The organism is Gallaecimonas pentaromativorans (genome assembly GCF_003751625.1).
GTDB classification, from domain to species: domain Bacteria; phylum Pseudomonadota; class Gammaproteobacteria; order Enterobacterales; family Gallaecimonadaceae; genus Gallaecimonas; species Gallaecimonas pentaromativorans.
This window is the reverse complement of sequence record NZ_RJUL01000010.1, coordinates 64,528-164,213: the sequence shown is the minus strand read 5'-3', so window position 1 is coordinate 164,213 and position 99,686 is coordinate 64,528. Positions and strand designations below refer to the sequence as shown.

The 99,686-nt window shown below is 59.1% G+C and carries 90 protein-coding genes, 3 tRNA genes, 1 other RNA gene and 1 pseudogene; 44 read left to right on the top strand and 51 right to left on the bottom strand.

All coding sequences use genetic code 11. From position 1 onward, the window contains the following. From EDC28_RS17200 to EDC28_RS17165, 8 genes are all read left to right on the top strand, one after another. Positions 1–2,613, top strand: a 2,613-nt coding sequence (locus tag EDC28_RS17200; protein WP_148049876.1) for a type I secretion C-terminal target domain-containing protein, incomplete at its 5' end; no start/stop codon positions are given. Between the two features lie 11 nt (positions 2,614–2,624). Next, the gene (locus EDC28_RS17195) at positions 2,625–4,763 is read left to right on the top strand and encodes a type I secretion system permease/ATPase (protein WP_123422413.1); all 2,139 of its coding nucleotides are present in this window, start codon (positions 2,625–2,627) and stop codon (positions 4,761–4,763) included. Then, on the top strand, positions 4,756–6,108 hold the full coding sequence (locus EDC28_RS17190) for an HlyD family type I secretion periplasmic adaptor subunit (RefSeq protein ID WP_123422412.1): 1,353 nt from the start codon (positions 4,756–4,758) through the stop codon (positions 6,106–6,108). Before EDC28_RS17195 ends, EDC28_RS17190 begins: the two co-directional genes overlap by 8 nt. Positions 6,109–6,193: 85 nt before the next feature. Continuing rightward, a complete protein-coding gene (locus EDC28_RS17185) occupies positions 6,194–7,453 on the top strand; it encodes a TolC family outer membrane protein (protein ID WP_280530863.1) in 1,260 nt (419 codons plus the stop codon). Between the two features lie 9 nt (positions 7,454–7,462). Then, on the top strand, positions 7,463–8,062 hold the full coding sequence (locus tag EDC28_RS17180) for an OmpA family protein (protein ID WP_123422410.1): 600 nt from the start codon (positions 7,463–7,465) through the stop codon (positions 8,060–8,062). A gap of 16 nt (positions 8,063–8,078) precedes the next feature. Beyond that, positions 8,079–8,741, top strand: a complete 663-nt coding sequence (locus tag EDC28_RS17175) for a transglutaminase-like cysteine peptidase (RefSeq protein WP_050660775.1) — start codon at positions 8,079–8,081, stop codon at positions 8,739–8,741. A gap of 9 nt (positions 8,742–8,750) precedes the next feature. Then, complete coding sequence (locus EDC28_RS17170) at positions 8,751–10,658, top strand: bifunctional diguanylate cyclase/phosphodiesterase (protein WP_123422409.1); 1,908 nt, start codon at positions 8,751–8,753, stop codon at positions 10,656–10,658. A 97-nt stretch (positions 10,659–10,755) separates the two neighbouring features. Next, positions 10,756–11,724 carry an LpxL/LpxP family acyltransferase gene (locus EDC28_RS17165; protein WP_123422408.1) on the top strand — a complete coding sequence of 323 codons (969 nt, stop codon included), beginning with the start codon at positions 10,756–10,758 and terminating at the stop codon, positions 11,722–11,724. A gap of 98 nt (positions 11,725–11,822) precedes the next feature. Here the strand turns inward: EDC28_RS17165 and serA are convergent, their stop codons facing one another. The 5 genes from serA to zapA form a co-directional block, all read right to left on the bottom strand. After that, positions 11,823–13,049 carry a phosphoglycerate dehydrogenase gene (serA, locus tag EDC28_RS17160; protein WP_050660778.1) on the bottom strand — a complete coding sequence of 409 codons (1,227 nt, stop codon included), beginning with the start codon at positions 13,047–13,049 and terminating at the stop codon, positions 11,823–11,825. Between the two features lie 104 nt (positions 13,050–13,153). Then, positions 13,154–13,807, bottom strand: a complete 654-nt coding sequence (gene rpiA / locus EDC28_RS17155; protein ID WP_123422407.1) for a ribose-5-phosphate isomerase RpiA — start codon at positions 13,805–13,807, stop codon at positions 13,154–13,156. 36 nt (positions 13,808–13,843) lie between these two features. Then, positions 13,844–14,416 (bottom strand): 5-formyltetrahydrofolate cyclo-ligase, encoded by a 573-nt coding sequence (locus EDC28_RS17150; RefSeq protein WP_050660780.1) that lies wholly within the window; start codon positions 14,414–14,416, stop codon positions 13,844–13,846. A 7-nt stretch (positions 14,417–14,423) separates the two neighbouring features. Continuing rightward, positions 14,424–14,606: non-coding RNA, 6S RNA (gene ssrS / locus EDC28_RS17145), on the bottom strand. Beyond that, positions 14,605–14,919: a cell division protein ZapA gene (zapA, locus tag EDC28_RS17140; protein WP_083446022.1), complete on the bottom strand. Its 315-nt coding sequence runs from the start codon at positions 14,917–14,919 to the stop codon at positions 14,605–14,607. The genes ssrS and zapA overlap by 2 nt, the downstream gene beginning before the upstream one ends. 152 nt (positions 14,920–15,071) lie before the next feature. Between zapA and EDC28_RS17135 the strand changes: the two genes are divergently transcribed. The 6 genes from EDC28_RS17135 to gcvP all read left to right on the top strand — a co-directional run bounded on the left by EDC28_RS17135 (position 15,072) and on the right by gcvP (position 22,613). Next, positions 15,072–15,644: a UPF0149 family protein gene (locus EDC28_RS17135; protein ID WP_170164161.1), complete on the top strand. Its 573-nt coding sequence runs from the start codon at positions 15,072–15,074 to the stop codon at positions 15,642–15,644. Positions 15,645–15,648: 4 nt separating this feature from the next. Beyond that, positions 15,649–16,800, top strand: coding sequence for a 2-octaprenyl-6-methoxyphenyl hydroxylase (gene ubiH / locus EDC28_RS17130; protein WP_050660783.1), 1,152 nt, complete (start codon positions 15,649–15,651; stop codon positions 16,798–16,800). Further along, positions 16,788–18,029: an FAD-dependent monooxygenase gene (locus EDC28_RS17125; RefSeq protein WP_244946606.1), complete on the top strand. Its 1,242-nt coding sequence runs from the start codon at positions 16,788–16,790 to the stop codon at positions 18,027–18,029. Before ubiH ends, EDC28_RS17125 begins: the two co-directional genes overlap by 13 nt. Positions 18,030–18,140: 111 nt before the next feature. Then, a complete protein-coding gene (gene gcvT / locus EDC28_RS17120) occupies positions 18,141–19,220 on the top strand; it encodes a glycine cleavage system aminomethyltransferase GcvT (protein WP_050660785.1) in 1,080 nt (359 codons plus the stop codon). A gap of 46 nt (positions 19,221–19,266) precedes the next feature. Further along, positions 19,267–19,656: a glycine cleavage system protein GcvH gene (gcvH, locus tag EDC28_RS17115; RefSeq protein WP_050660786.1), complete on the top strand. Its 390-nt coding sequence runs from the start codon at positions 19,267–19,269 to the stop codon at positions 19,654–19,656. Positions 19,657–19,721: 65 nt separating this feature from the next. Further along, positions 19,722–22,613, top strand: a complete 2,892-nt coding sequence (gene gcvP / locus EDC28_RS17110; RefSeq protein WP_123422405.1) for an aminomethyl-transferring glycine dehydrogenase — start codon at positions 19,722–19,724, stop codon at positions 22,611–22,613. Positions 22,614–22,651: 38 nt separating this feature from the next. On the opposite strand, the pseudogene EDC28_RS17105 reads toward gcvP, so the two are convergent. Further along, positions 22,652–23,125, bottom strand: a pseudogene (locus EDC28_RS17105) (TlpA disulfide reductase family protein). 106 nt (positions 23,126–23,231) lie between these two features. Here EDC28_RS17105 and EDC28_RS17095 point away from each other — a divergent pair. Continuing rightward, a complete protein-coding gene (locus EDC28_RS17095; protein WP_050660789.1) occupies positions 23,232–23,462 on the top strand; it encodes a helix-turn-helix domain-containing protein in 231 nt (76 codons plus the stop codon). Positions 23,463–23,465: 3 nt separating this feature from the next. Here EDC28_RS17095 and EDC28_RS17090 read toward each other — a convergent pair whose 3' ends face one another. From EDC28_RS17090 to EDC28_RS17080, 3 genes are all read right to left on the bottom strand, one after another. After that, positions 23,466–24,377 (bottom strand): alpha/beta hydrolase, encoded by a 912-nt coding sequence (locus EDC28_RS17090; protein WP_123422402.1) that lies wholly within the window; start codon positions 24,375–24,377, stop codon positions 23,466–23,468. Positions 24,378–24,418: 41 nt separating this feature from the next. Then, positions 24,419–26,650: a FepA family TonB-dependent siderophore receptor gene (locus tag EDC28_RS17085; RefSeq protein WP_123422401.1), complete on the bottom strand. Its 2,232-nt coding sequence runs from the start codon at positions 26,648–26,650 to the stop codon at positions 24,419–24,421. Positions 26,651–26,779: 129 nt separating this feature from the next. Then, positions 26,780–27,253: a L,D-transpeptidase family protein gene (locus tag EDC28_RS17080; protein ID WP_336391557.1), complete on the bottom strand. Its 474-nt coding sequence runs from the start codon at positions 27,251–27,253 to the stop codon at positions 26,780–26,782. A 339-nt stretch (positions 27,254–27,592) separates the two neighbouring features. On the opposite strand from EDC28_RS17080, the gene EDC28_RS17075 reads away from it, so the two are divergent. Continuing rightward, the gene (locus tag EDC28_RS17075; RefSeq protein WP_123422399.1) at positions 27,593–27,907 is read left to right on the top strand and encodes a hypothetical protein; all 315 of its coding nucleotides are present in this window, start codon (positions 27,593–27,595) and stop codon (positions 27,905–27,907) included. A 24-nt stretch (positions 27,908–27,931) separates the two neighbouring features. Here the strand turns inward: EDC28_RS17075 and EDC28_RS17070 are convergent, their stop codons facing one another. After that, positions 27,932–30,244 carry a TonB-dependent receptor gene (locus tag EDC28_RS17070; RefSeq protein ID WP_123422398.1) on the bottom strand — a complete coding sequence of 771 codons (2,313 nt, stop codon included), beginning with the start codon at positions 30,242–30,244 and terminating at the stop codon, positions 27,932–27,934. Positions 30,245–30,531: 287 nt separating this feature from the next. Between EDC28_RS17070 and EDC28_RS17065 the strand changes: the two genes are divergently transcribed. Both EDC28_RS17065 and EDC28_RS17060 read left to right on the top strand, forming a co-directional pair. After that, the gene (locus tag EDC28_RS17065; protein WP_123422397.1) at positions 30,532–31,734 is read left to right on the top strand and encodes an AraC family transcriptional regulator; all 1,203 of its coding nucleotides are present in this window, start codon (positions 30,532–30,534) and stop codon (positions 31,732–31,734) included. A 103-nt stretch (positions 31,735–31,837) separates the two neighbouring features. Beyond that, positions 31,838–33,304, top strand: coding sequence for a M20 family peptidase (locus tag EDC28_RS17060; protein ID WP_123422396.1), 1,467 nt, complete (start codon positions 31,838–31,840; stop codon positions 33,302–33,304). Between the two features lie 9 nt (positions 33,305–33,313). On the opposite strand, the gene EDC28_RS17055 is transcribed toward EDC28_RS17060, so the two are convergent. Further along, positions 33,314–33,916 (bottom strand): LysE family translocator, encoded by a 603-nt coding sequence (locus EDC28_RS17055; RefSeq protein ID WP_123422395.1) that lies wholly within the window; start codon positions 33,914–33,916, stop codon positions 33,314–33,316. Next, positions 33,913–34,374: a GNAT family N-acetyltransferase gene (locus EDC28_RS17050; protein ID WP_050660798.1), complete on the bottom strand. Its 462-nt coding sequence runs from the start codon at positions 34,372–34,374 to the stop codon at positions 33,913–33,915. Before EDC28_RS17050 ends, EDC28_RS17055 begins: the two co-directional genes overlap by 4 nt. Before the next feature lie 83 nt (positions 34,375–34,457). Between EDC28_RS17050 and EDC28_RS17045 the strand changes: the two genes are divergently transcribed. Next, positions 34,458–35,837, top strand: coding sequence for an aminotransferase-like domain-containing protein (locus tag EDC28_RS17045; RefSeq protein WP_148049875.1), 1,380 nt, complete (start codon positions 34,458–34,460; stop codon positions 35,835–35,837). Here the strand turns inward: EDC28_RS17045 and zapE are convergent. Continuing rightward, entirely contained in the window at positions 35,817–36,926 is a 1,110-nt protein-coding gene (zapE, locus tag EDC28_RS17040; RefSeq protein ID WP_123422393.1) for a cell division protein ZapE, read from the bottom strand. The genes EDC28_RS17045 and zapE overlap by 21 nt on opposite strands. A gap of 94 nt (positions 36,927–37,020) precedes the next feature. Between zapE and EDC28_RS17035 the strand changes: the two genes are divergently transcribed. Beyond that, positions 37,021–37,452, top strand: a complete 432-nt coding sequence (locus EDC28_RS17035; RefSeq protein ID WP_123422392.1) for a hypothetical protein — start codon at positions 37,021–37,023, stop codon at positions 37,450–37,452. A gap of 28 nt (positions 37,453–37,480) precedes the next feature. Here the strand turns inward: EDC28_RS17035 and EDC28_RS17030 are convergent, their stop codons facing one another. The 5 genes from EDC28_RS17030 to EDC28_RS20355 all read right to left on the bottom strand — a co-directional run bounded on the left by EDC28_RS17030 (position 37,481) and on the right by EDC28_RS20355 (position 45,101). Next, positions 37,481–39,901, bottom strand: coding sequence for a methyl-accepting chemotaxis protein (locus tag EDC28_RS17030; RefSeq protein WP_123422391.1), 2,421 nt, complete (start codon positions 39,899–39,901; stop codon positions 37,481–37,483). Between the two features lie 196 nt (positions 39,902–40,097). Beyond that, positions 40,098–41,639 carry an alkyl hydroperoxide reductase subunit F gene (gene ahpF / locus EDC28_RS17025; protein ID WP_050660803.1) on the bottom strand — a complete coding sequence of 514 codons (1,542 nt, stop codon included), beginning with the start codon at positions 41,637–41,639 and terminating at the stop codon, positions 40,098–40,100. Between the two features lie 99 nt (positions 41,640–41,738). After that, a complete protein-coding gene (ahpC, locus tag EDC28_RS17020; RefSeq protein ID WP_050660804.1) occupies positions 41,739–42,305 on the bottom strand; it encodes an alkyl hydroperoxide reductase subunit C in 567 nt (188 codons plus the stop codon). A 230-nt stretch (positions 42,306–42,535) separates the two neighbouring features. Next, on the bottom strand, positions 42,536–43,504 hold the full coding sequence (locus EDC28_RS17015) for a 2-hydroxyacid dehydrogenase (RefSeq protein WP_123422390.1): 969 nt from the start codon (positions 43,502–43,504) through the stop codon (positions 42,536–42,538). Between the two features lie 79 nt (positions 43,505–43,583). Further along, complete coding sequence (locus EDC28_RS20355; RefSeq protein WP_170164160.1) at positions 43,584–45,101, bottom strand: methyl-accepting chemotaxis protein; 1,518 nt, start codon at positions 45,099–45,101, stop codon at positions 43,584–43,586. Between the two features lie 419 nt (positions 45,102–45,520). Between EDC28_RS20355 and EDC28_RS17005 the strand changes: the two genes are divergently transcribed. Both EDC28_RS17005 and EDC28_RS17000 read left to right on the top strand, forming a co-directional pair. After that, entirely contained in the window at positions 45,521–46,534 is a 1,014-nt protein-coding gene (locus EDC28_RS17005; protein WP_123422388.1) for an isopenicillin N synthase family dioxygenase, read from the top strand. Between the two features lie 15 nt (positions 46,535–46,549). Next, entirely contained in the window at positions 46,550–47,707 is a 1,158-nt protein-coding gene (locus EDC28_RS17000; RefSeq protein ID WP_123422387.1) for a trans-sulfuration enzyme family protein, read from the top strand. 56 nt (positions 47,708–47,763) lie between these two features. Here the strand turns inward: EDC28_RS17000 and EDC28_RS16995 are convergent, their stop codons facing one another. From EDC28_RS16995 to EDC28_RS16985, 3 genes are all read right to left on the bottom strand, one after another. Then, complete coding sequence (locus tag EDC28_RS16995; protein ID WP_123422386.1) at positions 47,764–48,564, bottom strand: 5'-nucleotidase, lipoprotein e(P4) family; 801 nt, start codon at positions 48,562–48,564, stop codon at positions 47,764–47,766. 137 nt (positions 48,565–48,701) lie between these two features. Continuing rightward, on the bottom strand, positions 48,702–49,121 hold the full coding sequence (locus EDC28_RS16990; RefSeq protein ID WP_050659920.1) for an organic hydroperoxide resistance protein: 420 nt from the start codon (positions 49,119–49,121) through the stop codon (positions 48,702–48,704). 191 nt (positions 49,122–49,312) lie between these two features. Beyond that, entirely contained in the window at positions 49,313–49,759 is a 447-nt protein-coding gene (locus EDC28_RS16985) for a MarR family winged helix-turn-helix transcriptional regulator (RefSeq protein ID WP_050659919.1), read from the bottom strand. A 247-nt stretch (positions 49,760–50,006) separates the two neighbouring features. Here EDC28_RS16985 and EDC28_RS16980 point away from each other — a divergent pair, with 247 nt between their 5' ends. Both EDC28_RS16980 and EDC28_RS16975 read left to right on the top strand, forming a co-directional pair. After that, positions 50,007–50,363, top strand: a complete 357-nt coding sequence (locus EDC28_RS16980) for a DUF3192 domain-containing protein (RefSeq protein ID WP_050659918.1) — start codon at positions 50,007–50,009, stop codon at positions 50,361–50,363. Positions 50,364–50,378: 15 nt separating this feature from the next. Beyond that, complete coding sequence (locus EDC28_RS16975) at positions 50,379–50,639, top strand: hypothetical protein (protein WP_050659917.1); 261 nt, start codon at positions 50,379–50,381, stop codon at positions 50,637–50,639. A 24-nt stretch (positions 50,640–50,663) separates the two neighbouring features. On the opposite strand, the gene EDC28_RS16970 is transcribed toward EDC28_RS16975, so the two are convergent. Next, positions 50,664–51,464, bottom strand: coding sequence for an SDR family oxidoreductase (locus EDC28_RS16970; protein ID WP_050659916.1), 801 nt, complete (start codon positions 51,462–51,464; stop codon positions 50,664–50,666). Positions 51,465–51,579: 115 nt separating this feature from the next. On the opposite strand from EDC28_RS16970, the gene EDC28_RS16965 reads away from it, so the two are divergent. After that, a tRNA-Gly gene (locus EDC28_RS16965) sits at positions 51,580–51,653 on the top strand. A 12-nt stretch (positions 51,654–51,665) separates the two neighbouring features. Here EDC28_RS16965 and EDC28_RS16960 read toward each other — a convergent pair. Both EDC28_RS16960 and EDC28_RS16955 read right to left on the bottom strand, forming a co-directional pair. Further along, positions 51,666–51,917, bottom strand: coding sequence for a hypothetical protein (locus EDC28_RS16960; protein WP_050659915.1), 252 nt, complete (start codon positions 51,915–51,917; stop codon positions 51,666–51,668). 207 nt (positions 51,918–52,124) lie between these two features. Then, a complete protein-coding gene (locus tag EDC28_RS16955) occupies positions 52,125–52,415 on the bottom strand; it encodes a PAAR domain-containing protein (RefSeq protein ID WP_050659914.1) in 291 nt (96 codons plus the stop codon). Between the two features lie 200 nt (positions 52,416–52,615). Here EDC28_RS16955 and zntR point away from each other — a divergent pair, with 200 nt between their 5' ends. Together zntR and EDC28_RS16945 are read left to right on the top strand one after the other, a co-directional pair. Next, positions 52,616–53,023: a Zn(2+)-responsive transcriptional regulator gene (gene zntR / locus EDC28_RS16950; RefSeq protein ID WP_123422385.1), complete on the top strand. Its 408-nt coding sequence runs from the start codon at positions 52,616–52,618 to the stop codon at positions 53,021–53,023. A 330-nt stretch (positions 53,024–53,353) separates the two neighbouring features. Further along, positions 53,354–54,178, top strand: a complete 825-nt coding sequence (locus EDC28_RS16945; RefSeq protein WP_050659912.1) for an HDOD domain-containing protein — start codon at positions 53,354–53,356, stop codon at positions 54,176–54,178. A gap of 43 nt (positions 54,179–54,221) precedes the next feature. Here the strand turns inward: EDC28_RS16945 and EDC28_RS16940 are convergent, their stop codons facing one another. Both EDC28_RS16940 and cutA read right to left on the bottom strand, forming a co-directional pair. Next, complete coding sequence (locus EDC28_RS16940; protein ID WP_244946605.1) at positions 54,222–55,982, bottom strand: protein-disulfide reductase DsbD; 1,761 nt, start codon at positions 55,980–55,982, stop codon at positions 54,222–54,224. Next, entirely contained in the window at positions 55,975–56,295 is a 321-nt protein-coding gene (gene cutA, locus EDC28_RS16935) for a divalent-cation tolerance protein CutA (protein WP_050659911.1), read from the bottom strand. The genes EDC28_RS16940 and cutA overlap by 8 nt, the downstream gene beginning before the upstream one ends. A gap of 135 nt (positions 56,296–56,430) precedes the next feature. Between cutA and EDC28_RS16930 the strand changes: the two genes are divergently transcribed. From EDC28_RS16930 to EDC28_RS16890, 9 genes are all read left to right on the top strand, one after another. Further along, positions 56,431–56,886 carry an FxsA family protein gene (locus EDC28_RS16930; protein WP_123422384.1) on the top strand — a complete coding sequence of 152 codons (456 nt, stop codon included), beginning with the start codon at positions 56,431–56,433 and terminating at the stop codon, positions 56,884–56,886. Positions 56,887–57,009: 123 nt separating this feature from the next. Then, the gene (locus EDC28_RS16925; protein WP_050659909.1) at positions 57,010–57,303 is read left to right on the top strand and encodes a co-chaperone GroES; all 294 of its coding nucleotides are present in this window, start codon (positions 57,010–57,012) and stop codon (positions 57,301–57,303) included. 28 nt (positions 57,304–57,331) lie between these two features. Continuing rightward, positions 57,332–58,969, top strand: a complete 1,638-nt coding sequence (groL, locus tag EDC28_RS16920) for a chaperonin GroEL (RefSeq protein WP_050659908.1) — start codon at positions 57,332–57,334, stop codon at positions 58,967–58,969. Between the two features lie 213 nt (positions 58,970–59,182). Further along, positions 59,183–60,574, top strand: coding sequence for a hypothetical protein (locus EDC28_RS16915; RefSeq protein ID WP_148049874.1), 1,392 nt, complete (start codon positions 59,183–59,185; stop codon positions 60,572–60,574). Between the two features lie 226 nt (positions 60,575–60,800). Next, the gene (locus EDC28_RS16910; RefSeq protein ID WP_211355749.1) at positions 60,801–61,178 is read left to right on the top strand and encodes a glutaredoxin family protein; all 378 of its coding nucleotides are present in this window, start codon (positions 60,801–60,803) and stop codon (positions 61,176–61,178) included. A gap of 86 nt (positions 61,179–61,264) precedes the next feature. Next, on the top strand, positions 61,265–61,555 hold the full coding sequence (locus EDC28_RS16905; RefSeq protein WP_123422382.1) for a hypothetical protein: 291 nt from the start codon (positions 61,265–61,267) through the stop codon (positions 61,553–61,555). An 83-nt stretch (positions 61,556–61,638) separates the two neighbouring features. Beyond that, positions 61,639–63,087, top strand: coding sequence for a dGTPase (gene dgt, locus EDC28_RS16900; RefSeq protein WP_123422417.1), 1,449 nt, complete (start codon positions 61,639–61,641; stop codon positions 63,085–63,087). A 30-nt stretch (positions 63,088–63,117) separates the two neighbouring features. Beyond that, a complete protein-coding gene (locus tag EDC28_RS16895; RefSeq protein WP_123422381.1) occupies positions 63,118–63,405 on the top strand; it encodes a YciI family protein in 288 nt (95 codons plus the stop codon). 119 nt (positions 63,406–63,524) lie between these two features. Continuing rightward, positions 63,525–64,061: a YaeQ family protein gene (locus tag EDC28_RS16890; protein ID WP_123422380.1), complete on the top strand. Its 537-nt coding sequence runs from the start codon at positions 63,525–63,527 to the stop codon at positions 64,059–64,061. A gap of 40 nt (positions 64,062–64,101) precedes the next feature. Here the strand turns inward: EDC28_RS16890 and EDC28_RS16885 are convergent, their stop codons facing one another. From EDC28_RS16885 to EDC28_RS16870, 4 genes are all read right to left on the bottom strand, one after another. Then, positions 64,102–66,240, bottom strand: coding sequence for a TonB-dependent hemoglobin/transferrin/lactoferrin family receptor (locus tag EDC28_RS16885; protein WP_123422379.1), 2,139 nt, complete (start codon positions 66,238–66,240; stop codon positions 64,102–64,104). 169 nt (positions 66,241–66,409) lie between these two features. Then, positions 66,410–66,601 carry a hypothetical protein gene (locus tag EDC28_RS16880; protein ID WP_050659901.1) on the bottom strand — a complete coding sequence of 64 codons (192 nt, stop codon included), beginning with the start codon at positions 66,599–66,601 and terminating at the stop codon, positions 66,410–66,412. Further along, positions 66,601–66,945, bottom strand: a complete 345-nt coding sequence (locus tag EDC28_RS16875) for a DUF2750 domain-containing protein (protein WP_050659900.1) — start codon at positions 66,943–66,945, stop codon at positions 66,601–66,603. Before EDC28_RS16875 ends, EDC28_RS16880 begins: the two co-directional genes overlap by 1 nt. Before the next feature lie 93 nt (positions 66,946–67,038). After that, positions 67,039–67,944, bottom strand: a complete 906-nt coding sequence (locus EDC28_RS16870; protein ID WP_123422378.1) for a LysR family transcriptional regulator — start codon at positions 67,942–67,944, stop codon at positions 67,039–67,041. Positions 67,945–68,043: 99 nt separating this feature from the next. Between EDC28_RS16870 and EDC28_RS16865 the strand changes: the two genes are divergently transcribed. Both EDC28_RS16865 and EDC28_RS16860 read left to right on the top strand, forming a co-directional pair. After that, positions 68,044–69,033, top strand: a complete 990-nt coding sequence (locus EDC28_RS16865) for an aldo/keto reductase (protein ID WP_123422377.1) — start codon at positions 68,044–68,046, stop codon at positions 69,031–69,033. Between the two features lie 64 nt (positions 69,034–69,097). Beyond that, on the top strand, positions 69,098–69,565 hold the full coding sequence (locus EDC28_RS16860) for a VOC family protein (RefSeq protein ID WP_123422376.1): 468 nt from the start codon (positions 69,098–69,100) through the stop codon (positions 69,563–69,565). Here the strand turns inward: EDC28_RS16860 and EDC28_RS16855 are convergent. From EDC28_RS16855 to EDC28_RS16835, 5 genes are read right to left on the bottom strand one after another with little or no spacing between them, the layout of a single operon-like run. After that, positions 69,562–71,052: a GGDEF domain-containing protein gene (locus EDC28_RS16855; protein ID WP_123422375.1), complete on the bottom strand. Its 1,491-nt coding sequence runs from the start codon at positions 71,050–71,052 to the stop codon at positions 69,562–69,564. The genes EDC28_RS16860 and EDC28_RS16855 overlap by 4 nt on opposite strands. Before the next feature lie 47 nt (positions 71,053–71,099). Beyond that, positions 71,100–72,104 (bottom strand): Gfo/Idh/MocA family protein, encoded by a 1,005-nt coding sequence (locus tag EDC28_RS16850; RefSeq protein WP_123422374.1) that lies wholly within the window; start codon positions 72,102–72,104, stop codon positions 71,100–71,102. Then, entirely contained in the window at positions 72,101–74,464 is a 2,364-nt protein-coding gene (locus tag EDC28_RS16845; RefSeq protein ID WP_123422373.1) for a GH36-type glycosyl hydrolase domain-containing protein, read from the bottom strand. Before EDC28_RS16845 ends, EDC28_RS16850 begins: the two co-directional genes overlap by 4 nt. A gap of 37 nt (positions 74,465–74,501) precedes the next feature. After that, positions 74,502–75,908: an MFS transporter gene (locus tag EDC28_RS16840; protein WP_123422372.1), complete on the bottom strand. Its 1,407-nt coding sequence runs from the start codon at positions 75,906–75,908 to the stop codon at positions 74,502–74,504. Positions 75,909–75,938: 30 nt separating this feature from the next. Further along, on the bottom strand, positions 75,939–76,457 hold the full coding sequence (locus EDC28_RS16835; protein ID WP_123422371.1) for a gluconokinase: 519 nt from the start codon (positions 76,455–76,457) through the stop codon (positions 75,939–75,941). A gap of 390 nt (positions 76,458–76,847) precedes the next feature. On the opposite strand from EDC28_RS16835, the gene EDC28_RS16830 reads away from it, so the two are divergent. After that, entirely contained in the window at positions 76,848–79,295 is a 2,448-nt protein-coding gene (locus tag EDC28_RS16830) for a TonB-dependent receptor (protein ID WP_050659891.1), read from the top strand. A gap of 65 nt (positions 79,296–79,360) precedes the next feature. On the opposite strand, the gene gntR is transcribed toward EDC28_RS16830, so the two are convergent. From gntR to epmB, 3 genes are all read right to left on the bottom strand, one after another. Beyond that, positions 79,361–80,356, bottom strand: coding sequence for an HTH-type transcriptional regulator GntR (gene gntR, locus EDC28_RS16825; RefSeq protein WP_050659890.1), 996 nt, complete (start codon positions 80,354–80,356; stop codon positions 79,361–79,363). Positions 80,357–80,417: 61 nt separating this feature from the next. After that, positions 80,418–80,735, bottom strand: a complete 318-nt coding sequence (locus EDC28_RS16820) for a hypothetical protein (RefSeq protein WP_050659889.1) — start codon at positions 80,733–80,735, stop codon at positions 80,418–80,420. Further along, on the bottom strand, positions 80,732–81,751 hold the full coding sequence (epmB, locus tag EDC28_RS16815; RefSeq protein ID WP_170164159.1) for an EF-P beta-lysylation protein EpmB: 1,020 nt from the start codon (positions 81,749–81,751) through the stop codon (positions 80,732–80,734). Before epmB ends, EDC28_RS16820 begins: the two co-directional genes overlap by 4 nt. A 35-nt stretch (positions 81,752–81,786) precedes the next feature. On the opposite strand from epmB, the gene efp reads away from it, so the two are divergent. Further along, a complete protein-coding gene (efp, locus tag EDC28_RS16810) occupies positions 81,787–82,353 on the top strand; it encodes an elongation factor P (protein ID WP_050659887.1) in 567 nt (188 codons plus the stop codon). A 39-nt stretch (positions 82,354–82,392) separates the two neighbouring features. Here the strand turns inward: efp and EDC28_RS16805 are convergent, their stop codons facing one another. From EDC28_RS16805 to EDC28_RS16790, 4 genes are read right to left on the bottom strand one after another with little or no spacing between them, the layout of a single operon-like run. Continuing rightward, positions 82,393–83,124 (bottom strand): HugZ family pyridoxamine 5'-phosphate oxidase, encoded by a 732-nt coding sequence (locus tag EDC28_RS16805; protein ID WP_123422369.1) that lies wholly within the window; start codon positions 83,122–83,124, stop codon positions 82,393–82,395. Next, positions 83,117–83,893, bottom strand: a complete 777-nt coding sequence (locus tag EDC28_RS16800; protein ID WP_123422368.1) for an ATP-binding cassette domain-containing protein — start codon at positions 83,891–83,893, stop codon at positions 83,117–83,119. The genes EDC28_RS16805 and EDC28_RS16800 overlap by 8 nt, the downstream gene beginning before the upstream one ends. Further along, positions 83,886–84,890, bottom strand: coding sequence for a FecCD family ABC transporter permease (locus EDC28_RS16795; protein ID WP_123422367.1), 1,005 nt, complete (start codon positions 84,888–84,890; stop codon positions 83,886–83,888). The genes EDC28_RS16800 and EDC28_RS16795 overlap by 8 nt, the downstream gene beginning before the upstream one ends. Beyond that, positions 84,877–85,647 carry a heme/hemin ABC transporter substrate-binding protein gene (locus EDC28_RS16790; RefSeq protein ID WP_050659883.1) on the bottom strand — a complete coding sequence of 257 codons (771 nt, stop codon included), beginning with the start codon at positions 85,645–85,647 and terminating at the stop codon, positions 84,877–84,879. The genes EDC28_RS16795 and EDC28_RS16790 overlap by 14 nt, the downstream gene beginning before the upstream one ends. 188 nt (positions 85,648–85,835) lie before the next feature. On the opposite strand from EDC28_RS16790, the gene EDC28_RS16785 reads away from it, so the two are divergent. Then, a complete protein-coding gene (locus EDC28_RS16785) occupies positions 85,836–86,210 on the top strand; it encodes a DUF805 domain-containing protein (RefSeq protein ID WP_050659882.1) in 375 nt (124 codons plus the stop codon). A 59-nt stretch (positions 86,211–86,269) separates the two neighbouring features. Here EDC28_RS16785 and EDC28_RS16780 read toward each other — a convergent pair whose 3' ends face one another. The 9 genes from EDC28_RS16780 to rsgA form a co-directional block, all read right to left on the bottom strand. Next, positions 86,270–88,624: a TonB-dependent receptor gene (locus EDC28_RS16780; protein WP_123422366.1), complete on the bottom strand. Its 2,355-nt coding sequence runs from the start codon at positions 88,622–88,624 to the stop codon at positions 86,270–86,272. Positions 88,625–88,680: 56 nt separating this feature from the next. After that, positions 88,681–88,971: a hypothetical protein gene (locus EDC28_RS20055; protein WP_148049872.1), complete on the bottom strand. Its 291-nt coding sequence runs from the start codon at positions 88,969–88,971 to the stop codon at positions 88,681–88,683. Between the two features lie 123 nt (positions 88,972–89,094). Further along, complete coding sequence (locus EDC28_RS16770) at positions 89,095–91,374, bottom strand: TonB-dependent receptor (protein ID WP_123422364.1); 2,280 nt, start codon at positions 91,372–91,374, stop codon at positions 89,095–89,097. 60 nt (positions 91,375–91,434) lie between these two features. Further along, positions 91,435–91,683 (bottom strand): hypothetical protein, encoded by a 249-nt coding sequence (locus tag EDC28_RS16765; RefSeq protein WP_050659878.1) that lies wholly within the window; start codon positions 91,681–91,683, stop codon positions 91,435–91,437. Between the two features lie 130 nt (positions 91,684–91,813). Beyond that, a complete protein-coding gene (locus tag EDC28_RS16760; protein ID WP_050659877.1) occupies positions 91,814–92,518 on the bottom strand; it encodes a glycerophosphodiester phosphodiesterase in 705 nt (234 codons plus the stop codon). A 13-nt stretch (positions 92,519–92,531) separates the two neighbouring features. Then, complete coding sequence (locus tag EDC28_RS16755) at positions 92,532–95,780, bottom strand: mechanosensitive ion channel domain-containing protein (protein WP_123422363.1); 3,249 nt, start codon at positions 95,778–95,780, stop codon at positions 92,532–92,534. 74 nt (positions 95,781–95,854) lie between these two features. Further along, complete coding sequence (locus EDC28_RS16750; RefSeq protein ID WP_050659875.1) at positions 95,855–96,715, bottom strand: DMT family transporter; 861 nt, start codon at positions 96,713–96,715, stop codon at positions 95,855–95,857. Next, positions 96,715–97,563 carry an archaetidylserine decarboxylase gene (gene asd / locus EDC28_RS16745; RefSeq protein ID WP_123422362.1) on the bottom strand — a complete coding sequence of 283 codons (849 nt, stop codon included), beginning with the start codon at positions 97,561–97,563 and terminating at the stop codon, positions 96,715–96,717. Before asd ends, EDC28_RS16750 begins: the two co-directional genes overlap by 1 nt. A 30-nt stretch (positions 97,564–97,593) precedes the next feature. Next, entirely contained in the window at positions 97,594–98,619 is a 1,026-nt protein-coding gene (rsgA, locus tag EDC28_RS16740) for a small ribosomal subunit biogenesis GTPase RsgA (protein ID WP_050659873.1), read from the bottom strand. A 67-nt stretch (positions 98,620–98,686) separates the two neighbouring features. Here rsgA and orn point away from each other — a divergent pair, with 67 nt between their 5' ends. The 3 genes from orn to EDC28_RS16725 all read left to right on the top strand — a co-directional run bounded on the left by orn (position 98,687) and on the right by EDC28_RS16725 (position 99,664). After that, positions 98,687–99,235, top strand: a complete 549-nt coding sequence (gene orn / locus EDC28_RS16735; protein ID WP_123422361.1) for an oligoribonuclease — start codon at positions 98,687–98,689, stop codon at positions 99,233–99,235. A gap of 105 nt (positions 99,236–99,340) precedes the next feature. Beyond that, positions 99,341–99,415 (top strand) — tRNA-Gly (locus EDC28_RS16730). A 174-nt stretch (positions 99,416–99,589) separates the two neighbouring features. Further along, positions 99,590–99,664 (top strand) — tRNA-Gly (locus tag EDC28_RS16725). Positions 99,665–99,686: the final 22 nt, after the last annotated feature.

The following is a 99,686-nucleotide window of genomic DNA, read 5'->3' as shown; positions in this document are numbered from 1 at the left end:
GATCCGAACGACCCAATCGTGGTCAACGTGACCATGGTGGTGACCGACAACGAAGGCGATCCGGCCCAAGATACCTTCAGTGTCACCTTCTTGGATGATGGCCCCGCCGTGGACATGGACAGCTTCTCCGTGGATAACCAGGCCGGCCTTTATACAGGTACCTGGACAGTGGACAGCGGCATAGATGGCTTCAGCAGTGACCCGCTCCACCTGCTCAATTCCGCTCAGGGGATCAACGTCAACCTGCTGAGCGACCTGGGGGATAATGCCGATGTCAGCCGGGTGGATATCTACAATGGCAGCGACTATGTCGGCGAGCAGCTGACCGTTCAATACGACGGCCAAACCTTCTTCACCTTGCTGATGAAGGCTGATGGCACTTACGAATTCAATCTGGTTACACCCAATCCCAGCAGTACCGAGCAGGTCACCTTCAACCAAAACATCGGTGCTCACCGCGCCGTGTTGTGGGCCGAAGAAATTCTGCTTAAAAGCTCTCCGACCGCAACCTTGGATACCGACATCCGCTTTACTTCGGAATCCGGGTTTATCAACACCAGTACCGTTGGCTTGGGGGTGGGAAGCAACTGGCTTGACCCAGGGGAGAGCTTGACAGCGAGCTTCTTTAACGGGGACGGCGATTCCGACGCTACCAGCCATTCGACAGTGCAAAAAGCGGTGGATGAGGTGAGCCTGACCTTTAAGGTCAACGGTAGCTCCGCCACCTTGAGCTTTGAACTGCTGGATGCCAATGGCAACGTGCTGGCGACAGTCAGCCATGTCAGCGTATCGGACAGCGGTATTGTGACCATCAATGCCGCTGATGTGGGGATCAGCGACTTCTACGGTGTGAATGTCATCCACGAAAGTGGCAGCGATGTTCGGCTGCTGGGCATGAGTACATCGGTCGAAATATTGCCAGATAGCCAGACCTTGAACTTTGACGTTGAAGTGGTTGATGGTGATGGCGACAGCACCCACAGCCCGTTCAACGTGACCATCGACGCTGGGGCTACGCCAGACAGCATCATTATTGTTGGCGACAACAGCTCCGATAATAACGGCAGCTCCACCCCCTTTGTCATCGGCTCGGGCTCTGGGCAGGTAACTGGTGGCGACGGTAATGACATTCTGGTTGGCGATGTCGGCGGCACTTCCATCATTACCGTGCCGGGGGCCAACTACAACATCACCCTGCTGGTGGATACCTCTGGCAGCATGAATGACCAGTCCGGCAGTAACATGAGCCGGATGGCTTTGGCGAAAAACGCCCTGGCCAACCTGGCCCATGAGTTGGAAGGCCATTCCGGCACCGTGAATGTGCGCCTCATCCCCTTCTCTTCGACTTTGGGCACCGCCACTACCGTCATGGGTCTTAACAGCAGCAATGTGCAGTTGTTGCTCAATGCCATCGACAACCTTCACGCCAATGGCTCTACCAACTATGAGGCGGCGTTCAACGACGCCGTCTCCTGGTTCAACAGCGTCACCGGCGGACAAAGCAGCGGAGAGGACTTCATCAACCTGTCGTTCTTCCTGACTGACGGCAACCCCACCGCCTATGGTAATAACCAGGGGCCCGGCGACAGGACCGACTATGAAGTGATGGATCACTCCGTCAATGCCGTCTCTTCCATGCTCAATGGCAATGGTGCAAACCCTATTATCTTCAACGCCATTGGTATCGGTGACGGTGTCAACAGCGACTATCTGCGGTTCTTCGACAATACCGACACCACCGGCCAGGACACTATCCACTTCGGCTGGGGCAACAATGCCAGGGAGGTAACCGGAACCGTTGGGGAGCCTACCATCATCAACACCGCCGAAGATCTCGATGCCGCCTTGCAAGACGGCTTTGACCAAGCCAACCCCAATGCCGTGGGCAGCGACACTCTGATTGGCGGTGAGGGGAACGACATCATTTTCGGTGACGTACTCAATACCGATTTTCTGTCCTGGAACGGCCACGATGCCGGTAGCCATGACGGGCAGGGCCTGCAAGCCTTGGTGGACTACCTGCAAAGCGTTAACGGCAGCGCACCAACTGACGAGCAGCTGCGTGACTTTATCCGCTACAACGCCTCAGCTCTGAACGCTGCCGGTGACGAGCGGGGAGGGGATGACGTTATCCAAGGCGGCGCCGGTAACGATCTTATCTTCGGCCAAGGTGGGGATGACCAAATCTCCGGTGGCCAGGGTAATGACCTGATGTTCGGCGGCACCGGTGCTGACCGTTTCAGCTGGCACGCCGGTGAGCAGGGCATTGACCATATCGGGGACTTCGGTGTCGGCGAAGACGCTCTTGATCTGTCACAGCTACTGCTGGGTGAAGAGAGCGGTCAGCTCGACAATTACCTGAGTTTCACACTGGTTGATGGCAGTACCCATATCAGCATCAATGCCGACGGCGTCGGTGCTGATGTAGACCAAACCATCGTGCTCGACGGAGTGGACCTGACTGCGCTGGGCAGTAACAACAGCGAGATAATTCAGGCCCTGCTGGGCAGTGGCTCACTGATTGTCGATACCACATCTTCTTCCAGTTCGGCCGTATTGGTACCCGAGGCAACTCCCGGTGATACCGACGATCAATTGCACGTTTACATGTAACGGAGCTGGGTATGGGTGTTCATGCTCCACAGTGGAAAGTCTCGCAAGCGCAGCACGTCGATGCTTTGTTGGATGCGTTGCAATGGTTGTTGGCTAAAGAAGGCCGGGCCTTATCGGGCCAGGCCTTGTTGGCCGGGCTACCGCTAGAGCAAGGTTGCCTGACCACCGACAGCTTTCCTCGGGCCGCTGCCCGGGGCGGTTTTGATAGCCAGTTGCTGAGCCTGGGCATTGACGATTTGGCTCAGGTATCAACACCGGTATTGCTGCTGCTAAACGACAAAGAGTGCGTTGTTATCAATGAACTCAAGGGGGACACCGCCACTTGGATGCGTTTCCCCCAGCGCCAGGCCACCACCGCCCCGCTACAAGAGCTCAAAGCAAACTACATGGGCTACTGCTTTACCTTGCATGCCCTTGATGAGCCGCAGCAGGACCAGCACAAACCTCACGCCGATAAAAAGCTGTTCTGGCGGACCCTCTGGCAGCGCCGTGGCTTGTATCGTGATGCGTTGCTGGCCTCATGCCTGATTAACTTCTTTGCCCTCGTGGTGCCGCTGTTCATCATGAACGTCTACGACAAAGTGGTGCCCAACCTCGCCTTTGATTCGCTGTGGGTGTTGGCGGCCGGAGCCTTGCTGGCATTCACTTTTGACTGTTCGCTTCGCCTCATTCGTTCCAAACTGCTCGATTTAGCTGGCCGTCAGGCAGAGCAGCAACTGTCGCAAGTGTTGATGGAGCGCAGCCTCGGCATGCCCCTTGCCAACAAGGCCAGCAGTCTTGGCCAGGCCATGCGGCGCTTTCAAGACTTTGATTATCTGAGGGAGTTTATTTCCTCGTCGACCATCGCCCTGGTTGCCGACCTGCCTTTTGCCCTGCTGTTTCTCTTGGTGATCGGTTTTATCGGCGGCGAACTGGTGGTTGTGCCTTTGGTGGCGGCACTGTCCCTCATTCTGGGGGCTTTGGTGCTGGCCAGGAGCCTGCATAAAACGGTGGCGCTCAATGCCCAGATCGCTGGCCTTCGCCAGACACAGCTGGCTGAGATGTTGGCCATGCCGGAATACATCAAGGCCTGCGGGGCAGAGCACCGTTGCCAGCACGGCTGGGAGCAGTTGGTGGCCGCCCAGTCCCAGGTGCAAAACCGGATGCGCGACCTACAACAAAGGCTCGCCACCATCTCCAACCTGATGGTGCAGCTGACCATGGTCGGTGTGGTAGTACTGGGGGTTTGGAACCTGTCAGGCGGTAACAGTAGCTTGGGGGCTATCGTCGCGGTGGTCATGCTGTCGAGCCGTACCATCGGCCCCTTCGCCCAGATAGCCAACCTGATTGGCCGTTATCAACAGGCGAAAGTGGGCATGAAAGCGTTGTCCGATTCCTTGGAAGAGCCAGACGAGTTTGCTGAGGCATCCGAGACCTTAAGAAGGCCGGTGGGGCGCGGCGCCTTTCATTTTGATTCGGTGTCCTTTTGCTATCCGCAAAGCAATCTGCCAGCTATCGATAACCTCAGCCTTACGGTTCGCCCCGGCGAACGTATCGGCATCATCGGCCGTACCGGTTGTGGCAAAACCACCCTGGCTAGGTTGCTTCTGGGGCTTTATAAACCCGATAAAGGGCACCTGCTGGTCGACGGAGTGGATATCCGCCAACGCCACCCCATGGATCTGCGCCGCGGTATCGGTTATCTCGCCCAAGATGCCCGGCTGGTAGCTGGCACCATTCGCGACAACATCATTTTTGGGTTAGGCCCCGTGCCTGAAGGGCAAATTCTGGATGCGGCAGAGCAGGCCGGGCTCAACGCTTTTACCGATATTGACGAAAGCGGCCTTTCCCGCAAGGTGGGGGAAGGTGGTGCCCAGCTCTCCCTTGGCCAGCGCCATCTGGTGGCGCTGGCTCGGGCGCTGGTGCTCAAACCCAAGGTGCTTATTCTTGATGAGCCTACCGCCAGTCTTGACCCCGCCACCGAACATCAGGTGATGGAAAAGCTGGCCGCCATCGGCAGAGACTGCACCTTGCTGCTGGTCACCCACAAGCAAAGCATGCTGCAACTGGTAGACCGTCTGGTGGTACTGGACCACGGCCATCTGGTGGTGGACGGCCCCAAAGAAAAGGTCCTTGCCTGGCTTAAGGAACAAGGGGGCCGCCATGAATAGCTGGTCACTGGACTATCACAGCCAATTGATGAAAACCCAGCTGCGCTATCACCGGGTACTGCTGTGGATACTGGCGCTGCTGATGCTGTGCTTTTTGCTCTGGGCTACCTTTTCCAAGCTCGATGAAGTGACCAGAGGACAAGGCAAGATCATCCCATCTCAGCAGCTGCAAGTGGTGCAGAGTGTTGATGGCGGTGTGGTGGAAGCCATTTACGTGCAAGAGGGGCAGGTGGTGAACGCTGGCCAGCCGCTGCTGCGCATCAACGACGTCCGCTTCCAGTCCGATTACCGACAAAATGCCCGCGAACTGGTGGGGCTTAAGAGCGCGGCGGTGAGGTTAGATGCCGAACTGGCCAGCGTGCAAATTCACCAAGACGCCGACTGGCAACGCCAGATCACCATTGCCGCCCAACCCTTGACCTTCCCTGACGACCTCACCCGCAATTATGGCGTTCTGGTGGCCAGGCAAACGTCCGAATACAAAGACCGGCTTAACAACCTTACCAACCAGGTGGCCATGCTCGCCGAGCAGATCACCCAGCGCCAGCAAGAACTCTCGGAACTGGATGCTAAGGTCACGCACCAGCAGCAGAGCCTGGAGCTGGCGCTCAAAGAGCTGCAACTGACCGAGCCCCTGGCCTCTCAGGGAGTGGTGTCCGAAGTTGAGATCCTCAAACTGCGCCGCCAGGTGAACGACATGCGTGGTGATGTGGCCATGGCCAAAGCCAACAAGCCTAAGATAACCGCTGCCAGGGACGAAGCCATTCTCAAACGCCGCGACGCGGTGCTGGCCTATCGCACCCAGGTGCAAGAAGAGCTACGCCGTACCGAATTGCAGCTCAATTCCCAACAAGAAACCACAGCCGGCCTTGAAGACCGCGTAGCCCGTACCCAACTGGTGTCGCCGGTTAAAGGCACTATCAAGACCCTGCACGTCAATACCGTCGGCGCCGTGGTGCAAGCGGCCACACCGATAGTGGAGATCGTGCCGATGGAAGGGCAACTGCTGGTCGAGGCCAAAGTCAGCCCGCGCGATATCGCCTTTTTAAGGCCGGGCCAGGATGCGGTGGTGCGGCTCAGTGCTTACGACTTCACTATTTACGGCGGCCTTAAAGGCATCCTTGACCACATCAGTGCCGATTCACTGGTAGATGATGACGGCAACGCCTATTACTTGATCAGGGTTCGCACCGACAAACCTTATCTGGTCAGAAACAACAAGGAGTTACCCATCATTCCGGGAATGCTGACTGAGGTAGACGTCATCACCGGAGAACACACCATACTCGATTACTTGCTTAAGCCAATCAAAAGGGCGCAGAGCACTGCGCTACGTGAAAGATAATTAAAAGGAAGAGGGGGTTTGTATGAAAGACAAGCTAAGGTTGTTTTCGCTTGCCATCCTTGTCAGCAGTTTATCGGCACAGGGAATGGCAGCGTCACTGGAACAGACAGTGGCCGATACACTGGAATCACACCCAGATCTGCGGGTGGTGTTCTCTCGCTTCAAGGCCTACGAAGAACAGGTTAATCAAGCCAGGGGCGGCTACTACCCGCAGGTCGATATTGGTCTTGGATATGGCTACGAAGACACCGACAGCCCCTCCAGCCGCGCGGTAACCGGGCGGCATCACCAGGAGCTTGACCGAGGGGAGGCGTCTATTTCCCTGCGCCAATTATTGTTCGACGGCTTTCGGGTATCTTCGGAAGTGGATCGACTGACTAACGAGGCGAGGGCAGAGCAGTATTCCCTTTTTTCCAGTGCCGAGAACACAGCGCTGAAAGTCTCCAAGGTGTACCTCGATGTGATCCGGCAAAAATCCGTTCTGGAACTTGCCAAACGTAACCTTGATGCCCACCAGAAGATCTTTGAAAGCATTCGCCAGCGCACCGAATCCGGGGTGGGGTCTAGCTCCGACCTGTCCCAAATTACCGGCCGTTTGGCCCGGGCCCAAGCCAATGTGATGGCTGCCGAGAATAACTACGAAGATGCGGTGGCCAGCTATATCCGTGAAGTTAACGCTGAACCACAAAACCTGGTGGTGCCGGTGCCTGACGCCGACATGCTGCCTGGCACTTTGGCTAAAGGCTTGGAACTGGCCAAGGAAAACCATCCGATTTTGAAATCCAGCAGCTTTGATGTGGCGGCGGCCGAAGCCGAAAAACGCGGTGCCAAGTCAGCCTACTATCCGAACTTCTACATTGAGGTTGAGCAGACCGCCAACAACGATCTGGATGGTTTCGAGGGCCACTATAACGACCTGACTGCCATGGTGCGGATGCGCTACAACCTCTTTGCCGGTGGCAGTGACTCGGCGCGGGTTCGTGAAACCATCTACAAGATTGGCGAAGCTAAAGAAATTCAGCAACGCGCCTGGCGAGAAGTGTCCGAAGGGATGCGCCTTTCCTGGAATGCGCTGCAAAGCCTGGGATTACAAAAAACTTATATTCGCCGCCATGTTGAGGCCAGTAAGGAAACCCAGGTGGCTTACGGCAAGCAATTCAACTTGGGCAAACGCACCCTGCTTGACCTTCTGGATACCGAGAACGAGTTGTTCGAGGCCCGTCGGGATTATCTCAACGCCCAATACGATGAGATTTATGCCCGTTACCGGGTGCTTAATGCCGAAGGCAAATTGCTCGATTCGTTGCGGGTGACCCGCCCGGCCATCTGGCAAGGTGAAGAATAAGGAGGCGTTATGAAGACCCTGATCCTGATGCTGGCCTCTGCCATTGGCCTGGCTGGCTGCGCCGTGCACGACACGGTGGCTTACGACCAACACACCGCACAGGTCAACGATCTCACCGATCCTGACAGTGACGGTGTCATCAATGCCCGTGACAAATGCGCCGAAACCTTGATGGGCGCCGAAATAGACAACTACGGCTGCGGCGACCGTGCCGACAACATTCAGCGCTTCGATCTCAAAGTGTTGTTCGCCAACGACTCCGACTACATCGACCCGCGCTATTACAGCGAAATTGGCAAAGTGGCCGACTTCATGAAGCAATACCCAGAGGCCAAACTGACCCTCGAAGGCCATTGCTCGAAAGTGGGCTCGGCCGACTACAACGTTGCCTTGTCGCAGCGGCGGGTCGACGCCGTGGCCAAGGTGCTGGAACAGCAATTTTCCATCGCCAAGGACAGGGTCAAAACGGTGGGCTATGGCTTTAACCGGCCATTGGATACGTCCATGACCGAAGAAGCCCACCGCAAGAACCGCCGGGTGGTTGCCGAACTGTCCGGTGCCAAGAATCTGCCTGTCATGCAGTGGACCATCTACACAGTGGACCAATGATCCGGCGCTGGCGTGAATGAAAAAGTGGCTATGGTTGCTGCCATTGTTGCCCGGCCTGTTATGGGCCGGGCTTTCCCAATTGGATTTGAGCCAGGCCAGGCTCAAAGTGGTGCAGGTCTATGGTGAACGGGCCGGGAAAAGGTTGGATAGCTGGCAGGCGCTGATGGCCGAAAATCAAGGCCGCCCCGAGGCCATGCAGATGGAGCTGGTGAACAACTTTTTCAACCAGTTTCACTTCATTGATGACGACAAGCTCTGGCACCAGAACGACTACTGGGCAACACCGCTGGAGTTTATCGGCGCTAACGGCGGCGACTGTGAAGACTTTGCTATCGCCAAGTTTTTTACCTTGCTGTCCATGGGAGTGCCAGAGCAGAAGATGCGCATTACCTACGTCAAGGCGTTGTCCGTTAACCAATACCACATGGTGCTGGCCTTTTATCCCAGTGCCAATGCCGTGCCCTTCATCCTCGACAATCTGGTGCCAGATATCCGCCGTGCCGACCAACGCCCGGATCTGCTCCCCATTTATTCGTTCAATGGTCAGCAGTTGTGGCTCAGTAAAGAAAAAGGTCGCGGCCAACTGGTGGGAGGAAGCTCTCGCCTGAAACGCTGGCAGGACCTGCAAAGCCGTTTCGGCATCAATCACCTCAATAAACCGCAGCTTACCCTGGAATAGAGGACGCCTATGACCCTACAAAAACAAATCCTGTGGTTGCTCAACATCAGTTTTCTGGTGGTGGTACTGGTGGTGTATGCGGTGGAATTCAATACCTCAAGGGATGCCATCAACAAGCAGATGGAGACCGATGTTCAGAACGCTTCTACCGCCTTGGGGCTGACCTTGACCGCCTTTTTGGACAGTGAAGACAGGGGCGGTGTGGATACCGTTATGCAGGCGGTGTTCGACGCCGGCTTTTACAGCGAGATCCGGCTCGATTGGTACGCCAAGGGCGAAGTAATAGAGAAGCAGCAGCAGCCTCGTGCTATGGATGTGCCGCAATGGTTTATGGGGTTGCCGCTTTTTGCCGCCGTGGCCCAGGAACAGGTGATCACCTCCGGCTGGCTGCAGGTCGCTAACTTAAAAGTGGTGGGGAACCCAGCAGTGGCCTACCAGGCCCTTTGGCGCACCGGCGTGCAGCTGTTGGCAACCTTGTTCGTGATTTACCTCATCCTACTGTTAGTAATTTGGCGCGGCCTACGCGTGCTGATGCGGCCCTTGCATGCCGTTGCCCGCCAAGCAAGGCGTATCACCAAGCGCCAGTTTGGCGAGCCCATTGCCGAGCCAAAAACCCGTGAGCTCAGAACCCTGGTCATGGCCATTAACGAAATGGCAGAACGGGTCAAATTGATGTTCGAGGGGCAGGATGAGCAAATAGGGCGGTTGCGCCTGGCTACCCAAACCGATCCGGTGTCTGGGCTCTCTAACCGTACCCACCTGATGGCCCATCTCAATGCCTGGCTGTCGGAGCCCGGTACCGGTGGCCTGATGCTGATGGACATCAAGTGGCTTGACGGCCTGCGCCTGCAGCAGGGCTACAAGGCGCGAGATGACCTGATAAAAGCCCTGGCCGAGCGGTTCAAGGGGCTCTGCGTTAAAGGCAGCCGCTGTATTTTTGCCCGTATCAGCCACACTGAGTTTGCTGCGCTTTGCGCCAGCGGAGATGAGCAGCAGCTAAGGGCCTGGCTTGAACAGGTACACCAAGAGCTGCTGGCCTTTTCCATGCAGCAGGGCCAAAGCGGAGGCGACTTTGCCATGGCCTTAGTGCCAAGAGGCAACCATTCCAGCCCCTCCAGCCTGATGAGCAGTGCCGACAGCGCCTTGCACCAGGCTTGGCAGACCCATCCACAGCTTTATTTTGCCCATCTGGCAGAAGATAGTGCGCCAAGCCAGGAAAAATGGCGCTTGGCGGTGGCCGATGCCATCGACCGCCAGGATTTCGGCTTGTTGCAACAATCGGCGATGAACTTGGAAGGTAACGAACCTTTGCATCTGGAGTGGTTTGCATCCTTGGCGATTGGCGCTCAGCGGTATCCGGCCAGCGCCTTCCTGGCTTTTGTGGAACAGTTCAACCAGGGCCAGTCTATGGATATGGCGGTGCTCAGCAAACTGCTTGGTAGCGAAGTGCTGGATAAACCGGTACTCAATGTCGTTAACCTCACCTTGGCTACCATGCGTGACCCCGACCCGCTGCTGCTACTGCTAGACCGCCACCCCCATACCTACCCGCTGGCGTTTGAGGTCAGTGAAGATGCGGTATTAGCGGATTTACCGGCCGCCCGTGCTTTTGCCGAGCAGCTTCGGCTGCGCGGATTGGGGCTGGGTTTTGACCATGTGGGGCGGCATATTAATTCCCTTCGCTATCTTCATGACTTGGCACCGGATCACATCAAGCTGGATCAAAGCCTCGCTTGCTATGAGCAGAGCGAAGAGGTGGGCCAGGAAGTGGTCAGGGCCCTTGCCCGAGTGGGAAAAAGCATGAAGATCCAAGTTATCGCCACCCGGGTGGAAAGGGGTGAGCAACTGGAGTTGCTCAAAGAGTTGGGGTTGACGGGCTACCAGGGCTACATCATGCCGCCTAAGGTAGTCAACTAATTCGGAGTTATTATTACGGTGAAAGTTGAAAGTTATGGCCTTTTGCTGAAGGCTGAGGTGTAATATTCGGTTGGATGTTTCTGATTAGCTAACTCTGATGTTTGACCAAGGCCCTTACCATTCTTCTTTTCATCTGCGCCTGCTGCGCCCCCGATATTGGGGGCACTGGTTGATTGTGCTGGCCATGCTGTTTATGGCGTTTATTCCCCTTTTAGTGAGAGACCGTCTGGCTGATGTCATTGCCAGTTGGATGGTTAACCGTGACTTTCTGAAAAAGCGTCGGCTGGTGATCCGCTGTAATCTTGAGCGCTGTTTCCCTGATCTATCCGATAGCCTTTACGAGCAAATGGCACGGGAAAACGTCAGGGCCTTTTGCCAAACGGTGTTGAGCCTTGGCGAACTGATGTGGCGCTCCAAGAAAGCTCAGCAACGGCGTATCCGCATCGAGGATGACGGTCGCTTGGCCAAGCTTAAAGCCAATGGCAAGCCGCTACTTTTTCTGACTCCCCATACCTTTGGCCTGGATTGGGCTGCCCGAGCCCTGATCCTGGCCGGTTTCCCCATGTCCAATATCTTCAAGCCTACTGGCAAACCGGTCTTTGACTACCTGATGTTCAAGTACCGTACCTCCCAAGGAGGTGTGCAATTTAGCCGGGGCGAAGGGATGCGTACCCTGGTCCAAAGTATCCGTAGCGGCTATTGCTGCCTTTACGTGGCTGACCAGGACCACGGCATGGCGTCGTCGGTGTTTGCGCCCTTTTTTGGCACCCCCAAATGCACCTTGCCAATCATGGGGCGGCTGGCCCAGGCAGCCCGAGCCCAGGTGGTGCCGGTGATAGTGGGTTATGACCCCCACACCCACCAGTTCGTACTGCATGTAGACGAGCCCCTGGAGACCCTTGAAACTGACGACCTAGCCTCTGCCACCCAGATGAACCGAGCCTACGAGAAGCTCATCAGCCGTTTCCCGGCCGACTTCATGTGGTCTTTGAAGATCTTCCGCAATCTCGATGGCACTCGCCCTTACCCCAGTCCCAATAGCGAGTGGCGGATCAACACCGGTTGAGGACGGCCTCCTGCTGGAGACGGTGTTGTTGGCAAATCGTACTGTCTTCGCCCACAAAAAAGGCCTCCCGAGGGAGGCCTTTTTGCATGCAAAAGGGCTCAGTGCAGTACCCGTGCTTTGACGGTGCCTTTCACTGCCTTGAGTTTTTCGAGCACGTCGTCGGCGTAGGCGGCATCCACATCCATCACCACATAACCGATTTGCTGGGTGGTTTGCAGGTACTGGGCGGCGATGTTCACGCCGGTCTCTGCAAAGATTTGGTTGATGCTGTTGATAACACCGGGCTGGTTGCGGTGAATGTGCAGCAGGCGGGAACGGCCGTCATGCTGGGGCAAGGACACCTCGGGGAAGTTGACCGCCGACAAGGTGGAGCCGTTGTCGGAGTACTTGGCCAGCTTATTGGCCACTTCCACACCGATATTGGCCTGGGCTTCCACGGTGGAGCCGCCGATATGGGGAGTGAGGATGACGTTGTCAAAAGCCTGCAGCGGGCTGACGAACGCTTCGTCGTTGCCTTTGGGCTCTACCGGGAATACATCGATGGCGGCGCCGGCCAGGTGTTTGCTTTCCAGGGCGCCAGCCAGGGCGTCGATATCCACTACGGTACCGCGCGAGGCATTGATGAGGATGGCGCCGGCCTTCATCTGGTTGATTTGCTCGGCCGCGAACATGTTTTTGGTGGAGGGTGTTTCCGGCACGTGCAGGCTGACCACATCGGCCTGAGCCAGCAATTCTGCCTGGCTGACCTGGCGAGCGTTACCCAAGGGTAGCTTGCTCTCGATATCGTAGAAAATCACGTTCATGCCCAGGGTCTCGGCCAGTACCCCAAGCTGGGTACCGATATGGCCGTAACCGATAATGCCAAGGGTCTTGCCCCGGGCTTCAAAGCTGCCGTTGGCGCTCTTGTCCCAGCCGCCCACTTTGGCGGCGGCTGCTTTGGCCGGAATGTTGCGAAGCAGCATGATGGTTTCGCCAATCACCAGTTCGGCAACGGAACGGGTATTGGAGAACGGGGCGTTGAAGACCGGTACTCCCAGCGATTCCGCTTCGCCAAGATCCACCTGGTTGGTGCCGATGCAAAAACAGCCGATGGCGCAGAGTTTCTCGGCGTGGGCCAGCACATCCTTGGTGATCTGGGTACGGGAGCGCAGGCCAATAAAGTGGGCGTCCTTGACCTTCTCGGCCAGCTCGGCGCCGGAGAGGGAGGTCTTGAGGTACTCGATATTGGTGTACCCCTGGGCCTTGAGGGTGTCCAGGGCGCTCTGGTGAACACCTTCAAGGAGCAGGAAGCGGATCTTGTCTTTGTCGAGGGAGTACTGGGCCATGTTTCACCTGGTGTTGCTAGCTTGGAGAATTGGTGTACCTGGTGGGGCGCGGCAGGCGCATTTTTCGCCAGGGGTGTATAGACGGCCAGATGGCCGTCTAAAAGTCAACGGATTTTTACCCCGTCGCTGGTGCCAACCAGCACTACATCGGCGGCGCGGGCGGCAAAGAGGCCGTTGGTCACCACGCCGACGATGGCGTTGAGCTTGGCCTCGAAGTCGACTGGATCAACGATTTTCAGGTTGTGCACATCGAGGATCACATTGCCGTTGTCGGTCACCACCCCTTCACGGTAGACCGGGTCGCCGCCCAGCTTGACCAGCTCGCGAGCCACATAGGAGCGAGCCATGGGGATCACTTCCACCGGCAGCGGGAAGGCGCCCAGCACCTCAACGGTTTTGCTGGCATCGACGATGCACACGAACTTGTCGGCCACGGCGGCGACGATCTTCTCGCGGGTAAGGGCCGCGCCGCCGCCTTTGATCATATGGTTCTGGCCGTTGATTTCATCGGCGCCGTCTACATAGACAGACAACTCCGGCACGCTGTTGAGATCAAAAATCTCGATGCCCATGGCCTTGAGCTTGGCGGTGGAGGCTTCAGAAGAAGAAACGGCACCTTTGATTTGGTGCTTGATGGTGCCCAGAGCATCGATGAAGTGGTTGACGGTAGAGCCGGTGCCCACGCCTACTATGCTGTCTTTGACCACATAATCCAGCGCTTTCCAACCAACGGCTTTTTTCAGTTCATCTTGCGTCATTACCAGGGCTCCAAGGGGAATGGGGCAGGCATTATATCAGCTACGAAAACGTTTTATCCCCTTTGGCGTGACGATAAGGCTCAAGGGTTTGTCCCAGCTGGCTACCGGCAGCGCCGGGTGCTGCTGGCAATCATGGGCAAGGCCCACCACCAACCCCTGGTAAGAGGCGAGACTACGGTCGTAAAAACCGCCGCCCATGCCCAAGCGGTGGCCGGCATCGTCAAAAGCCACTAAGGGGGTAAAAACCACATCGATATCGCTAACCGGCACCACTTTACGTACATCCAGCTGCGGCTCGGGAATGCCAAAACGGTTGAGGGTCATGGCTTCACCGCGCTGGTATCGCATAAACAGCAGGTGCCCTGGCACAAAGGGATGTAGCACCGGCAGCAACACTGTTTTTCCGGCACCGGCCAACGCATCGAGCAGCGGCTGAGGGTCCAGCTCGCCATCGTTGGCAAGATAAAGGGCGAGGGTGGTGGCACCGGCCAGCTCCGTCAGGCCCAGCGCTTGCTGGGCGGCGGCCTTGGCGGCTTGGTCTTGCTCAGTGGGGGAGAGGGCGCTTCGTTGCTGGCGTGCCCAGCGGCGAATGCCGTTTCGGTCAGTCATTCAATAAGAGGGCCCCGGAATGCCGCTGCAGATGTTAGCCCTTGAACCCAATGGTTCAAGGCGGGTACTTGGTTGCCGCCGTAGGCGTCTCAGTACGAGCTGAGCTTGCGCAATAGCAGCAGAGAAAGCACCCTTAGACGTAGATATCGGCTCAGGGACATAGATCCGCTGGCAAACATCCCAGGGACTTATTCTTTCGCCTGGTGGATCAAGGCCTGCTCAATGGTTTGCTGCAGTGTCTTGATCTTGGAGTCCATGGCATCAGCATACTCACGGCTGCGGGCCTCAGCAAGGCGCAGTTCATGGGTGAGGTTCAGTGCCGCCATGGTCAGCAATTGTTCGCGGTTGCCTAATTCGGACTGATTACGCAGGGTTTTCAAGCGGTCGTCGAGGTCACGGGCGGCTTCTTTCAAAGATTGCTCGTGTCCACGAGGGCAGGCTACGCGAAAGCGTCTGCCCAGTACGACAATTTCCAACGTCTCTTGCAACGATTGCTCTGCCATGCAGTGTCCTTGGGTAATCAGTCTGCATCCGTAGGCGCGCGTTAAGGTGGCGCACTATAGCGATGCCATTGCGATGGATCAAGGGATGCGCTGGCTGATGAGCGCATCCTTCGTGTTAGGATAACGTCCATGCCCCTTGCTGGAAGATGAATATGAGCCCTAACGGCCAGAATCCCCATACTTACGAAAGCCTGGCCCGCTTGCTGGCCAGCAACCAGGTTACCGCTTCACCTGCCGAGATCCACGGCATTCTTACCGGCCTGGTAGCGGCCGGCCATGAGATGGATGGCACCAGCTACCTGGTTCCCCTCTATGACCTGACCAACAACGGCCTGGCCTACACCCAGGCGGTCAAAGACGTGCTGGAGCCGATGTTCCTGCAGCTTTGCCAGCAACTGGTCGAAGCCAATTTCGAATTTTCAGTGCTGTTGCCTGATGAAGACGAAGCCCTGCCGGACCGTATCCAAGGGCTTTGCGACTGGGCCCAGGGCTTTTTGGCCGGTTATGGCGTGCAGGCCGGTAAGGCCAAGGTCAGCGACGATATCCGCGAGGCGCTGGACGACTTGGCAGATATCGCCAACCTCTCCACCGAAGTGGAAGAAGACGACAGCGCCGCCGAGTCGGCCTTTGTGGAAGTGGAAGAGTACCTGCGGGTTGTCGCCATGCTGGTGTTCAGCCATTTCGCCAAAGCGCCTGAGCAAAACGCCGCCAAAACCCTGCATTGATGTCATGAAGCTCGATATTCTCATTGTCGGCGGCGGCATGGTCGGGGCTACCCTGGCCTGGGGGTTGGCTCGCCGCTTCGGGCACTGGCAGGTCGGCATTGTCGAGCCGGCCCGGTTTGACCAGAGCCAGCAGCCCAGCTTTGATGACCGCGTTATTGCCCTGTCGGCCGGCTCTGTCGAGGGCCTGGAGACCATGGGACTGTGGCCCCATCTAAAGGCCGATGCAGAGGCTATCCGCCATATTCATGTGGCCGAGCGCGGCGGTTTTGGCCGCGCTCAAATTCACGCCGCCGACCACAAGGTCGAGGCCCTAGGGCAAGTGATCCCGGTGCGGGCCTTTGGCCAGGTGCTGCGTGAAAAGCTGCCTTGCCAATGGTTTTGCCCCGACCGCATTGCCCATATCGAATCGTTGGATGCCGGCTATCAGGTCACCCTGGCCTCGGGCCTGCAATTGCAGTGCAAGTTGCTGGTGGTGGCCGACGGCGGCCAGTCGCAAACCCGCAAGCTGCTGGGTATCGCCGCCAGCGACAAGCCCTATGGCCAAAGCGCCATCATCGCCAATATCAAAACCGACAAGCCCCACCAGGGCTGGGCCTATGAGCGTTTCACCGGCACCGGCCCCCTGGCGCTGCTGCCCATGACCGAGGGGCGCATGAACCTAGTGCTGTGCGTGCGCCCCGAAGAGGTGGAGCAGACCATGGCGCTGGGTAACCCAGATTTTGCCGCCTTGCTGCAGCAGCGTTTTGGCTGGCGCCTGGGGGCTTTTGTCGATATCGGTGAGCGCCACTGTTACCCGCTGCACCTTATCGAGGCCGCCAGTTTGCGCGCCCACAGGGCGGTGGTGCTGGGTAACGCCGCCCACAGCCTGCACCCCATTGCCGGCCAGGGCTTTAATCTTGGCCTTCGTGATGTGTTGGTGCTGCTTGAAAGCCTTGCGCCTGGCGACCCTGGCCATTGGCTGGGCCTGGCCCGTTGGGAGGCGAAGCGCCAGGGCGACCTTGGCCGCACCATCGCCACGACCGATCTGCTGGCCCGCCTCTTTACCTGGGATCTGACCCCGCTTTATCTCGGGCGCAATGCCGGCCTGGGTCTTTTGAATCACCTGCCGATGGCCAAGCGTAAGCTGGCCTGGCAAATGCTTGGATGGGAAAACTGATGGCCTTTATGGAAGCGCAGGTCACCGTGGTGGGTGGCGGCATGGTGGGTGCCGCCCTGGCGCTGATGCTGGGCCGCGGTGGTATCAAGGTGGTGTTGGTGGACGGCCATGAGCCCAACCAGGACTTTGGCCCGGTGGCCGACACCCGGGTCAGCGCCATTTCCGAGGGCTCACGGCAAATTTTGGCTGGCCTTGGCGCCTGGCAGCACATTGCCCGTAAAGGCCCCTACCAGGCCATGGAAGTCTGGGAAAAAGACAGCTTCGGTAAGCTGGCTTTTTCAGCAGAGGACGTCAAAGCCGAAGTGCTTGGCCACATTGTCGAGAACCGGCAAATTCAGTTGGCGCTGTGGCAGGAAATTCGCCAGTGCCCGGCCATCACCTTCAAGGCCCCGGCCAAACTTGCCGCCATCAACGAAGGCGAGCAAAACCTGATGCTGAGCCTGGACAACGGCGACATGGTGGCGACCCGCCTGCTGGTGGGAGCCGACGGTGCCAATTCCCAGGTGCGGGCCCTGGCCGATATTCCCATTGTGTTTCACGACTACGGCCACCACGCCCTGGTGGCAACGGTAAAAACCGAGCTGCCCCACCAGGGCGCTGCCCGGCAAATCTTCCGGCCCCAGGGGCCGCTGGCTTTCTTGCCACTGTGGGACGTGAACCAGTGTTCCATTGTCTGGTCGACAGTGCCGCAGGAGGCCGACGCCCTGATGGCCCTTGATAGCACCGATTTTGCCAATCAGCTGCGCCTGGCTTTTGATAATCGCCTGGGCGCCGTAGAGCTGTTGAGCGAGGTGCAAAGGCTGCCGCTGATGGCCCGTTACGCCCGGGATTTTGTCAAACCCCGTATGGCACTGGTGGGCGACGCCGCCCACACCATCCACCCCCTGGCTGGCCAAGGGGTTAACCTCGGTCTTGCCGATGCCCTGGCGCTGGCCGAAACGCTGCTGGACGCCGCCATGGATGAGCGCGATTTTGGTAGCCTCAAGGTGCTGGCTCCTTATGGCCGGGCCCGTAAAGCGGCCGCTATCAAGATGCTGGCGGCCATGAATGGCCTGAAAACCTTGTTCGGCGTTGCTAATCCATTACTTAAAGTAATGCGCAACCTGGGGTTGAATGGGGTGTCTTCGGTGGCGCCTGTTAAACGGGTTTTCATTGAAGAAGCTAGAGGTGTGGTGGTGCTTGATCAGCTTTTATCTGTGCAAAAAAAGCATCAAATATTCTCACCTTAAATTGTTGTCGTCGCGGCGTTATAATGCCCTGCCATGATGGGCAGGTAATCGTTTTCTTTTGCTGCTCATCCCTGGACCTTACCGCCAGAATGAACAGATAAGGGAAACGCCATGACCCAACAAACCGTGCTTTTTGATGCCCACAACGCCTGTGGCGCCAAGATGGTCGACTTCCACGGCTGGGATATGCCGCTGCACTACGGCTCGCAGATTGAAGAGCACAAAGCGGTGCGCAGCGATGCCGGCATGTTCGACGTTTCCCACATGACGGTGGTGGATCTCACCGGCACTAAGACCCGTGACTTCCTGCGCTACCTGCTGGCCAACGACGTGGCCAAGCTCACCGTGCCGGGCAAGGCCCTCTACACCGGTATGCTCGATGACAACGCCGGTGTGATTGACGATCTTATCGTCTACTTCCTGTCCGAAGATTTCTTCCGCCTGGTGGTGAACTCCGCCACCCGCGAAAAAGACCTGGCTTGGATAACCAAGCAGGCTGCCGCTTTTGAGGTGACTGTCACCGAGCGCCCAGAGCTGGCCATGATCGCCGTGCAAGGCCCCAACGCCAAAGCTAAGGCCGCCACCGTATTCAGCGCCGAACAAAACGCTGCCGTTGAAGGCATGAAGCCCTTCTTTGGTGTGCAGGCCGGTGACCTTTTCATCGCCACCACCGGTTACACCGGCGAAGCCGGCTACGAAATCGTGGTGCCCCAAGACCAGGCCGTGGCCCTGTGGAACGCCCTGCTGGCCGCCGGCGTCAAGCCTGCCGGCCTTGGTGCCCGCGACACCCTGCGCCTGGAAGCCGGCATGAACCTCTACGGCCAGGACATGGACGAGACCGTTTCTCCGCTGGCGGCCAACATGGGCTGGACCATCGCCTGGGAACCCCAGGACCGCGATTTTATCGGCCGTAGCGCCTTAGAAGCGCAGAAAGCCGCCGGCACCATGCAACTGGTTGGCCTGGTGATGGAGCAAAAAGGCGTGCTGCGCCACGGCCAGAAGGTGGTTACCGCCAATGGCGAAGGTGAGATCACCTCCGGCACCTTCTCTCCGACCCTGGGCTTTGCCATCGCCATGGCCCGGGTTCCGGCCGGTGACTTCACCGATGCCCAGGTAGAAATTCGTAATAAGTTGGTGGATGTGAAGGTCGTCAAGCCAGCATTCGTGCGTAACGGCAAGAAGGTTTGCTAACCTAATTCAGTTCACCAAACTCAGGCATTAAAGGAACGGAATAACAATGAGCAATATCCCTGCAGATCTGAAATACACCGCCTCCCACGAGTGGATCCGCAAAGAGTCCGACGGTAGCTACACCATTGGTATCACCGAGCACGCCCAAGAGCTGCTGGGTGACATGGTGTTCGTTGAGCTGCCAGAAGTGGGCAGCACCGTGAACAGCGGTGACGACGTGGCCGTGGTGGAGTCTGTAAAAGCCGCCTCCGACGTGTACAGCCCGCTGACCGGCGAAATCGTTGCCGTCAACGAGGCCCTGGAAGACGCGCCCGAGACCGTGAACAACGAGCCCTACACCGACGGCTGGCTGTTCCGTGTCAAAGCCACCGACGATGCCGAGCTCGCCGAGCTGCTGGATGCCGAAGGCTACCAGAACGTCATCGACGAAGAATAAGCTAACGTATTGTTGTTCAAAGCCCCGGCGTATCGCCGGGGCTTTGCTTACCATCAGAGGTGAACATGTCTGATACCCGCCGTTCCTTGACCGAACTCGAATACAAAGACGCCTTCATCGACCGCCATATCGGCCCGGATGCCGCTGAAACTGCTGCCATGCTGGCCACCATTGGCGCCGCGTCCGTTGAAGCCCTGATTGAAGAAACCGTGCCTGGCTCTATCCGCCTGGATAAAGAGCTGACCATCGGTGCGCCCAAGACCGAAGAAGAAGCCCTGGCTCAGTTGAAAGCCCTGGCTGATAAGAACAAGGTCTTTAAATCCTACATCGGTATGGGCTACCACCCGACCCTGACCCCCAACGTTATCCTGCGCAACGTGCTGGAAAACCCGGGCTGGTACACCGCCTACACCCCTTACCAGCCGGAGATCGCCCAAGGCCGCCTGGAAGCCATTTTGAACTTCCAGCAGTTGTCCATGGATCTGACCGGTATGGACCTGGCCTCCGCCTCCCTGCTGGACGAAGGCACCGCTGCCGCCGAAGCCATGGCGCTGGCCAAGCGTGTGGCCAAGAGCAAGTCCAACACCTTCTTTGTGGATCAAGAGTGCCACCCGCAAACCATCGGTGTGGTGAAAACCCGCGCCAGCGCTTTTGGTTTTGAGGTGGTGGTTGGCCCTGCCGCCAGCGCCGAGGGCATGGACATCTTCGGTGCCCTGCTGCAATACCCCGGCACCCAGGGTGACGTGGTTGACCATAGCGATTTGATTGCTGCCATCCAGGCTCAGAAGGGTATCGTGGCCGTGGCCGCCGACATCATGGCGCTGCTGCTCCTAAAATCCCCCGGCACCCTGGGCGCCGATGTGGTGCTGGGTTCTGCCCAACGCTTCGGTGTGCCCATGGCCTACGGTGGCCCACATGCTGCGTTCTTTGCCACTCGCGATGCCTACAAGCGCTCCATGCCTGGCCGCATTATCGGTGTCTCCAAAGACGCCCGTGGCAAGCCGGCGCTGCGCATGGCGATGCAGACTCGCGAGCAGCATATCCGCCGCGAAAAGGCCAACTCCAACATCTGTACCGCCCAGGTGCTGCTGGCCAACATGGCCTCCTTCTACGCCGTTTACCACGGCCCCGAAGGTCTCAAACGCATTGCCCAGCGCATCCACCGCCTGACCGACATCCTGGCCCTGGGCCTCAAAGACAAGGGCCTGGCCATTGCCAACGGCCACTGGTTTGACACCCTGACCATCCATGTCAAAGACAAGGCCGCTACCCTGGCCGCTGCCGAAGCCAAAGGCGTTAACCTGCGCCGTGACCTCGACGGCGCCGTGGGCGTGACCTTGAGTGAAGCCACCACCCGTGAAGACGTGGCCGAGCTGTTTGACGTCCTGCTGGGCGCCGGTCACGGCCTGGACGTAGCGGCCCTGGATGCCCGTATTCAGGACGGCGAAATTGAGTCCATCCCGGCTTCACTCAAGCGTGAAGACGCGGTGCTCAAGCATGAGGTGTTCAACCAGTACCACTCCGAAACCGAGATGCTGCGTTACATCAAGCGCCTCGAGAACAAGGACCTGGCCCTGAACCACTCCATGATCAGTCTCGGTTCCTGCACCATGAAGCTGAACGCCACCGCCGAGATGATCCCCATCACCTGGCCCGCGTTCGCTTCCCTGCACCCCTTCTGCCCGGACAACCAGGCCGAAGGCTATCACGGCATGATTAACCTGTTGGCCGACTGGCTGGTTAACATCACCGGTTACGACCAAATTGCCATGCAGCCCAACTCCGGTGCCCAGGGTGAGTATGCGGGCCTGCTGGCCATTCGCGGCTACCACGAGTCCCGCGGCGAAGCGCACCGTAACGTCTGCCTTATCCCCAGCTCCGCTCACGGCACCAACCCGGCGACTGCCCAGATGGTGTCTTACAAGGTGGTGGTGGTGGCCTGCGACAAGCAGGGCAACATCGACTTGGCCGACCTGCGCGCCAAGGCCGAGGAAGTGTCCGACAACCTGGCCTGTATCATGGTCACCTACCCGTCCACCCACGGCGTCTACGAAGAGACCATCCGTGAGGTGTGCGACATCATCCACCAGCACGGTGGCCAGGTGTACATGGACGGCGCCAACATGAACGCCCAGGTGGGCCTGACCGCGCCGGGCTTTATCGGCTCGGACGTGTCGCATCTGAACCTGCACAAGACCTTCTGTATCCCCCACGGTGGCGGCGGCCCCGGCATGGGCCCCATCGGTGTCAAAAGCCACCTGGCGCCCTTCGTGCCCAACCACGCGGTGATGCAGCTTGAAGGCCCCAACGCCGACAGCGGCGCGGTGTCTGCCGCCCAGTTCGGCTCGGCCGGCATTCTGCCCATCTCCTGGATGTACATCGCCATGATGGGTTCGGTTGGCCTGAAAAAAGCCACCGAGTACGCCATCCTCAACGCCAACTACGTGGCCAAGTGCCTGGGCGACAAGTTCCCGGTACTGTACAGCGGCCGTAACGGCCGGGTGGCCCACGAGTGCATCCTGGACTTGCGCCCCCTCAAAGAGGAAAGCGGCATCAGCGAGATGGACGTGGCCAAGCGCTTGATGGACTTCGGTTTCCACAGCCCCACCATGTCCTTCCCGGTGGCCGGCACCCTGATGGTGGAGCCCACCGAGTCAGAGTCCAAGGCCGAGCTGGACCGCTTCATCAACGCCATGAATGCCATTTATGAAGAAATTCAGATGGTTGGCCGTGGTGAGTGGACCTTGGAAGACAACCCGCTGGTGAACGCGCCCCACACCCAGGACGACGTCATGGACCCCAACTGGAACCGTGCTTATGAGCGCGCCCTGGCGGTGTTCCCCAACGAGGACGTGCGCCTCAACAAGTTCTGGCCCACCGTTAACCGCATCGACGATGTGTACGGTGACCGCAACCTGTTCTGCGCCTGTGTGCCCACCGACGCTTACGCCGAGTAAGCAAGGTGCTTGAAAAAACCCGCCAGATGGCGGGTTTTTTATGTCTTTGGCGCCGGGTCGCTCATCAACTTGTTGAGTTCGTCGACTAACTCACCGGTGCCGTCCGGGTTGTAGCCCAGGTGATGCTCGACCACCAAGCCGTTCTTGTTGACGATAAACATGTTGGGCAGGGCCTTCACCCCGTACCTGTCGCTGATGGCGCCGTGGGCGTCATGGGTAAAGGTCACTTGAAAGTCTTTGAGCTTGCGCACTATGGCCCGGTAGCGCCGTGGCGGTTCGTGAAAATTGATAGCGACGATCTCCAGCTGATCCTTACCTACCTGGCGCTGAATACCTTCCAGCACTTTCATTTCCTACAGGCAGGGCCCGCACCAGCTGGCCCAGAAGGTGGCCACCACCACCTTGCCCTTACGCTGGCTAAGCTCCACCGGCTTGCCGTCCGGGGTATTGCCTAAAAACGAAGGGGGAAGTTCGCCGGGTTCAACGGCCGCCAAAGCCTGGCTGGAAATCATCAGAAAAACCAAGCCGTACAAGTGTTTAACTATGGACATATCCCTGTCTCCCAAAGGCCGATGTTGATATAACATGGGCACTTATCAATGCCATAATGCCCGGGCAATGCCAAGGAGATGCTGTATGCAGGATGAGCAGGAATTCGATGCCGAGCGCATCAAGGCCATCAGGGCCAAGACAGGTTTAACCCAAAAAGCCTTTGCCGAACTGATTGAAGTGAATATGGGCACCCTGCGCCATTGGGAGCAGGGGCGAAGGGTACCCACAGGGCCGGCCAAGGCTTTGCTGCGGGCCCTGGAAAAGGACGTGGTAGCGGTACTGGCTGCGTTGCAATAAGCCTTAGTCGGCCAGGTGCCCCTGAGCTAGGCGCAGGGCTGGCATCAAGGACGCGCCAAACAGCGGGCCGTGGGAGAGGGCCGGAAACTCCCGGTAATGGCTGGTGATGCCGGCCTTGCCCGCCAAACGGCGCGCGGCCTCAAGGGCCGCATCCTTGGGCACGGCACCCATCATCTGTTGGCGGGCCTTGAGCCTGGCCTGCTGGGCGCCATCCAGTACCCGCTCGGGAGCCTTGGCGCCGCCATGCATGATAAGCACCTGGTTCTTGCCCCCTTCCTTGCCAGCAAAAGCCGCCAGGCGCGTGAGCATATCGCCCCCTTGCCACCACAGCGCCGGATCGGCGGCGGCATAGCCGCTAAATTCCCCTTCTGTCTGGGTCAGGGCGTAGAGCACAAAGAGCCCGCCAAAGGAGTGGCCCCACAGGGTTTGCCGCGCCGGGTCGGTTTTTACTAAGGCCCTGACGTGGGCCTTGATGGGGCCGGTCAGCAGCGCCAAAAAGGCATCGCTGCCGCCACCGGGGCGAGCTTCATTGATGGCTTTGCCATCGCGCCTGGGCTCGGTGTAATCAAAGGCCCGGGCCCTAACATCAAAGCGCAGCTTGGTCTGGTAGCCGACGGTGACAATCACCGGCGGGTCGTCCTGCAAGGTGGCCAGCATAGCGTCGTTAAGGCTTGCCAGGGCGCTGTTGCCGTCCAGCAGATAAATCACCGGGTAGCCGCTGGCCGGTGGCGCCTTGTTGGGCAGGGCTGTCACCACCCGGTAATGGCGCTGGCCGTCGGCCGAGGTAAAGGCGTGGGTGTCAAAGTAGTAATAGGCCGAACCGGTATCGGCGATGGTGGGGTCGAGGGGTTTGCTGAGATCCGGGGCGGCGAAGGCGGCCATTGGCAGGCACAGCAGCCAAAACAGCAGTTTCATGGCGATTCCTTGAAAAAAGCCCGCACGGCGGCGGGCTGGCGTTAGAACGAGTAGGTGGCGGAGGCGTAGTAGGCCCGGCCCGGTTCGTTGTAGGTATTGGCCCCGGCGCTGGAGCCGGTGGACTGGCGGAACAGCTGGCGGTCAGTGAGGTTGGACACCCCAAAGCCCAGGCGCAGGCTGGGGTTGAACCGGTAGTTGCCGCCCAGGCTAAAGAGGCTGTAGGGGCTTCGGGTTTCCAGGGCGTCGCCTTCGGCTTCGCTGCCGTTGAAGTTGATGGTTTGGGGCTTTTGCTTGCCGTAGCGGGTGGCGGTAAAGGACAACGACAACGCCTCGCTCAGCTGCCAATCGATAAAGGAATTGACGGTGTAGCGGGGGATCACCGACAGCGGCTGGTCGGTATCGAGGTTCTTGTTTTTGTCCATGTAGGTGACGTTGGTGTTCCAGCTCAGCACCTCGCCGCCCCGGCCCAGCAGCGGCACCCGCAGGCTGCCCTCAACCCCTTCGATACGGGCCTTGGACGCATTGGTCCACTGCATTATCCAGGCGCCGGAGGCGTTCTGGCCCACCGGCACCATGCCCGAGACAATCTTGTTTTTGTAATCGTTACGAAAGTAGGCCACCGAGGCGTTCCAGCCATGGTGCTGGTATTGCAGCCCCAGCTCCTTGTTGACGCTGGTTTCCTGCTCCAGGTTGTCGTTGCCGAGGATATAGCAGCCCTTGCCCTGGCTGGGGTAATCCTGGGGGCAGCCATTGCCACGGGTGTAATAGAGGTAGTTGGGGTCGGCCTGGTAAAGGTTGGGCGCCTTGAAGGCTTTGGCTACCCCGGCCCGCACCGTGATGTCGTCGGTCAGCTGGTAGGAGGTACTGATGTAGGGGCTCCAGTTACCGCCAAACTGGCTGTAATGGTCAAAGCGCACCCCGGGGGTGACTATCCAATCGAGGCTCAGCTCGATGTTGTCTTCCAAATAGAGGGCGTAATAGCGGCTGTCGTTTTTGCCGTCCCGCTGGTCGCTCAGGCCGTCAATGTCGCCGCCGCCAAGGCTTTGAGACATGGAGTAGGGGTCGTCCAACTGGTCGCGGCCGAGTTCAAAACCCAGGGTGCCGGTTTGGGTGACGTTACCGAGGCTGAAGGGAATAACGGTGTTACCGCTCAGCAGGTAGCTGTCGTAGGTGGAGGTGGACCAACTGGCGTCACTGGTGATGCTGCCTTCCACGCCGCCAGCTAGGCCTTCGTTGAGGCGGTGGTTGCGGGTTCGCTCAACGGAGAACGACAACTGGGTGCTGCCCCAATCCCAGTTGCCACGGTGGCTGACCGCGCCGCTGCTGCGATAGAGGATATTGGTTTCGGCGCCGTCGCTGGCGAGGCTAGTTAACAGTTCCGAGCCGCCGCTGCTTACCGCGCGGTCACCGCTGTAGATATTGCCCTGGCGGCTAAAGGCACCTTCAAATTCAATGACCTGCTGCTTTGATAAATCCCAGCGCAATAAGCCGTTAATGTCCTTGTTGCGCACCCCTTCGCGGCCAGCCGGGGCGGTGGCGGTATCGCTGCTGGCGTAGGCGCCGTTGAGCTCAGGGCTATCGGCGTCGGTTTTATTGACGTTGCCGTAGAGGCGGAAAGACAGAGTGTCGGTGAGGCCGCTAGAGAGGTTAAAACCGGCCCGGCGCGAGGCGCCTTCGCGGCTGTCTTCGGGCTCGTTGCCATAGAGGCTGACCGAGCCTTTAAAGTCTTTGGCCGGCTTTTTGGTGATGATGTTCACCACGCCGCCAGCGGCCCCGGAGCCGTAACGGGCGGCGGCCGGGCCACGCAGCACTTCGATGCGTGCTACCGCTTCAACCGGCACCCAGTTGGAGTCGCCCCGAGTGTTGCGCTCGCCGGATTTCCCCATGCGGATGGCATCGCGGGAGCTGACTGGTTTGCCGTCAATCAAGATCAAGGTGTTCTCCGGGCCCATGCCGCGGATATCGATTTGCCGGCTGTTGCCGTATTGGCCGGAGGCGCTGTTGCCGGTGAGGTTGACCCCCGGCATCTTGCGGATGATCTCCGACAGATCGTTAGCCGGCGGCCGGCGAATAAGATCGTCAGCAGAGATGATGGACACCCCCAGCGACTGTTTGATTTGCTCCTCGGCGCTGCCCAGGACCGTGATCTTTTCATCCACCTGGGTCTTTTTAGGGGGGTGTGAGTCTTGGTCTTTGGCTTGGGCCAGGCAGGTGCAAAGGGCCAGGGTCAGGGCACTGACCGCGGATACAGTGGCCGGTATGGGGCGCGCCATCTCTATCTCCTTTAGAGTTAATGAGTTTGCAAATGATAGTTATTATCAATGGTGCCGAAAGGTACACCTGTACTGCAGCAATGTAAAGCGAGGGGAGCAGCGCCAGGGCGTGCTGGCGGTTTTAAACGTTCAAGGGTAAATAACGATGGGGGTGCCGGGGGCGATGGCACGCCACAGCTTGTCCATGTCGGCGTTGAGCAGGGCGATGCAGCCGTTGGTCCAGTTGGAGGGCTGCACCTTGGGGTTAAAGCCGTTGCGCTGGCCGTGGATCATGATCCGCCCGCCTGGGCTAAAGCCACGGGAGCGGGCCTTGGCGAGGTCGGTGTCGTTGGGGTAGCTGATGTGAATGGCTTTGTAAAAGGCCGAGTCGGCTTTCTTGTAATCCAGCAGGTAGCGGCCTTCGGGGGTGCGCTGGTCTCCTTCACGGAGCTTTGGACCATAAGGCGCCGGCCCCAGGGCTATCCAAAACCGCGTTAGCACCTTGCCGTCTTTCATCAATGCCAGGCTGTAGCTGGACTTGTGCACCACCACCATGTCGGCCATGGGCGAAGCCAGGCACAACCAGGGGCAAAGTAGCAGCAGTAGGGGCAACAGGGTTTTCACGGTGCAGGCAAGGTCACTGTTTAAGTTTTGTTCATCATAAAGCTTTTGCGGTGAGGGAAAAGGAACAGGATCACGTTTTTAAAAGCCGGCTGGGGAAGTGGTTGTTCACTTTTCAAGGCTCGATGCGCTAACCGTTTGGCAATATTGTGGTTTTCATGGCCTTGGCAAGGGCGGCTTCTGGGCGCTTTAAGGGGCGATGCCGTGGCTGAAAAGCGGCTCCTGCACATAAATTGTGACGCAGCTGTGAATTCTTGGCCCCAGTTGGTGTCCATCAGGGACCGTAGCGCTATGTTGCGTTTAAGCCCTCGTTCAGGACGCCGGTACGCCAAGGAATCAGCCATGCTAAGACCCCTGCTCATCACCTGTTCTTTAACCCTGCTGGCGGGCTGCTCCGGCCTGTGGGCCGGGGACGGCGAAACCCCCTACGGCAAGGTGAGCTTCTCCGAAGATGGCCGTACTTACCTGAGTGTCAACAGCACCAACGGCGGGCGCTGCAACAGAGTGGTGCTGGACGGGCACTATGCCCAGCGCAGCTTTGGCGAGCAGCTGGAAATAAGCCCCGGCACCCATACCCTGTCCTGCGGGGCGGAGGTGACCTTCAAAGTGCCCAAGGGCACGCTTTACAGCCTCAATCGATGGCAGGCCTGGCAATAAAAAAGCGGGCTGTTGCCCGCTTTTTTAATAGTAGCTGTAGGTAAAACTCACCCCAAAGGTACGGGGCGGGGTGTACAGGTCGGTACTGATGGACAGATCCGAGGTTGCCAAATCCTGCAGGTAGGCTTGGTCGTCCTGGTTGAACAGGTTCTTGGCCCACAGCATCACTTCCAAATTGCCACTGGCGCTCACCAGGCCGAGACGGGCATCCACCCGGTTGCTGGCGTTGAGGCGGGTGGCCTCCAGGTTACGGGCATCTTGGTACATGCGGCTGTGGTAGCTGTAATCGGCGCCGGCCAGCAGATCCCAGTCTTTTAGCACAGTGCGGGTGTAGCTCAGGCCCAACGTAGCGGTCCATTTGGAGGCGCCGGGCAGTTGGTTGCCGGTGCAATCGCTATTGCTGGCGCAGTTATGGAAGCTGTCGAAGGTGGCATCGGCATAACCGCCTGAGGCCTTGATGGACAGGCCCTCTGTGGCCCTGAAGGTCAGCTCGGCTTCCAGGCCCTTGCTGGTGGCCGCCGGGCCGTTAACCACCCGGTTGACGCCGCTGTCGTCCACCACCCGGGTTTGAATGTCTTCATAATCGAGGTAGAAGGCCGCCAGATTCAGGCGCATGCGCCGGCCCAGCAGGTCGCTTTTGAGGCCAATCTCATAGCTGGTGACGGTTTCCTTGCCAAAGCTCATGTCCGGGTGGCTGGCGTCGCCGCCTATGGCCTCAAGGGACTGGGGCCTGAAGTTATACCCCCCTTCCTTATAACCGCGCGATACCTTGGCATAGCCGTGCATGGGCAACTCGGTCAGGCCGCTGATGCTGGCGTTAAGGCCGGTGGTCCAAGACACGAAGTTGTCGTTCTGTTTTTGGTGCGTCTCGGGAATATCCACGTAGTTGTTGAGATAAAGCCCGGGCAGGGAGGTGGCAAAACCCTGCTGGAAGAAGGCCATCTTTTTCTCCACCTCGGAGTAACGCAGCCCCACAAAGCCGCTGTAACGGTCGGTGAAGTCATAGGTGAGGTTACCGAAGGCGGCGGCGCTTTGGGTTTTCACGTCACCGCCGAGAGTGACGCCGTTACCGGCATCGGCATTGAAGCTGGTGGGGTAGGGGGCGCTAAGGCCGGTGGGAATGCCGTAAATGCCGGTGCCGGTGCCAAAGAACTGGTCGTTGTCCGAGTCGTTATTGAGGTAAAAGAGGCCAGCCACGTAACGCAGCGCCTTGTCGGCCGGTGAGATCAGCTGGAATTCCTGGGTGAACTGGTCGTCGTTTTCCTGCTCGACGCTGTAGTAGATGTCGAGGCTGGTGCCGTCAAGATCGGTACCGGCGGTGGAGTCGTATTGCTTGCGGGCGGTGATGGACTTGAACTGGTAGCCGTTGTCGAAAAGGTAACTTAAGGTGGCGTCCAGGCCCCAGTTGTCGCGCTTGCCGAACAGGCGGTTGCTGTTGGCGTAGAGATCGCGCTTGTCGCTGGTGGTGAAATCGCTGGCAGTGGCGCCGGCGTTGTAAAAGGCCACGGCGGCCAGGCCATAGGGGCTGACGGCAATCAGCCTGTTGCCCGGCGGGGTGCTGTCTTCCTTGAGGCGGTCGGCGCTGATATCGATGGTGAGTTTGTCGCTTGGGGTCAGCCGGAATTGGGCGCGGCCGCCGTAGCGGTCTTCGTCCTGCAATTTGCTGCCGTCGGCAAGGTTGGTTTGAAAGCCGTCCCGCTTAACGCTAAAGCCGGTGAGGCTGGCGGCCAGCAGGTTTTCCACCAGGGGGCCTGAGACATAACCGTTGACGCGGCGCAGGTCATCGTTGCCCAGGTCCAGCTTCAGTTTGCCTTCGAGGAGATCGGAGGGTTTGCGGGTAGTGATGTTGACCACCCCCAGGTTGGTGTTCTGGCCAAAGAGGGTGCCCTGGGGGCCGCGCAGCACTTCCACCCGCTCGATATTACTCAGTTCTTGGTTAAAGCCGGTGGCCCGGCCATACACCACACCATCGACATAAATGCCCAGGCCCGGGCTGGTGCCGGAGTTGAACACACCGTTGGGGTTGGAGGGCACGCCGCGCATGTTGACGGTGGTGGCAAAGGGGGAATAGGTGGCCATGGTGAGGTTGGGCACTGAGTACTGGATGTCCTGGAAGGTCTGGATATTGCCCCGCTCCAAATCCTTGTTGGTCAGTACCGACACCGCCAGCGGCACTTCCTGGAGGTTCTCGCCCCGCTTCTGGGCGGTGACGGTGATTTGTTCAATCGCTAGGCCGTCGTCCTTGGTGTCTGCCTGTTCCTGGGCCAGGGCGCTTGCCAGTGGCAGCATCAGCAGCAGGCCGGGCAGGGCCTTGCGGGTCGGGTTGCTGGTGTTCAATGTCCATCTCCTCACAATGTCGGTGTTGTTATGGGTAGCCCGCTCTGACGGCGGCTGACCTTAAGGGATGCCCTGTTACAACCAAGGACAGCTTGGTCTCTTATAGCCCGGCGCCGCTGGCTGCTCTTCCGACTTTGCAAATCAGCACAAAATGGCTTTTTTAGGAGTCTTTGTAGGTAATTTCGTCATGGTTTGGTACCGGAACTGTTAAGTCGTTAACACTCTGGGCCTCCCCCACAGGCGGCGGATTTTGTAAGGTAGGGAAAAAAGCGCCAAAGGAAGCACAGATGAAAGCGCTACTGGATCAACCCGTTACCTTGCAGCTCAACAGCCTTATCATTTTGCTCGGTCTTTGCCTGGGGGCAGGGCTGGGATTTTTCATGTGGTGCAGCGCCAAAACCAGCAAACCGGCCCGCAATTACCTGGGGGCCCTGTTGGTGTTGACGGCAGTGCTGGCCCTGGCTCACGTTTGGCAACGTGAAAGCCTTTACTACACCAACCTGGCGCTCACCGTCACCTCCTTGCAGATGGCCCTCGGCCCCTTGCTCTACCTCTATACCTGCAGCCAGACCCAAAGCGATTTTTGCTGGCACCCCAGCCAGCTTTGGCACCTGCTGCCGGCGGTGTTGCTGGCCCTGCTGTGGCAATGGCAGCTGCCCCTGGAACCCGGCGATTGGCTGAGCCTCGGCTGCGTTGGCGCCGAGCCTTGCGATCTGCTCAATCAAAGCCGCTTTGTACACCGCGCCGCTACTTGGGTATCGCTGCTGGGTTACGGGGCGCTGTCCCTTGGCCTGCTCAAGCCTTATGAGGCGCAGATCCGCGCCTGTTACTCGGATATCGACGGCATCAACCTTGCCTGGCTTCGCAACATGATCTTCGGCTTTATCGGCCTGACCCTCTTTGCGGTGGTACTGGAAGTGGCCCATTGGCTGGGCTGGCTGCTGCCTCTTAACGGCGGCAATCTCCAGGCCTGGGGGCCCATTGTCTGGTCGCTGATGATTGCCCGCTACGGCTTTCGCCAACGGGTTTTGGCCGAGCAGGGGGAAGCCCATGGCGCGCCTTTACCGGCGGTGGCGGCTGAGCCGGCGCCGCCTCTTCACAGCAGCAAATACCAGACCAGCAGCCTCACCCGAGCCGACGCCAAAGCCCTTTGGGTGCGGCTGCAAGGGCTGATGAGCAGTGACAGCCCCTATCTGGAGCACGGCCTTAAAATCTCGGAGCTGGCCACGCGGCTCAAGGTGCCGGTGCATCACCTGTCCGAGACCATCAATGGCTATGCCGAGCAGAGCTTTTATGACTTCATCAACCGCTACCGCCTGGACGAAGCGCTGCGGCTGCTGGCCGACCCGGCCATGGCCCACTTGTCGGTGACCGACATCGGCTTCCAGGCCGGTTTCAACTCTAACTCCACCTTCTTTGCTCACTTTAAAAAACGCTTCGACCAAACCCCAAGGGAGTACCGCCGCCAACTGGCCCTGACCCCGGCCTGAGCTTTTTGATGGCGATTTGCAAAGTCGGAGGCAGCGCTTTTGGCTTTGCGATACAGCTACAGGCAACCGGCCCCACGGGGTCTTTTGCTTGAGAGGTCAAGGCATGACATTTCGAAAACCCCTGGCGGTGGCGTCCCTGGCGCTGCTGGTATTGGCGGCGGTAGTGGTGGTACGGACCCTTCTATTTACGCCCAAGCCCCAGCCACATCTGGCCAAAGCCGAGCTGGCGGTGGACTCGCAGCGTATTGCCAGCCACCTGAGTGAGGCCATCGCTTTTGCCACTGTTTCGTATGACGACCCTGCCCAGATTGACCGTGCCCCTTTCCAGGGCTTTCTGGCCTGGCTGGCCACTACCTACCCCAAGGTGCACGCCAACCTGAAAGTCGAGGCCATCAACCACTACGGCCGGCTCTTTACCTGGCCGGGGTCTGACCCAAGCCTTGCCCCCATCTTGCTGTCGGCGCACTACGACGTGGTACCGGTCCAGCAAAGCAGCGCCGGGCTCTGGCAACAGCCACCTTTTAGCGGCCTTATCAAAGACGGTTACATCTGGGGCCGGGGCGCCCTGGACGATAAAAGCGCGGCAGTGGCGCTGATGGAGAGTTTAAGCGACCTGGTTAACGCTGGCTTTTCGCCCCGGCGCACCCTGATGGTGGCCCTTAATTTCGACGAAGAAGTGGGCTCCGAGCATGGCGCCAAGGCCATTGCCGCCATGCTCAAGGCCCGGCACATCGAGCCGCTTTGGTCGCTGGATGAAGGCTCTTTTGTGCTGGACGGGGTCGTATCGGGGGTGGCGCTGCCGGTGGCCAGCATCAACGTGGCCGAAAAGGGCTATCTCACCATCGATGTCACCGCCCATGGTCAGGGCGGCCACAGCTCCATGCCGCCTCACCAGACGGCGGTGGGCATCTTGGCCCAGGCTCTGGTGCGGCTGCAAAACGCGCCGGTGCCGGGGGGCCTTGACGGCCTTAGCGCCGAAATGTTCGACAACCTTGCCCGTTACATGCCGTTTGATAAACGGCTGCTGTTTGCCAACCGCTGGCTGTTCGGCGCTTTGCTTAACGCCGAGCTGTCCAAAAGTGCCACCACCAACGCCACCCTGCGTACCACCACGGCCCCAACCATGCTCTCTGGCAGCGTTAAATCCAACGTGCTGCCGGTAACTGCCGAAGCGGTGATCAACTTCAGGCTGCACCCCAGGGACAACGTCGACTCAGTGCTGCGTTATGTGCAAAAGACCATCGACGACGACAGGGTCAGCATCGCGGTGCGGGATGGGCGCAATGCCTCCAGCGTCTCCGACAGCCAAGGCCCCGGTTTCCTGGCCCTGGCCAAGGCCAGCCGCGAAGTCTATGGCGACGTGGTGGTAACGCCGGGGTTGACGGTAGGCGCCACCGACAGCAGCTATTACGACAGCGCCGTCCAGAACGCCTATCGCTTTAACCCCATGGTCCTTAAAAAAGACGAGCTTGGCATGTTCCACGGCATCAACGAGCGGATAACGGTGGCCAACATGGCGGCCGCCACCCGCTTTTACTCCTTGCTGATGAAGGACGCTGCCAGCCACTGATCAGGCGGCCTACCAGAAGATCAATAGTACGGTGGCGGCGGTCAGGCCGCCCATGGTGCGGGCAAACCAGCGCTGGCGCCGGGCGCTGTGCAGCAGCTGCTTGATGCCGACCCCGAACACTATCCACATCAGGTTCATGGCCGAGCCGGTGAGGTTCCAGGCCAAAATTAAGAGCAGGATGGACGGCCAGTAGCTATCACCGGGCAGGCTAAAAGCGCTGACCGACGCCAGGCTGGTGGCCCAGATTTTGGGGTTGATGAATTGAAACACCGCCGCGCCTGCGACTCCCAGCGGCTGTTGCTGTTCGCGGGCGTTACTGAGCTGGCTTTGGCTTATCTTCCAGGCCAGATACAAAAGGTAACAGGCGGCCAGCACCTGCAAGGCCAGGTGCACCCTGGGGTAGCGGGCCAGCAGATCGCCAAGGCCGGCGGCCACCCCTAGCAGCATCACCGTGGTGCCGATGCGGATCCCGAGCCAGAACGGCAGGCTGCGCCAGAGCCCAAACTGGGCGCCGCTGGCGGTTAGCAGCATGTTGTTGGGGCCTGGGGTGCCGGTGGCGGCCAGGGTAAAGAGCAGGGCTGCCCCAAAAGTAGCGATCAGGTCGTGGCTCACAAGGATTCCTTAATTGTATGGGTGCAATTTTGGTAGATAGCGGGGCGGTGTACCTCCATCAGGTTTTGGGGCGCGGCGGGGGCAGTAAAACCCAGTTGCCGGTACAGCGGGTGGGCGTCGCGGGTGGCCAGCAATAGGCGCCTTAATGCCTGGGCCCAGGGCTGGGCAAAGACTTCTCCCAGCATCCACTTGGCCAGGCCCAAGCCCCGGTATTCGGGCAGAACAAACACATCAGCCAGGTAGGCAAAGGTGGCTTTGTCGGTTATCAGGCGGCCAAAGGCGATTTGCTGGTTGCCCTTAAAGAGCCCGAAGCAGTAGGAGCCGGCCAGGGCCTTACCGACCTGGGCGCGGCTGATCCCTGCCGCCCAATAGCTCTGGCTAAGAAAGCCGTGGATCACGTCCAGCTGCATCATGGCGTTGTCGTCGCTGAGCAGCACATCACCCTGGTGGCACCACATGGGAACTCCTGACTGGCATAGTGGGGTTGGCTCTGTCAGAATGATGCAATTGCGTTATTTTGTATGGCAACAATTTTATTGTTATGGTGACAATCTGGACTCCCGACCTTAGCCCCTTTAGCGGGCCCAAGTACCTGATGCTGGCCGATGCCATTGCCGCCGCCATTGCCCGTGGCGAGCTGGAAGCCGGTGCCCGGCTGCCGCCACAGCGGCAATTGGCCGACAAGCTGGGAGTGACGGTGGGCACCGTCACCCGGGCCTATGACGAAGGGCGCCGCCGCGGCCAGTTGGAGGCCAGGGTGGGCAGCGGCACCTATGTGCGGGGCAATGAGCGGCCGATGCCAGTGGTGCCCATGGGCGGCCCCCTGGCCATGGACGGCGCCATGGCGCCGCTTGGGCCGCAAGGGCAGATGATGAGCGAGGCGCTGCAGGCCCTGGCCGCTGACGCCAACTGCCTGTATCAGTGCCTGCCTTACCCTCAGGAAAACGGCCTTGCCCACCAGCGCCTGCGTTTTATCGATTGGCTGGCGGTGCAGGGGTTGGTGGTCACCGACCAGCAGCTATTGCTGACCTGTGGCGGCCAGCATGGCCTGAGCCTGGCATTGGAAGCCTTGTGCCAAAGCGGCGATACGGTGCTGACCGAAGGCATGTCCTTTCCCGGTATCCGCATGGCCTGCGAGCGCCAGGGCCTCAAAGCCGTGGGCCTGGCCATGGACGAGCAAGGCCTGCTGCCCGACGCCCTAGAAGCGGCCTGCCGCCAGTACCGGCCACGGGTACTCTACCTGACCGCCAACCTGCAAAACCCCAGCTGCGCCACTTTGCCACTGGCGCGCCGCCTACGCATCCTGGCCCTTTGCCGCCAGTTTGACGTGCGCATCATCGAAGACGACGTGCAGTTTGTGGACCCGGCCATCAAGCCCCCGGCCTTTTTCACCCTGGCGCCGGATATCACGGTGTTTGTTTCAAGCTTTTCAAAGCGTTACAGCGGGGCTATGCGAGTGGGTTTCATGCTGTTCGACAGCGCCCTGTACCAGCGGCTGCTGTTTTGCCTGCGTGCCTCGGTGTGGACCGTCTCTCCCTTGCAATTGGAGCTGGTTAGCCGCTGGCTGGCCGACGGCCAGATGCAGCGCCTGGAAGCTTGGCTTGGCGAGGAAATGCGGGCCCGGCGGCGCCTGGCCGACAGCATCCTCGGTGAAGGTTTACTGCAAGGCGACCCCAGCAGCTTTAACTGCTGGCTGGTGTTGCCCGAACCCTGGCGGGCCGCTGACTTTGCCAGAGCCACCCTGGAGCAGGGAGTGAAGGTGCGTACCGGTGAAGACTACGCGGTGGGGCGTTTTGCCGTGCCTCAAGGAGTGCGCCTTAGCATCAGCCAACCGGCGGGCCATGCCCAGTTGGCCGAGGCGCTGGGGGTGCTGAAAAAGCTGCTGGACCAAGGCCCGGGGCTAACCCAGGCCATTGTCTAGGTACTCGGCAGACTGCATCTCGGTCAGGCGGCTCAAGGTGCGCCGGAATTCAAAGTTAAGGGTTTCACCCTGGTAGAGATTGGCCAGTGGTAGCGGTACTTCCAAATAAAGGGCGACATGGCGGTCGTAAAGCTCGTCCACCAGGCTGATAAAGCGCCGCGCCGGATCGTCGCCCTCGGCGTAGAACACCTGGCGCTCGCCGGTCTGGGTGGCTTCGGCGCCATCTTCGGTGCCACGGGCTTTGATCCATTCATGGGCCTTGCCCCCAAGCACCGGCACCTGGCTGACCAGCACCTGGCGAAACTGCCCGGCAAGATCGATGTAATCCAAGGCCGAGCGCGGCCCGCCACAGAGGGTGGCAAAGTCCATCCAGACGCTGCGGCTGCCAGCGGCCCGTACCGCAAGTTCGCGCCCACAAAGGCGGATATGGCGGCGGTTATCTGGAGCCTGCTCCAAAGCGGCAAACAACGCGGCGAAGTCGGCTTGCCCCGGCGCGAAGCAGGTTTGCACCCGGCGCAAGTGGCGGAGGCGGTGATCGTCGCCGCCATCGAGATGCAGCTCTTGGCAGTGGCGAGTCAGCAGGGCAATGCCTGGCGCGAAACGTTCGCGCTGCAAGGCCTGTTGAAAGAGGCCGCCAATGGCGATATTGGAGGTGGCCACCAGTACCAGACCTTTGGCAAAAAGGGCCTGGAACAGCCGCTGGATCAGCATGGCATCGCCGATGTCGGCCACAAAAAACTCGTCAAAGCACAATACCTTGCAGCTTTTTCCCAGTTCGTTGGCAATGGCCACCAGCGGATCGGCCTGCCCTGCATGGTCATTCAAGGCCCGGTGCAGCCATTTCATAAAGTGGTGAAAGTGCTGGCGCACCGCCATGCCTTCGGGCAGCGCCGCAAAGAACAAGTCCATCAGCATGGTCTTGCCGCGCCCCACATCCCCCCAAAGGTAAAGCCCGCGAGGATTGCCCGGCTGTTGCAGGGCCTGGTAGAGGGCTTCTAAGGCATCGATGGCCTGCTGCTGATTGGGGTCGGCCACAAAGCCAGGCTCTGCCAGCCGGGCCTGATAGCGCGCTTTAGGTGACAACTTCATGATCTGGATAAGGATTGGCGCCGGGAAATGCTGGCATTATGGCGTTATCTCGGGCCTCGGTGCAAAGCACCGGCCCTGTCGTTGGGAGACGTACATGTCCATTGAAAACAACAACAAGCCCCTGTGGTTTACCGTTTTTGCCTGGGTGATGGTGATGTGGAACCTGCTGGGGGTGGCCACCTTTGCCCTTCATGCGCTTTCCAAGCCCGAGCTTGGCCGCTTGCCGCCGGAGCACCAGGCCCTTTATGCCAGCGAGCCCTGGTGGTCAGTGTTGGCCTTTGGGGTGGCGGTGGTGGCGGGCCTGGCCGGGGCCTGCGCCCTGATGCTGGGGCGGCGCCAGGCTTTTGGCTGTTATCTGGTGTCTTTGGCTGGGGTGTTGGTGCAGCAGTTTTACAGCTTTGGGGTGGCTGACAGCCTCAAGGTGCTGGGCACCGGCTCCCTTGCCATGCCGCTTTTTGTGCTGGTGCTGACCCTGGCTCAGTTGCTGGTGGCAAAACTGGCCGGTAAGCGCGGTTGGGTGGGGTAAAGAAAAAGCCGCCTGTTGGCGGCTTTTTTCAGGCCCGGCGCCGCAGCGCCAGCTCGTCTTTGATTTGCCGCTCAGCCTCTTCGCTGGCCCGGGTTTTACTGCGCCGTTTGGTCGACCAATTGGCTTCGGACACCTTGAAGCGCTGAATAAGGGCGGTGAGTTTGTCCCCCAGGTTACGAATGTCCTGGCCCAGAGTATTGGCCAGCTCGGAGGTTTGCTGAGCCTGGGCAAAGCTGGCGTTCATTTCGTCGTAATGCCCCGACACCTTGCTAAAAATCGCCTGTTGGGTCTGGATGGCCTCGTTGATGTTGTCCACCCGCTGGCTGATGGCGCCCATGGCCTGGGTTACCGAGCTCAGCTGCTCGGTGGCTTCGCTCATCCGCTCGGACGAGTTGTCCAGGTTGTGTTTACCTTCTTCCATCAGCCGTACCACCTTCATGGTGCTGGTCTGGATGGTGTGAACCATGTCGGTTACCTCACCGGTGGACTCCCGGGTCTTGGCCGCCAGGTTACGCACCTCGTCGGCCACCACCGCAAAGCCGCGGCCGGCTTCCCCGGCGCGGGCTGCCTCGATGGCGGCGTTAAGGGCCAAAAGGTTGGTCCGTTCGGAGATGCTGTTGATAACGTCAATCACCTTGGCGATGCGGTCAGTGTCACCTTTTAAAAGATCGATGGCCGAGACCATCTCCGCCATGCTGCCGGAGAGCTGGTGCATGGTGTCGGCAGCCGACTCCACCACCCGGTGGCTGTCGTCCACGGTTTTATTGCCCTGGGAGGTGGCGTCGGTAATGGCCACCAGCTCGCTGTCTACTACCTTGCTGGCTTCGTCGGTGCGCTCAAGGTAAAGGGCTACCGAGTCGGCCTCGCGTTTTTGCACCGCGATGGCATCGGAGAGCGAGCCGTTGATGTCGGCCTGTTCGCTGGATATGGGCACCAAGCGCATCACCGAGCCAATCAGTTCGGCAAAGGTGGTGTCGAGCTTGTCGATAAAGGTGTTCACCTTGCCGGCCAGTTGGGCCAGCTCGTCCTTGCCTTTGACATTGAGCCGCTGGCTCAGGTCGCCCTCGCCACTGGCCAGGTTATCGAGGGTGTAAATCAGGGTATGGATGGGGCGCACGATAAGGTTTGCCACCAGCCAGCCCAAAAGGCCCCCCACCAGCAGCGCCACGGCGGAGGCTATCAGCGTTTTGGTTATGGCGTGCTGGCGAAGTAGCGCCACCGGCGCAAAGGCTTCTTGCTGGCTCATGGCGCTAATAAGGGCCCAGTGCTGCTGGCCAATTTTTAGTGGCCGGTAGGCCAGCAGTTGTGGGTTGTCACCTTGGGTGGTGGTAAAGCCGGTTTGGCCGTTAAGGGCGGCGGTTACCGCCGGGTTATCCACCTTCAAAAGGCCCATGGTGCTGTCGTTTTGGCCAATGCTGTCAATCAGGCTTGGGCTCTGGCCCTGAGCTTTTAGGGTATCGAGGAAGGCGCTTTTATTTTCCAGCAGGGTGCGGCTGTTGCTGCGCATGGTGCCGTCCTGGCCGACCAGATAGGTCTCGCCGCTGCTACCAAGGCCGTTACTTTGCCATTGCTGATCGTGGGTCATTACTGCGTTGAGGCGGTCGACCGGCATCTGGAAGATAAGCACGCCAATCTTTTTGCCGTCATCGACTATCGGCGCCGAGACAAAGGCGGCGGCCGCATTGTAGGACGGTACATAGGGGGCGAAGTCGGTGAACTGGGCGCTGCTGCTGGTCATGCCCATGCGGTAGGCCTCGGCCAGGCCCGACTTGGCAAAGGGGCCATCTTTGAGCGAGGTGGCAAAATCCAGCTCCTTAAAGACGGTGTACACCACATCGCCGCTGGCAGCGTCTACCAAAAACACGTCATAAAAGCCGAAGGTCTGCTGGAACTGCTTGAAACTGGGGTGAAAGCGGGCGTGCAGGCGGTTGTAGTTGTTCTCGGCCGGAGCGCGCAGCAGGCTGTCTTTTTCTCCCAGCGGCGCGCTGTTGGCGCTGATGTAATCGTGTTGCAGGGCAATGGCGTTTTCCGAGAGCGCTGCCATCAGCGCGCTGGGGTTGCTGCTGGCGCCACCGTTCATGCTTTTGAATTTATTGTCGAACTGGCTTTGGTAGTAGCCGGCAAGGCCGGTTTTGTCTTCGGCCAGCTCTGTGGCACTCAAGGTCTGGGGGTAGGCCTGGTAAGCCGTTGCCAGCATCTTCATGGCGTCAATGGTGGTGGGCTCGGCGGCCATGGTGGCTGCTTGGTGTTCGATGGTCTCGAAGTAACTCTCGATGTGCTTGGCGGTGGCATTACGCACCGCCACCAGCTTGCCCTCGGCCTGGTGGCGCAGGGAGTTTTCGGCTTCGTCCATCAGCGCGTAACTAAGAACAATACTTACCACGGCGGTGGGCACAAAGGTGAGTAGGGTACCTAGTAGGATCAGCCTGGCTTTTATGGTCAGCGTCATGTTGGCCTCTCGTCAGGAACAAGGTGCAAGCAGGGAGTGAAGTGCTATTCAGTGTAGATGGGTTATCGGATTGTTAAATTTGAACTTTAGGCGAGAAAGGGCGTTTTGCAGGGCTTTTTGCGCCAGATCAAGCCGCCAATTGCCTTGTTGAATAAAAAAGGCCGCCCTGAGGCGGCCTGTAAGGTGATTCGCCAGCTTAGCTGCGAATGAGGTAGTCGAAGGCGGACAGGGCCGCAGTGGCACCGGCGCCCATGGAGATGACGATCTGCTTGTAGGGCACGGTGGTGGCGTCGCCGGCGGCGAACACACCCGGCAGGGAGGTGGCGCCTTTGGCGTCGATGATCACTTCGCCAAAGCGGGTCAGTTCAATCTCGCTCTCTTTCAAGAACTCGGTGTTGGGCACCAGGCCGATTTGCACGAAGACACCGGCCAAATCGAGCTTTTTGGCTTCGCCGCTGACGCGGTCGGTGTAAGCCAGGCCGTTGACCTTGCTGCCGTCACCCAGCACCTCGGTGGTTTGGGCGTTGGTGATGATGTCGACGTTATTGAGGCTTTTGGCCTTTTTCACCAGCACGTCGTCGGCGCGCAGGGTGTCGGCAAATTCCAGCACCGTGACGTGCTCGACAATACCCGCCAAGTCGATAGCCGCTTCGATACCGGAGTTACCGCCGCCAATCACCGCCACTTTCTTGCCTTTGAAGAAGGGGCCGTCACAGTGCGGGCAGTAAGCCACGCCCTTGGTTTTGTACTCGGCTTCGCCGGGCACGCCGAGGGAGCGCCAGCGGGCGCCGGTGGCCAGTACCAGGCTGCGGCTTTTCAGCGTTGCGCCGCTTTCCAGTGCCACTTGCACCTCGCCATCGCGGCTGACATTGGCAACGCGTTGGCCGGAGATGATGTCAACGCCGTATTCCTTGACGTGGGCTTCGAGGCTGGCGGCCAGTTTCGGGCCCTCGGTGTAGGGCACGGAGATAAAGTTCTCGATACCCATGGTGTCCATCACCTGGCCACCGAAGCGCTCGGCCACCAGGCCGGTGCGAATGCCTTTGCGGGCTGCGTAAATGGCGGCGGCGGCGCCGGCCGGGCCACCCCCTACAACCAGTACGTCGTAGGTGTCTTTGTCGTTAAGGGCGGCGGCTTTTTCTTCGGCAGCGCCGGTATCGATTTTGGCGACAATTTCTTCGAGGGTCATGCGGCCCTGGCCGAAGTGTTCACCGTTCAGATAAACAGACGGCACGGCCATCACTTGGCGCTCGTCCACTTCTTGTTGGAACAGGCCGCCGTCAATCATCACGTGGGTGATGTTGGGGTTGAGGTTGGCCATCAGGTTCAGAGCCTGCACCACGTCCGGGCAGTTATGGCAGGACAGGGAGATGTAGGTCTCGAAATGGAACTCGCCCTTGATGTTCTTGATCTGCTCAAGAAGGGCCGGATCAGCCTTAGAAGGGTGACCGCCGGCCTGCAACAGGGCCAGTACCAGGGAAGTAAATTCGTGCCCCATGGGGATGCCGGCAAAGTGCACGCGGGGTGCCTGGCCTTTGGGGGCAACGCTCATGCTGGGGGTACGGGCATTGGCGGCTTCCACCAGAGAGATCTGGCTGGACAGCCCGGCAATTTCGGTAACCAGTTCTTTCAGTTCTTGGCCTTTGGGACTGCTATCGGCGGACACGCTGACTTCGATCGGCTGCTTGATATTTTGCAGGTAGGTGTCCAATTGCTTCTTCAAATTGACGTCTAACATGTGCGTGTCCTATGCAAATTACGGAATTTTGGGCGTAAAAAACCCGGCCCGCCAACCGGGTGCGCAAGCACCGCAGCGGGCCGGGTTTCAAAAAGGGACTTAGATCTTGCCGACCAGGTCCAGAGAAGGAGCCAGAGTGGCTTCGCCTTCTTTCCATTTGGCAGGGCAAACTTCGCCCGGGTGAGCAGCAACGTACTGGGCAGCTTTGATTTTGCGCAGCAGGTCAGAAGCGTCACGGCCGATGCCTTCAGCAGTGATTTCAACAGCTTGGATCACACCTTCAGGGTCGATAACGAAGGTGGCGCGGTCAGCCAGGCCTTGGCCTTCACGCATTACGCCGAAGTTGTTGGTGATGGTGCCGGTTTGGTCGCCAACCATGAAGTAGTTGATTTTGCCGATGGTGTCGGAGCTGTCATGCCAGGCTTTGTGGGTGAAGTGGGTGTCGGTGGACACGGAGAACACTTCTACGCCCAGCTTTTGCAGCTCTTCGTAGTGGTCAGCCACGTCGCCCAGTTCGGTGGGGCATACGAAAGTGAAGTCGGCAGGGTAGAAGAAGAACACAGACCACTTGCCTTTAACGTCGGCTTCGGTGATGTCTACGAATTTGCCTTGTTTGAAAGCGGTGGCTTTAAACGGCTTGATTTCGGTGTTGATGGATACGGACATGTCGACTCCTCGATTAAATGTCGTGAATGAAAGATTCCCTAAAACAGCGTCTATTCTAAGCGGCTTTTTGAATCGATTAAAATTGCTAAATTAAATCGTTTCATTCGGCTTAGTCGATTGTCTGGTTCAGGCAATTCCTTGTGATTGAGTAACTTGCTGCAAATACTGACACAGCCATGGGCCGGTGTCGCGGCAAGGGTTTCTATCATCGCAATCGATAGATGACAACCTTATGACCCAATCTCGTCATTAACCAGGTTGGCGGGGCGCTGGCCAGCCATGGCCTGGTGGAAGTTGTCCAGCGCCAGGCGCGCCATGGCGTCGCGGGTTTGCGCCGTGGCCGAGCCGATATGGGGCAGGGTAACGGCGTTTGGCAAGCTAAAGAGCGGCGAATCACTGAGCGGCTCGCGCTCGTACACGTCAAGGCCGGCGCCGCGGATGGTGCCCTTTTCAAGGGCGGCTATCAGGGCGTTTTCGTCCACCACGGCGCCGCGGGCCACGTTGACCAAGATGGCGCTGGCTTTCATTTGCGCCAGCTGCCGCTCGCCAATCAAATGCCGGGTCTGGGGCCCAAGGGGCACCACCAGCACCACAAAATCGGCCTGCTGCAGTAGTTCGTCCAGCCCGCAGAAGCGGGCGTTAAGCTCGGCTTCAAGTTCTGGCTTGGGGCTGTTAGCGGTATAGAGCACCGGCATGTTGAAGCCGAAATGGCCCCGGCGGGCGATGGCTGCGCCAATGCGGCCCATGCCGACAATGCCGAGGGTCTTGTGGTGAATGTCGACCCCGAACCGCTCTGGGCTGACGGTGCGCTGCCAATGGCCGGCTTTGGTCCAGGCGTCCAGCTCCGGCACCCGGCGGGCGGCGCTCATCAGCAGGGTAAAGCCAAGGTCGGCGGTGGTTTCGGTGAGCACGTCAGGGGTGTTGGTGAGCATGATGCCGCGCTCGGTGAGGTAGGGCAGATCGTAGTTGTCATAGCCCACCGAGATAGAGCTTACCACCTTTAACTGCCCAGCCTGGGCAAGCTGTGCGGGGCCAAGCTTGCGGCCAACCCCTATCATGCCCTGGGCGCTTGGCAGGGCGGCGGCGTACTGGGCGTCGATATCCCCTTTGGGGTCCAGCACCGTGACCTGGTAGCGCTCGCTGAGCTCCGCCAGGTGTTCATCGCTCAGGCGGCTAAATACAAAGACGTTGGGTTTCATGGCGTTAACTCCGTGGCCATAGAAAAACCCAGCCTACGCCCGGCTGCCCAGGCAGGGCAAGCCGGACTCGCCCAACGGCTCAGCGGCTGTGGTAGCCGATACGAAAACCGCCCCAATGCCGGCCCCGCACGTAAATGGGCGCCGAGATATCGTGCATCACTTCGCCAGTGTCGCGCTTGTAGGTTTGCAGCAAAAAAGGCTCGGTATGGCTGCCGCAGCGCTTGCCGGTGCGGTCGTTAAAGAGGCGTTTGGTCCTGTTGCCTGCCACGTCTTTTTTCGGGTCGCCGGTGAGCGGCTGGCTGAACTTCTTGTTGTGGGTGGGAAAGTAGCCGTTGATATCGACGGCGCCCGCAAACACTGCGCCATCAAGACCCGCCAGCAGCGGTTCCTGAATAGGAGGAAAGAGCTGATCGGTGAGGCGGTCAAAGCCGGTGCTGAATTTTTGCGGCTGGGTGTTGGCGATGGGTTTGTAATCGAAGCGAAACAGCTCTTGCTCGCTTATCTGCCCGTCGTTGATGGCCCCTTCCAGGGCGCTGGCAATGGCGGCGGCGCCCTGGCGGGCGGCGCTTGCCATACGGCTGTGCTGATCGTCAATGTCGCTGCCGGACAGGGCCACGAAAATGCCTTCGGTATGGGTGCTCAGTTCCAAAATGCGCTGGGAAGCTTCGCCGATGGCGTGCTCGATGGCGCCCATGGAGCTGTGCAGATGTTCCACATGGCCGCTGATGCCGGCGTTGTCTCGCTGAAAATCCTGTTGCAGCTGGGCCATGGTCTGGGAGCTTTCGCGGGCCTGGCCCATCATCCCCATGATTTGCCGCAACTGGTGGCTGGTGTCTTCAATCAGCTCGGTCATGGTGGCATCCACCGCCTGCAGGGCATCCATGGCGGCGGTAACGCCGTAGGTCTGCTCGACCATGGCGCCGAGCAGCTTCTCGATATTCTGGGTGGCTTCCCTCGTTTGCTGGGCAAGGTGGCGCACTTCATCGGCGACCACCGCAAAGCCGCGGCCCTGGTCACCGGCCCTGGCCGCCTCAATGGCGGCGTTGAGGGCCAGCATATTGGTTTGTTCGGCCAGTTGCTCGATGGATTGGGTAATGCCCTTGATGGAGTCAGACTGCTCCTTTAGCTGGCCCACTTGGCTTTGGGCTATGGTCAGCTTCTGGTGCTGTTCATGGCGGGCCTGGTTGAGCTTTTCCATCTGCCCCTGGCCCTGTTCGGTGGCAACGGCGGCGCTGTCGACTTGCTGGCGGGCGTCGCTGGCGCCTTGTTCCATGGCAAGGCCAGCTTGCTCCAGGCTTTCTACCCGCTCGAGAATTTTGGCAGAAAGCGCCTTTTGCTCCCCCAAATGCCCTTTGATGCCGTCGACAAAATGGGAGGCGTTGGCCGATTCCACCGCGATACGGGTTACCGCATCGCTGATGGGGGCCGGGTCCAGGCGCGGCTTAGGCGGCTCGGCCACCACCAGAGTGCGGGGCCAAAACAGCGCCATCACCGCTGCCATGGCCAACAGCACCGCCAGCCAGGGCCAGCCGGGCCACCACAGGCTGACGCCGAGAACCCCGCCCACGACGATACTTTTACCCAAGACTTGCCACATAACCTTCTCCTTGGATTTCTTATTGTTTTGTCCTGCATCGGCCTTATTGGCCATTGCTGTAGACATTAGACAAAAAAGGCAGCCTTGGGGCTGCCTGTCTATTCGACCTAAGTGGAGAGTGGCATGGTGCTTGGCCCTGACAACAAGAAAGGCAAGCCTGACCGCGCAATTGCCAACACGGGCCTTGAGTTGCAGAGGTCTTAGTAAGAGCCAGTTCATACCTTTTTTAACGCAGTCATTAAAACGGCATTTTGTTTTTAGACGTCTATCCATTTAAAAGGAAAGGCTTCCTTACTTCCTCATATCTTTTTTCTCTCTAACTCAGAAGAAAAGGCTATTTATTGTTCTTTAATTAAAAGATCTAGGATGGCTGCCATTGGTATTCCTCTCGGGCTATCCCCTATTTTGTGGAGGCGATAATGAAAAAGCCGACATTACCTGTGCTGGACTTGAGCCTGCTCGACGGCGCTGCATCTGAACGGGTAAACTTCCTTAAGGCCTTGCGCAGCGCGGCTCGCGACTATGGCTTCTTTTATCTGGTTGGCCACGGGCTTTCCGCCGCTGAGCAAAAAGGCATACTGGATTTGGCCCGCCGCTTTTTTGGGTTAACCGAAAAAGAAAAGATGGAAGTACAGATGGCCAATTCACCGCATTTTCGTGGCTATACAAAAATGCAGGGTGAAATTACCCGGGGCAAACCGGACATGCGCGAGCAGTTTGATATCATGAACGAGCAGCCGGCATTGGCTCCGTCTTTAATTAACGAACCCTGGCAACGACTTTATGGCCCTAACCAGTGGCCGGCGGCGTTGCCGGGCATGAAAGCGGCGCTGCTGGACTGGCAGCAGCGGCTGAGCGATATCACGGTGCGCCTGTTGGACGCCTTTGCCGAGGCGCTGGAGCAAGACCCGGCTATTTTTGCCGAAAACGTGGCCGCTGGCCCCTATCAGCACATGAAGCTCATTCGCTACCCGGGCCGGGCAACAGGGGCGTCCAGCCAGGGGGTTGGTGCCCACAAAGACCCGGGCTACCTCACCCTGGTGATGCAGGATGGCCAGTCTGGCCTTGAGGTTGAGACCGATAAGGGCTGGATAAGCGCCGAGCCCATCGAAGGGGCCTTTGTGGTCAATATCGGTGAGCTACTGGAGCTTGCCTCCAACGGTTATCTGCGGGCCACCTTGCACCGGGTGGTGAGCCCGCCCGAAGGTGTGGAGCGGTTGTCTTGCGCCTTTTTCATGGCGGCCAGGCTCGATTCGCGGGTACCGCTGCTCTCACTGCCGCCGCACTTGGCCGGTGAGGCCAAAGGCCCCCAGAGCGACCCGGCCAACCCCTTGTTTTTCGAGGTGGGGGAGAACGTCCTCAAAGGACGGCTTCGTTCCCACACCGACGTGGCGGCGCGCCACTATGGCGACTTGATACGTGCGTCAGCCTGATATTTGGAGATGTTGATGAAGTTCAAAACCCTGAGTGTGCATGCCGGGCAGGCGTTGGATCCCCAGACCGGCGCCCTGACCACTCCTGTCTACCAAAGCAGCACCTTCAGCTACTTTACCGCCGAGGAAGGGCGGGCCCGTTTTAGCGGCCAGAACCCCGGCTTTATCTACAGCCGTTTTGGTAACCCCACGGTGACGCCGCTGGAGCAAAAGCTGGCAGCCCTGGAAGGAGCTGACGAGGCACTGGTTGTGGCCTCGGGCATGGCCGCGGTATCGGCCATCATGTATGCCCTGGTGGATAGCGGCCAAGAGGTGGCCTTTGTCGACCCGCTTTACGGCGGTACCGACGCTTTTTTAAAGCAGACCCTGGTGCGGGCCGGTATTACCGTTACCCGTTACGGTTCTGACCAGGAACTGCTGGACAACATCAGCCCCAATACCCGGCTGGTGCTGTTTGAAACTGTCACCAACCCCAACCTCAAGGTGATAGACCCCCGTAAAGTAGTGGCGGCGGCCCGAAAAGTGGGCGCCATTACGGTGTGCGACAACACTTTTTTGACCCCTTACCTGATGCAGCCTTTGGCGCTGGGTGTGGATTTGGTGATGCACAGCGGCACCAAATATTTGGGTGGCCACGGCGATATTATCGCCGGTGTGGTGGCAGGCTCCCATGAGCTGATGGCCAAGGTGCGTACCGTGGCCTTAAAACACATCGGCTCGCCTATCGGCCCGCAAGAGGCTTACTTGCTGCAAAGGGGCCTTAAAACCCTGCCACTGCGTATGGCTGCCCATCTGGAAAACGCCAGCCAAGTGGCCGAGTTTCTCAGCAGCCACTCCGGCGTTAAAAAGGTGGTGTACCCGGGCCTTGCCCAGCACCCCGGGCACCAGGCGCTAAAAGAGGTGAGCCGCGGCTTTGGCGGTATGGTCAGCATCGAGCTTGAAGGCGGCTTTGCCCGCTGCGCCGCGTTTTTGGACAAGCTGGCGCTCTTTACCCAGGCGGTGAGCCTGGGGGATCTCGAAAGCCTGGCCTGCCACCCGGCCAGCACCACCCATGCCGCCATGAGTGCCGAGGCCAGACAAGCGGCCGGGGTCAGTGACAATTTAGTGCGGCTCAGTATCGGCGTGGAAGACGCCGAGGACTTGATTGCCGACCTTGCACAGGCCCTGGCCTGAAAAAGCCCGCCGGTTGGCGGGCTTTTTTGTCGGTGAAAGCGCAGCTCAACGGCGGCTTATTTGCCGTCCCAGGCTTTGAGGCTGTCGCTGCGTAGCTTGGCTTTGCCGGCATCGTCAAGCTGGTAGTAATCCTTGCCAAGGCCCGGCTCCCAGTCGCCGTAAGAAGGATTGGGCAGCAGGATGAACTGGCTGCCAAAGGCGGCCTGGTTGGTGTCTACCGCGTCGTTACGTTCGGCGTTTAGCTGATGGTAGGTGCCAAGGTCAGGAAAATCGTTGAGGTTGTCCCCCATCATCAATACCACTTGGTAGCCTTCGCTCTGGATGGCCTCCAGGCGCGGCGCCTTGTCGGAAGTGGTGGTTTTCAGGCGCAGAGTGGTTTTGGTGACCTTGGGAAAGCCGTCTTTCTTGAGGTTGGCTGCGGTGGCATCAAAGGTACGGTCGGAGCGGTTGGACACGTAGAACATGGTGCCGCCGTGACTGTCCACATAGTTGGCAAAGTCCACAGCGCCGGGTAGGGCGGCGGTTTGAATGCTGTTGACCCATTGGTCCCAAGTGGTTTGGTTGTAGCCCTGCTGGTGCTTGATTTGCCAGCCGGCGTAGGGGCTGTTGTCCAGCATGGTTTCGTCCAGGTCCACCATCACCGCCAGTTTGCCTTTGTTGGCGGCGCGGGCCTTGTCGAAGGCGAGCTTTGCCATGTTGAAGGCCTGGTAGCAAAGGGCCCGGTATTCGCCGGAGCGTTGCATCCACAGCACCGCCTGGGTGTTTTGTACGGCAAGGTCAACAGGAGCCGGGGCGGTTTTAGCAAAAACGGCAGTGCTTGCCAGCAAGGGCAGCAGGGCCAGGACACGCAGTTTCATAAAGCCTCTTTGTGCTTGTTATTTATCAATCGCCGGCCATTTTACGAAAGGCGGAGGCATTTAACAGGCAAAAGCGGTTATCAGGCTCTAAAAAACGAAAACCCCGCCAGTTGGCGGGGTTTTCAATGCGGAGCGTGTTACACGGCGACGTGCAGGCGTACATCCACGTTGCCACGGGTGGCGTTGGAGTAGGGGCAGACCTGGTGGGCCTTGGCCACAATTTCCTCAGCCTTGGCCTGGTCCAGACCCGGCAGGGTCACAAACAGGTCGATATCCAGACCGAAACCACCGGGGATCTGGCCGATACCCACTTCGGCGCGGATATTGGTGTCAGCCGGGATGGCGATTTTTTCTTGGCCGCCAACAAACTTGATGGCACCGATAAAACAGGCGGAGTAACCGGCTGCAAAGAGTTGCTCGGGATTGGTGCCGTCGCCACCGGCGCCGCCCAGGGATTTGGGGGTACTCAGTTTCACTTCCAGAACGCCGTCGGAAGACTTGGAACGACCATCGCGGCCACCGGTAGAAGTTGCGATTGCTTTGTACAGTACTTGCATGATGTGTTCCTCGCGGTTGAGTAAGGTTGTTTTTTGCTACTGGAATTATATTATCGCGATAATGATAATTGCGATAATCAAATAACCCGATTGCCTCTAACGATTCTTTCTCTTAGCCATGAACAGATAGCAAACCGGCACAAAAAAAGCCCTTAAGAGGGCTCTTTGTCGTAACCAAGGCGGTAATACGGTCAAAGCTGCTTTTGCAAAGAGTCACGCAGTTCATCGAGCCGGGCCTTGAGGGTTTTAAGGTCGTCAATGTTGAGCTCTGATGCGCATAGAATTTGCTCGGGCAGTGAGCCTGCCTGCTGTTGCATGGCTTTACCGGCGGCGGTGAGGTGCAGCTCGATTTTCCGCTCGTCCTCCTGGCTGCGACGGCGTTCCACCAGCCCCTGCACTTCCAGGCGTTTGATAACGGGGCTAAGGGCGCCCAGATCCTGCATCAGTTTTTTACCCAGGGTGGTGGCAGTAATGCCGTCTTCTTCCCACAGCACCAGCATGATGAGGTATTGCGGGTAGGTAAGGTCCAGCCCTTGTAGTAGCGGTTTGTATATCTTGTTCATCGCCAGGGACGCTGAGTACAGGGCGAAGCAAAGCTGATTGTCCAGCTTAAGATTGTCGCGGATCTGCTTATCCATCACTCGTACCTCGGATGAAATCGGTAAGGCTGGCAGTCTATCGCAGTTGGGGACAATCGGTCCTGTTGTTATTCACAATAGCGATTATCGGATAAACTGCTGAGTGGTCGATTTCGCCACAAGGTGGTGAAAATGCCGAGCACCAAGGTGTCTGATAACATATTTATCTAATAAATACAGTTACTTGAAACATTGGCATGCCCCTTGCCTTAACCAGGGAAAGCCATATTTCAGGAGCGAAATAACAATGAAAAAGTCTGTTGCCCGTCTTGCGTTAATGACCGTTTTCCTACTGCCTTTGTCTGCTTGTGTGGTGATCGCCGACGGCGATTCCGATCACGATCGCAGCGACCACACTAAAATAGAACGGCACAACCGTGACGGCATCGCCGGGCTTTCTACTGGCATGAGCCGTGCCGATGTCACCAGTAAAATGGGCACACCGGACTTTGATGACCAGCTCACAGACGGGCATCGCGTATTGTTTTACCGCACCCAGCGCAAGCACGGTGACGGTATGACCACCCGCGACGAATGCACGCCACTGATCTTCAGCAACGACAAGCTGATCGGTTGGGGGCAACTGGCGCTGGACAAACTCTAACAAGGAGACAGGCTGATGGATGGCTCGACTATGGTGGTGCTGATCGTTCTGGTCAGCGTTGGTTTCGGCACCTTGTATGACATGTACAACAAGCACCTCAAGCACAAGGAAAAAGAGCTGCAAGCTGGCAAATCAAACCAGAACAGTGGCGCTTTGGAGGCAAAGATTGCCCAGATGGAGGAGCGTATTAGGGTGCTTGAAGCCATCATCACCGACGAGGGCTATCAGCTGTCGCAAAAAATAAGCGCCCTGGAGAGTCAGTCCAAAGCCTCATAAAAAAGGCGCCTCACGGCGCCTTTTTTACGACTTCTTACCGGTCAACTGCCTGGCAATATTGTCCATGGCGTAGCTGACCCCAGCCAAAGACCAGCCACCGTCGACCGGCAACACCACGCCACTGATGTAACTGGCCATGGGTGAGGCCAGGAATTGGGCGGCATTGGCCAAATCTTCCGGGACGCCGTTGCGTTTTAGCGGTACCGAGTCTTCCACCATGGCCAACAGCTGTGGCGTTGGCGCCAGACGTGCCATGCCTTCGGTGCCAGCAATGGGGCCGGGTACCAGGGAATTAACGCGAATCCCTTCGGGGCCCCATTCCATGGCCAGGGTGCGGGTGATCATGTCTACCCCGGCTTTGGCGGCACACACATGGGCTTGCAGACCCATGGGCACATAAGCCTGAGGCGCCGAGATATTGATGATGCAACCGGGACGGGTCAGGTGCGGGTAAGCCCCTTTCATCACATTGAAGGTGCCTTGCAGGTCGATATCCACCACCGCTTTAAAGCCGTTGGCCGACAAGTCCTTGGCTGGTGATGGGAAGTTACCGGCCGCGCCACTGACCAACACATCAATGGGCTGGCCAAACACGCTTGCCGCCTCGGCAAAAACCTCGGCTACGGCATCACTGTCACGTACATCTACGCTGTAACCAAAAGCGCCATCACCCAAGCCGGCCACTGCTGCATCGACCTTGTCCTGGCTGCGGCTGGCCACACAGACCCTGGCCCCTGCTTTGGCAAAGCCCTGGGCGATCCCTAAGTTGATGCCGCTGGTGCCGCCCATTACAAAAACTGCTTTCCCGGTGAAATCAAAAGACATGGGTTTTTCCTCTCTCCCAACAAGTCGTACCAGTTTAACGGTCTGCGCGACTTCTAACCAGTTGCACGTGAAGGGCTTTTCTTGTGGAGGAATTCCCCTATAATCGTGCTCCGATGCGGGTGTAGTTCAATGGTAGAACGGCAGCTTCCCAAGCTGCATACGAGGGTTCGATTCCCTTCACCCGCTCCATCTTCCCCTGCCTTAGTTCACCGGCAGCCTGCCAACGGTATTCCACCCCACTACCAACTGACTTTGGCTTACCAGTATTCGGTCGCCATCCTTGACCCATTTTCGTAATTCATCCAGCAGTGGCTGAGCGAGCTCTACAACAGCGGATTCGAGCAGCCAAGTGGTGCTAGTGAGTTTCTGGGCGTGCCAGCTGACCAAAGTATTATGTAGTGGCATGTAGTCCATGCCTTTGGTGAGTTCGAGGGTAATAAGGTAGGTGGCCATAACGCCTCTTTAACACAAAATACTGCAGAGGCCTTACATGGCGTGGACGTGCTAATCACTGCACTGGGAGGCTGCTGCCTTCGAGGTATACCTAATGTGGTTAGGCATTTTTCATAACATTAACTTTTATTAAGACAAGTTCCAATGCTGGCTAAAGGGGCCTGAGATATTTTCAGGCCCTTTATTGATGAGCGTCATATTCCGGCCTTAGCCGCCAATCAATACCGTGGGGTTACCCACCACGATAACGCCGCCGTGATCGGTGCTATCGCCCATCCGCGCGGCCTTCTTACCGTTAATCAGCACCGTGCCAGAACCGCTTTTGACTTTATCCGGCGGCCCCACGCAAACCAACATATCGCCTACCCGGGCAGCAGGCAGGCAGCCAATCAACACATTGGGTGAACCCACCACGATAGGGCCGCCCACGTGAGGGACGGTACCGGTGGTTTTGGGGCAAACATGCATGTGGGTAATGGTAGCGGCGGGTTTTCCCATGATGGCATCCTTGTCTGGGTAATGTGGCCTTGCTCCTGGCCAGCAGCGTTGTAATGGTACAGAGTGTTTGCGGTGCGAACCAAAACAGCTCTGGTCGTCTGCAAAGACAGTCTAGGCGCTGTTGCAGGTGGCATAAAAAGCAGGGCTGTAATAAGCAATTTTATATATGCCTGATCGCCAGGGGCGAAATGAGGTGGGTAATGAAAATTGGTGAACTGGCACAGGCTACCGGCGTAACGGTAGACACCTTGCGGTTTTGGGAGAAGCAGGGGCTGCTTGAAGCCAAAAGGGGTGACAACGGTTATCGCTATTACGATGACAGCTCGTTAAGTACCCTGCATTTTATTCTTTCCATGAAATCACTGGGCTTTTCCCTGGAGGATATTCGAGAGCTATTGGATATCCGGGTCGATATCGACAGTCATACCTGTGGCGAGGTGAAATCCGTCGTCGACGCTCACCTGCAACAGGTCGAATTACGTTTGGCCCAGCTGCAACAGATCCACCGTGCCCTCAGCGCCATGAGCAGCGCCTGCCAGGGGGGCCAGGAAGGGGCGAACAACTGCAGTATCTTGGAGGCGCTGGATAACCAGCCGCCATTGTCTTAATAAGGCGCTGCCAGCAGACTGTGAGCTGGCCTGAGATTTACCAAAGGCGCCTTGGCGCTGGGCTTTGGGAAAGCTATCATCCAAGCGTTAGGAACCTGGATAAAAGCGGGTAGGAATACCTAGCAGCAGTGTTAATTAAAAAGGTTAAGGCAGTCTTACACAGGCATCCTGTCATCTTTTTATGGTAGAAATGCCTTTTGCATTTACTGCAGCAAATATTAGGGTCATGCGGTTAGCCAAGTTTGCAGGATGCACCTGCTTTTGTTGAGAAACCGGCTCGTTTTAAAGCGTATCGCCCCAATGGGAGCACCCAAGGGAGTTGGAGCCTGAATGTCCAAGAAATCCTTAGAACAATTTTTTTCACGTCCGCAGAACCTGCCCCAGATCCCGCAGGTGGTGAAGGATCTTATCGCCACCTTCAATGATCCCGATACCGACGTGCGCACTGTTGCCGGCAAAATTGGCAAGGATGCGGTGATCACCGCCAAAACCCTGCGCCTGGCCAACTCGGCCCGGTATGGCCGTTCCCGCCAGGTAGCCACGGTGACCGAAGCCTCGGTGCGCCTGGGCCTGGATGTGCTGCGCAACATGGTGTTGGCTGCTGGCTTGGTGGATATCTACCCCAGCGTGCCGCATTTTGACCTCAAGGGCTTTTGGCGCCAGTCGTTCAATGTCGGTGAGTTGTGCCGGCTGTTGGCCGCTAAATCCAGCTGCGACAGCGAGCTGAGTTTTACCTGCGGCATGTTGCACAACATTGGTGAGCTGATCATCCACGCTGCCGAGCCTGATTTGGCTGCCGAGCTGGACGAACGTGTTTCAGCCGGTGAGGCCCGTGCCTACGCCGAACATGCGGTGCTGGGCTTTACCTACGCCGAAGTGGGCGCCGAGCTCTCCAGCCGCTGGCTGTTCCCGGACGTTATCCAGTTGGCCATCCGCAACCAGCGGGTGCCGTTGCTGGCCGAGCCTTTTAGCCAATATGCGGCCCTGGTGTACATGGCCTCTTATCTTGAGCGTCTGGAAGATGCCGGTGAAGACACACCGGTGGACTGGCCGCTGCAACTGGCCATCAAGCTCAATATCGATTGGGCCTTTGCGCTGGAAGCCAAGCTTAAGGTGCGCGACGAAGGCTCTGCCTACTCCATGTTGCTCGAATAACCCCCGCATCATTAAAAAACCCGCCAATCGGCGGGTTTTTTGTTTATTGAAATTGGTCCAGGGTTTTTAGGAACTGCGCCGGCTTTTGAAAGCCAGTCACCCGCAGCGCCGTTATCTCGTTACCGTTTTTGTCGAAAAACAGCAGGGTCGGCAGGCCGAGAATGTCGAAGTGATTGAGCATGGCCACCTGCTCGGTGGTGCTTTCGGTAACATCAGTTTGCAGCAGCACCATCTTTGCAAAGCGGGCCTTCACTTGTGGGTCTGAGAAGGTGTACTTCTCGAACTCCTTACAAGCCACGCACCAGTCGGCATAGAAATCCACCATGATGGGTGTTCCTTCGCTGGCGGCGGCCTTGATGGCGGCCTGCATCTCGGCAAGATTCCTGACCCGTTTAAAGTGGCCGTCTTGCGTGGTGCTGGCAACCGGCGTGGCAACCTGCGGTGCAAAGAGGGTTTGGTAGCCCAGCATGGCGCCGGTAAAAAGCCCCAGGAAGGCCACCAGGGTGCGAACCCCTTTCCAAAAGCCCGGCTGGCTGGCGCTATTGGCCTGGGCCAAGAAGGCAAAGGTCACCAGCAGCCACAATGCCCAGGCGATCAGCGCCCAGCTATCCGGTACCAGCCGGCCCAGCAGCAGGATGGGCACCGCCAGCAGGATAAACCCAAAGAGGTGCTTGATGGTTTCCATCCAGGCGCCAGCTTTGGGCAGCCACTTGCTGCCGGTGGAGCCAATCAGCATCAGCGGCAGGCCCATACCGAGGGACAGTACATAAAGAGCCAGGGCGCCGGTCATCAGGTTGCCGCTCTGGGCCACAAACAGCAGAGCGCCGGTTAAGGGCGCCGTGGTGCAAGGGCTGGCCACCAGGCCGGAGATCACCCCCATCACCAGCACCCCGGTTACCGAGCCGGCTTGCTGCTGATTAGACACCCGGTTAAGCCGCTCTTGCAGCGCCGACGGCAGTTGCAGGTTGGCGCCGCTAAACATCACCACCGCCAGCATCACAAACAGTAGCGACAGGCCAATCAGCACCACCGGGCTTTGAAATAGCGCTTGTACCTGGGCGCCGGCGCTCGCTACCAGCAAGCCCAGCGCCGTGTAGGTAATGGCCATGCCCTGCACATAGATAAAGGACAGCCACACCGCCCGGCCGGTGGTGAGCTTGTTGCCGGCACCGGCGATAATGCCGGTCAAAATCGGGTACATGGGGAAAACGCAGGGGGTAAAAGCAATAAGCACCCCGGCGCCAAAGAAGGCCAGCAAGGTCAGCCCAAGGCCGCTACCGGCCAGCATGGCGGCCAGTTTGTTTTGCTCGCTGACGTAACCTTGGGCTGGCGCATGGGATGGGGCCGCCGTTGCCGCTATCGGGTCGACCGGTACCGTTTTACGGGTGGGCGGGTAGCATAGGCCCTTATCGGCGCAGCCCTGGTAGCTCACCACCACGGTGGCGCCCTGGTTGATAGCGCTAAGGGGCACAGTAAAGGCCACTTGCTGATGGTACACCTCGGTCTTGCCGAAGAACTCGTCTTCGTGGTCTTGGCCCTGGGGCAGGGTGAGAGTGCCGGTGCTGACCCCCTTGCCTTCAACCTTGAAGCGAATTTTGTATAGGTAATAGCCGTTGGCGATGTCCCAATTCAGTTTCAGCTGCTGGCCGTCTTGCTGGAAGTTAAAGGCAAAGGCTTGGTCTTCCGGCAAAAATTGCGGCTCCTGCTGGGCCAGCAATTTATCGGCCTTGGGCAAGGGAATGCCGCCTGCCTGGGCAAAGAGCGGCAGCGTCAATGCCAGGAGCAGCCACAGGCGCTTAATCATGGGTAACCTCGCTCAGCCAGCTTAGGTAAGCCTTGGCGCCATCGGCTGCCGCCAGAGCCAGGATCTCAGGGTTGTCGTAGGGATGGACAGCGCTCAAGGCCGCCTCCAGGGCAGGGTAGCGTTGGCGCGTGGTTTTAATGATCATCTGCACTTCTTGGTCGTCACAAAGTTGGCCTTGCCAAAGATAGAGGGAGCGCACTTTAGGGAGCAGGTTGACACAGGCTGCCAACCCCTGTGTTAAAAGCTGTTTGGCCAGGCGTTCGGCGCTGGTTTGGTCGGGGCAGGTGCACAGCACCACCCATGCCTCGGTCATGTTCATCTCCTTTTCAGGCGGCTGCCTTACCTTAACCTGTCGCCGTGGTGGGCAAAAGCAGACAAATCCCCAAACCGGCTTGAAAACGGACCCGCTCGCCCCCAGCTTTCTTTCAAGCCCTTTTAAGGAGGCCTCATGTTCGGCCGACTCTTCCTGTTATTTTTGATTGTTCCCTTTGTCGAGATCACGTTGCTGATCAAGCTGGGGGGCATGATTGGCGTGGTACCCACCATCGCCCTGATGATCATCACTGCCGTGATTGGTGCCCGGCTGGTCCGCCAGGCCGGTTTTTCCACCTGGATGGAGGCCCAGCGGCGCATGGCGGCCGGCGAAATGCCCGGCCAGCAAATTTGTGAAGGTCTGGTGCTGCTGAGCGCCGGTGTCATGCTGGTCACCCCAGGCTTGTTGACCGATATCGCCGGTATTGCGCTGTTGCTGCCGAGTGTGCGCCGCAAACTGGCAGCGCAGCTGGGTAAGCGCATGGTGGTGCAAACCGTTGCTGGCACCGGCCCCATGGGCGGCCAGCAAGGGCAACCAGGCCAATACCGTGAACACAGCACCATTGACGGTGAGTTTGAGCGCAAGGATTAAAAATTTTTCACTGCCCCTCTTGGAAAGCCTCTGATGGCTCCCCATATAGGGTGCAACACCGATTTGGGCCACGACGGCCCTTTATTAAAAACGTTCTGACTTAAACGTTTAGGAGACTTTCAGATGAAACTGCGTCCGTTGCATGACCGCGTCATCGTCAAGCGCATCGAAGTTGAAGCCAAATCTGCTGGCGGCATCGTGCTGACCGGCTCTGCCGCTGAAAAATCCACTCGCGGCGAAGTGCTGGCCGTAGGTCAGGGCCGTGTTTTGGATAACGGCGAGGTCAAACCCCTGGATGTCAAGGTGGGTGACAAGGTTATCTTCAACGACGGCTACGGTGTCAAAACCGAGAAGCTCGACGGCCAAGAAGTGCTGATCATGAGCGAGTCCGACATCCTGGCGATTGTCGAAGGTTAATTGACCGTTTTTTAGAGGATTTAGAAAAATGGCAGCAAAAGAAGTCAAATTCGGTAACGATGCCCGCGTTAAAATGCTCAAGGGTGTGAACATCCTGGCTGATGCGGTAAAAGTCACTCTGGGCCCCAAAGGCCGTAACGTGGTACTGGACAAGTCCTTCGGCGCGCCGCTGATCACCAAAGACGGTGTGTCCGTGGCCAAAGAAATCGAACTGGAAGACAAGTTCGAGAACATGGGCGCCCAGATGGTCAAGGAAGTCGCTTCCAAGGCCAACGACGAAGCCGGCGACGGCACCACCACCGCCACCGTACTGGCCCAGGCCATCGTTAACGAAGGCCTCAAAGCCGTTGCCGCTGGCATGAACCCGATGGATCTCAAGCGCGGCATCGACAAAGCCGTTATCAAGGCCGTGGAAGAGCTCAAAGCCCTGTCCGTGCCTTGCTCCGATTCCAAAGCCATTGCCCAGGTTGGCACCATCTCCGCCAACTCCGATGAAACCATCGGCAACATCCTGGCCGAAGCCATGGACAAAGTTGGCAAAGAAGGCGTTATCACCGTTGAAGAAGGCCAAGGCCTGCAAGACGAGCTGGACGTAGTGGAAGGTATGCAGTTTGACCGCGGCTACCTGTCTCCCTACTTCATCAATAACCCTGACAACGGCAGCGTTGAGCTGGACAGCCCCTTCATCCTGCTGGTTGACAAAAAAATCTCCAACATCCGCGAGATGCTGCCGACCCTCGAAGGCGTGGCCAAGTCTGGCAAGCCGCTGCTGGTGATCGCTGAAGACGTGGAAGGCGAAGCCCTGGCTACCCTGGTGGTGAACACCATGCGCGGTATCGTCAAGGTGGCTGCCGTTAAGGCCCCTGGCTTTGGCGACCGTCGTAAAGCCATGCTGCAAGATATCGCCATCCTCACCGGCGGTACCGTGATCTCCGAAGAGATTGGCATGGAGCTGGAAAAGGCCGGCCTGGAAGAACTGGGTCAAGCCAAGCGTGTGGTTATCACCAAAGACGAAACCACCATCATCGACGGTATCGGTGAAGCTGCCGCCATCGAAGCGCGCGTTAAGCAAATCCGTGCCCAAATCGAAGAGTCCACTTCCGACTACGACAAAGAAAAACTGCAAGAGCGCGTGGCCAAACTGGCTGGCGGTGTTGCCGTTATCAAAGTCGGCGCCGCTACCGAAGTGGAAATGAAAGAGAAGAAAGCCCGCGTTGAAGACGCCCTGCACGCTACCCGCGCCGCAGTGGAAGAAGGCGTGGTGCCTGGCGGCGGTGTTGCTCTGGTGCGCGTTGCCTCCAAGCTGGGCGAGCTGACCGCTGAAAACGAAGACCAGAACCACGGCATCAAGATCGCCCTGCGTGCCATGGAAGCGCCGCTGCGCCAGATCGTCTCCAACGCCGGTGGTGAAGCCTCCGTTATCGCTGCCAAAATCAAAGACGGCAGCGCCAACTTCGGTTACAACGCCGGTAACGATACCTTTGGCGACATGCTGGAAATGGGTATCCTGGATCCGACCAAGGTCACCCGTAGCGCTCTGCAGTTCGCCTCTTCTGTGGCCGGTCTGATGATCACCACCGAAGCCATGGTCACCGAACTGCCTAAGTCCGATGCCCCTTCAGCCCCCGATATGGGCGGCATGGGTGGCATGGGCGGCATGATGTGATGCCAGCTCATTGAGCCCTTCGAAAAAGCCCCGCACTGCGGGGCTTTTTTATTGCCTGTTGCAAACCGCTTTTTTGCCTGAAAAGCCTTGCCCTGCCTTTGCAAATACGCAAAAGCGGCGCTAAAAGCGCGGCGTTATCTTAAGCATATTCAACTCTGGACGAAGCTTTTATGCCCTGATACATTGCCATCGCCATTAAAAAGGGAATTAAAAATGAAAAAGTTAGGAATTTTTCCTGTTGCACTTTTACTCACCGCTTGTGGCGGCGGCGGTGGTTCTTCAGAGACTCCCCAAGATACAACCCCAAGCCAGCCTCCTGTTACTACGCCTACCCAGCGTATCAGCCTGACTGCTGTCAGCTACAACGCCTGTAACGTGGAAACCCCTCTGGCCGGCGTGGATGCGGTGCTGCAAGACAGCGCAGGTCAAGTGGTGGCTCATTACCAGACCGACAGCCAAGGCCACATCGATGGCGCCTGGCCCTCTACTGCCAAACACCTGACCGTCGTCAATGCCCACGGTGGTTTAGATGCCAGCACCACCCTGGATGCGACGCCTGGCGAGCAGGGCACTGTTTACTTCAGCGATTTCAGTAACGAGGACGGGTGCAGCTGCCGGGATATCACGGTAGATGTCAGCGCCTTCGCCTTTTCCAACAGTGGCGCAAAACTGTTGCTGGGGTCTTCGTCTTACTCCCTGAATGGTCAAACTGACGTTATTTTCAACAGCTGTTCAAGTCTGGCGAGTTCGAGTGACCAGACCTTGGATATTCAGCTGATGGATACCGACGGCACTGCTAAAGCCGGCAAATTGGATTTAAGCGCGGTAACCAATGCGCTAACCCTGACGCAAGATGACTTTACCGCCCCAGGTGTCGCGGTGGCCGGCAGCCAGTACTTCAACGCTTATCAGGTCACTGCCCGAGGCAAGCGAGGTGACTATTGGGGCTGGACTAACAACGCCGATATGGGCAATACCGCGGCGCTGATCTACCCTGCGGTCAGTCAGAACAACTTCGTCACTCTCTATCAGATTGGCGATCAAATCCCCGCCGATGGCGTTGTGGCGTCCAACTATGCCTCTATTCGGGCTCGGGTCGCAGCCGACGGTAGTGTCGATGAACCTAACGTACCCGTGGTCGGCCAGGCATTTTGGGGCAGTACCCTGGCGTTGCTGCAAGATATGGAAGGGGATGCACCGTACTTTTATGATTTCAGCAGCGAAGCGGACGGCATGAGCAGTTTCAGTGTCGTTGTTGCGGGCACCGACACCAGTGGCAATAACGTCTCCTGGCTTATCTCCGGGCCGGTAAAAGGTGAGATCCCAGATCTCAATTTACCCACGGCATTGGCCAATCAGCTTACCGATATTAATCTCCAGAGCATGGATATTTACCTGAGAGGGTACGGCGATGGTATTAGCTGGGCTGATTTCCAGAAGCTGCAACGGGAAGGGACCATTGGAATAGATAGCCAACTGGATAACTACCGTATCAAGGACGTCTATTTCCAAATTACCGACTCGGTGACGGCTGGTAAAAAGCTTAGCCAGTCCCAGCGTCAACCAACAGTGCAATGGTTTGGCCCTGGCCGGGATGCAAAATAACCCATCACCCCATTTAAAAAACCCCGCTAATGCGGGGTTTTTTATCGGTGCGACTGGCAATTCATCACCGTCTTTAGCCTGTTGAGTGAAAGCCAGAAAAACCAGTAAAAGGCATTTAAATACCTCTAATTTCGGCTAACGCCTGAGTTTTTTGCTGTTAAGCAAGGGTTTAGGCGAAATAGGTTCAATTGCGCATGTTTTAATCGCTTACAAGGATGATAAAAAGATGCGTCGTTGGATGTGGTTGGCGCTGCTGGTACTGCTTGTCCAGCAGAGCGACAGCCTTAAAGCCGTGGCTAAGGCACATGATATTTGGCCCTTTGGGCAAGCAAAAGCTGAGCTTTACACCAACGACTGGTGCGTTGCCTGCGTACGCACCGAAACGTTGGTCAAGGCCCTGAATATGCCAGTGCAAAGGGTTAATCTTGATTACTCGGCGCAAGCTGACGACATTAAAAAGCGTTTTGGTGAAGGGCCGCTGCCCATCCTGGTGATGGGGGATGAGGTTATTCGCGGTTACGAGCCCAAGCGCACCGAAGCCCTATGGAAAAAGCTGCAAAGCCAGTCAGTTATGGCCACCTTGCTTGCCCCGTCTTCCTTGTAAAAAAACAGCTCTGTTGTCGTCACTCCTTCACCAACAGGCCTTAGCCTTTTGGCTTTGTTATGCTGGAAGGCACTAAGGAGTGCGGTATGACTCAATCCGAATTTGAAACGGTGCTGGCCAACGGCTTTCGGCCACCCTTGGAAATCGTTGCCACCGAGATGGTGATATTCCTGCTGCGGGTGCGCATCGGTGATGAGCTGCTGTGGGTAAAAAATGCAAAGGGAGAGCTGCTACGTTTTAGCGCTTCCCAAGAAGCGTGCCGCTGGCTCTGGGACCGGGGTGTTACCGAAGCCACTCTGGTTACCGAGGGTTATTGGGACGCCGAAGTGGGCGGCGGCTCAGACCCTGGCATTCGCCATCAGCTGTATTTTCATTAGCGCCCCTGACGGCATTTTTGACAGGCTGCCCTGAAAAAGGATAAGCAGTAGGCTGGTGCAAAAGATTGCTAAAAGGTGCGGCGGTGGATTTTCGCAATAAGATCTCTTCTTCTCGTTATTACCAGCGCAATGTAAAACCTCTTGAGCTTTCCGTTTTTGAAAGCGACCGGGGCCGTATTATCAATTCAGCCGCCGTCCGGCGCTTGCAGCAAAAGACCCAGGTTTTTCCCCTTGAGCGCAACTCGGCGGTGCGCAGCCGCCTGACCCATTCCATGGAAGTACAGCAGGTCGGGCGCTTTATCGTGCAGACCATTTTTGCCCGGCTTGAAAAACAGGAGCTGCTGGCCAAAACCGGCCTGGCTGGCCTTGAGCGCCACGTAGAAAGCCTGGTGGAGATGGCTTGCCTGATGCACGATATCGGCAACCCGCCCTTTGGCCATTTTGGCGAGCAAGCCATCAATGACTGGTTTGGCCGTAACCTGGCGGATTGTTACCCGGTGGTGGCCGGTGAAACGTTGCAACTGCCTGATGATTTGGTCCGGGATATTTGCGGCTTTGAAGGTAACGCCCAGGCCATTCGCCTGGTGCATAGCCTGCTCAATCTCAACCTCACCTTTACCCAGGTGGCGGGCATTTTGAAATACACCCGCTGCGGCACCGAGCCAAAGCCCACCGAGGGAGCGCCTGGCCATTATCTAAAAAAGAAAGTGGGCTTTTATTTTAGCGAGCAGGCTTATGTAAACCGGCTTTGCGACCAGCTGCATATGGAGCCGGGTTGTCGCCACCCTATTAGTTACATCATGGAAGCGGCCGACGATATTTCCTATTGCATCGCCGATCTGGAAGACGCGGTAGAAAAAGACATTCTCGACCTGGATAAGTTAAGCGGAGCATTAAAAAGCGAGTTTACTGACATCGTTAAAGGTTTCTCGCACCTGGCTACCCAGCCTCCCGAGAGCTTTGATTTGCCGGCCATGCTCGATAAGGCCAAAACCAAGGCGACCCTGTTTGATGCTACCGCCGTCAGCCAATTTTTTATCGAGTTCCGGCTGAAGATCCTCCATCCCCTGGTCAAGTACGCCGCCGAGCGTTTTATTGGAAACCTTGATGCGATTTACCACGGCCATTTCAACGAAGCGTTACTGGAAGATGAAAGCTACGCCCACGCCATCACTAAGGCGCTTAAAAACGTCGCTTTCAAATACGCCTTTTGCGATAAGGAAGTCGAAGCCAGGGAGCTGCAGGGCTACAAGGTGATCACCGGGCTGTTGGATATTTACCGGCCGCTACTGCAATGCCCGCGAGCGCAGTTCAATCAGGTAATGGCCCAGGAGCCCAAGGCGCCGCTGCTGGAAAAGCGGCTTTTTAAAAAGCTCTCCGGCAAGCATGTCCATGCTTACTCACAGGCGGTAAAAGGCCAGGACGACGCCATCGAGTTTTATTACCGCTGCCGGCTGCTACAGGATTATGTCAGCGGCATGACCGACCAATTTGCCTACGACGAATACCGGGCCTTGATGGTGATAGACTGAACCCCCCTTTCCCCCATAAGGCCTGCCGTGATGTTTATTTTGTCCCTGAGCTATATCAAACCCCTCGATGAGGTTGACCAGCACCTTGAGGCTCACCGCAACTGGTTAAAGGGCGCTTATCAGGCCGGTATTGTGCTGGCCTCCGGCCCTAAAAATCCCCGTGATGGCGGCGTTATTCTTTGCCGCTTGGCTGACCCTGAGCTGGTCTCGGCTTTTATCGAGCAAGACCCTTTCCACCAGGCCGGGGTGGCGAGTTATGAGGTAATCGAGTTCACCGCGACCCTGGCTGCCGAGGGCCTGGAGAGGCTACTGGATTAAGCCCCTGGCCCTGGGTTTGGATCGTTGTCAGCCGCTCTACGCCACACAGCCTATACAAGGCTGGACAGCACGGCACCATTACCGGAAACTGCCCCCTTTTGCGGGCTCGGAGAACCACCATGGCGTTGGGTGCCACTATCTACAAGGCGCAGCTGAATATCAGCGATCTGGAACGGCACTACTATGGGGAGCATCAGCTGACCCTGGCCTGCCACCCATCGGAAACCGAAACCCGGCTGATGGTGCGGCTGCTGGCCTTTATCGCCCACGCCGATGACGACCTGACCTTTACCAAGGGCCTTAGCAGCGACGACGAGCCCGACTTATGGCTCAAGGCGCCAGATGGCCGCATCCTGCTGTGGATAGAGCTGGGCGAGCCGACGGTCAAACGCATCAAGCAGGGCTTGTCTCGGGCCGAGAAGGTGTTGGTGTATTCCTACGGCGCCCGCGGCGCCGAGCAGTGGTGGAAGCAGTTCGGTGACGAAATAAAGGCCCTTAAACGCCTTGAAGTGCTGAACATCGGCTTTGAGCAGCTGCCAGCCCTGGCGGCCTTTGCCAAAAAGAACATGGCCCTGAGCGCGACCTTGATGGAAAGCCAGTGGCTGCTCACCGACGGCGAGCGCTCAGAAGAATTCAGCTTCGAGCGCTGGCTGTAAGCACCAACAACAAGCCCGCCAATCGGCGGGCTTTTTTACCTCAGAAGCTGTACTTGATGCCAACGCCGACATTGCGGCCCGGTTGGCTGTAGCGCTCGATATTCTGGCTTTGGGTGCTCAAGGTGCGCACCTGGCTCCACACCCAATACTTTTTATCCAAGAGGTTAAAAAGGCCGGCCGAGAGCTGCAGTTGTTCAAGAGGCCGGTAGTAGGCGGTCATGTCCACCACGGTGAAGCTCGGGGTGGCCAGCCATTGGTTGGCGGTGGTGATGTCACTGGGCTTTTTGCGCGCAGTCCAGGTGACATTGAGGCTGCTGCCCCAATTGCCGGCCGGGGCGTCGTAATCAAGGCCAGTGTAGAGTTGCAGCGGCGAGACCGAGTCCAGCGGCGCATTGTCGCCGGTATTTTTACCGTCGGCATAGGCTGCCGCGCCTTTGAGGCGCAGGCCTTCGGCGCTCCCCCAAAAGGTGCCAAGGTCCAGGGTGCCTTTTAATTCCACCCCTTTGATGCGCACCTTGTCGAGGTTCTGGGAGGTAAATTCGCCCAGGCTGTACTCGGCTGAGGCGCCAAGGGGTACCTGGCTTTCGATGAAGTTGCGGTAGTGGTTGTCAAAGAAAGTCAGCTCGGCGTCGCCATGGCTGGTGCTCAGGCGCAGCCCCAACTCACTAAAGGTGCTTTGCTCGGATTTGAGGTTGGGGTTGGGCCTGATGATGTACGAGTAGTTGTTGCCGCCAAAGCTGACGTTGTTCTCGTAGTAGTAGTAGAGGTCGTTGATGCTGGGGGCGCGAAAGCCGCTGCCGTAGCGGCCAAAGAGCGCCAAGGGGCCGGCCACTTGCCAGTTGAACCCCAGTTGGCCGGTCAGCTTGTGGTTTTTGCTGTCGCCCCAGTCGGCCACATAGCTGTCGGCCTGGGTGCGGTAGTGGTAGTTGTCGTAACGCAGCGCCGGCAGCAATGCCAAGCTGGGGCTCAGTTGCCAGTTGTCTTCAAGGTAGAGGCCATAAATGTTGCCGTCAGCCTTGGGGGAGAAGCGGCTGGTGTCGGTCACTCCGTCCACGGTGTTGTGGTTGAGGTTTTCGTAGTCCTGGTGCTGGTAGTTGGCGCCGTAGCGAAGGCTGTGGCTGCCCAGTTGCTTGGCCAGGTTAATGCGCCCCTGGTAGCCCTTTTGGTCGTAAAAGCGATTCACCAAGCGGTGGCTGGTGGCGCTGTTAATCAAGGTACCGTTCTCGGTGCGGGTTTTCTGGTAATCAAGCTGCCAGTGCAGCTGATCAAACAGCACAAAATCGCCCCCTAAGGTTTGGAACAGCCCCAAGCGGTTGCGGGTGATGTCGTCGTCGGAGCGGTTAAGGGCGGTGGCGCTACTTTCCGAATAGAGCTTGATGGCCGATTGGCCGTTGAAGTGCTCACCGACTACCCCAAGCTGGTTGTCGCTACTGATGTGCCAAATGGCTTTGCCCAGGACGTTGTCAGACTGGTTGTCGCCCGGGTTGACGGCGCCCCTGCCCGGGCCGCGAATATCGCTGCCGCCGCCATGGTTTTCGGTTTCCTGGCCGTCGCGGCGGGTATACACCAGCAGGGATTCCACCGCGCCATGACGGTTGGCGAGGGTAGCGGTTTCGCTGTAGCGCTCGGCGTCGCTGCGGTAACCGGCTTGCAGCGACAGGTAGCTATCGTTGCCGTTGGCGCTGAGGAAATCAGCCGGATCTTTGGTGCGAAACTGCACCACACCGCCTAAGGCGCCGGAGCCGGCGCTGACATCGCCGCCTTTGATGATGTCCATGCGGGCCAGGGCGTCCATATCCACGGTGTTGCGGCCCGATTGCAGGTAGGTGGTGGTGGGGCCGTAGCTGTCGGCCAGTTCCACTCCGTCTACCAGGATTTTGACCCTGTTGCCGTCCATGCCCCGGATATTGATGCTGCCAATGCCAAAACGTTCGTCACGGGTGACCGACACCCCGGGCTCGTAGCGCAGCACGTCGCTCAGGTCGGCGCTGAGGTTGCGGCTTATTTGCTGCGCATCAATGGAGACGATGGCGGTGTCGGGCTTGGCCTGCTGGGCCCGCTGGCCTTGCACCACGATACGTTCCAAATCCTTGTTGGCGGCGTCAGGGGTCTGCTGCTCGGCCACGGCCTGGCCGGCGCAGCACAGCGCCAGCAAGGCCCATTGGGGGGACGGTTTCATTGCGTGTGATTCCCTTGGTTCAGCAAAGATGGCCAGAGGTTATCACTTTGCAAATGAGAATTAATATCAAATAAGTGTTATTCTTATTTGTTTCCTTATGAACTGCCAGGTTGACGGGATGAACAGAAAGAGCAGATACAAAAAAGCCCTGCTTGGCAGGGCTTTTGGATCACACCTGAAGGTCTATGTGCTGGCCCTTGGGGCCATCGGCAGGGGGCGCTGACATCTGGGCGTCGTCAACGCTGCCGGCGCTTTCAATCAGGTTAAGCGCCATGGCGCCTTGCTGGCGGATCTGAGAGTTGGTGTAGTTGGCTGCAATCACTTCGTACTGGCCACCTACCTGTACGCTGTTTACGTTCATCACGCCTCCATCAAAGACTCGGCGATATCGCCGGGTTCTACTTCCAGCCCTTCCAGTTCATCGTTCCAGTCGGGGCCTACCAGAATGTCGTCCTCGGCCAGATTGGGCAGCCACAGTTCGACAAAATCGGTCAGGCTGATACGCTCGGCCTGATATTCCGCCCATTGATCAACGCAATGACGCTGGGCTTCTTCCTTGCTGGACCAAAAAGGCATGACTTCGGTGTCTTCGAACTCGGCGGAGTCGCAGATCACCCAGCCTTCTTCACAGCTCAGGCTCCACAGTTCGCCAGTTCGCTGGATGGTTGCAAGGAAGGTATCGTAGCTTTTTTGCCATTGGGTCATGGGCAGATCCTTAAAGGTGGGTCGGCGACATTATCGCCTTAATTGAGCCAGGGCGTGCGACTATTTTAGGGCAATGTTCACAGCTTGCCGGATTTAGGGGCTGGTGATACCCAAATCGGCCACCAGTTGCCCCAGCCAATCGGCAAAGAGCCTGAGGGGTTGGCTCTGGTGGCGTTTTTGCGGATACAGGATGGCCAGCGGCATGGGCGGCGGCGGGTAGTCGGCCAGCACCTCCACCAACAGGCCCTTATCCACTTGCTCCTTGAGATCGTAACGGGGCCCCTGAATAAGGCCAAAACCGGCCAGGCCTGCCGCCACATAGGTGTCGGCGCCGTTGGTGCTCAAATCAAAACCAAGCATCTGTGGCTGATAGCCCCCCTCGACCTTGAATTCCAGCGGCTCGATGCGGCCATTAGAGGGCAGGGCAAAGGCCACCATCCGGTGCCGGGTAAGCTCTGCCGGGTGCTTGGGAGTGCCATGGCGGGCCAGATACGCCGGGGAGGCCAGCGTTGCCTGAGGCATGTGCCCCAAGGGTTTGGCAATAAGGCTGCTGTCTTTTAAGGGGCCGGCCCGCAGCACCGCATCCACCCCCTCTTTGACCAAGTCGATGGGCTGGTCGGCAATGCTCAGCTGTAAGGTGATACCGGGGTAGCGCCGCTGAAATTGGGCGAGCTCTGGCACCACCACCAGCCGCGCCAGGCGGGTGGGCAGGTTCAGGTGCAAGGTGCCACCAGCGGGGCGGCCGGGCAAAAAGAGGGTCTCCAACTCCTTCCAGTCGGCCACCAGTTGCCTTGCCTTGTGGCTAAAAGCTTCCCCCTCTTGCGTCAGGCTGACTTGGCGGGTGGTGCGCACCAGCAGCTGCACCTTGAGTTGGTTCTCCAGGCGCTGCACGGCCTGAGTCACAGTGGAGCGGGGCAGGTTCAAACTGCTGGCGGCCCGGGTAAAGCTGCGGGCATCGCAGACCCGCAAGAAGATGGCCAGGGTACGAAGGCGGTCCATGAATTGTTCGTGATTTACAAACAGTAAAACCCTTATACCCCGGTTTATTGCAAACACCAAACAGGCGCATGCTGTAGCCCTTCACCGATGGAGGTAGTGATGAAACAACGTCAATTGGGCGCTAATGGCCCGCTGGTATCGGCTCTGGCACTTGGCTGCATGGGCATGAGCGAGTTTTATGGCAAAGGCGATGACGCCGAATCCCTGGCAACCCTGGACCTGGCGCTGGAAAAGGGCGTCAACTTCTGGGATACCGCCGATGTCTACGGCCCCCACAGCAATGAAACCCTACTGGCCAAGGCCCTCAAAGACCGGCGCAGCCAGGTCTTTTTGGCCAGCAAGTTCGGCATAGTGCGTGACCCTAGCGACCCGGCCAAAAGAGGCGTCAACGGCCGCCCCGATTACGTGCGCCGCTCGGTTGAAGGCAGCCTGAAACGGCTGGGCACGGACCATCTCGACCTCTACTACCAGCACCGCCCCGACCCAACGGTGCCGGTGGAAGAAACCGTCGGCGCCATGGGCGAACTGGTCAAAGAAGGTAAGGTGCGGTTTTTGGGCCTAAGCGAAGTGGACGCGGCCACCTTGCGGCGGGCCCACAAGGAGCATCCCATCAGCGCCGTGCAAAGCGAATATTCCCTCTGGACCCGTGACCCCGAGCGCGAAGTGCTGGCCAGTTGCGCCGAGCTGGGAGTCGGTTTTGTGGCCTACAGCCCCTTGGGGCGAGGCTTTTTAAGCGGCGCCATTCGCTCGGTAGAGGATTTTGACGCCGATGATTTTCGCCGTGGCAACCCGCGTTTTATGGGGGAGAACTTCCAAAAGAACCTGGCGCTGGTGGACGCGATAACCGCCCTTGCCAGGGACAAAAATGTCAGTGCCAGCCAGTTGGCCTTGGCCTGGCTGCTGGCCAAGGGCGAGCATGTTGTGCCGCTTTTTGGCACCAAGCGCCGCCGTTATCTGCTGGATAACCTGGGAGCTTTAGAGGTGAGCCTAAGCGCCCGAGAGCTGGCCGAGATAGACGCCGTCTTCCCGCCTGAAGTGGCCGCCGGCACCCGTTACAGCAGCGAGGTGATGAAGCTGTTGCCACGTTGACCCAAAGGGCAGGCCAGGCCTGCCCTTCTATACTCCTTGTGCCTATCACTGCAAGGAGCACCCCATGTCCGTCAAACCCATCCCCGACGGCTACCACAGCCTCACTCCCTATCTTGTTGTCAACAACGCCAATGACGCCATCGCCTTTTACCAGCGCGCCTTTGGCGCCGAACTGATGCTGCGCCTGGATATTCCGGGTACCCAGCAAGTGGCCCATGCCGAGCTTAAATTCGGCAACAGCCACCTGATGCTGACCGAAGAAAACCCCCAGTGGAACAGCGTCAGCCCCGCTACCCTTGGCGGCTCGCCGCTGTCGCTGATGTTTTATGTGCCGGATGTGGACGCTGCCTTTGCCCGCGCCCTTGAAGCCGGGGCGGTCGAGGTAATGGCGGTGCAAAACCAGTTTTATGGCGATCGCTCAGGCACCTTGAAAGATCCCTTCGGCCATATTTGGACCCTGGGCACCCATGTGGAGGATGTAGGCCTGGAGGAGCTTGGCCAGCGCATGGCGGCCATGTTCAGCGCCAGCTAATCGGCGCCGGCTTTGAGTGCATACATGCTGCTGTCGGCGGCGGCCAGCAGTTCTTCAAGGCTACAAGGGCCTTGCTGATAGTGAACGCCGACCGTGGCACTGACCTTGAAGTTGGGGTGGCCAGGTACCATCACCGCCGAGAGTTGGCGGCGTAGCCGCTGGGTCAGCTCTGCCAATTGCTCGCGCTGGCCGCGGCTGTAAACCACAAACTCGTCTCCGGCGTAACGGCCCAAGGTGGCCTCGTGCCCCAGCAGGCGTTGGGTGACATTGGCAACGGTAACCAGCGCCTTATCGCCCCCCAGGTGGCCGTGTTGGTCATTCACCGCCTTAAAGGCGTTGAGGTCGATAAAATACACCGCTTGCCACTGCTCTGGGGCAATGCAGGATTGGCCCGCTACCGCCTTTTGCCAGCCCTGGCGGTTAAGAATGCCGGTTAGCGGATCGGTCAGCGCCATATGCAGGGCCTGGCGGTGTTCTTGTTTTATGACCCTAAGGCGCCGCGCCACCATGTAAGCGAGCAGCATGGCCTCCAAGAGGGCCGCAATAATCAGACCGTAGTAAGCAATAAAGTCGCCGCCGTTTGCGGTCTGGCGGCGGGTCAGTATCCCCACCAGCAGCAGCGCCAGCGCCACGGCTGTCCATAGGCCGTCACGGTCGCCTTTTACGGCCCGCAGTAGCGCTAGCCCCATCAGGCACAGCTGCAACCAGATGGTTAGCAGGCCCATCAGGGCATCGAGCAACTTGTGGGTGTTGCCAAAGGCCAAGGTGATCAGAGAAAAGAGCAACACAAACAGGGCCGGCAGCTGCACCAGCCAGCGGCAAAAGCGCGGGTGATGCCTTGGCAGCGCCAAGAACTGGGCAAAAAAGAGGGTACCGGTAAATACCGTTAACCCAGCCAGGGGCAGGGAAGGCACCAACCAGTAGCTTTGCCCGGCCAGCAGCAGGGGGATACCCTCCTGGGTCGCGAAGAACCAGGCCGTGGCCAGGGTATAGGCGCTATAGAGCCCAAACTGCCACTCCCCCATGCGCAGCCACAGCAGCAAGTTATAAAACGACAAGGCCAACGCGACCCCAAGGTAGCTAAACATCATGGCGTTATGGCGGATATTGGCCTGGCGGTAATGGCGCCGGTCGCTGAGCTGAAAACTCAGCGGCCGTGGCAGGTCGCTCTGAACGGTAAAAAGGGCGCTGCTGCTCCCTTTGGGGATGGGGTAGGCCAGGCGATGATTGGGCTCGGCCTCAATAGCCGTGCCAGCCATTTCCAACTTCGGCTGATGCAGGGCCAGGGCGCGAAACTGCAATACTGCCTCAGTGGCAAGGTCTTGGCAGCGAACGGTGATGGCAACCTTGCCGCCCTCTATGGCAATGGCTCGTTGCGGGCCGTCAAGGGTGGCGGTTTGGCTAGCCGAGCCTGCGCTCAACTGGCATTGCCCGGCAAAGGCGGGTAGGCAGCATAGCATCAGAATAAACACTGCCAACAGCCGCATGGCACCCTCGTATCGTGGCAGGGAGAATGCAAAGGAGTGTAGGCGTTTTAGTGTGGCTTGCCTATGGCAGCGCCTGGTGATGGCGGGCTGCTAAGGACTTTTATCTGGTCAATGACTGCCATATTGGCGATGGCGTCCCGGCCGCCGGTAAGGGGGGCCCTGCCGTCTTCAAGGCAGGCCTTCACGTGCGCAAGCTGGTAGTAAAAGGTGCTTTGGCGGGTGTCGATGCTGTATTGACGGCAACCTTCGGCACCGTGAATGCGAAAAAGGTGGTGGCGCTGGGGGCTGATGGGGTTAATGGCCTCGATAAGGCCGCGCTCCCCTTCGATGCTGATGTGGCTGTCGCCGCCTTTTTTGAGATGCTCGCCCATGGCGCAGCCGATATAGCCGGTCACGCCGCCGGTAAAAGCGAGCTTGGCCTGGGTCGCTACATCCACCTGGCCGTTAGAGATGGCCTGGGCCTGGGCAACCTCCGGCTCGCTGCCCATCAGGGTGCGCAGCCAATGCACCGGGTAGCAGCCCAAATCCATTAAGGCGCCGCCGCCAAGGGCGCGGTTGTGGCGCAGCGAGTCGGCCCGGTAGGGGATCTGCGCTTCAAAATTTGCCCTTAAGGTGTGTACCCGGCCAACAACGCCCTCGGCCAACAGCCGTTCCAGCTCAATAAAAAAGGGGTGGAAGCGGTAGTGAAAAGCTTCCATCAGCAGCAGCCCACGGGCCTTGGCCGCCGCCACCATGGCGGCTGCTTCGGTGGCGTTCATGGCAAAGGGTTTTTCGCACAGCACCGCCTTGCCGGCGTCCAGCGCCTTTAAGGTCCAGGGGCCGTGCAGGCTGGGGGGGAGGGCGTTGTAGATAAGGTCGATGTCCTCTCGCTCAACCAACGCCTGGTAGCTGGGGCTAACGTTTTGAATGCCGTGCTGGCGGGCATAGGCCTCGGCTTTGGCTTCATGGGAGGCCGCCACCGCCTGGATGGTCACCCCCAGCAGGCGGGCCGGTTCGATAATGGCTTGGGGGGCGATGGCGGCCGCCCCCAAAATGCCGATGCGAAGGCTCATGCCGATGCCTCAGGCAGCCTTACCCGCAATTGGTATCGGCGACCGGGTTCTAAGCCGGTTAGGCGCTGGCCAGCCACGGCTTTACCGTCCAGCTCCAGGGTGATGGCGCTCACCCCAGGTTCGCGCCGCATCTCAACCTCAAGCTCGGCGCCGCGAAAGCGGCGGGTCACTTTGGCGCTTTGCCAATGGGCCGGGAGTTTTGGGGTGACCCGCAGCGCGTCGCCGTCCCCTTTGAGGCCAAACAGGCCATCGATCAGGCAGCGGTAAAACCAATGGATGGTACCGGTGTTAAAAAGCTGGCTGGAGCGGCCGGCGGTGCGGGGGAATTGGCGGTAGGCACCCCGGTAGTAGTTGGGGATAAACACCGGCAGCTGGCCGCGGGCAAGAGCGGTGTCATCGCAGGGCAGCATCTGGCGCAGCAGGGTATAGCCCTTGTCGGCCAGGCCCGCTTCATAAAGGGCGTACACGTAAAAGGCGCTGGCATGGTTATACACCGAGCCGTTTTCGGCAGAGCCGGGGTGCTTTTGGGTCACCCTGCCTATGTGCTCGTGCATGCGGGTGTAGGCCGGGGCCAGCATCGCCACCCCATAAGGGGTTTCAAGTTGCTCGGTGACCGCTGCCATCAGGCTCTGCTGCTGCTCGGGGCTGGCGGCGCCACTCAGCATGGCCCAGCTCTGGGGGTTTAAGAAGATGCGCCCTTCCTCGTCGCTGGCCACCCCAAAGGCCTGGCCGTTGTCGCTGATGCCGCGGCCATACCAGTGGCCGTCCCAGCCGTGGCGGTTGGCTGCGTCGTTAAAGCGCTCGGCCACCGTGCGGTGGTGGGCAGCTAACTCCGGCTCACCGTGGCCCTCGCAGATATCGGCCCACAGCTTCATGGCGTAGGCGCTAGCCAGGGTCAGCCAGATAGACACCCCCTTGCCCTTATAACCCACCATGTTCATGGGATCGCACCAGTCGCCCTGGGCGATATAAGAAAGGCCGCGCTCATCGACGTTTTGCTCAAGCCAGGCCATGGCCTGGTTGATTTTGGCCAGCACCGTGGCCTGCTGGTCGCTGTCGCCATAGGGCAGTCGCTCATCGAGGATGGCGCGGTCGCCGGTTTCGTCGAGATAAGCGCTCAAGCACACCGGCAGCCAGACATTCTGGTCGTAGTGGGGGATCTGGTTGATGTATTTGAGCTCGGCCCCCGGGTGCAAGAGGATGCCGTCGGGCATTTCCCCGGCCCGGTGCTGCTGGCTCAGGGCTTTTAGAAAGGCGGCCCTGGCTTTTTGCGGCTGCAAATAAACCATGCCCATGTTGTCTTGCAAATAGTTGCGGGTCTGGGGGTCGGTGGAGAGGCGATTCACGTCGCCGTGGTAGAACACTTGGCGGTCCAGCCAGTGGTTCACGAAGTTATCGAGCGCCGCATCTGGGGTCTCGATGCGCAGGCTACCCCGGCCACTTGCCACATAGTGCCGGTAGGCATCTGTGGCTTGGCTAAAGCCGTCCTGGCTGAAATAGCGCTCCCGTAGCGCGGCCACTTCGGCTTCGTCAAAGGCCGGGCCGAACAAGAAGCGGTAGCTGCGCTCTTCCCCCGGGGTCAGGGTCAGGCGGTATTGCATGGCGCATACCGGGGTCTCGTAGCGGGCGTCGTTGCAGCCAAGGTGTTCTTCGCGAAGGGCATCCGGGTGCATCAGCCCCCCTTCGCCTTCAAAGGCTTCCTGGCGCACTTCAAAGGCGTCGGGGGCGATCTCGGCTATCAGGCAGGTCTTGTCTTTGAAGTCTTTGTTTTTAAAGTAATCCTCGACCTTCTGATAAGGGGTGACCGAGGAGCAGATAATGGCGGCGAGCTCCGGGTGGTATTGCCCAGACTGGTTCATCCAGGACATGTACCCCACCGGGAAGTAGGGATAAAGGCTCAGGGCGCGGGCCTCGGTACCGGTGTTGCGCACCTTGAGGGTCCACAGCTCCACCAGATCGTCTTCGCTCAGGCTCAGCACCCACTCAAAGGCCAGCCCCGGCTGGCCAAGGCGCCAGCTCACCTCGCTTTGCCCGGCGATAAAGGCAAAATCGTCCCAGGGGCGGCGCACCGGCTCATGGGGAATGGAGTAAATATCGCCTGCCGCATCGTCCCTTACATAGACAAAACGCCCCGGGTGATGGGCGTAGTAGGGGTTTTCGGGCTGCATGAAAGTTTTGGCTTCAAGGTTGGGGGCGTGGGCGTATTTGGCGGGCTCCGGCTGCATGAACTGGGCGGTGGCAAAGCCGCGGCAGGTCAGGCTTATCATCATCCGCCGGTTCCATAAAAAGGCCGAGGCCTTGGGCATGGCGGTGGGGCTGGTCAGGCGGTAGCTGGCGCCTTGGTCTGTGGGTCCCATCATGGGCTTACTCCAGGCCGCCGCAGCGGCGCTTAATCATTCAGGCCGAGGCGGTGCGTAGCGCCTTGGCAGTTTGGTCCGGGTGGCCTTGAGGCTCGCGCTGGCGCTGGGCCAACTCGCGGTGCACCTTGGCCAGGGTTTGGTTATCCAGGGGATAAAAGCGCATCACCAAGGCCGCCAGCAGGGCAAAGGCCCCGGGGATCACCGACATCAGCAGCACGATGCCGAGCTGGGCGGCGCCGCTTTGGGCGCTGTTGGCCACATAACCGATGGACGCCAGCACCCAGCCAATCAAGGCCGAGGCCATGGCGCCGCCCAGTTTTTGCGAGAAGGTGGCGGCGGAGAAGGTCATGGCGGTGGCGCGGCGGCCGGTGCGCCACTCGTTGTAATCGGCGGTGTCGGCGTACATGGAAAAGGCCAGGGGCGATTTGGGCCCCAGGGTCAGGCCGATGGCGATATTGAGGGCAAACATCCAGCCCACTGCGTCCTTGGGCAGGAAGAAAAACGCGATGGACAGCGCCCCGGCCAGGCTCATCAGCAGCATCATCAGCTTTTTCTTGTCCATCAGCCGGGTCAGCAGCGGCGTGGCAGCGGCGCCCAGGGCCAGGGCCAGCATGTAGCTCGATAAAAACTCGCCGGTCAGCTCGGGCTGGCCCACGTAGTACTTGAGGTAGTAGACCAGGGTGCTGGCGCGCATGGTGATGGTGATCATGATGATCAGCGCCAGGCTAAACAGCACCAGCCAGGGCTTGTTGCCCTTGAGATCGTTAAGATCCCCAAGCACCGAATTGGCCTCACGGCGAATGGGCTGGATGCGCTCGCGGGTGCTGGCGAAGGTCACCAGAAACAGGCACGCGGCGGCAATGCCAAACACCGCCATGGTCAATTGCCAGCCGAGTTTGGAGTCACCGGCCCCCAGCCAGGCCACCAGTTTGGGGGTCAGATAAGTCACCAAAATGCCGCCGGAGAAGCCGCCGATAAAGCGAAAGCTAATCAGGGTGGTGCGGTCTTGGCTATTGGCGGTCATCACCCCGGACAGCGCCGAGTAGGGGATGTTGATGATGGTGTAGACCAGCATCATCAGGGTATAGGTGCCGTAGGCCCACACCAGCTTGCCGGTGTCGCCAAGGTCGGGGGTGCTGTAGGTCAGTACCCCGGCGCCGGCCATGGGCAACGCCAGCCACAACAGATAAGGCCGGAATTTACCGAACCGGCTTTGGGTGCGATCGGCAATGGCGCCCATTACCGGGTCGGTAAAGGCGTCCACTATCTTGGTGACGAGCATCATGGTGCCGGCGGCAGCGGCGGTAATGCCAAACACGTCGGTGTAGAAGATCATCAAAAAGGCGGAGATGTTGGCCCAGTAAAAGTTAAAGCCCATGTCCCCCAGGCCATAACCTACCTTTTCGCCAAAACCCATGGGGCGTGCTGCATTGTTATCTGCCATGGTGTTTTCCTGTTGGTTGTCCCGGCTACCCTATTGCCCCTGGCGCAGCTGAGCAAGCACCTGCGTCAGCACCTCGGCTGGCGGGCAATCGAGGGCCAGGGTCAGCACATCGGCCTCGCCGGAGGGCGGCTCCATGGTGCTGAGCTGATTGTCGAGCTGCGACGGCGGCATGAAGTGGCCCTGGCGCTGCTCAAGGCGGCGCAGCAGCAGGGCGCGGTCGCCACAAAGGTAAATAAAGAGCGGCCGGTTGCCGGCTTGGCGGATCTGCTGGCGGTGGCGGGCGATAAGGCCCGAATAGCTCAGCACCACCGGCTGGCCGGCAAGCCGATGCTGGCCAAGCTGCTGGCATAAGGTTTCTACCCAGCGCTCGCGCAGGCTGCTGCTCAAGGGCTGGCCGCTGGCCATCAGCGCCTTGCCTTCGGGGCTGTGAAAATCGTCCCCTTCCAGATAGTGGTATCCCAGCGCCTGGCTAAGGTATTGGGCCAGGGTAGTTTTGCCGCTGCCGGCCACCCCCATCACCACCAGATCCCGTTTTTGTTGTTGCTCCATTGCCTGTCGCTGACTCCGGCTTGTCGAACTGTTTGACAGCCTAGCATCGTCATTTGTGATTGCGCAATCATTAACGTTGACGCAATGGTCATGTTGCCGGTGCGCTGTCATCCCTGATGTCGCCCAGTCATGCGCTGGGGCCTGTTGTTATGGGCGCCACGCCTGTTATTTCGGGCACGTTACCCTTTGCATACTGCTGCCTTGATTGAAAAACCTTTGTTACTTTTCCTTGACATCGCTAACGGCTGGTAACTAGAGTCTTACGTCAACGTCAGCTTATGATTGCGCTAACATTTGCAATCAAACGCCAGGGGAGCGAAGCGGCGGAACGTACCGGCCGTGGGCCGGGTATCAGCAGCAGCGAAGCGAATAACAATGAAGGAAAGGCGAGTGAACAGCATCAACGCGAAGAAGTTGGGTTTTCTGGCCGCCAGCGTCATGGCCGCCTTACAGGGGTTGACCCCGGCCATGGCCGCAGACGAGCAGCCCAAGGCCAAAGCCGCCAGCCAGGAAATTGAAACCATCGAAGTGACCGCCACCCGGCGGGTGACCAGCCTGCGCTCCACGCCGGTGGCGGTGTCGGCGTTCAGCCAGGACGCCCTGGACGACAACCACGTCCAGCAACTGTCTGATCTGCAAGGCATGGTGCCCAGCCTGCACATCTCCCAGAACGGTTCTCAGAACACGCCCATGGTCTATATCCGCGGTATTGGTTCGTCCGACCAAACCGAAAGCGGCGACCCGGCGGTGGCCTTTCACGTTGACGGTGTCTACTCGGCCCGCTCCCAGGGTGCCTCTACCCTGATGTTCGATTTGGAGAGCGCCGAGATTTTGCGCGGTCCCCAAGGCACCCTCTTTGGCCGCAACGCCACCGGCGGCGTGGTGAACCTGCATACCGCCAAGCCGCGTCTGGACGGCTTTGATGCCTATCTGGAACTGGGCATTGGCAACTACAACAAGCGCACCACCCGTGGCATGGTCAACATGCCCCTGGCCGACGACTGGGCGGTGCGGGTGGCGGTGGCCACCGACACCGCCGATGGCAACGTCAACCCCACTCCGGGCTCGGTTATCGGCGACAAATACGGCTCCACCGACATGAAAGCGGTGCGCTTGAGTTCCCTTTATGTGCCCAGCGACAAGCTGAGCTGGTTCCTCTCTTACGAGAACTTCATCGATCAGGGCAGCGGCCAAATTCCCACCCGCCAGGGCGGCTCCCACCCCAGCGCCTACATTCAAGTGCCCGGTTACAACGACTACAACGTCGACAGCTACCGCACCCGCCTCGACTACCACTTCGATGGCGGCATTACCGCCTCTTATATCGGCGGCTACACCAAGTCGTCTCGGGTCTCCACCTGGGACAGAAGCTGGCGCCCCGGCAATTTTGAGTGGGGCGGCTGCGTCGATTGCGGCCACAAGGCGGTGCAGCACGAGCTGCAACTGCAAAACGCCGACGACTCACGGCTGCAATGGACGGTGGGCTACTTCTACTTCAAGGAAAACAACGACGTTATCTTCGATATCGTCCACCCCGACAACGACTGGGACGGCGGCACCGGCAACAACCCCAACCTCTACGGCACCTATCGCCAGCCGGACCGCGGCCTGGAGTCCAACAGCCTCTACGCCCAGGGCACCTACTCGCTGACCGACGACTGGCGGGTCACCCTTGGCGCCCGCTACACCGAGGACAAACGCTGGGATCGCGGCGGCCGCAACATCATGTGCCCGCAAGAAGTGCGCACCACCGCGCCCCTGGAGCCCAACACCGCGCCTTATGACGACGGCGGCCTGCTGGGGGGCCTGGCGCCCAACAAAAACACCACCGCGCCGGGCCAGTGCTGGGTCGACACCTACAACGACGCCAGCCCCAAATGGGACAAAACCACCGGCCTTGGCCGTATCGAGTGGGATTTTTCCAGCGACGTGATGTTCTACGCCTCGGTGGCCACCGGCTTTAAATCCGGCACCTTGCAGGACGGCGGCCATTACAACGGCACCGGGCCTTTTACCCAGAGCGATCTGGACGCCATCATCAAGGCCAACAACGACGAGCACAACCAGACCGCCGCCTACGTGGCCCCGGAGACCAACACCAGCTATGAGCTGGGCATGAAGGGGGATTTCCTCGACAGCCGCATGCAGCTGTTCGTGACCCTGTTCTCCACCCGCTACAAGGATTTGCAGGTCACCTCCAACGTCACCAGCCCCACCGGCGCCGACTTGCTGCGTAAAACCAACGCCGGTAAGGCCACCATCAACGGTATGGAAGTGGAGAGCAAATGGCTGGTAGGTGAAAACGGCAAGTTCACCGGCTCAATCTCGGTGCTGGACGCCACCTACGACGACTTTAAAACCACCGATTCCAAGTACGGGGCCGACGGCACTGCCTTTAACCCCTCCGCCGGCAACCCCAACCTCCCCAACCTGCTGGATTTCAGCGGCAACCACCTGGTCAACGCCCCGGACTTTGCCGCCACCTTGGAATATCAACACTACTTTTACCTGAAAAACGGCGCCTCGCTGCGCCCCAGAGTGCGCCTGACCTACAGCTCCGAGATCTGGTTTGATCCGGCCAACCGTGGCGACCGCCCCGAAGGCTTCAAGAACGAACCCTACTTTGCCGACATCGACCGCCAGGACGCCTACGCCAAGTGGGACACCAGCGTCATTTACGAGCCGGCCTCGGGTAACTGGAACCTGGAGTTCTACATAGACAACCTGACCGACAAGAAGATCAAGAGCGATCAGGGCCGCAACTTCAACGACGATGTGCCCAATTTCATGTGGCAAAACCCCCGTCAATTTGGCGCCAAACTCAAGGTGCGATTCTAAGGCTGCCCCCAGCAGGCTTGTTAACAGTGCGCTTCGGCGCACTTTTTTTTGGGGCGAAGAAAGGGTCAGGCCGAGGCGCGGCCAACGATGTTAAAGCCAAGGTCGATGATGCCGCCGCCCTGATGGCGATACTGCTCGGGTTTGAGCAGCATCTGCACCGCCGTTTTGCCCATCTCGAAACGGGAGACGGCCACGGAGGTGATGGCAGGCTCTACCAGGGCCGAGGCTTCCAGGTCGTTAAAGCCGCAGATGGCGAGCTGCCCTGGCACATTGATGTTCATGCGCCGCGCCTCAAAGAGGGCGCCAAGGGCTAAATCGTCGTTGCAGCAGAACACTGCATCGAGCTGGCCCTGGTTGCCCGACAGCGCCGAGCGCAGCAATTGCCCCCCCAGTTTGATAGACGACGCCTGAGGCGTGCTTTGTACCAGCGGCTCAAGGCCGGCATCGGCCATGGCCTGGGAAAAGCCGGCCAGGCGCTGCTGGGTGCGCGGGTCCATGCGGGCCCCTAAAAAGGCGACGCGCCGGTAGCCCTTGGCCAGCAGGTAGCGGGTCATGTCAAAACCGGCCTGGAAGTGGGAGAACCCCACGTTCATGTCGATGGGGCTGTCGGTCAGCTCCATGATCTGCACTATGGGGATCTCGGCATTTTGCAGCAAACGCCGGGCATGGTCGGTTTGGTCGGTGCCGGTGAGGATAAGCCCTTCGGGAGACTGGCTGAGCAAGGTGGCCAGCAGCTTTTCTTCTTCCAAAGGCGAGTAGTGGCAATCCCCCAGCAGCACCTGCAACTTGCTCGGCTGGGCCATCTCGTAGATGCCGGCCAGCACCTCGTTGAACACGATGTTGGATAAGGACGGGATGATCACCCCAATCACCCCGGAGCGTGAGGAGGCCAGGGCACTGGCGGCCTGGTTGCGGATATAGCCGGTCTGCCTGACCGCCATCTCCACTTTGGCACGCAGTTTTTCTGACACCTTGTCCGGGTCGGACAGCGCCCGGGATACCGTAATGGCGCTGACCCCGGCAACCTTGGCCACGTCCTTGAGGTTGGGTTTTCTGCTCATGTCTGCTGGTGATTGAGGGCCTGCCTTAGATATACCACAGCAGGCCCGAAGATAGGGGAGTTTACAGCTCTAAGTTTTTGAATCGAGAGAGGGTTTTTAAAAGCAGCTGCAGCTTGCGGGTGACCTTTTCCAAGTCGCTGCCAAAATCCGTGCTTTGCTCCAGGGCCAGCAGATCCTGGCCCAGCTCTTCAACATAAGGCTTAAAACGCACTGCTTCGACGGTAAAGCCGGTGCCGGGCTTTAGCACCGACTCGAACTGGGCCAGGTTTTCACTGGCCAGGGCCGCCAGTTTGGCGTCGGCATCCAGGGCCTGCTGATAGGCGGCCTTGAGGCTGTTTTTCAGGTGGCCGAGCAGGGCTTGGCGTTGGGTGTCGTTCATAGCTTTAAATCCATCAGGGTTTTGCCGGGCTTGCCGGCTTCTTCCCGGGCCAGGCGTGGCACTAGGTAACCGGAAAGGCGGGCGTTGAGCTGGCGCATGATAGCGCGGGCGCGCTCGTCGTCCACCAGAAAATGGGCGGCGCCCTGCACCTTGTCCAGCACATGCAGGTAATAGGGCAAGATGCCGGCGGCAAAAAGCCGGTGCGACAGCGCCACCAGCACCTCGGCGGCGTCGTTGATGCCGGCCAGCAGCACGCTTTGGTTAAGCAGCGTGACATTGGCGGCGCGAAGAGCTGCGCAGGCTTTTACCAGGTCTTCGCCAATCTCGTTGCCGTGGTTGATGTGCAGCACCAGGGTCACTGGCAGCGCGCTTTGGGCCAGGGTATCGAGGAAGGACTGGTCGATACGACTGGGGATCACTACCGGCAGCCGGCTGTGAATACGCAGTAGTTTCAGGTGCTTGATGCCGTTGAGCCGCTCAATCAGCCAGGCCAGCTCGTCGTCTTTGGCCATCAGCGGATCGCCGCCGGAGAGGATCACCTCTTCGATTTCGGGGCGCGAAGCGATGTAGTCCAGGGCTTGCTGCCAACTGGCCTTGTTGCCGGGGTTGTCCTGGTAGGGAAAGTGGCGGCGAAAACAATAGCGGCAATTGACGGCGCAGCCGCCTTTTAAGATAAACAGTACCCGGCTTTGGTATTTGTGCAGCAGGCCCGGCACAGCGGCGTCCTGCTCGCCTAAGGGATCGGTAGAAAACCCCTGGGCGTCGGTAAACTCAGCCTGGTCTGTCATCACCTGTCTGAGCAGGGGATCTTGGGCGTTGCCTTTTTCCATCAAGGCCAGGAAGGGCCGGGGCACCCGCAGCGCAAAAAGGCGCCGGGCAGCCAGGTCGTGCTCACGGTTTTGCAGGGGCAAACCGAGGGCTTCGAGCAGCACTTTAGGGTCGGAAATGGCGGCTTTGAGCTCATCACGCCAGCAAAGCTCCCACATTGGGGCTTTTGCGGTTATTATTTGCGGCATTATGTTCGCGACAACAGATTGTACAAGAGGCAAAAATGGCGTCCTATAGTACCAACGAATTCAAGGCCGGTCTCAAAATCATGCAGGACGGTGAGCCCTGCAACATCATCGATAACGAGCTGGTCAAACCCGGTAAAGGCCAAGCCTTTAACCGCGTACGCATCAAGAAGCTGATCTCCGGCAAGACTCTGGAAAAGACCTTCAAATCCGGTGAAACCGTTGAAGGCGCCGATGTCATGGACATGGAACTGGCCTACCTCTACAACGACGGCGAGTTCTACCACTTCATGAACAACGAGACCTTCGAGCAGCTGGCCGCCGACGCCAAAGCCGTGGGCGACAGCGCCAAGTGGCTGGTTGAGCAGAACGTCTGCACCCTGACCCTGTGGAACGGCGCCCCTATCGCCGTGACCCCGCCCAACTTCGTTGAGCTGGAAATCACCGAGACCGACCCAGGCCTCAAAGGTGACACCGCCGGTACCGGCGGCAAGCCTGCCACCCTCACCACCGGCGCCGTAGTCAAAGTGCCGCTGTTCGTACAGATTGGCGAAGTGGTTAAGGTTGATACCCGCTCTGGCGAGTACGTCTCTCGCGTCAAGTAATTGACCAAAAAAGAAAAAGCCGGCTGATGCCGGCTTTTTTTATGCCTCGATGGCGCTCCTGCTTTGCTGGGTAAGGGCCACCAGCGCCTTGCGCACCGCCATGGCGTCCATGGCCGGTTCGGCAAAGGCCAGCAACCTGGCGCGCTCCTCACCGCTCAGGCGCAGCAGGCAACCCTCGGGGTGGATGGCCAGCAGCTCGCCGCCGCCGTCTTTGCCAAAGAAATGCTGGCCCATGGCGCTGATGGCATCGAGGTGGTCGCGGTGCATGTGGCCAATCATGCCCGCTTCGGCCTCTTGGTCCCAATCGCCGGTGGCACCTTGCCATTCGCCAAGTTCCAGCCAGAAAATCTTGCCAAAGCCCCCGATAAAGCGGATGCGCTTGGGCAGCAGGCGCCACACCGCGAAATCGTGGGCCTGGCGATAGCCCAAAGATTCAGGGAACTGGCTGGCGTAGCGGGCAAAGGCCGCTTCGTCTTCTCCTTCGGCCAGCTTCTGCGCGTCCCCCAGCACCGTTACCCGGCCCTGGGTGTTTTGGTCGGTCTCGACGGTCTGCTCAAAGACGGTGATCGAACACTTTGGGTCCATGGTGAGGTTGCGGCTGTGCTGGGCGATGTCAGAGATAAACAGCAGCAGGCTGCCGTCGCGGTCCAGCACAAAGGGCGTGACCGAGCCGAAGGGGTAGCCCGGCAGGGCCTTGGAGTGGGTGGCCAGCACCCCGGACTGAATGGTCAAAAGCAGCTGGCGGGCTTGATGTACGGCACTGTTACGCATCGAGGGGTACTCCTGTCTTGGCTTGCCACAAAGGGGCGGCAAGGCCGGGAAGGGGGATGCTTTGCATCGGATGATTATAAAGGCGGCTGGCAAGGGCTGGGGTCAGCTCTGTTGGCGGCAGGTCGGCCAGCAACTTACCGGCTTTTAACAGCAGCAGGCGGCTGGCATATTGGCAGGCGAGGTTGAGGTCGTGCACTACCCACAGCACCAGGGCGCCTTGCTGGCAAAGGGCTTTGACTTCGGCCAGCAGCTGGTGCTGGGCGGCAAGGTCAAGGGCGGCGGTGGGCTCGTCAAGCAGCAGCACCGGCCGCGACACGCCGTGCAGCTGGCAAAGTACCCGGGCCAGATGCAGCCGGGCCAGTTGGCCACCGGAAAGCTCGGCCAAGGGGCGCTCGGCAAGGCCCTGGCAGCGGCAGTGCGACAGCCAATGGTGGCAGGCAGCAGCGCTTGCTTGCGCCGATTCTTCAAAAGGGGCGCGGCCGAGGGTCACCAGTTGGCGGCCGGTCATGGCGCCGGGGCTGGCCGGTTGCTGGCCCAAAAAGGCGCGGCGGCGGGCCAGCATCAAGGGTTGCCAGTGCGGTAGCGGCCGCTCGTCAAGGCTGATGGCGTTTTGCCGGGCGTCGGCCACCTGGTGCAAGAGGGTGGATTTACCGGCGCCGTTTTCTCCCAGCACCGCAATCAACTCGCCGGGCTCGGCGGCAAAGGCGATATTGCTCAGCAGCGTTTTACCCCCGGCCAGGGTCAGGCTGAGCCCGCTTACCTCAAGCATGGTGCCTGCGCAGCAGATACAAAAACACCGGCGTTCCCATCAGCGCGGTGATGATGCCCACCGGCAGCTCCTGGGGGGACACCAGGGTGCGTGCCAGCCAGTCCGACAGCACCATCAGCAGCGCCCCGCCCCAAAGGCTTGCCGGCAGCAATTGGCGATAGTCACCGCCAAACAGCATGCGGCAAAGGTGCGGCACCACCAGCCCGACAAAACCGATGACGCCGGTAAAGGCGGTGGCGATGGCCACCAGTACAGAGACCAGCACCAGCAGCCGTTGTTGCATCTTTTTGACGTCCACACCGAGGGTTTGGGCGTCCCGTTCACCCAGCAGCCACAAGGTTAGCCCCAGCCGCCAGGGCCACAGCCGCGCCAGGGTCAGCACCAGCAATGGCGCGGCGAGAGCCAGTTGCGGCCAACTGGCACCGGCAACGCTGCCCAGAGTCCAGTAGGTCATCAGTTTCAGGCTGGACTCGTCGGCAATGTGACTAAGCAGCCCCATCAGGGCGCCAGCCAGGGCATTGATACCGACCCCGGCGAGAATAAGGTGGGTAATGGACAAGCGGTTTTGCCGGTAGCCAAAGCGGATCACGATAAAGCCGGTAACCAGGGCGCCGACAAAAGCGGCCAGCGGCAGGCGCCACAGCGGCGGCAGCCCCCAATGGATGCCAAAGACGATGGAGCCAAGGGCGGCCAGGGCGGCGCCGGAGGAAAGGCCCATCAGCCCAGGGTCGGCCAGCGGGTTGCGGCAAAGCCCTTGCAGCACGGCGCCGCTGCCAGCCAGCGCTGCGCCCACTAGCATCGCCAGCAATAGCCGTGGCAGGCGGATTTGTTCAAGGGCAAGGGCCGCCGGGCTGAGGCTGCCCTGGTGCTTATCCGCCAGGTATTGCCACAGCAGCCAGGGGTCTGAGCCGGCCGGGCCAGTCGAGAGACTCAGCCAGCAAAGGGCCAGGGCCGCCAGCAGCCAAAGCCCGCGCGGGTGGGATTTAATCCAGTGCATGGCGAAGGGCCTTCACGGCAGTGAGAACCTCTGGCCCCTGGGACATCACCAAGGTGGCGGGCAGGGCCCGGACCTTGCAGCGCTGGCCCAGCAGGTTCAGTGGCGGCTGCTGGCAAAGGGCCTGGGGCGTGGCACTCACGTGCTCGGGCACCAGGATAAGGTCGATACCGGACAGCAGCATCTCCCTGGAAAAGGGTTTGTAGCCTTGCTGGCTGGCCGCCACATTGTCAAAACCGGCCAGCGCCATCAGGGTGTCGGGCCAGGTTTGGGTGCCGGCCGCTATCAGGCCCCGGTCCGAGGCGCTTAGCAAAAACAGCACTCGGGGCTTGGCCGCCAAGGGCTCAAGGTGGTTGAGGCCGTCTTTGATGCGGCTCACCAGCGCCGCTGCCGCCTGGGGTTTGTCCAACCATTGGCCCAGCAGTGCAATGTGGCTGTAAAGGCCGTCGATACCGGGGGCCGGAGGGAGCTCTCGCACCTTAACGCCGCTGGCGGCCAGCTGCTCCAGCACTGCTGCCGGGCCGGTGCCGGGGGCGGCCCACAGCTCGTCGGGCTTGAGGCTCAGCACTCCTTCAGCGCCCAGTTGGCGAAAATAACCGAGCTTGGGGTAGTGGCCCTGGCTGGTGGAGTCGGTTCCGACTATCCACTGCTCGCCGCCAAGGGCTTCGACTATCTGGGTGACACTGGCACCGGTGGTGATCACTTTCGGGGTTGCCAGTGCCGCGAAGGGCAGCCATATCAGCCAGAGCAGGACGCGCATCAAATACCTTTAGATAGTAATTCTCATTAACACGAATTATTATCATTTAAGGCTTGGTTGTCCAGTTGTGCGAAATTGCCCATCGCAATTACAGATATTGCCGCTTTTACTTTTGTTTAATCAGAGTTAACTTAAGCGCCCGGCTGGACACCGGCTCCTAACCTCCTATTTCTGATAAGGAAATCGCCATGGAAAACTACATTTCTGTACTCAAGCAATACGCCAACTTCTCTGGCCGCGCCCGCCGCCAGGAATACTGGATGTTCTTTTTGGTTAACATCCTGATTTATATCGCCTTGGCTATCGTCATCAGCGTGCTGAATGTGCCGGCACTGACTTTCCTTATCGGTATCTACGCCCTGGCGACCCTGGTGCCTGCTCTGGCGCTGACCGTGCGCCGTCTGCACGATACCGGCCGCAGCGGCTGGTGGATCTTTGTGCAGATGATCCCCGCCGTCGGTGGCATCGTGTTCCTGGTGTTTGTGTGTCTCGATAGCCAGATTGGCAGCAATGAATACGGCCCTAACCCCAAAGGTGTTGCCGGTAACCCCATCGCCGCTTAATAGCGCCGATGCGAAAAAAGCCCGCCAAATGGCGGGCTTTTTTGTGGTTGGGCGCCGCCTTAGAAGGCGTAGCGCACCCCTAAGGTCAGGTTGCGCCCCGGCAGCGGCGCCTTGTCCTTCAAAAAGGAGGTGTGGGGCCGGGCTTCGCGGTCGGTAAGGTTGGTGCCTTTTAGGTAGAACAACACATCGCCGGCGGTGGTGAAGTAGCGGTAGCTGACGCTGGCATCCACCAGGGTGTAACCGGCGCTTTCGCTTTCAAAATCGGCCACCTTGTCCTGGCGGGCATAGCGCACCGCCCCCAGCTCGCCGTGCCAGTCCTGCCAGTCGTAGTTGAGGGTCAGCCCCAGGCGCAGCGGCGAGATGCGCGGCAGGTTGCCGCCGTCCTTGAGCTTGCCGCGGGTGTAATCGCTAAAGGCATCGACTGACCAATCGCTACCCAGGGGAATGTTCAGCGCCGCTTCAAAGCCGTAGAGGCGGGCATCGGCCTGGCTGTATTGGTAAATGGGCAGGCCTTCGCCGTGGTGATGGTGCTCTTCTTCCTCGGCGCCTTCTTCTTCGTCTTCGCCCACCAGGGTGCCGGTGTTGCGCTGGTAGAAGTAGTTATCCACCTCGTTGTAGAAGAGGTTTAGCGACCAGGACCAGTCACCCTCGAATTTACGCAAGGTGAGATCCAGGTTGTTGGCCTTTTCCTGGCTCAAGCTACCGTCTTCGGGGTGGGCGTGGTCGCCATGGAGGTGATAGAGGGCGCCCACTTCAAAGGTGCCGGTGGCCAGGTGCGGGCCATAGCTGTAAAGCTCTTCGGCGGTGGCGCTGCGCTCGGCGTGGGTCAGGGCCAGGCCCAGGGTGTAGCCGGGGCGATATTCCCAGACGCTGCCAGCCGAGAGGCTGAGGTTGGTGTCAGACTGTTTCTCTGGGCTGAACAGCTCATCGCCGTCGTGGCCTTCGAGGATGATGGTGTCGGCCTTGATCTGGTAGTGCTCGACCCGCGCCCCCAGCTCCAGGTTGAGGTTGCCAAACTGGCGCTCTTCTACCAAAAAGGCGGCCAGGGAGTCGGTTTTGGAGCTGGGGGTGATGGCTTCTTCGCCGGTGGCGGAGAAATCCCGGTGGCTGCCGTGCAGGCCGATAACCCCTTGCCATTCCGCCAGCGGCTTGTGGTAGAGGCTAAGGCGCGCTTCCGATGCCTTGTTTTTAAAGGTGGTGGCGGCCAGGCCCTCTTCCAGCTCCTGATGCTGGTAGTCGGTGTAGGCGGCGGCAAAGCTCAGCCGGCTAAAGCCCGCCAGGGGGTCGTTAAGGCCCGCCAGCAACTGATAGTGGGTCTTTTTCAGGTCGATACGTACCCCAGGATGACCTTCTTCCTCGTGTTCTTCATGCTCATGTTCTTCTTCATGCTCATGCTCATGCTCGTGTTCATGGCCGACGATGCCGTAGTTGGACTCCAAACGGTTGGCCGACACCCCGATAAAGCCGCCCTCGCCGGTGTAGGAAAGGCCGGCGGTAGCGTCGTCTTGCTTGATATCGGAGTTGTCCAGCTTGCCATAAGGCTGGGGCTCGTCTGGGGCCTTTTCGCCGTAGCCTGGGATATCCACGTCATGGGTGCGGCGGCGATTGCCATCGAGGTGAAAGGCCAGAGTGCCATTGCCGCCGTTGAGGCTGGTGCTGAGGGTACGCTCGTCGGCGCCGGTGCCGTAGCGGGCATCCACATTGCCCGACAGCGCCTCTACCGGGTGCTGGGCGATGCGGTCGTCTACCACGTTCACCACGCCGCCGATGGCGCCGTTGCCGTACAGCAAGGTGCCGGGGCCGCGCAAAATCTCGATTTGCCGGGCGGTGCCAGCCTCGGCGGTAACGCTGTGGTCGGCCGAGAGGGTGGAGGCGTCAGCGACCGACAAGCCGTTTTGCAGCACCTTGACCCGGGGGCCGTCCATGCCGCGAATAATGGGGCGGCTGGCCACAGGCCCGAAATAGCTCGATTGCACCCCCGGCTCGCGGGCCAAGGTTTCCCCCAGGGTGGGCTCGGTGGCGCGCAGCAGTTTGTCGTCGGCCAGCACCGTGACCGGGGTGGCGCTTTCCAGCACTGAACGGCCAAGGGCGGTACCGGTGACGGTGATGTTCTCGATGTTGCTGGCGCGCAGCACCAAGTCGAGGGTGGTCGTGCCGGTGGTCAGGTCCAGATCCCGCTCCTGGTGCACAAAGGCGCCGGCGCCAAAATGCAGATGCAGGTGCTGGTTGTCGGCCACTGTCAGTTGGTAGCGGCCTTGCTGGTCGGTGTAGATGCGCTTTTGGGCGCTTTGAATTTCGACGCCGACGATGGGGTTACCTTGTTCGTCGGTGATGGTGCCTTGTACTTGGGCGGCCCACACAGGGGCAGCCATGCCTGCGGCGCCGAGCGCCAGGCAAAGGGGGGCAAGTTTCATACTGCCGGTCCTCTAAAACAGCAAACAAAATGAAGCGTCAGGTTGTCTTGGGGCTGTCAGAGAAGCGGTGGGCCGCGGGCCCGAAGCACCAGTTCATGGGCCGGGCGCAGCAGTTGGGCCACCAGCACATGGGGGGGCAGCCGCGCCGGTTCGGCTGGCGGTGGGGTAGTGGAGCTATGAAGGGCTTTGTCCTGGTGCTGATGATGATGGTGGCAAAGGCTGCAACGGTGCTGATCCCCCAAATGCTCGGTGTCGTCATGGGCGATGGCCCAGCACTGGGCAACCACCAGCCACAGGGCCAGCAGCAACCAAGTTGGTCGATGACGAAAGGGGTTGAGGAAAGTCATGTCGGGTCCGTTAACAGCACGGCGCTACCCTAAAGCCACCAAGGCCAGGGGTAAAGTAAAATATGTTAGACAGTAACAAAGTCAGGATAAAAGAAAGCCGGCCCAGAGGCCGGCTTGTCGGGCTTAGAAGCTGTAACGCACGCCCAGGGTCAGGTTGCGGCCCGGCAGGGGCACGGTGTCCTTGAGGAAGGAGGTGGCAGGCCGCGCTTCCTTGTCGGTCAGGTTGTTGCCTTGCAAGAACACAAACAGGTCGCCGCTGCTTTGGTAGACGTGGTAGCCCACCGAGGCGTTGACCAGGGTGTAACCGGCGGTGTCGGTTTCGTTCTCGGCGGTTTTGTCTTGCTTGCTGTAGGCGGTGGCGCCCACATCGGCATGCCAGTCCTGGTAGTCGAAGTTCAAGGTAGAACCCACACGCAGCGGCGAGATGCGCGGCAGGTTGCCACCGTCTTTGAGCTTGCCGCGGGTGTAGTCGCTCATGGCGTCGATAGACCAGTAATCGCCGATGGGTACGTTCACTTGCGCCTCAAAGCCGTACAGGGTGGCGTCGGCCTGGCTGAATTGATAAACGGGCAGGTCGCCGTCTTCTACGTCGCCAAGGTCGGAGGCGACCAGGCCGGTGTTGTGCTCATAGAAGTAGTTATCCACCTTGTTGTAGAACACGCTCAAGGTGCCGGACCAGGCGCCGTCGAACTTACGCAGGGTCAGGTCCAGGTTGTTGGCGGTTTCCTGTTTCGGGTCGCTGCCAACCGGGATAACGTTGCCGCCGTTGATGTCGTACAGCGAGCCCACTTCAAAGGTGCGGGTTGCATCGTGGGGGCCGTAGCTGTAGAGCTCTTCGGCGGTGGCGCTACGCTCGGCGCGGCTCAAAGAAACGCTCAAGTTGTAGCCGGGGGTGAAATCCCAAACGGTACCGGCCGACAGGCTCAGATCGTTGTCCTTGATGTCGCTGGGGGAATACTGCTGGTCACCGGCCAGACTTTCTAGGTCCATGGAGCCGGATTTGAGGTGGTAGTTCTCCAGGCGGCCGCCCAACTGGTAACGAAAATCCCCTACCTTGCGCTCCTGCACGATAAAGGCGGCAACGCTGTCGGTTTTGGTGTTGGGGGTCAGGGACTCTTCGCCGTCGATGCGGTAATCGCGGTGGGTGGCGTGCAGGCCCACTACCCCTTGCCACTCACCCCAGGGGTCGTTGGCCAGGGTCACGCGGCCTTCGCTGTACTTGTTGGTAAAGACGGTGTCTGGGTCACCGTTTTCCAGCTCGGCGTGGGTGTAGTGGGTGTAACCGCCGTCAAACTTCAGGCTCTTAAAGCCTTTGAACGGGTCGTTTAGGCCACTGTGCAGCTGCCAGGCGGTTTTACGCATGTCGATGCTGACCGTCGGCTCGTCGCTGCCCGCTTCAGAGGGCGGAATGCCGTATTTGTTCTCGGTGCGGCTGCCGGACACGCCAATGTAGCCGTCATCGCCGGTATAACCGGTACCAAAGCCAAAGTCGTCCAGGCTCAGTTGGCTGTTGGCCAATTTGCCGGAGGGGTTGTCTACCCCTTCGATGGCCTGGCCGGGGATGTCTTCGTCGCTGGCGCGTCTGTGGGTACCGTCCACGTGCCAGTAGTATTTGCCGTTACCGGTGTTGAGGTTGGCCACGGCGGTTTTGCCGTCGTCTACCGTGCTGTAGCGGGCGCCGACGCTGCCGGTCATGCCGTCAATGGGTTGGTCTGAGTAGCGGTAATCCACCACGTTGACCACGCCGCCGATGGCGCCGTTACCGTACAGCAAGGTGGCCGGGCCACGGAGGATCTCGATTTGCCGGGCGGTGCTGGCCTCGGTGGTAACGGCATGATCGGCCGATACGGTTGAGGCGTCACCTACCCCCAGGCCGTTTTCCAGTACCTGCACCCGAGGGCCGTCCATGCCGCGAATAATGGGGCGGCTGGCGGCAGGGCCAAAGTGGGAGGCTTGCACGCCAGGCTGGTTTTCCAGGGTGTCACCCAAGGACGGGGCAGTGGCTTTACGCAGCGCATCGTCAGACAGCACCGACACCGGGGTGGTGCTTTCAAGGGCAGTGCGGCCCAAGGGACTGCCGGTAACCACGATGTTCTCAACGTTCACCGGTGCCAGCACGAAATCCTTACTGAGGCTGCCGGTCGCGGTGTCTATCTCGACTTCCGAGTGGGCGAAGTTATCGGCACCGGCGTGCAGGTGCAGGTGGCTGTTGTCGGCCACTTTCAGGCTGTAGTTGCCGTTTTTGTCGGTTACGGCCTGGGTGGCGGCGCCATCAACGGAAACGGCGGCGCCAACGATGGGGCTGCCGGAGGCATCGGATACGGTGCCGGTCACGACGGCGGCAAAAGCAGGGGTAGCCAGGCCAGCCGCAGCCAGCGCCAGATATAAAGGAGCAAACTTCATCTTTCTGTCCTTAAAAACAGCAAATGTCTGAAAAGGTTTAAATGTGGGCTGTTGTTAAGGTCAGGCCGGCGGCCCGCGTACCGGCATGCGGCGATAGCGGGGCGGTTGGGGATTTTGATAGCCCAGGCCCTGCTCGGGGGCAGGGACCATTAGGGCGGTAACGACCGGCAGCGCGAAGCTGGGGCCGAGGTCGGAGTGTTCGGCAAAATTACACAGCTGACAGCTTTGTTGGTCTTGGACCAGGCTGTGCTTGCTGGCGTGGATGATTGCATAGCCCTGAATAACTACCAGCCAGAGGGCCAGTAGCATCCATAACCGAGAGCGGTGTTGTGGGCGAAGCAATGTCATAAAGCGGATGTTATTACCTAACAGAGGCGAACACCTTACCCAGTTGCCATCCGGCCGTCCAGCCCCAATGGTTAACAATTGTTTCAGAACGTCAGGTTATATGGCTAAGTAACCATTCCCGGCTACGGGCCGGGTAGTTGCTGAAGATGCCATCCACCCCCAATTGCTGCAGGCGATGCAGATCTTCGGGCTCGTCCACCGTGTACACATACACCTTGAGCCCCAGGGCCTGGGCCTCATACACCAGGTGCTTGTCGATAAAGCTGCAATCCAAGTGCAGCGAGAACACTTTAAGCGGCCCCAGCATGCTGGGCAGTTCCAGAGGAATGTGGCTTATCAGCAGGCCAATGGGCCAGTCGGGTTTGAGGGCCTGAAAAGCCGCCAACTGGCGATGGTGGAAAGAGGAGATAAGCAGATCCGCGGGTTGCCAGCCAAGCTCGTCAACGGCTCGCTCCAGCAGTGGCACCAGCACCGGCAGCAGATCGTGGGCTTTTAGCTCCAGGTTGAGCTGGCAGCGCCCGGCGCACAGCTCCAGCACCTGCCACAGGGTAGGGATGGGTTTGCCATCGCCAGCATCCACCGCCGCCAAGTCTTGAGGCGTCTGGTTTTCCAGCAGGCCATGGCCGGTCTTGGTGCAGTGGTGTAGCCAACGGTCGTGGAGGATGTAAATCTCGTCCTGGTAGCGCTGCAAGTCCAGTTCAATGGCTTCGGCGCCTTGCTCGAGGGCCAGTTCGAAGGCGGTCAGGGTGTTGTCGGGCGCCTCACCTGAGGCGCCTCTGTGGGCGAAGATCTTCATAGTGCGTTGCTACTTAAGGCCCCTTGGGGGCGAGAGGAGGTTGCAGCATATTGACGTCCACCTTGGGCCAGGCAAGGGTAATGCCACGAGCTTTGAGCTGTCGGTGAATGTCGCTGTAGAGCGCGTGGCAGGTACGCAGGCGATGGTCGGTGTCGCCCACGTAGGCGCGCAGCTCGAAATCCAGAGACGACAACCCAATACCCAGCAGGTAGGCCGAGGGTTCGGGTTGGTCCAATACCATGGGGCATCGTTTGGCAGCCTCCAGCATCAACTCTTGCACCAGGTCCGTATCGGAGCCGTGGTTGACGCTGATACGGATGATAAGCCGGGTGGTGGGGTCCGACAGCGACCAGTTCACCAACTGCTCGGTGATAAAGGCCTTGTTGGGCACGATGATCTCTTTGTGGTCCCAATCCACTATGGTGGTGGCGCGGGTATTGATGCGGGTTACGGTGCCGGAAAGGTCACGAATGGTGACCGTATCGCCGATGCGAATGGGCTTTTCAAACAGGATGATAAGGCCCGACACGAAGTTGGCGAAGATCTCCTGCAAGCCAAAGCCCAAACCTACCGTCAGGGCCGCTACCAGCCACTGCGCCTTGGACCACTCGATGCCCAACAGGCCAAAGGTGGTCGCCACACCCACCACGATAACCAGGTAACGTGACACTGTGGTGATGGCAAAACCGGTGCCGGGGCTGAGCTGCATTCGCTGCAATACTGCCAGCTCCAAAAGGCCGGGCAGGTTGCGGCTGCCAATCACCATCAGCGTCAGCGCCAGCAGTGCCCAGATAAGGGCCATCAGGGTTACCGGCACGTCTTGTTCTTCACCGTCGATGGTGGTGGTAACGCTGTAGAGGTTGATGTGCTCGAAGTAGCTCAGGGAGTCGTACATGGACGACCACAGCGCCACCAGGGCGATCACCGCCGCCAGTTTAAAGAGGGTGCGCATCAAGGCGATGGACTGGCTGGAGATGGTGTCCACGTCGATAAGGGATTCTTCCGACGGCACCTCGGGGCCGGGGTCGGCCTCTTCGGTCTGCTGCTCTTTGCTGCGCTGGGCTAGCAGCTCGGCCCGTTTGATTTTGGCCTGGGCAAAAGCGATTTTGCGCCGCTCGATCAGCAGCCAGCGCTTGGAGAGGTAATAGGCAAAGGCAAAGCCACACAGCATCAGCAGGGAAAGCTGTTCCAGCCAGAGGATTTGCTGGGCGGTGTAGTAGTAACCGGTAATGGCCAGCACCAGGGATACCGCCGGCAGCAAGATGGCCACCCACCACAGCAGGTAATGCCAGTTGCGGGGCCTGACCCCTTTTTCCAGGTTGTACACCAACAGCGCCCGGTGCTTGTAAAGCTGCTGGTAGAACACCGCCAGGCCCCCGGCCAGCGCCATAAAGGTGAGCCGGCCAAGGCCCTGGCGAATGGCCTCGTCGTTTTGCAACTGGCAATACACCGTCACCATCAACAGCGGCGTGGCAATCAGCGCCAGGCGCCGCACCAACAGCCTAAGCCGTTTTACCCCGGCGGCGCGCCAGCGAAAATGGCTTTGCAGTATGCCCTCGTCGTGGGTGAGGTTACGCACCGTCAGCCAGATGGCGCTGCCGGCGGCGCCGGCCATCAAGGCCATGGCAAGGGCCGGTTGGGTTTCTTTGGCAATGAGGCCCAGCACCAAGAACAGCAGCGGCAGCGGCGTAGCGTAGCCAAGGGTTAACGCCAGGGCCTTGACCGTGGCGCGGATGGTGTCGCGGGTGACATTTCCCACCGGTTTAGCAAGCTCTGCCAGGCGTTTACGCAGGCGGTTGAGCTCCAACCAGCGGATCACCATGGCCAGCACCATCAACCCCAGCACCAGCGCCACCAACAGCGGATGGTGGCTGACCCTGAATTCGTTGCCTTCCACCAGCTTGTGGCGCACAAACTGGTAGCTGTCATCCACCAGAGAGGTCAGCCAGTCCCAGCTCAGGGGCCGGGCATTGGGTATCCAAAACAGATGCCCCTCGATAAGGGTCTTGAGCTCGCCGACGGTCTTTTCGAGATCCCCGGTGGCAATCTCCAACTGAGTCAGGTGGTTTAAGTATTCAAAGGTTCGCTCGGAGAGCTTTTTAAGCAATTGGCGGCGGGTGTCGAGGAGCTTTTTGGCTTGCTGGGCCTGTTTGGCAGAGAGCTGGGCCAGGGCGTCGTCCGGTACCGGGCCCTTGAGCTTCTGGTCGTACTCGTATTTATCGATACGGGCCTGGTTGATGGCGTTAATCAGCTGCTTGTGCTGAAAGTCCCGAGGCAGCTGGTCATAGCGAATGCGCAGGGTTTCGCCAAAGGCGGCGCTCACTTTCAGCCATTCAATCTGCTTTTGCACCGACGACTGATACTCGCGCCATTCCAGGTTCTTTTGTTTGACGTCTCGAAGCTTGGACAGCGCCGAGACAATTTGATTGTTAAGGTCGGTCAGCTCATCGGCGTAGCCGACGCTCTCCTGGGCCAGTTGGTCCAAAAAGGGGTTTTGGTAGTCATGGTCCAGGCTTTCGACCAAGGTAGCCTGAATACGTGCCTGGCGCTTTTCATTAAGGGCCGATTGCATCGCCGATTGCTGGGCCACCTTGTCGGCGATTTGCAGGCTCAGCAGCTCTTGGTCCACTTCCTTTAAGCGCAGCCGCTGGCTGGCGGAGGCATCTTCCAGCTCCAGACGGCGGATCCAGGCTTGCAGCATGGCCACCTTGGCTTGCGCCACCGCCATATGGGCCTGGCTCAGGGCGTCGGTGCCGGAGAGATTGTCCAGGTCTTGCTGCTGTTGGTTTAGCTCGTTACGCAGGTTGGCGGCCTGGGTGCTGCCCTGGCCCAGGCGGCTGGAGATGCGGCTTTGCTCGCTGATCACCTTGTCCAACTGGTCGTTCAGGCTCTGCTGGTCGCTGACAACCTGGGGCAGTTCCTGGTCGAGGCGGGTTTCGCTCCAGCTTTTGTAATTGGGCAGGGTAGGCGATTGGTAACGGGCAAGCTCGGCCTCTTTTTGGGGCAGCAGCTTGGGGAAGTTGTCGATAACGTCCTGATATTGCTTGGCTACCTTGAGGTGGTCGTCACGCTGGCCCAGCAACTGGGCCGCCTCGCCATAGAGAGACGCCAGCTGTTCGCTTTGGGGATCGGCAGCCTTCTTGGCGGCCTGGGCCTTGGTTTGCATCTGCTCTTTGAGCAGCTTTTGAAAAGGGCTGTTGGCTTGGGCGCCAACACTGAGCAGCAATGCCAGGGCAAGGCAGGTACGAAACAATAGGGGCATAACCGATCCCGGAACTTAAGTCTTTCTCATCCTAGGGCTTTTTAACCTGGCCCGCCACAGCCAGGGGCTGGGGTTCAGGGCTTTTGGGAACGGGCCGCCAGGGTCTCGAACACGGCCGCGCTGACCACCAGCACGCCGCCGACGAGAGTACGCCAATCGGGGATTTCATGCAGCACCAAGGCCGCTAAAACCGTGGCATAGATAGGTTGCAGACAGGAAATCAGTGCCACGCTTTTTACTTTGAGGTTGCCAAGGGCCTGGGCCAACAGGGCGTGAGGGGTGGCGGTAAAGCCAATGCCCAGCACCAGCAACAGCCCCCAACCCCACAGCGGCATTAAAAGCGCGGCGCTGCTTTGAAAGGGCGCCAACACCACCGCCGCCACCAGACACTGGTAGAACATGGCCTTGGGGCCGGAGTGGTGGCTGAAGCGGTGTTTGTGCAGCAGGTTTCTCAAGGTAAAAAGCAGCGCCGACAGCACTCCCAGCGCCACCCCTTGGGTGGTGCTGTTATCGAGGTTGGTGTCCGGCACGATAAGCACGATGCCCACCAGCACAATGGCGGCGGCCAACAGATCGCGAGGATGGGGCAGTTGGCGCTTTATCATCGGCTCGAGCAGCACCGCCATCACCGGGTAGGTGAAAAAGGCGATCATCCCCACCGCCACGGTGGAGACCTGCATGGAAGCAAAATAGGTGACCCAGTGCAGGCTCACCACCACCCCAAGGGCGAGGGCGGTGGCGTATTCGCGGCCACTGCCAAGGCGCAACCGGCCTTTGGTGGCTTTGACCACCAGCGCCAGGGTGAGGGCGGCAATGACGCAGCGCAGCACCGTCATGTCCAGGGCGCCAAGGGGAATGAGTTTGGCAAAGAGCGCGGTGCCGCCAAACAGCAACACCGCGATATGCAGTTCCCAAAGACTTCGGGAAGAGGGCATCAGTTGGACTTGCTGGCGAAGGCTCCGCCCAGGCGGGTAGTGGTGCCGGGGGCCAACTCCTCGGCAAAGGCCACGGCCTGCTCGCCAAACAGCAGCACTACGGTGCTGCCCAGCTTGAAGCGGCCCATTTCTTCGCCCTTATCCAAGGTGATGGCCTTGAGGTGGCGATAATCCCAGTGGCGCACCTCTTTGCCGGTTGGCGGGCTCACGGTACCGGCCCACACCGTTTCGATGCTGGCAACGATGGTGGCGCCCACCAGCACCAGCGCCATGGGGCCAGCTTCGGTTTCCCACAGGGTGACCACCCGCTCGTTACGGGCAAATAGGCCGGGCACGTTTTCGGCGGTCAAAGGGTTTACCGAGAACAGATCGCCAGGCACGTACACCATGTCGGTGAGGGTGCCTTTAATGGGCATGTGAATGCGGTGATAGTCGCGCGGCGCCAGGTAAATGGTGGCAAAGCTGCCGTTCTGGTAGGGCTCGGCAAGAGCGGGAACGCCCAGCAGGGCTTGTGCGCTGTAGTCGTGGCCCTTGGCCTGGATAATGCGCCCGGCAGTTACCGGGCCTAACTGGCTGACGGTGCCGTCCACCGGCAACACCAGGTCGGTGTCAGCCAGAGGGCGCAGGCCGGGTTTGAGCTCGCGGGTGAAGAAATCGTTGAAGGTGGCAAAGTCCGCCGGGTCCTGCAGCTTGGCCTCGCTCATGTCCACTTTGTACTTGTTGATAAAAAAGCGGATAAAGGCGCGGGTGACAAACCCGGCCTTGGCGCTGGCCAGAAACCCGGTCAGTCGGGACAGGCCATGCTGGGGGATAAGATACTGCAGGGTGATTTTCAGTTGGTCTAACACCGTGAATTCCTTGGCGATTAAAGGGTGCTGTCAGGCGAAACTGGGCCGGCTCTCGGCCAGCGAGTCAACAATGCGATGGTAACTGTCTAGGCGGCTTTGGGCCAGTTCTCCACGGGCAATGGCGGCATTGAGGGCGCAGCCCGGATCGGCCTTGTGTTTGCAGTCGCGAAACTTGCAGGTGCCCAAAAAGGCCCGGAACTCGCGAAAGCCGCGGGCGATGGTAGTTTCGTCCAGGTGCCAGAGCGCAAATTCGCGAATGCCGGGGGAATCAATCAAATCCCCGCCGGTGGGGAAGTGAAAGAGTCTGGCCACCGTGGTGGTGTGCTGGCCAAGGCCGGAGTTCTGTGACACGTCCCCCACTTGGGCTGCGGCGTCCGGCAGCAGCCGGTTCACCAGAGAGGATTTACCCACCCCCGACTGGCCGACAAAGATACTCACTTCATCTTGCAGCGTGGCCTCAAGCTCTGCCATGCCTTCGCCTTTTTTCACCGACACCAGCAGCACCTGGTAGCCAATGTCGCGGTACAGGGCTAATTGCTGCTCGGCGTCCTGGCGGGCCGCCTCGTCCAATAGGTCGGTTTTATTGAGGATGATCACCGACTCGACCCCCAAGGTCTCGCCGGCCACCAGGTAGCGGTCGATGATGTGGGTAGAGAGCACCGGCAGCACCGAAGAGACGATGTACATCTGGTCGATATTGGCGGCCACCGGCTTGATGCCGTCGTAGAAATCCGGGCGGGTCAGCACCGAATGGCGCTCGTGTACCGCCTCAATCACGCCGCTGATACCGGCCAGGGCCTCGTTGCCCCGGCGCCACACCACTTTGTCGCCAGTGACCAGCGAGCCGACGGTGCGCCTCAGGTTCAGGCGGTGCACCTTGCCCTCAGCATCTTCCACATCGGCGTGCTGGCCAAAGCGCGAGAGCACCAAGCCTTCTTCGGGGCTGCCCAGCAGGGCATCGTCGATGGCGACCTCGTCCTGCTGCTTAAGACGTTTGGCATGATTGGCTTTAACCCGGCGCTGTTGGCCGTGGGTCAGTTTGCTGCGTTTGGCCACTTTGTTCCTGGCTGCTGCTGACGTAAAACCCTATGATACACCGAGGTGCCCCTTCAGAAGAAAACCCATGAGCAAAGACAACCTGATTTGGATTGATCTGGAAATGACCGGCCTGGATCCGGAAAAAGAGCGGATCATCGAGATCGCCACCATCGTCACCGACAAAGACCTTAATATTCTGGCCGAAGGGCCGGTGCTGGCGGTGCATCAGAGCGATGCGCTGCTGAACGCCATGGACGAATGGTGCACCCGTACCCACACCGCCAACGGCCTGGTGGCCAGAGTCAAGGCAAGTGCCTTATCCGAAGCTGACGCCGAGGCGCAAACCATCGCCTTTTTGCAAAAGTGGGTCGACAAGGGCGCCTCGCCGATTTGCGGCAACTCCATCGGCCAGGACCGGCGCTTTTTGGTCAAATACATGCCAGAGCTTGAGGCCTACTTTCACTACCGCAACCTTGATGTCAGTACCCTTAAAGAGCTGGCCCGGCGCTGGGCGCCGGCAGTGCTTGGCGGCATCAAGAAGAAAGAAACCCACCTGGCCCTGGATGACATCCGCGAGTCCATCGAGGAGCTGCGTTACTACCGTGACCATTTCCTGAAACTGCCGGTTGCCTAAAAAGGCGCCAAACAGTATTTGGGGATGTTGCGCAGACGAAATTTTTAGGTACAATGCGCTCCGCTGTCGGGGAACAATACCGACGGCGGGCTGTAAGGCCAAAGCGCGGGAATAGCTCAGTGGTAGAGCACAACCTTGCCAAGGTTGGGGTCGCGAGTTCAAGTCTCGTTTCCCGCTCCAAATTTAAGGCGTAGTTGGTTAAATTAATTGACTACGAGGTGTGAGAATCGCGACGGTCGCGAGCCGAATGTCGGCCCAGCCAAGTCTCGTTTCCCGCTCCAAATTTAGATGATTCGGGCTTAGACCAGGGTCATGGCGAAAGCCAAAAGTCGTTGCTCAGGCAGCGCACACAATGCGGGAATAGCTCAGTGGTAGAGCACAACCTTGCCAAGGTTGGGGTCGCGAGTTCAAGTCTCGTTTCCCGCTCCAAATTTAAGGCGTAGTTGGTTAA

Bases quoted from the DNA above. Each gene is read 5' to 3' on its own strand.
- EDC28_RS17090 (WP_123422402.1), bottom strand. From the start codon at position 24,377: ATGAAACTGCTGTTTTGGCTGCTGTGCCTGCCAATGGCCGCCTTCGCC.
- ubiH (WP_050660783.1), top strand. From the start codon at position 15,649: ATGAAGCTCGATATTCTCATTGTCGGCGGCGGCATGGTCGGGGCTACC.
- efp (WP_050659887.1), top strand. From the start codon at position 81,787: ATGGCGTCCTATAGTACCAACGAATTCAAGGCCGGTCTCAAAATCATG.
- EDC28_RS17180 (WP_123422410.1), top strand. From the start codon at position 7,463: ATGAAGACCCTGATCCTGATGCTGGCCTCTGCCATTGGCCTGGCTGGC.
- EDC28_RS16875 (WP_050659900.1), bottom strand. From the start codon at position 66,945: ATGACCCAATGGCAAAAAAGCTACGATACCTTCCTTGCAACCATCCAG.
- zapE (WP_123422393.1), bottom strand. From the start codon at position 36,926: ATGAAGTTGTCACCTAAAGCGCGCTATCAGGCCCGGCTGGCAGAGCCT.
- zntR (WP_123422385.1), top strand. From the start codon at position 52,616: ATGAAAATTGGTGAACTGGCACAGGCTACCGGCGTAACGGTAGACACC.
- EDC28_RS16885 (WP_123422379.1), bottom strand. From the start codon at position 66,240: ATGAAACCGTCCCCCCAATGGGCCTTGCTGGCGCTGTGCTGCGCCGGC.
- EDC28_RS16770 (WP_123422364.1), bottom strand. From the start codon at position 91,374: ATGAAGTTTGCTCCTTTATATCTGGCGCTGGCTGCGGCTGGCCTGGCT.
- EDC28_RS16860 (WP_123422376.1), top strand. From the start codon at position 69,098: ATGTCCGTCAAACCCATCCCCGACGGCTACCACAGCCTCACTCCCTAT.
- EDC28_RS16835 (WP_123422371.1), bottom strand. From the start codon at position 76,457: ATGGAGCAACAACAAAAACGGGATCTGGTGGTGATGGGGGTGGCCGGC.
- EDC28_RS20355 (WP_170164160.1), bottom strand. From the start codon at position 45,101: ATGTGGCAAGTCTTGGGTAAAAGTATCGTCGTGGGCGGGGTTCTCGGC.
- EDC28_RS17150 (WP_050660780.1), bottom strand. From the start codon at position 14,416: ATGACTGACCGAAACGGCATTCGCCGCTGGGCACGCCAGCAACGAAGC.
- rpiA (WP_123422407.1), bottom strand. From the start codon at position 13,807: ATGACGCAAGATGAACTGAAAAAAGCCGTTGGTTGGAAAGCGCTGGAT.
- EDC28_RS16790 (WP_050659883.1), bottom strand. From the start codon at position 85,647: ATGCGCGTCCTGCTCTGGCTGATATGGCTGCCCTTCGCGGCACTGGCA.
- EDC28_RS17045 (WP_148049875.1), top strand. From the start codon at position 34,458: ATGGTGACAATCTGGACTCCCGACCTTAGCCCCTTTAGCGGGCCCAAG.
- EDC28_RS17185 (WP_280530863.1), top strand. From the start codon at position 6,194: ATGGCAGCGTCACTGGAACAGACAGTGGCCGATACACTGGAATCACAC.
- EDC28_RS16795 (WP_123422367.1), bottom strand. From the start codon at position 84,890: ATGCACTGGATTAAATCCCACCCGCGCGGGCTTTGGCTGCTGGCGGCC.
- groL (WP_050659908.1), top strand. From the start codon at position 57,332: ATGGCAGCAAAAGAAGTCAAATTCGGTAACGATGCCCGCGTTAAAATG.
- EDC28_RS16930 (WP_123422384.1), top strand. From the start codon at position 56,431: ATGTTCGGCCGACTCTTCCTGTTATTTTTGATTGTTCCCTTTGTCGAG.
- EDC28_RS17030 (WP_123422391.1), bottom strand. From the start codon at position 39,901: ATGACGCTGACCATAAAAGCCAGGCTGATCCTACTAGGTACCCTACTC.
- EDC28_RS16890 (WP_123422380.1), top strand. From the start codon at position 63,525: ATGGCGTTGGGTGCCACTATCTACAAGGCGCAGCTGAATATCAGCGAT.
- EDC28_RS16865 (WP_123422377.1), top strand. From the start codon at position 68,044: ATGAAACAACGTCAATTGGGCGCTAATGGCCCGCTGGTATCGGCTCTG.
- EDC28_RS17050 (WP_050660798.1), bottom strand. From the start codon at position 34,374: ATGTGGTGCCACCAGGGTGATGTGCTGCTCAGCGACGACAACGCCATG.
- gntR (WP_050659890.1), bottom strand. From the start codon at position 80,356: ATGAGCAGAAAACCCAACCTCAAGGACGTGGCCAAGGTTGCCGGGGTC.
- EDC28_RS16755 (WP_123422363.1), bottom strand. From the start codon at position 95,780: ATGCCCCTATTGTTTCGTACCTGCCTTGCCCTGGCATTGCTGCTCAGT.
- EDC28_RS17175 (WP_050660775.1), top strand. From the start codon at position 8,079: ATGAAAAAGTGGCTATGGTTGCTGCCATTGTTGCCCGGCCTGTTATGG.
- EDC28_RS17060 (WP_123422396.1), top strand. From the start codon at position 31,838: ATGACATTTCGAAAACCCCTGGCGGTGGCGTCCCTGGCGCTGCTGGTA.
- EDC28_RS17035 (WP_123422392.1), top strand. From the start codon at position 37,021: ATGTCCATTGAAAACAACAACAAGCCCCTGTGGTTTACCGTTTTTGCC.
- EDC28_RS17190 (WP_123422412.1), top strand. From the start codon at position 4,756: ATGAATAGCTGGTCACTGGACTATCACAGCCAATTGATGAAAACCCAG.
- EDC28_RS16850 (WP_123422374.1), bottom strand. From the start codon at position 72,104: ATGAGCCTTCGCATCGGCATTTTGGGGGCGGCCGCCATCGCCCCCCAA.
- EDC28_RS20055 (WP_148049872.1), bottom strand. From the start codon at position 88,971: ATGACTTTCCTCAACCCCTTTCGTCATCGACCAACTTGGTTGCTGCTG.
- EDC28_RS16905 (WP_123422382.1), top strand. From the start codon at position 61,265: ATGACTCAATCCGAATTTGAAACGGTGCTGGCCAACGGCTTTCGGCCA.
- gcvP (WP_123422405.1), top strand. From the start codon at position 19,722: ATGTCTGATACCCGCCGTTCCTTGACCGAACTCGAATACAAAGACGCC.
- EDC28_RS16955 (WP_050659914.1), bottom strand. From the start codon at position 52,415: ATGGGAAAACCCGCCGCTACCATTACCCACATGCATGTTTGCCCCAAA.
- EDC28_RS16985 (WP_050659919.1), bottom strand. From the start codon at position 49,759: ATGGATAAGCAGATCCGCGACAATCTTAAGCTGGACAATCAGCTTTGC.
- EDC28_RS16990 (WP_050659920.1), bottom strand. From the start codon at position 49,121: ATGCAAGTACTGTACAAAGCAATCGCAACTTCTACCGGTGGCCGCGAT.
- EDC28_RS16840 (WP_123422372.1), bottom strand. From the start codon at position 75,908: ATGGCAGATAACAATGCAGCACGCCCCATGGGTTTTGGCGAAAAGGTA.
- EDC28_RS16925 (WP_050659909.1), top strand. From the start codon at position 57,010: ATGAAACTGCGTCCGTTGCATGACCGCGTCATCGTCAAGCGCATCGAA.
- EDC28_RS16765 (WP_050659878.1), bottom strand. From the start codon at position 91,683: ATGCTACTGGCCCTCTGGCTGGTAGTTATTCAGGGCTATGCAATCATC.
- EDC28_RS17000 (WP_123422387.1), top strand. From the start codon at position 46,550: ATGAAGTTCAAAACCCTGAGTGTGCATGCCGGGCAGGCGTTGGATCCC.
- serA (WP_050660778.1), bottom strand. From the start codon at position 13,049: ATGGCCCAGTACTCCCTCGACAAAGACAAGATCCGCTTCCTGCTCCTT.
- EDC28_RS16940 (WP_244946605.1), bottom strand. From the start codon at position 55,982: ATGATTAAGCGCCTGTGGCTGCTCCTGGCATTGACGCTGCCGCTCTTT.
- EDC28_RS17015 (WP_123422390.1), bottom strand. From the start codon at position 43,504: ATGAAACCCAACGTCTTTGTATTTAGCCGCCTGAGCGATGAACACCTG.
- EDC28_RS16845 (WP_123422373.1), bottom strand. From the start codon at position 74,464: ATGATGGGACCCACAGACCAAGGCGCCAGCTACCGCCTGACCAGCCCC.
- EDC28_RS16980 (WP_050659918.1), top strand. From the start codon at position 50,007: ATGAAAAAGTCTGTTGCCCGTCTTGCGTTAATGACCGTTTTCCTACTG.
- EDC28_RS16855 (WP_123422375.1), bottom strand. From the start codon at position 71,052: ATGCGGCTGTTGGCAGTGTTTATTCTGATGCTATGCTGCCTACCCGCC.
- EDC28_RS16880 (WP_050659901.1), bottom strand. From the start codon at position 66,601: ATGAACGTAAACAGCGTACAGGTAGGTGGCCAGTACGAAGTGATTGCA.
- EDC28_RS17095 (WP_050660789.1), top strand. From the start codon at position 23,232: ATGCCAAGGAGATGCTGTATGCAGGATGAGCAGGAATTCGATGCCGAG.
- EDC28_RS16970 (WP_050659916.1), bottom strand. From the start codon at position 51,464: ATGTCTTTTGATTTCACCGGGAAAGCAGTTTTTGTAATGGGCGGCACC.
- EDC28_RS16760 (WP_050659877.1), bottom strand. From the start codon at position 92,518: ATGAAGATCTTCGCCCACAGAGGCGCCTCAGGTGAGGCGCCCGACAAC.
- EDC28_RS17005 (WP_123422388.1), top strand. From the start codon at position 45,521: ATGAAAAAGCCGACATTACCTGTGCTGGACTTGAGCCTGCTCGACGGC.
- EDC28_RS17075 (WP_123422399.1), top strand. From the start codon at position 27,593: ATGCTAAGACCCCTGCTCATCACCTGTTCTTTAACCCTGCTGGCGGGC.
- EDC28_RS16870 (WP_123422378.1), bottom strand. From the start codon at position 67,944: ATGGACCGCCTTCGTACCCTGGCCATCTTCTTGCGGGTCTGCGATGCC.
- EDC28_RS16800 (WP_123422368.1), bottom strand. From the start codon at position 83,893: ATGCTTGAGGTAAGCGGGCTCAGCCTGACCCTGGCCGGGGGTAAAACG.
- zapA (WP_083446022.1), bottom strand. From the start codon at position 14,919: ATGGCAGAGCAATCGTTGCAAGAGACGTTGGAAATTGTCGTACTGGGC.
- EDC28_RS16895 (WP_123422381.1), top strand. From the start codon at position 63,118: ATGTTTATTTTGTCCCTGAGCTATATCAAACCCCTCGATGAGGTTGAC.
- gcvH (WP_050660786.1), top strand. From the start codon at position 19,267: ATGAGCAATATCCCTGCAGATCTGAAATACACCGCCTCCCACGAGTGG.
- EDC28_RS16750 (WP_050659875.1), bottom strand. From the start codon at position 96,715: ATGCCCTCTTCCCGAAGTCTTTGGGAACTGCATATCGCGGTGTTGCTG.
- EDC28_RS17195 (WP_123422413.1), top strand. From the start codon at position 2,625: ATGGGTGTTCATGCTCCACAGTGGAAAGTCTCGCAAGCGCAGCACGTC.
- EDC28_RS17085 (WP_123422401.1), bottom strand. From the start codon at position 26,650: ATGGCGCGCCCCATACCGGCCACTGTATCCGCGGTCAGTGCCCTGACC.
- orn (WP_123422361.1), top strand. From the start codon at position 98,687: ATGAGCAAAGACAACCTGATTTGGATTGATCTGGAAATGACCGGCCTG.
- EDC28_RS16975 (WP_050659917.1), top strand. From the start codon at position 50,379: ATGGATGGCTCGACTATGGTGGTGCTGATCGTTCTGGTCAGCGTTGGT.
- cutA (WP_050659911.1), bottom strand. From the start codon at position 56,295: ATGACCGAGGCATGGGTGGTGCTGTGCACCTGCCCCGACCAAACCAGC.
- gcvT (WP_050660785.1), top strand. From the start codon at position 18,141: ATGACCCAACAAACCGTGCTTTTTGATGCCCACAACGCCTGTGGCGCC.
- EDC28_RS16995 (WP_123422386.1), bottom strand. From the start codon at position 48,564: ATGAAACTGCGTGTCCTGGCCCTGCTGCCCTTGCTGGCAAGCACTGCC.
- EDC28_RS16820 (WP_050659889.1), bottom strand. From the start codon at position 80,735: ATGAACGACACCCAACGCCAAGCCCTGCTCGGCCACCTGAAAAACAGC.
- ahpF (WP_050660803.1), bottom strand. From the start codon at position 41,639: ATGTTAGACGTCAATTTGAAGAAGCAATTGGACACCTACCTGCAAAAT.
- EDC28_RS17065 (WP_123422397.1), top strand. From the start codon at position 30,532: ATGAAAGCGCTACTGGATCAACCCGTTACCTTGCAGCTCAACAGCCTT.
- ahpC (WP_050660804.1), bottom strand. From the start codon at position 42,305: ATGTCCGTATCCATCAACACCGAAATCAAGCCGTTTAAAGCCACCGCT.
- EDC28_RS16780 (WP_123422366.1), bottom strand. From the start codon at position 88,624: ATGAAACTTGCCCCCCTTTGCCTGGCGCTCGGCGCCGCAGGCATGGCT.
- EDC28_RS17125 (WP_244946606.1), top strand. From the start codon at position 16,788: ATGGGAAAACTGATGGCCTTTATGGAAGCGCAGGTCACCGTGGTGGGT.
- EDC28_RS16960 (WP_050659915.1), bottom strand. From the start codon at position 51,917: ATGGCCACCTACCTTATTACCCTCGAACTCACCAAAGGCATGGACTAC.
- EDC28_RS17165 (WP_123422408.1), top strand. From the start codon at position 10,756: ATGTTTGACCAAGGCCCTTACCATTCTTCTTTTCATCTGCGCCTGCTG.
- EDC28_RS16910 (WP_211355749.1), top strand. From the start codon at position 60,801: ATGCGTCGTTGGATGTGGTTGGCGCTGCTGGTACTGCTTGTCCAGCAG.
- EDC28_RS16945 (WP_050659912.1), top strand. From the start codon at position 53,354: ATGTCCAAGAAATCCTTAGAACAATTTTTTTCACGTCCGCAGAACCTG.
- EDC28_RS16785 (WP_050659882.1), top strand. From the start codon at position 85,836: ATGGAAAACTACATTTCTGTACTCAAGCAATACGCCAACTTCTCTGGC.
- EDC28_RS16805 (WP_123422369.1), bottom strand. From the start codon at position 83,124: ATGCGTAACAGTGCCGTACATCAAGCCCGCCAGCTGCTTTTGACCATT.
- epmB (WP_170164159.1), bottom strand. From the start codon at position 81,751: ATGCCGCAAATAATAACCGCAAAAGCCCCAATGTGGGAGCTTTGCTGG.
- EDC28_RS17170 (WP_123422409.1), top strand. From the start codon at position 8,751: ATGACCCTACAAAAACAAATCCTGTGGTTGCTCAACATCAGTTTTCTG.
- EDC28_RS16915 (WP_148049874.1), top strand. From the start codon at position 59,183: ATGAAAAAGTTAGGAATTTTTCCTGTTGCACTTTTACTCACCGCTTGT.
- EDC28_RS17135 (WP_170164161.1), top strand. From the start codon at position 15,072: ATGAGCCCTAACGGCCAGAATCCCCATACTTACGAAAGCCTGGCCCGC.